83 protein-coding genes and 2 riboswitches are annotated in these 102,760 nt (G+C 66.9%); of the genes, 42 read left to right on the forward strand and 41 right to left on the reverse strand.

Features of this window, described 5'->3' with window-relative positions; genetic code table 11:
• Positions 1-235 precede the first annotated feature (235 nt).
• The 3 genes from PEM_RS12345 to PEM_RS12355 all read left to right on the forward strand — a co-directional run bounded on the left by PEM_RS12345 (position 236) and on the right by PEM_RS12355 (position 2,595).
• A complete protein-coding gene (locus PEM_RS12345; RefSeq protein WP_111129581.1) occupies positions 236-1,099 on the forward strand; it encodes a pirin family protein in 864 nt (287 codons plus the stop codon).
• A 121-nt stretch (positions 1,100-1,220) separates the two neighbouring features.
• Complete coding sequence (gene aqpZ / locus PEM_RS12350) at positions 1,221-1,940, forward strand: aquaporin Z (protein WP_032954396.1); 720 nt, start codon at positions 1,221-1,223, stop codon at positions 1,938-1,940.
• Between the two features lie 196 nt (positions 1,941-2,136).
• The gene (locus PEM_RS12355; RefSeq protein ID WP_032954397.1) at positions 2,137-2,595 is read left to right on the forward strand and encodes a hypothetical protein; all 459 of its coding nucleotides are present in this window, start codon (positions 2,137-2,139) and stop codon (positions 2,593-2,595) included.
• Between the two features lie 128 nt (positions 2,596-2,723).
• On the opposite strand, the gene PEM_RS12360 is transcribed toward PEM_RS12355, so the two are convergent.
• Positions 2,724-3,575 carry a pirin family protein gene (locus tag PEM_RS12360; RefSeq protein WP_053499689.1) on the reverse strand — a complete coding sequence of 284 codons (852 nt, stop codon included), beginning with the start codon at positions 3,573-3,575 and terminating at the stop codon, positions 2,724-2,726.
• A gap of 215 nt (positions 3,576-3,790) precedes the next feature.
• Here PEM_RS12360 and PEM_RS12370 point away from each other — a divergent pair, with 215 nt between their 5' ends.
• Together PEM_RS12370 and PEM_RS12375 are read left to right on the forward strand one after the other, a co-directional pair.
• A complete protein-coding gene (locus tag PEM_RS12370; RefSeq protein ID WP_005418274.1) occupies positions 3,791-5,872 on the forward strand; it encodes a carbon starvation CstA family protein in 2,082 nt (693 codons plus the stop codon).
• Positions 5,872-6,096, forward strand: a complete 225-nt coding sequence (locus PEM_RS12375) for a CstA-like transporter-associated (seleno)protein (protein WP_005410613.1) — start codon at positions 5,872-5,874, stop codon at positions 6,094-6,096. Before PEM_RS12370 ends, PEM_RS12375 begins: the two co-directional genes overlap by 1 nt.
• Positions 6,097-6,317: 221 nt before the next feature.
• Here PEM_RS12375 and PEM_RS12380 read toward each other — a convergent pair whose 3' ends face one another.
• The 3 genes from PEM_RS12380 to PEM_RS12390 form a co-directional block, all read right to left on the reverse strand.
• The gene (locus tag PEM_RS12380) at positions 6,318-7,568 is read right to left on the reverse strand and encodes a DUF819 family protein (protein ID WP_005418276.1); all 1,251 of its coding nucleotides are present in this window, start codon (positions 7,566-7,568) and stop codon (positions 6,318-6,320) included.
• A gap of 120 nt (positions 7,569-7,688) precedes the next feature.
• Positions 7,689-8,975, reverse strand: coding sequence for a HAMP domain-containing sensor histidine kinase (locus PEM_RS12385; protein ID WP_088497636.1), 1,287 nt, complete (start codon positions 8,973-8,975; stop codon positions 7,689-7,691).
• Entirely contained in the window at positions 8,962-9,675 is a 714-nt protein-coding gene (locus tag PEM_RS12390) for a response regulator transcription factor (RefSeq protein WP_065179475.1), read from the reverse strand. Before PEM_RS12390 ends, PEM_RS12385 begins: the two co-directional genes overlap by 14 nt.
• 130 nt (positions 9,676-9,805) lie before the next feature.
• Here PEM_RS12390 and PEM_RS12395 point away from each other — a divergent pair, with 130 nt between their 5' ends.
• The 4 genes from PEM_RS12395 (at position 9,806) to PEM_RS12410 (ending at position 16,741) form a co-directional block, all read left to right on the forward strand.
• Positions 9,806-11,509, forward strand: a complete 1,704-nt coding sequence (locus PEM_RS12395) for a glycosyltransferase family 39 protein (RefSeq protein WP_065179476.1) — start codon at positions 9,806-9,808, stop codon at positions 11,507-11,509.
• Positions 11,510-11,621: 112 nt separating this feature from the next.
• Complete coding sequence (locus tag PEM_RS12400; protein ID WP_065179477.1) at positions 11,622-12,389, forward strand: phosphatase PAP2 family protein; 768 nt, start codon at positions 11,622-11,624, stop codon at positions 12,387-12,389.
• Positions 12,386-14,035, forward strand: a complete 1,650-nt coding sequence (locus tag PEM_RS12405; protein ID WP_111129582.1) for a phosphoethanolamine--lipid A transferase — start codon at positions 12,386-12,388, stop codon at positions 14,033-14,035. Before PEM_RS12400 ends, PEM_RS12405 begins: the two co-directional genes overlap by 4 nt.
• A gap of 741 nt (positions 14,036-14,776) precedes the next feature.
• Positions 14,777-16,741, forward strand: a complete 1,965-nt coding sequence (locus PEM_RS12410; RefSeq protein WP_005418284.1) for a M2 family metallopeptidase — start codon at positions 14,777-14,779, stop codon at positions 16,739-16,741.
• 103 nt (positions 16,742-16,844) lie between these two features.
• On the opposite strand, the gene PEM_RS12415 is transcribed toward PEM_RS12410, so the two are convergent.
• The 3 genes from PEM_RS12415 to PEM_RS12425 all read right to left on the reverse strand — a co-directional run bounded on the left by PEM_RS12415 (position 16,845) and on the right by PEM_RS12425 (position 19,574).
• Entirely contained in the window at positions 16,845-17,237 is a 393-nt protein-coding gene (locus PEM_RS12415) for a hypothetical protein (protein WP_005418286.1), read from the reverse strand.
• A 69-nt stretch (positions 17,238-17,306) separates the two neighbouring features.
• Positions 17,307-18,203 carry a siderophore-interacting protein gene (locus PEM_RS12420; protein ID WP_111128975.1) on the reverse strand — a complete coding sequence of 299 codons (897 nt, stop codon included), beginning with the start codon at positions 18,201-18,203 and terminating at the stop codon, positions 17,307-17,309.
• Between the two features lie 144 nt (positions 18,204-18,347).
• Positions 18,348-19,574, reverse strand: a complete 1,227-nt coding sequence (locus PEM_RS12425; protein WP_053500685.1) for a multidrug effflux MFS transporter — start codon at positions 19,572-19,574, stop codon at positions 18,348-18,350.
• Between the two features lie 299 nt (positions 19,575-19,873).
• A riboswitch (glycine riboswitch) is annotated at positions 19,874-19,976 on the forward strand.
• A 62-nt stretch (positions 19,977-20,038) separates the two neighbouring features.
• Between PEM_RS12425 and gcvP the strand changes: the two genes are divergently transcribed.
• Positions 20,039-22,906 (forward strand): aminomethyl-transferring glycine dehydrogenase, encoded by a 2,868-nt coding sequence (gcvP, locus tag PEM_RS12430; RefSeq protein ID WP_111128973.1) that lies wholly within the window; start codon positions 20,039-20,041, stop codon positions 22,904-22,906.
• 91 nt (positions 22,907-22,997) lie between these two features.
• Here the strand turns inward: gcvP and PEM_RS12435 are convergent, their stop codons facing one another.
• From PEM_RS12435 to PEM_RS12445, 3 genes are all read right to left on the reverse strand, one after another.
• Positions 22,998-23,408 (reverse strand): VOC family protein, encoded by a 411-nt coding sequence (locus PEM_RS12435; RefSeq protein WP_005418291.1) that lies wholly within the window; start codon positions 23,406-23,408, stop codon positions 22,998-23,000.
• Between the two features lie 186 nt (positions 23,409-23,594).
• Positions 23,595-24,962 carry an amino acid permease gene (locus PEM_RS12440; protein WP_111128972.1) on the reverse strand — a complete coding sequence of 456 codons (1,368 nt, stop codon included), beginning with the start codon at positions 24,960-24,962 and terminating at the stop codon, positions 23,595-23,597.
• A gap of 82 nt (positions 24,963-25,044) precedes the next feature.
• On the reverse strand, positions 25,045-25,767 hold the full coding sequence (locus tag PEM_RS12445) for an AraC family transcriptional regulator (RefSeq protein WP_005418296.1): 723 nt from the start codon (positions 25,765-25,767) through the stop codon (positions 25,045-25,047).
• Positions 25,768-25,881: 114 nt separating this feature from the next.
• On the opposite strand from PEM_RS12445, the gene PEM_RS12450 reads away from it, so the two are divergent.
• Together PEM_RS12450 and PEM_RS12455 are read left to right on the forward strand one after the other, a co-directional pair.
• Complete coding sequence (locus PEM_RS12450; RefSeq protein WP_111128970.1) at positions 25,882-27,972, forward strand: catalase; 2,091 nt, start codon at positions 25,882-25,884, stop codon at positions 27,970-27,972.
• A 22-nt stretch (positions 27,973-27,994) separates the two neighbouring features.
• Positions 27,995-28,399: a hypothetical protein gene (locus tag PEM_RS12455; protein WP_111128969.1), complete on the forward strand. Its 405-nt coding sequence runs from the start codon at positions 27,995-27,997 to the stop codon at positions 28,397-28,399.
• Positions 28,400-28,408: 9 nt separating this feature from the next.
• On the opposite strand, the gene PEM_RS12460 is transcribed toward PEM_RS12455, so the two are convergent.
• Positions 28,409-29,149 (reverse strand): alpha/beta hydrolase, encoded by a 741-nt coding sequence (locus tag PEM_RS12460; protein ID WP_111128967.1) that lies wholly within the window; start codon positions 29,147-29,149, stop codon positions 28,409-28,411.
• A gap of 251 nt (positions 29,150-29,400) precedes the next feature.
• Between PEM_RS12460 and PEM_RS12465 the strand changes: the two genes are divergently transcribed.
• Positions 29,401-29,829, forward strand: a complete 429-nt coding sequence (locus PEM_RS12465; protein ID WP_240431547.1) for a hypothetical protein — start codon at positions 29,401-29,403, stop codon at positions 29,827-29,829.
• Positions 29,830-29,843: 14 nt separating this feature from the next.
• Entirely contained in the window at positions 29,844-30,134 is a 291-nt protein-coding gene (locus tag PEM_RS12470; protein ID WP_032954416.1) for a hypothetical protein, read from the forward strand.
• An 89-nt stretch (positions 30,135-30,223) separates the two neighbouring features.
• Here PEM_RS12470 and PEM_RS12475 read toward each other — a convergent pair whose 3' ends face one another.
• Positions 30,224-32,350 carry a methyl-accepting chemotaxis protein gene (locus PEM_RS12475; protein WP_005418317.1) on the reverse strand — a complete coding sequence of 709 codons (2,127 nt, stop codon included), beginning with the start codon at positions 32,348-32,350 and terminating at the stop codon, positions 30,224-30,226.
• Between the two features lie 233 nt (positions 32,351-32,583).
• Between PEM_RS12475 and PEM_RS12480 the strand changes: the two genes are divergently transcribed.
• Both PEM_RS12480 and PEM_RS12485 read left to right on the forward strand, forming a co-directional pair.
• A complete protein-coding gene (locus PEM_RS12480; RefSeq protein WP_111128963.1) occupies positions 32,584-33,546 on the forward strand; it encodes a L,D-transpeptidase in 963 nt (320 codons plus the stop codon).
• A gap of 4 nt (positions 33,547-33,550) precedes the next feature.
• Positions 33,551-34,198, forward strand: a complete 648-nt coding sequence (locus PEM_RS12485) for a M23 family metallopeptidase (RefSeq protein WP_111128961.1) — start codon at positions 33,551-33,553, stop codon at positions 34,196-34,198.
• A 4-nt stretch (positions 34,199-34,202) separates the two neighbouring features.
• Here PEM_RS12485 and PEM_RS12490 read toward each other — a convergent pair whose 3' ends face one another.
• From PEM_RS12490 to hflK, 6 genes are all read right to left on the reverse strand, one after another.
• Positions 34,203-34,628, reverse strand: a complete 426-nt coding sequence (locus PEM_RS12490) for a DUF4259 domain-containing protein (RefSeq protein WP_162911594.1) — start codon at positions 34,626-34,628, stop codon at positions 34,203-34,205.
• A 445-nt stretch (positions 34,629-35,073) separates the two neighbouring features.
• Positions 35,074-35,712: a hypothetical protein gene (locus PEM_RS12495; RefSeq protein ID WP_005418324.1), complete on the reverse strand. Its 639-nt coding sequence runs from the start codon at positions 35,710-35,712 to the stop codon at positions 35,074-35,076.
• Positions 35,713-35,844: 132 nt separating this feature from the next.
• Positions 35,845-37,137 carry an adenylosuccinate synthase gene (locus tag PEM_RS12500; RefSeq protein WP_005418326.1) on the reverse strand — a complete coding sequence of 431 codons (1,293 nt, stop codon included), beginning with the start codon at positions 37,135-37,137 and terminating at the stop codon, positions 35,845-35,847.
• 274 nt (positions 37,138-37,411) lie between these two features.
• Entirely contained in the window at positions 37,412-37,597 is a 186-nt protein-coding gene (locus tag PEM_RS12505; protein ID WP_005418333.1) for a DUF2065 family protein, read from the reverse strand.
• A gap of 67 nt (positions 37,598-37,664) precedes the next feature.
• Positions 37,665-38,528, reverse strand: coding sequence for a protease modulator HflC (locus PEM_RS12510; protein ID WP_005414169.1), 864 nt, complete (start codon positions 38,526-38,528; stop codon positions 37,665-37,667).
• Positions 38,525-39,658 (reverse strand): FtsH protease activity modulator HflK, encoded by a 1,134-nt coding sequence (gene hflK / locus PEM_RS12515; RefSeq protein WP_005418335.1) that lies wholly within the window; start codon positions 39,656-39,658, stop codon positions 38,525-38,527. The genes PEM_RS12510 and hflK overlap by 4 nt, the downstream gene beginning before the upstream one ends.
• Positions 39,659-39,811: 153 nt before the next feature.
• Between hflK and PEM_RS12520 the strand changes: the two genes are divergently transcribed.
• Both PEM_RS12520 and pilH read left to right on the forward strand, forming a co-directional pair.
• Positions 39,812-40,807 carry a YhdH/YhfP family quinone oxidoreductase gene (locus tag PEM_RS12520; RefSeq protein ID WP_053498913.1) on the forward strand — a complete coding sequence of 332 codons (996 nt, stop codon included), beginning with the start codon at positions 39,812-39,814 and terminating at the stop codon, positions 40,805-40,807.
• A gap of 88 nt (positions 40,808-40,895) precedes the next feature.
• A complete protein-coding gene (pilH, locus tag PEM_RS12525) occupies positions 40,896-41,267 on the forward strand; it encodes a twitching motility response regulator PilH (RefSeq protein ID WP_005410644.1) in 372 nt (123 codons plus the stop codon).
• Positions 41,268-41,392: 125 nt separating this feature from the next.
• Here the strand turns inward: pilH and PEM_RS12530 are convergent, their stop codons facing one another.
• Positions 41,393-42,280, reverse strand: a complete 888-nt coding sequence (locus PEM_RS12530) for a DnaJ C-terminal domain-containing protein (protein WP_005418339.1) — start codon at positions 42,278-42,280, stop codon at positions 41,393-41,395.
• Positions 42,281-42,541: 261 nt separating this feature from the next.
• On the opposite strand from PEM_RS12530, the gene PEM_RS12535 reads away from it, so the two are divergent.
• Both PEM_RS12535 and PEM_RS12540 read left to right on the forward strand, forming a co-directional pair.
• Entirely contained in the window at positions 42,542-43,024 is a 483-nt protein-coding gene (locus PEM_RS12535) for a peroxiredoxin (protein WP_005418341.1), read from the forward strand.
• Between the two features lie 29 nt (positions 43,025-43,053).
• On the forward strand, positions 43,054-43,629 hold the full coding sequence (locus PEM_RS12540; RefSeq protein WP_065178220.1) for a ferritin-like domain-containing protein: 576 nt from the start codon (positions 43,054-43,056) through the stop codon (positions 43,627-43,629).
• A 115-nt stretch (positions 43,630-43,744) separates the two neighbouring features.
• On the opposite strand, the gene pbpC is transcribed toward PEM_RS12540, so the two are convergent.
• The 9 genes from pbpC to prpB all read right to left on the reverse strand — a co-directional run bounded on the left by pbpC (position 43,745) and on the right by prpB (position 59,603).
• Positions 43,745-46,126: a penicillin-binding protein 1C gene (gene pbpC, locus PEM_RS12545; RefSeq protein ID WP_111128957.1), complete on the reverse strand. Its 2,382-nt coding sequence runs from the start codon at positions 46,124-46,126 to the stop codon at positions 43,745-43,747.
• 49 nt (positions 46,127-46,175) lie between these two features.
• Positions 46,176-51,083 (reverse strand): alpha-2-macroglobulin, encoded by a 4,908-nt coding sequence (locus tag PEM_RS12550; protein ID WP_111128955.1) that lies wholly within the window; start codon positions 51,081-51,083, stop codon positions 46,176-46,178.
• 248 nt (positions 51,084-51,331) lie between these two features.
• Positions 51,332-52,792 carry a bifunctional 2-methylcitrate dehydratase/aconitate hydratase gene (locus PEM_RS12555; RefSeq protein ID WP_111129190.1) on the reverse strand — a complete coding sequence of 487 codons (1,461 nt, stop codon included), beginning with the start codon at positions 52,790-52,792 and terminating at the stop codon, positions 51,332-51,334.
• Positions 52,793-52,916: 124 nt separating this feature from the next.
• Positions 52,917-54,095, reverse strand: coding sequence for a 2-methylaconitate cis-trans isomerase PrpF (prpF, locus tag PEM_RS12560; RefSeq protein ID WP_005418353.1), 1,179 nt, complete (start codon positions 54,093-54,095; stop codon positions 52,917-52,919).
• A gap of 3 nt (positions 54,096-54,098) precedes the next feature.
• Positions 54,099-54,461: a type II toxin-antitoxin system RelE/ParE family toxin gene (locus PEM_RS12565; protein ID WP_069139389.1), complete on the reverse strand. Its 363-nt coding sequence runs from the start codon at positions 54,459-54,461 to the stop codon at positions 54,099-54,101.
• A complete protein-coding gene (locus PEM_RS12570) occupies positions 54,458-54,700 on the reverse strand; it encodes a type II toxin-antitoxin system ParD family antitoxin (protein ID WP_065178214.1) in 243 nt (80 codons plus the stop codon). The genes PEM_RS12565 and PEM_RS12570 overlap by 4 nt, the downstream gene beginning before the upstream one ends.
• Positions 54,701-54,800: 100 nt before the next feature.
• On the reverse strand, positions 54,801-57,419 hold the full coding sequence (gene acnD / locus PEM_RS12575) for a Fe/S-dependent 2-methylisocitrate dehydratase AcnD (protein WP_111129188.1): 2,619 nt from the start codon (positions 57,417-57,419) through the stop codon (positions 54,801-54,803).
• Between the two features lie 97 nt (positions 57,420-57,516).
• Positions 57,517-58,674 carry a 2-methylcitrate synthase gene (gene prpC, locus PEM_RS12580; RefSeq protein ID WP_005418357.1) on the reverse strand — a complete coding sequence of 386 codons (1,158 nt, stop codon included), beginning with the start codon at positions 58,672-58,674 and terminating at the stop codon, positions 57,517-57,519.
• Between the two features lie 35 nt (positions 58,675-58,709).
• Entirely contained in the window at positions 58,710-59,603 is an 894-nt protein-coding gene (prpB, locus tag PEM_RS12585; protein ID WP_111129192.1) for a methylisocitrate lyase, read from the reverse strand.
• Between the two features lie 154 nt (positions 59,604-59,757).
• Between prpB and prpR the strand changes: the two genes are divergently transcribed.
• Complete coding sequence (prpR, locus tag PEM_RS12590) at positions 59,758-61,341, forward strand: propionate catabolism operon regulatory protein PrpR (protein ID WP_111129186.1); 1,584 nt, start codon at positions 59,758-59,760, stop codon at positions 61,339-61,341.
• 57 nt (positions 61,342-61,398) lie between these two features.
• Here the strand turns inward: prpR and PEM_RS12595 are convergent, their stop codons facing one another.
• The gene (locus PEM_RS12595; RefSeq protein ID WP_111129184.1) at positions 61,399-61,758 is read right to left on the reverse strand and encodes a hypothetical protein; all 360 of its coding nucleotides are present in this window, start codon (positions 61,756-61,758) and stop codon (positions 61,399-61,401) included.
• Between the two features lie 9 nt (positions 61,759-61,767).
• Entirely contained in the window at positions 61,768-62,367 is a 600-nt protein-coding gene (gene pdxH, locus PEM_RS12600) for a pyridoxamine 5'-phosphate oxidase (protein WP_095378345.1), read from the reverse strand.
• 40 nt (positions 62,368-62,407) lie between these two features.
• On the opposite strand from pdxH, the gene PEM_RS12605 reads away from it, so the two are divergent.
• Complete coding sequence (locus tag PEM_RS12605; RefSeq protein WP_069139385.1) at positions 62,408-63,235, forward strand: kinase; 828 nt, start codon at positions 62,408-62,410, stop codon at positions 63,233-63,235.
• A 6-nt stretch (positions 63,236-63,241) separates the two neighbouring features.
• On the opposite strand, the gene PEM_RS12610 is transcribed toward PEM_RS12605, so the two are convergent.
• Positions 63,242-63,445 (reverse strand): dodecin family protein, encoded by a 204-nt coding sequence (locus PEM_RS12610; protein ID WP_005410663.1) that lies wholly within the window; start codon positions 63,443-63,445, stop codon positions 63,242-63,244.
• 98 nt (positions 63,446-63,543) lie between these two features.
• On the opposite strand from PEM_RS12610, the gene PEM_RS12615 reads away from it, so the two are divergent.
• The 5 genes from PEM_RS12615 (at position 63,544) to mdtD (ending at position 68,147) form a co-directional block, all read left to right on the forward strand.
• Positions 63,544-64,086, forward strand: a complete 543-nt coding sequence (locus PEM_RS12615; protein WP_005418375.1) for a shikimate kinase — start codon at positions 63,544-63,546, stop codon at positions 64,084-64,086.
• Positions 64,083-65,195, forward strand: a complete 1,113-nt coding sequence (gene aroB, locus PEM_RS12620) for a 3-dehydroquinate synthase (protein ID WP_111129182.1) — start codon at positions 64,083-64,085, stop codon at positions 65,193-65,195. The genes PEM_RS12615 and aroB overlap by 4 nt, the downstream gene beginning before the upstream one ends.
• Before the next feature lie 102 nt (positions 65,196-65,297).
• Entirely contained in the window at positions 65,298-65,537 is a 240-nt protein-coding gene (locus PEM_RS12625; RefSeq protein ID WP_053498927.1) for a WGR domain-containing protein, read from the forward strand.
• Positions 65,538-65,562: 25 nt separating this feature from the next.
• Positions 65,563-66,645, forward strand: coding sequence for a uroporphyrinogen decarboxylase (gene hemE / locus PEM_RS12630; protein WP_032954409.1), 1,083 nt, complete (start codon positions 65,563-65,565; stop codon positions 66,643-66,645).
• A gap of 92 nt (positions 66,646-66,737) precedes the next feature.
• On the forward strand, positions 66,738-68,147 hold the full coding sequence (mdtD, locus tag PEM_RS12635; RefSeq protein ID WP_005418383.1) for a multidrug transporter subunit MdtD: 1,410 nt from the start codon (positions 66,738-66,740) through the stop codon (positions 68,145-68,147).
• A 555-nt stretch (positions 68,148-68,702) separates the two neighbouring features.
• On the opposite strand, the gene PEM_RS12640 is transcribed toward mdtD, so the two are convergent.
• Both PEM_RS12640 and PEM_RS12645 read right to left on the reverse strand, forming a co-directional pair.
• Complete coding sequence (locus PEM_RS12640) at positions 68,703-72,230, reverse strand: hybrid sensor histidine kinase/response regulator (protein WP_111129180.1); 3,528 nt, start codon at positions 72,228-72,230, stop codon at positions 68,703-68,705.
• Positions 72,231-72,326: 96 nt separating this feature from the next.
• Entirely contained in the window at positions 72,327-75,872 is a 3,546-nt protein-coding gene (locus PEM_RS12645) for an ATP-binding protein (RefSeq protein WP_065178206.1), read from the reverse strand.
• 164 nt (positions 75,873-76,036) lie between these two features.
• On the opposite strand from PEM_RS12645, the gene PEM_RS12650 reads away from it, so the two are divergent.
• Genes PEM_RS12650 through PEM_RS12660 form a run of 3 tightly spaced genes read left to right on the forward strand, consistent with a single transcriptional unit; the run spans position 76,037 to position 77,828 of the window.
• On the forward strand, positions 76,037-76,669 hold the full coding sequence (locus PEM_RS12650) for a YceI family protein (protein WP_053499626.1): 633 nt from the start codon (positions 76,037-76,039) through the stop codon (positions 76,667-76,669).
• 10 nt (positions 76,670-76,679) lie between these two features.
• Positions 76,680-77,252: a cytochrome b gene (locus PEM_RS12655; RefSeq protein WP_005418388.1), complete on the forward strand. Its 573-nt coding sequence runs from the start codon at positions 76,680-76,682 to the stop codon at positions 77,250-77,252.
• A 3-nt stretch (positions 77,253-77,255) separates the two neighbouring features.
• On the forward strand, positions 77,256-77,828 hold the full coding sequence (locus PEM_RS12660; protein ID WP_005418389.1) for a YceI family protein: 573 nt from the start codon (positions 77,256-77,258) through the stop codon (positions 77,826-77,828).
• Positions 77,829-77,899: 71 nt separating this feature from the next.
• On the opposite strand, the gene PEM_RS12665 is transcribed toward PEM_RS12660, so the two are convergent.
• Positions 77,900-78,130 (reverse strand): glutaredoxin family protein, encoded by a 231-nt coding sequence (locus tag PEM_RS12665; RefSeq protein ID WP_032954410.1) that lies wholly within the window; start codon positions 78,128-78,130, stop codon positions 77,900-77,902.
• A gap of 100 nt (positions 78,131-78,230) precedes the next feature.
• On the opposite strand from PEM_RS12665, the gene PEM_RS12670 reads away from it, so the two are divergent.
• Both PEM_RS12670 and PEM_RS12675 read left to right on the forward strand, forming a co-directional pair.
• Positions 78,231-79,613: an L-serine ammonia-lyase gene (locus PEM_RS12670; RefSeq protein ID WP_065178205.1), complete on the forward strand. Its 1,383-nt coding sequence runs from the start codon at positions 78,231-78,233 to the stop codon at positions 79,611-79,613.
• Between the two features lie 175 nt (positions 79,614-79,788).
• The gene (locus PEM_RS12675) at positions 79,789-80,784 is read left to right on the forward strand and encodes an alpha/beta hydrolase (protein ID WP_069139380.1); all 996 of its coding nucleotides are present in this window, start codon (positions 79,789-79,791) and stop codon (positions 80,782-80,784) included.
• A gap of 108 nt (positions 80,785-80,892) precedes the next feature.
• Here PEM_RS12675 and PEM_RS12680 read toward each other — a convergent pair whose 3' ends face one another.
• The 3 genes from PEM_RS12680 to PEM_RS12690 are packed head-to-tail and all read right to left on the reverse strand — an operon-like array spanning position 80,893 to position 84,220.
• Positions 80,893-81,960, reverse strand: a complete 1,068-nt coding sequence (locus PEM_RS12680) for a homoserine dehydrogenase (RefSeq protein ID WP_095379366.1) — start codon at positions 81,958-81,960, stop codon at positions 80,893-80,895.
• The gene (locus tag PEM_RS12685; protein WP_111129178.1) at positions 81,957-83,192 is read right to left on the reverse strand and encodes an O-succinylhomoserine (thiol)-lyase; all 1,236 of its coding nucleotides are present in this window, start codon (positions 83,190-83,192) and stop codon (positions 81,957-81,959) included. The genes PEM_RS12680 and PEM_RS12685 overlap by 4 nt, the downstream gene beginning before the upstream one ends.
• Positions 83,189-84,220, reverse strand: a complete 1,032-nt coding sequence (locus PEM_RS12690; RefSeq protein ID WP_005418400.1) for a homoserine O-succinyltransferase — start codon at positions 84,218-84,220, stop codon at positions 83,189-83,191. The genes PEM_RS12685 and PEM_RS12690 overlap by 4 nt, the downstream gene beginning before the upstream one ends.
• Positions 84,221-84,296: 76 nt before the next feature.
• Positions 84,297-84,415, reverse strand: a riboswitch (SAM riboswitch).
• 147 nt (positions 84,416-84,562) lie between these two features.
• Between PEM_RS12690 and PEM_RS12695 the strand changes: the two genes are divergently transcribed.
• The 4 genes from PEM_RS12695 (at position 84,563) to PEM_RS12710 (ending at position 89,972) form a co-directional block, all read left to right on the forward strand.
• The gene (locus PEM_RS12695) at positions 84,563-85,447 is read left to right on the forward strand and encodes a M23 family metallopeptidase (RefSeq protein ID WP_053499608.1); all 885 of its coding nucleotides are present in this window, start codon (positions 84,563-84,565) and stop codon (positions 85,445-85,447) included.
• Positions 85,448-85,513: 66 nt separating this feature from the next.
• Positions 85,514-87,118 carry a peptide chain release factor 3 gene (locus PEM_RS12700; protein ID WP_053499606.1) on the forward strand — a complete coding sequence of 535 codons (1,605 nt, stop codon included), beginning with the start codon at positions 85,514-85,516 and terminating at the stop codon, positions 87,116-87,118.
• Positions 87,119-87,277: 159 nt separating this feature from the next.
• Positions 87,278-87,916: a hemolysin III family protein gene (locus PEM_RS12705; protein ID WP_005418403.1), complete on the forward strand. Its 639-nt coding sequence runs from the start codon at positions 87,278-87,280 to the stop codon at positions 87,914-87,916.
• 82 nt (positions 87,917-87,998) lie between these two features.
• On the forward strand, positions 87,999-89,972 hold the full coding sequence (locus PEM_RS12710) for an AsmA family protein (RefSeq protein WP_111129176.1): 1,974 nt from the start codon (positions 87,999-88,001) through the stop codon (positions 89,970-89,972).
• Positions 89,973-90,349: 377 nt separating this feature from the next.
• On the opposite strand, the gene PEM_RS12715 is transcribed toward PEM_RS12710, so the two are convergent.
• From PEM_RS12715 to mtgA, 3 genes are all read right to left on the reverse strand, one after another.
• Positions 90,350-90,781 carry a CBS domain-containing protein gene (locus PEM_RS12715; RefSeq protein WP_005418405.1) on the reverse strand — a complete coding sequence of 144 codons (432 nt, stop codon included), beginning with the start codon at positions 90,779-90,781 and terminating at the stop codon, positions 90,350-90,352.
• Positions 90,741-91,760: a glycosyltransferase family 2 protein gene (locus PEM_RS12720; protein WP_111129174.1), complete on the reverse strand. Its 1,020-nt coding sequence runs from the start codon at positions 91,758-91,760 to the stop codon at positions 90,741-90,743. Before PEM_RS12720 ends, PEM_RS12715 begins: the two co-directional genes overlap by 41 nt.
• Positions 91,761-91,821: 61 nt before the next feature.
• Positions 91,822-92,571 (reverse strand): monofunctional biosynthetic peptidoglycan transglycosylase, encoded by a 750-nt coding sequence (gene mtgA / locus PEM_RS12725; protein WP_005418407.1) that lies wholly within the window; start codon positions 92,569-92,571, stop codon positions 91,822-91,824.
• Positions 92,572-92,648: 77 nt separating this feature from the next.
• Here mtgA and PEM_RS12730 point away from each other — a divergent pair, with 77 nt between their 5' ends.
• From PEM_RS12730 to PEM_RS12740, 3 genes are all read left to right on the forward strand, one after another.
• Positions 92,649-93,542, forward strand: coding sequence for an Hsp33 family molecular chaperone HslO (locus tag PEM_RS12730; RefSeq protein WP_005418408.1), 894 nt, complete (start codon positions 92,649-92,651; stop codon positions 93,540-93,542).
• 116 nt (positions 93,543-93,658) lie between these two features.
• Entirely contained in the window at positions 93,659-94,507 is an 849-nt protein-coding gene (locus PEM_RS12735; RefSeq protein WP_061478882.1) for a hypothetical protein, read from the forward strand.
• Positions 94,508-94,880: 373 nt separating this feature from the next.
• Positions 94,881-97,763: a TonB-dependent receptor gene (locus PEM_RS12740; RefSeq protein WP_111129172.1), complete on the forward strand. Its 2,883-nt coding sequence runs from the start codon at positions 94,881-94,883 to the stop codon at positions 97,761-97,763.
• Positions 97,764-97,903: 140 nt separating this feature from the next.
• Here the strand turns inward: PEM_RS12740 and PEM_RS12745 are convergent, their stop codons facing one another.
• Positions 97,904-98,506 (reverse strand): TetR/AcrR family transcriptional regulator, encoded by a 603-nt coding sequence (locus tag PEM_RS12745; RefSeq protein WP_111129170.1) that lies wholly within the window; start codon positions 98,504-98,506, stop codon positions 97,904-97,906.
• Positions 98,507-98,659: 153 nt separating this feature from the next.
• Between PEM_RS12745 and PEM_RS12750 the strand changes: the two genes are divergently transcribed.
• The 3 genes from PEM_RS12750 to PEM_RS12760 all read left to right on the forward strand — a co-directional run bounded on the left by PEM_RS12750 (position 98,660) and on the right by PEM_RS12760 (position 102,595).
• Positions 98,660-99,577, forward strand: a complete 918-nt coding sequence (locus PEM_RS12750; protein ID WP_111129168.1) for an alpha/beta hydrolase — start codon at positions 98,660-98,662, stop codon at positions 99,575-99,577.
• Positions 99,574-102,051: an acyl-CoA dehydrogenase gene (locus tag PEM_RS12755; protein WP_005418415.1), complete on the forward strand. Its 2,478-nt coding sequence runs from the start codon at positions 99,574-99,576 to the stop codon at positions 102,049-102,051. The genes PEM_RS12750 and PEM_RS12755 overlap by 4 nt, the downstream gene beginning before the upstream one ends.
• 76 nt (positions 102,052-102,127) lie before the next feature.
• Positions 102,128-102,595, forward strand: coding sequence for a hotdog fold domain-containing protein (locus PEM_RS12760; RefSeq protein ID WP_005418417.1), 468 nt, complete (start codon positions 102,128-102,130; stop codon positions 102,593-102,595).
• Positions 102,596-102,760 lie beyond the last annotated feature (165 nt).

The raw sequence follows: 102,760 nt of genomic DNA on the forward strand, positions 1-102,760 counted from the left end.
TGGCGCCATGGATGGCGCCATCGAGCCCCCATGGACGGGTTTACGGCGTGTCCTGCGCAACCCACCCGCCCGGCCAAGCGCGGCTTTTGATCTTGCTTCCGCCTTCAGCGACCAACCCCACAGCCACGAGGGGCTGCGCCGTTGGCTGGAACACCCTGTTACCCATACGAGGCATGTCCCCGTCACAGCCGCATGCGATGCTGACCACCTGATCCCTGCCAGCGAGAACGCCCGCATGACCACCATCATCGCCCCGCGCGTGCACGACATCGGCGGCCTCGAAGTCCGCCGCGCCGTCCCCACCCTGCAGGCGCGCAGCATCGGCTCGTTCGTGTTCGTCGACCAGATGGGCCCGGCACTGATGCACCCCGGCACCGCCATCGACGTGCGCCCGCATCCGCATATCGGCCTGGCCACGGTTACCTATCTGTGGTCGGGCGCCATCGGCCACCGCGACACCCTGGGCTCGGATCAGGTCATTCGTCCCGGTGACGTCAACTGGATGACCGCCGGCCGCGGCATCGCCCATTCCGAACGCACGCCACAATCGGACCGCGACCATGACAACCCGATCCACGGCATGCAGACCTGGGTCGCGTTGCCGAAGTCGCATGAGGAAATCGAGCCGGCGTTCTATCACCATGCCGCTGCCACCCTGCCCAAGCAGCGCCGCAAGGGTGCCTGGCTTCGGGTGATCGCTGGCCGCGCCTATGGCGAGGAATCGCCGGTGAAAGTGTTCGCCGATACGCTCAATGTGGCGATCGATCTGGACCCGGACGCGGAAATCGACATCGACGACGGTCACCGCGAGCGCGCGTTGTACATCCTTGAGGGCGACGCGCAGTTGGATGGCGTGGACATTCCCGCACAGCACCTGGTCATCCCCGAAGCCGGCGCACGCGGCCGCCTGCGCGCAAAGACACCGGTGAAGGCGATGCTGTTCGGTGGCGAGCCGCTGGATGGCCCGCGCCACCTGTGGTGGAACTTCGTGTCCAGCTCGAAAGAGCGTATCGAGCAGGCGAAGCACGATTGGGAAGCCGGTCGCTTCGGCACCATCCCCGGCGACGACAAGGAGTTCATCCCGCTGCCGCAGTACTGAGCATCGCGTGTTGCACACATCCGAGGGTGTATTCCTGCACCCGGCGTTGACGCTACAGTCACCCGCTGATCATTGAAATGTGACATAAATCACACTTTCGACCGTCAAAGGAGTGCAACACATGAGCATGGGTAAACGCTTGTCCGCCGAGTTCCTCGGCACGTTCTGGCTGGTTCTGGGTGGCTGTGGCAGTGCAGTGCTGGCCGCCAAGTTCGGTGGTGACGGCAATCCGCTGGGTATCGGCTTCCTCGGCGTGGCGCTCGCCTTCGGCCTGACCGTGGTGACCGGCGCCTATGCGTTCGGCCATATCTCCGGTGCGCACTTCAATCCGGCGGTCAGCGTCGGCCTGTGGGCCGGTGGTCGTTTCCCGACCAAGGACCTGGTGCCGTACATCATCGCCCAGGTTGCGGGTGGCCTGCTGGCCGGCTTCATCCTGCTGCAGATCGCCTCCGGCGCCAGTGGCTTCGCCATCGATGGCAGCCAGGCCGGAGCGTTCGCCAGCAATGGCTATGGCGCGCTGTCGCCCGGTGGTTACAGCGTGGCTGCGGCCTTCCTGTGCGAAGTGGTCCTGACCGCGGTGTTCCTGATCGTGATCATGGGCTCCACCCACGGCAAGGCACCGGCCGGGTTCGCCCCGCTGGCGATCGGCCTGTCGCTGACCCTGATCCACCTGATCAGCATCCCGGTCACCAACACCTCGGTGAACCCGGCCCGCTCCACGGCCGTTGCCTTCTTCGCCGGCAGCGGTGCGGTCAGCCAGTTGTGGCTGTTCTGGGTCGCCCCATTGCTGGGTGGCGCGATTGGCGGCCTGATCTACAAGTGGATCGGCAACGACCGCTGATCCCCGCAGCAACCATTGCGGCCGACCCTCGGCCGCAATGGTTGCGCTTGCAACCGCGAATTGTGCGATTGCTCACGTTCCGTTAAGGTTGAGTTGACCGTCCGTGCACATGCCGGATGGGGGGCGTCCGGGGATGGGATGCCATGGTCGTCGGCTCTGCTGGCGAAGCCAACCAATTCATCACCTTGGGGGATGCATGAAGTTCGTGCCTGTCATGTTGTCGAGCCTGCTTTTCGCTGCGGCCCACGCCGCCGCGCAGGCGCCGTCCGAATGTCCTTCGCTGCCGGCCAGCAGCGGTCTGCAGTGGCAGCAGCAGGTGCAGGCCGATTTCCTGGTCTGCCGCGCCAGCACCCCTGATGGCCGCGAAGTGCTGAGCCTGATGCTCAGCGCGCGTGACCCGTCCATTCCGCTGAACCGCTCGCTGCGGCAGGAAAAAGGCAGCTTCGGCGGTGAATCGCTGTACTGGTACCAGCCCGACCTGGGCGGCCAGCAACCGCCGGGGTATGCCGAACGGCGCATCAGCGTGGTCAAGCTCGACAAGGGGCGTTACGCGCAGATTTCGCTGTATCCGGACAGCGCGCAGGAGCTGGGGTCACTGCAACAGCTGGCGCAGGGCATGAGCCTGACCCCGTCGGCCGTGGCCGCCGGGCGCTGAGGATGACGGGGATGACTGCCTGGCAGCATCCCCGCAGCGCGACCCCATCCAACGGTTGTGCCGGTCGCTGGCCGGCACCCCGATCCGCCTCCATGCGAGGCAGTTGCCGGCCAGCGGCCGGTACTACGTCAGAACTTGCCTTCCTGGAAATCGACGAAGGCCTGCATCAGTTCCTGTCGCGTGTTCATCACGAACGGCCCGTGGCGCATCACCGGTTCGCGCAGCGGACGGCCGGCCACCAGGATCAGGCGCGCGCCTTCATTGCCGGCCGAGATGTGCAACTGCTCGCCACCGCCCAGCACCGCCAGTTCCTGGCGGGCGACGTCGCGCGCGGCGTCCTGCTCACCCACGGTCACGCCACCTTCGAATACGTACGCAAAGGCGTTGTGCCCTTCCGGCAGCGCATAGGTCCAGGCACGGTCGGGCGCCAGCGTGATGTCGAGGTAGAGCGGGTCGGTGGCCGGTTGCACGATCGGGCCGCGGGTGCCATCGACCGTGCCAGCAATAACCTTCACCTCCACGCCCGCTTCCGGGTGCACCACCGGAATCCGCTCAGGCGCGAACTCCTGGTACTTCGGCTCGGTCATCTTCTCCTTCGCTGGCAGATTCACCCACAGCTGGAAACCGCGCATCTGCCCGCTCTCCTGCTCGGGCATCTCCGAGTGCACCAGGCCGCGGCCAGCGGTCATCCACTGCACGCTGCCCGGGGTCAGCAGGCCTTCGTTGCCATGGTTGTCGCGATGCCGCATGCGCCCGTCGAGCATGTAGGTGACGGTCTCGAATCCGCGGTGCGGATGCTCCGGGAAACCGGCGATGTAGTCCTCGGCGCGGTCGGTGCCGAATTCGTCGAGCAGCAGGAACGGATCCAGGTCGGGCAGCGTCGGGCCACCGATGACGCGGGTCAGGCGCACTCCGGCACCGTCGGAGGTGGGCATGCCACGGATGGTCCGCAGCACGCGGACCGGTTCGGGAAAGCTCATGGCGACTCCTGTTGGATGGATGCCACTGAAGATGGACGCCGCACGGCCACACGCCAATGGACGGCGCCGCAACCGATTGTTCCATCCCTGATGTTCGCTGCACGTCAGCACAACAAGCGTACGACCAAAGTACTACCGCCGATTCGTCCTGTGCCAATTGACCCTGTCGAGGGCACGCGGGACTCTTTGACTGTCTTTCCGGGAGAGAGCACCTCATGAAAGGGTTTTCCAAAATAGGCTGGGCGGTCCTCGCCCTGCTCGGCGCCTTCTGTCTGGGCACCGTGGCCCTGCGCCGCGGCGAACACATCAATGCGCTGTGGATCGTCGTCGCCGCGGTGTCGCTGTACCTGGTGGCCTACCGCTTCTACAGCCTGTTCATCGCCAACAAGGTGATGCAGCTGGATCCGACCCGGGCCACGCCGGCGGTGATCAACAACGATGGCCTGGACTACGTGCCGACCAACAAGCACGTATTGTTCGGCCACCACTTCGCCGCCATCGCCGGCGCCGGCCCGCTGGTCGGCCCGGTCCTGGCCGCGCAGATGGGCTACCTGCCTGGACTGCTGTGGCTGGTGGTGGGCGTGGTGCTGGCCGGTGCGGTGCAGGACTTCATGGTGCTGTTCCTGTCCAGCCGTCGCAACGGCCGTTCGCTGGGCGACCTGGTAAGAGAAGAGATGGGCCAGGTACCCGGCACCATTGCGTTGTTCGGTGCGTTCCTGATCATGATCATCATCCTGGCGGTGCTGGCGATGGTGGTGGTCAAGGCGCTGGCCGAAAGCCCGTGGGGCATGTTCACGGTAATCGCGACGATGCCTATCGCCATCCTGATGGGCGTGTACATGCGCTATATCCGCCCCGGCAAGATCGGCGAGATCTCGGTGGTCGGCCTGATCCTGCTGCTGGCCGCGATCTGGTACGGCGGCAAGGTCGCCGCCGACCCGGTGTGGGGCCCGGCGTTCACGTTCACTGGCACCCAGATCACCTGGATGCTGATCGGCTACGGCTTCGTCGCATCGGTGCTGCCGGTGTGGCTGTTGCTGGCCCCGCGCGACTACCTGTCGACCTTCCTCAAGATCGGCACGATCATCGCGCTGGCCGTCGGCATCCTGATCGTGATGCCGGAACTGAAGATGCCGGCGCTGACCCAGTTCGCCGCCAGTGGCGACGGCCCGGTGTGGAAGGGCGGCATGTTCCCGTTCCTGTTCATCACCATCGCCTGCGGTGCGGTCTCTGGTTTCCATGCGCTGATTTCCTCCGGCACCACGCCGAAGCTGCTGGCCAATGAAGCGCACATGCGCTACATCGGCTACGGCGGCATGCTGATGGAATCGTTCGTGGCGGTGATGGCACTGGTGGCCGCATCGATCATCGACCCGGGCATCTACTTCGCGATGAACAGCCCGGCTGCGGTGATCGGTGCCGATGCTGCGTCGGCGGCGCACTACATCACCAACACCTGGGGCTTCACCATCACGCCGGAGCAGCTGACCGCGACCGCGGCGGCGATCGGCGAGCCCACCATCCTGCATCGTGCAGGTGGCGCGCCGACACTGGCGGTGGGCATCGCGCAGATCCTGCACGAAGCAATCCCCAGTGGCAGCGACGCAATGATGGCGTTCTGGTACCACTTCGCGATCCTGTTCGAAGCATTGTTCATCCTGACCGCGGTGGACGCCGGCACCCGTGCTGGACGCTTCATGCTGCAGGACCTGCTGGGCAACTTCGTCCCGGCGCTGAAGAAGACCGAGTCGTGGACCGCCAACATCATCGGTACCGCCGGCTGCGTGGCGCTGTGGGGCTACCTGCTCTACACCGGTGTGGTCGATCCGTTCGGCGGCATCCAGACCCTGTGGCCGTTGTTCGGCATCTCCAACCAGATGCTGGCCGGTATCGCACTGATGCTGGGCACGGTAGTGCTGTTCAAGATGAAGCGCGACCGCTATGCGTGGGTCACTGCGGTACCGGCGGTGTGGCTGCTGATCTGCACCACCTATGCCGGCTTCATCAAGATCTTCGACAGCAACCCGGCGCAGGGTTTCCTGGCACAGGCACACAAGTTCCAGGCCGCGCTCGCCAGCGACACGATCACGGCGCCGGCCAAGTCGGTGGCGCAGATGAAGCAGATCGTGGTCAACGCCTACGTCAATACCGGCCTGACCGCGCTGTTCCTGCTGGTGGTGGGCGCAGTCCTGGTGTATTCGATCAAGACCATCCTGGCGGCACGCCGCAATCCGCAGCGCAGCGACCGCGAGACCCCTTACGTGGCGCTGAAGCCGCATGAAATGGTGGATCTGTGATGAGTACGCAACTGGTTCCCGCCGGCCAGTACCAGGCGCACCGCCGCATCTGGCGGCGCCTGGTGCAGACCGCACGACTGTGCTGTGGCATTCCTGATTACGACAACTACGTCCGGCATATGCTGGAAAAGCATCCGGACCAGGAGCCGATGGACTACAAGACGTTCTTCCGCGAGCGCCAGGAAGCGCGCTACGGCGGACGCAATGGTGGCCGCTGCTGTTGATGCTCAGGTTCGACAGCGCTGCAGCGGCCTTCAGTAGATCCACGCCATGCGTGGATGAAGACCGCCGCTGATCGAATGGTGTCCGGGGTCAGATCCGTTTCCTCCGGGAAACGGATCTGACCCCTTCTTTGAAAAAGGCCGAGCGCGGGCTCGGCCCTACACGGGCAGAGCGGGTTCGCGGCGCACGCCGCGAACCCGCAACAGGATCGTCCGGTCAGAACTCAGGCGCCGGCCATCCACTTCAGGATCAGGCCGGTGACATAAGCCAACCCGGTACCGGTGGCATAGCCCACCGTACCCAGCAGCACCCCCACCGGCGCCAGCGTCGGATGGAAGGCCGCGGCTACCACGGGTGCCGAGGCGGCCGCCCCGATGTTGCCCTGCGAACCTATCGCGAAGAAGAACAGCGGCGCGCGCAGCAGCTTGGCCACCACCCACAGCACCAGCACATGCGTGGCCATCCAGATCGCGCCGAGCAGGAACAGCCACGGCCGATCCAGCAGCGACAGCAGGTTCATCTGCATGCCGATGCAGGCGATCAGGAAGTACAGGAACACCGTGCCCAACCGCGAAGCGCCTGCGGCTTCCAGCCGGCGCGCACGGGTGAAGCTCAGGCCCAGGCCCATCGCCGTGGACAGCAGGATCACCCACACGAACTGGCTGTCCAGGCTGAACTGGCTGGCCCAGCTGACGTTGGCCTTGAACCAGCCCGACAGCGGTGCGGCGATGGCGTGGGCCAGGCCGACGCCACCCAGTGCCACGCCGACGATCACCATCAGGTCGGTCATGCTGGGAATGCGCGCGTTCTGTGCCTCGTAGGCGCTGATGCGTGCCTTCATCTCGTCGATGGCGCGCGTATCGGCCCCGTTGCGGGTGTCGATCTGCTGCGCGCGGTTGGCCAGGAACAGCAGGATCGCCATCCACAGGCTGGCGCAGGCCACGTCGACCACGGCGAACTGGCCGAAGGTGGTGGCGTCGGTGCCGAACACCTCACGCATGGCGACCATGTTGGCACCGCCACCGATCCAGCTGCCGGCCAGTGCGGCCATGCCGGCCCAGGTATCACCGGCCACCGTTTCCGGATGGATCAGCTTCATCAGCTGGAAGGAGACGATCGCACCGAGCATGATGCCAGCGGTACCGGCACAGAACACAAGCAACAGCTTCGGCCCCAGCTTGATCACGCCCTTGAGGTCGATCGACAGCGTCAGCAGGACCAGCGCGGCCGGCAGCAGCACGTCACGCGCGACCGGGTTGTACAGCGAGGTGTTGTGGCCATCGATGACACCGGCGGTGTTGTAGATGGCGGGGATGAAGTAGCACAGCAGCAGTGCCGGCACCCAGGCGAAGATCTTCTTCAACAGCGGGGTCGGACCACTGGCGGCCCAGAAGATCAGGGCCAGGGTGGCGGCAATCAGGCCCAGTCCAACGATATCGTTGCTGATCAGGGCAGTAGCGGGTTCGGTCGGCATGGGATCCTCTGTCGATCGAAAGAGCGGGAAAAAAAAGCGCCGCATGAAGCGGCGCAGGTCGAGATTAACATTGTCTTCACGTCGGGTCATGCCGCAGCGCGGAGCAGGTCGGCCGTCCGATCAAGCGGGGCGCGAAGCGCCGAAGTCCAGGGTGACACGCGTCCCGCGCGGTTGGCGGGGCTGCAACTGCAGCGTCCAGCCCAGGTGCTCGCACAGCCGCGCGATCAGGTCCAGGCCGATGCCACTGCCTCGATCGGCACGCTCGCCGCGGGCCATGCGCGCGTGGATCGCCGCGATCTCCTCCGGGCTCATCCCATGCCCGGGGTCCTGCAGGGTCAGTACCGCCGACGAACTCAGCTGCAGCTCGATATGGCCGCGGCCGCTGTTTTCGATGGCATTGCGCAGCAGGTTGCCGATCGCCGCCTGCACCACCGCCAGCGGCGCGACGATATCCACCGGCGCAGCCTGGATGCCGATGCTCAGGTCCTTGTCGCCGAGCAGGTGGCGATGGTCGTCGACGATCTCCGGCAGCAGCTGGTCCAGTGCGATGCGCTCGGCACGCGCGGCCAGGCGCGCAGGATCACGCGCCAGCACCAGCAGCAGCTCGATCAGCTGCTCCACGCTCTGTGCCGTGCGCAGGACCCGCTGCATCTGTTGGCGGGCACGTTCGGGCAGGCCCGGTTGCTCCAGCGCCAGCTCGGCTGCACCGGTCATCACTGCGATCGGCGTGCGCAGTTCGTGGCTGGCGGTACTGATGAAGACCCGCTCACGCTCGACGAACTGCTCGTTGCGGTCCAGGTAGTCGTTCAGCGCATCGGCGATGGTGTGCAGCTCGGAACTGCCGCGCGGGTCGACCTCGATGCGCTGGCCCTGAACGCCCGGCCGCAATGCGCCGATGTGCTGGGCCAGCAGGCTCAACGGGCGCACCATGCGTTCCATACCGAAGGACGCCATCAGCACGGTGACGAAGATCATGATCACCCCGGCCAGCATCACCCAGCGCGTGGCGAACTGCTCCAGGTCATGGAAGTCGGAGATGTCCAGCGCCAGCGCGACACGTCCCATCGACCGGGTCTCGCGCACCATCACCGCCGTCTCCCGGCCTTTGATCATCACGCCGTCGTGAAGGCCCGGATGCAGCGTACGCAGGCTGTCAGGCAGGTTGACTGCATCGAAGCGGTACAGGCTGAGCGTGTCCGAATCCTGCCAGCGATAGTGCGGCTCATGCTCGACGTGCTCGACGATGCTGTCCAGTTCGGAATTGAGCAGCGCGCGCCAGGCGGCATGTTCGGCGTGTTCGTGCACGTAGTTGCCGACGCTGAACACGGCGATCGACAGCAGGGCCAGGTAGCCCAGCAACCACCACACCACGCGCCGGTACAGCGGGCCCGGCCTACGCGCCTTCATCATCATCCTTGCCTGCACCGGCGGCCGCGGTCACCGCAAGGCGGTAACCAACCCGCGGCAGGGTGTGGATCAGCTTGTCGGCAAACGGACCGTCGACGCTGCGGCGCAGCTCGTAGACATGCGAGCGCAGCAGGTCACCATCCGGTGGCTCATCGCCCCACAGGGCGAACTCCAGCTGTTGGCGGGTGACCGCACCGGGGCTGGCACGCATCAGCACCTCCAGCAGCTTGCGGCAGGCCGGGTACAGGTGGAGTACCTGCCCCCCCCGCTGGGCTTCGAGGGTCGCCAGGTCCAGCACCAGGTCGCCCACCTGCAGGCGCTTGCGCGGGTTTCGGCCCTGCGAACGCAGCAGCAGCGCCTCCAGCCGAACTTCCAGCTCGGGCAGGGCGAACGGCTTGGTCAGGTAGTCGTCGGCACCTGCGCGGAATCCGGTGATCTTGTCCGGCAGCTCGTCGCGCGCGGTCAGCATGATCACCGGCACCTCCGAAGCGTGCTCGGCGCGCAGGCGACGCAGCACCTCCGGCCCCTCCATGCGTGGCAGCATCCAGTCCAGGATCACCGCGTCGTAGGGGTGGCTGCCGGCCAGGTGCAGGCCGGTGATGCCGTCCGGGGCCACGTCGAGCACATGCCCGCGCGACTCGAAGTAGTCGAACAGGTTGGCCACCAGCTGGCGGTTGTCCTCGATCACCAACAGACGCATGCACGAAACATCCACGGAAGTTCGTACCATGGTAGCGCTGCGCATGTCGGAATGCGGTCGTCCCGGCCTCCTCTGACGCTTTTCCAACCCCCGCCACCTCAAAATGGCCGTTTTGCTCCCGGAGCCTGCCGTGCCCGTAGCCCTGCCCCGCCGTTGGCGCCTGCCCCTGTTGTGGCTGTTGATCGTTGCTGCGCTGGCAGCGGGGATCGGCCTTCGGCAGCCGCAGCCACCGGACGAGCCGCGCTTCGTGCTGGCGGCCCGCACCATGGTCGAAAGCGGGCAATGGCTGCTGCCGCACCGGGGCGTGGAGCTGTATGCGGAGAAGCCGCCGGTCTTCATGTGGCTGCAGGCGGCGGCCTACGAGATCGTCGGCAGCTGGCAGTGGTCGTTCCTGCTGCCGTCGCTGCTGGGCGCCCTGCTCAGCCTGTGGTTGGTGTCGGATCTGGCACGCCGACTGTGGTCACCGCGGCATTCCCTGTACGCCCTGGCGGCGCTGTTCTGCACCCTGCAGTTTGGCCTGATGGCCAAGCGCGCGCAGATCGACATGGTGCTGGTCGGCATGACCACGGTGGCCCTGTGGGGCTTGATGCGCCACCTGTGCGAACGCCGCAACCTGGCTGCCTTGTGGCTGGCGGGGTTCGCCGCTGGCCTCGGCACGGTGACCAAAGGCGTGGGTTTCCTGCCGCTGCTGATGGTCCTGCCGTGGTTCGGCTGGTGGCTGTACCAGCGTCGCCGCGGTCGCAGCGTGGACGGCCCCCACCCGGCAACGCTGCTGTGGCTGATCCCGGCCTTCCTGCTGGGCGTGTCGGTGTGGCTTGCCCCGCTGGGCTGGGCGCTGCTGCACACGCCCAGCGCCGAACTGCAGGCCTACGCGCATGAACTGTTGTTCAAGCAGACCGGTACCCGCTATGCCAACGCCTGGCACCATCGCCAACCGGCCTGGTACTACCTGCAGGTGATCCTGACCCTATGGCTGCCGGGCAGCCTGCTGCTGCCGCTGCTGTTCAAGCCGTGGTGGCGCCGCATCCGCCGGGGCGACCGCCGGCAGTGGCTGCTGCTGGGCTGGGCGCTGCTGGTGCTGGTGTTCTTCAGCGCCAGCCCGGGCAAGCGCGAGGTCTATGTGCTGCCGATGCTGCCTGCGATGGCACTGGCGGGTGCGCCGTTGTTGCCCGGCTTGCTGCGCCGGCTGTGCGTGCGCCGCTATCTGTTCGGCTACAGCGTGGTGCTGATGCTGGCCACCGGCGTGCTCGGCGTGATGCTGATGACCGAGCACCCGTGGGCCTTGGCGCAACTGGAGCGCCGGGCCATGCCCGATGCGCTGCTGCCGGTGCTGGGTGATGGCCTGCTGACCTTCGCCATCGCGCTGGCCACGCTGGTCGTCTGGTTGCGGGTGCGCCGCGCCACGACACTGGTGCTGTTGACCCACGGCATGCTGTGGATGCTCTACGGCCTGGTGCTGATTCCGGCACTGGATCCCTACGCATCGGCATCGGCGCTGATGCGCCGCGTCGGCGCACGGATCGGTCCGGACGCCGAACTGGCGCTGGTCGCCTGGCGCGAGCAGAACCTGCTGCAGGCTGACCGCCCGGTACGCGAGTTCGGCTTCAAGCGGCCCTGGGCCGAGCAGTGGCACGACGCCGGCCCGTGGGTGGCCGAGGCGCCGGACAAGCGCTGGCTGCTGGTGCTGGACGAGGCGATGAGCCCCTGCGTGGATCCGGCCAAGGTGATCGATATCGGTGTTGCCAACAGGAATCGTTGGCAACTGCTTCCCGGTACGGCCTGGGATCCGCAATGCCACGCCGAACGGGCCGGCTCGACCGCCGAAGAAGACTGAACGTTGACTCGTGCCGGGCAAGCATTAACCCGGCGCGAACGAGCGTCCGACCCTTCTCCGACATGCAGGTGACGAGCATGACTGCGGATTCCCGAACCCGCCTTCCCTCAGCATGCCCGTTCGTCCCCTTGATTCGATCGCGCCGCTTGCGACATCGCCACTGGCGTCAAGATTCGCCGTAACTCACTTTTGGCTGCCTGTCGCAATCGGTCTGCCCGTGTTTGCGCTGCTGATGGGGTTCGGCGGCGACCAGTGGGTGGCCGACCACCTGTTCCGTCTTGAGGGCGGCCATTGGGCATTGCAGGACGCCTGGATCACCCGCAGCGTCGTGCACAAGGCCGGTAAATGGTTGAGCACTGCGGCGGCGCTGGTCGTGCTCCTGCTGTGCTTCCATCACTGGCGTAAAGGACGCGATCACACCCTGCGGTGGGCGCTGCTTTATGTCGTACTTGCCCTGGCGCTGGGCACCGGCGTGATCTCCCTGCTGAAGTCGCTGGTGCCGATGGAATGCCCGTGGGATCTGCTCCGCTACGGTGGCCACCAGCCTTTCATCGGGCTTTTCACGGCGCGCCCCGCAGGCATGGCCGCGCAGGCCTGCTTCCCGGCGGGCCACGCCAGCGCGGGTTATGCATGGTTGTCCCTTTACTTTTTTGCCCTGCTGTGGCGCCCTTCATGGCGCTGGGCCGGGTTGTGGATCGGTCTTGGCACCGGTCTGGTGTTCGGCATCAGCCAGCAGCTGCGCGGCGCGCACTTCCTCTCGCATGACGTCGCCACCGCATTGATCTGCTGGCTGCTTTCGCTCGGCCTGTATCTGATCGTCAAACGCGTCCTGACACGCCGTCAGCGGGACCGTCCCAACCGCCAGGAGGCAAACGCATGAGTGCATCGGTCCAATGGCCCGCCCGCCTCCCCGCCCTTGCGGGTCTGCGCCACTGGCGGCCGCAGCTGTCCACCGAAGCGCTGATCGCGCTGACCAGCCTGTTCTTCGCGGTAGCCGGGAATGGCCTGTTCTGGCACAGCGCGATGGCCAGCCATCCAGGCAGCCTGCGCTACGCGCTTTCGCTGCTGCTGTTGCTGCTGGGCGCTCACGGCGTGCTGCTGGGCATCCTGGTCTGGCGCTGGAACGCCAAGGTGGTGATCAGCCTGTTGCTGCTGGTGACCGCATTCGCCGCGCACTACATGAGCCGCTACCACATCTACCTGGATGCGGACATGCTGCGCAACGTGCTGGCGACCGACCCCAAGGAAAGCCGCGAGCTGATGACCGTGTCGCTGCTGTGGCCGGTACTGCTGCTGGCGGTGTTGCCGATGGCGGTGTTGTGGCGCGTGCAGCTGCGTCGCCGCAGCTGGGGCCGCAGCCTGCTGTGGCGACTGGGGTTCCTGGCGGTGGCCGCGGTGACCGCCGTCGGCGGCGCGTTGATCTCGTTCCAGGATGTTTCGGCACTGATGCGCAACCAGCGCGAAGTGCGTTACCTCGCCACCCCGGCCAACGTGCTGCTGGGCATGCCGCGTGCGCTGCGTGGCGACAACCCGGTGCAGCGCGCACCGAAGCTGCCGATCGGCACCGACGCCAAGGCCACGCCACGCGCCCCGGCCAGCAAGCCGCGCCTGCTGGTGATCGTCATGGGCGAGACCGTGCGTGCGCAGAACTGGGGCCTCAACGGTGGCCGCAACACCACTCCGGAACTGGCACAGGCCAGCGTGATCAATTTTCCGGACATGCACTCATGCGGCACCAGCACGGAGGTCTCGCTGCCGTGCCTGTTCTCGCCGTGGGGCCGCCACGACTACGACGAGAAGAAGATCCGTGCGCACCAGTCGCTGCTGCACGTACTGAATCGCGCCGGCATCGCGCCGCTGTGGCGTGACAACCAGTCCGGCTGCAAGGGCGTGTGCGAGGGCCTGGACTTCCAGTCATTGTCCGACGCCACCACATCCGGCCTGTGCGCCGATGGCCGCTGCATGGACGAGATCCTGCTGCAGGACCTGGCCACCCAAGTGCGGGCCAAGCCCGGCGACCGGGTCGTGGTGCTGCACCAGCTGGGCAACCACGGCCCGGCCTATTTCGAGCGCTATCCGCCCGCGTTCCGCCGCTTCACCCCGACCTGCGACACCCGTGACATCGGCCGCTGCTCGCGCGAAGAGATCACCAACAGCTATGACAACGCGGTGCTGTACACCGATCATTTCCTGAGCAAGACCATTGGTACCCTGCAGGGCATGCAGGATTACGACACGGCGATGATCTACCTGTCCGACCATGGTGAATCGCTGGGCGAGAAGGGCCTGTTCCTGCATGGCGTGCCGTATGCGATCGCACCGGCCGAGCAGACCCGCGTACCGATGACGATGTGGTTCTCGCCGGGCTTCGCCAGCAGCCGTGGGTTGGATCTGCAGTGCGTGCGCAAGCGTTCGGCGGCGTATACCGACCACGACAACCTGTTCCCGTCGGTGCTGGGCCTGATGCAGGTGAAGACGGCGCTGTACGAGCGCGACCGCGACGTGTTCGCCAACTGCGAAGGTTGAGGGTTGTTCGGCAGGGCTTGCAGCCCTGCACCTGCAGGGGCAACGGCAACGGCCGAAGCAACAGCAGAAGCGGGTTTCCTGAGGGGTGGCGGGGTGGATCCGGTTGCGGGGGACTGATCTGGCCCCCCGTCAGCGGACACCAAGAAGCGATACTTTGATCGCACTTGGAGGTCCCTTATGTCCCGTATCACCCGTCCGGGCTGCCGCCTGAAACGGCTTCATGGCGTCCGTTTTCAGGGGGCCAGATCAGACGCTGCAAGTACGTCCATGTAAGCTCGGTCGCCGCATCCATGCGGCTCACGCCCCCGCAACCGGACCCACCCCGCCTTCGACAGTTTTTCGCGATCTGATGGAATGACCTTGGGGTCAGATCCGTTTTCCGGAGGAAAACGGATCTGACCCCATTCTGATTGTCGATACCTGACAGATGTGTTGACCAAGGTCGACACCTACCAACAGCCGCCACGATCTGTCAGACATGGGGCGGTGTGGGCTTGCAGGACCGTTGGCGCCATGGATGGCGCCATCGAGCCCCCATGGATGGGTTTACGGCGTGTCCTGCAAGCCCACACCGCCGCGCCATCCCACGGATACCCCGCTGTTGCGGTTGCTTCGGCGGTTGCTGTTGCTTGTGCTCTGGCCTCTGCGGGTGCCGGGCGCCGCCCGGCCGACTTCCGCCACTTGCGGTGGCAGCGACGGCCCACTAGCCTTCGGCCGTCGTTCACCACCCAAGGACCGCCCGTGAAACACCGTCATCTCCTGCTGGCCTCGGCAATCGCCGCCGCCACGCTGGCCCTGGCCGCCTGCAAGAAGGAAGCTGCCCCAGGCACCGATACCGCCAGCAGCAGCGCTCCGGCCGGTGAAACCGCCGACCAGTTCGTGGCCCGCATCAATGCCGAATTCAAGGCCGCTTACCCGGAGATGACCTCGGCGCAGTGGCTGTCCTCCACCTACATCAACGGTGATTCGGAACGCATTGCGGCCAAAGCCAACGAGCGTTCGCTCACCCAGCTCAACAGCTGGATCGAACAGGCCGCCAAGTTCGACGGCAAGCCGATGAGCGAGGACAGCAAGCGCGCGATCCACCTGCTGAAGCTGATGTCGTCAATGCCGGCGCCGCGCGACCCGGCCAAGCTGGCCGAGCTGACCCAGATCGCCACCCGCATGGAAGGCAGCTACGGTGCCGGCAAGTACTGCACCGATGCCAATGATCCGAACTCCTGCCGCCAGCTGGGCGAGCTGGAACAGGTGCTGGCGCGCAGCCGCGACTACGACAAGCAGCTCGACGCCTGGCAGGGCTGGCACAGCACCACCAAGAGCATGCGCGGCGACTACCAGAAGTTCGTCGGCCTGGTGAACGAGGGCGCCAAGGGCATGGGCTTTACCGATGCCGGCCAGATGTGGCGCAGCGGCTATGACATGCCGCCCGAACAGATCGGCCCGGAAACCGACCGCCTCTGGGAACAGGTCAAGCCGATGTACGAGCAGCTGCACTGCTACGCACGCGGCAAGCTGGACAAGACCTACGGCAAGGACAAGGCCGAAGTGGGCAACGGCCTGATCGCCGCGCACCTGCTGGGCAACATGTGGCAGCAGGACTGGTCGAACCTGTGGGACCAGCTGGAACCGTACCCGGGTGCCGGCAGCCTGGACATCACCGCTGCACTGGAAAAGCAGTACCAGACCAACCTGAGCGCGGCGCTGGCCAAGGCCGGCAAGGACGCCAACGTAGCGGCCCAGTACAAGGCGCAGCGCGAAGCCGAACTGCGTACCGCCAAGCAGATGACTGAACGCGCACAGGACTTCTATGTGTCGCTGGGCATGCCGTCGCTGCCGCAGTCGTACTGGGAACGCACCCAGTTCATCAAGCCCGACGACCGCGATGTGGTCTGCCACGCCAGCGCCTGGGACATGAACATGGAAGGCGATGTGCGCACCAAGATGTGCATCAAGCCGAACGAAGAGAACTTCACCACCATCTACCACGAGCTGGGCCACATCTATTACGACCTGGCCTACAACCCGCTGCCGCCGCTGTTCCAGGGCGGTGCCAACGATGGCTTCCATGAGGCGATCGGCGACACCATCGTGCTGGCGATGACGCCCAAGTACCTCAGCTCGATCGGCCTGGTCGATGCACCGACCGAGAGCCGCGAAGCGGTCATCAACAACCAGATGCGCATGGCGCTGTCGGGCGTGTCGTTCCTGCCGTTCGGGCTGATGATCGACCGCTGGCGCTGGGGCGTGTTCGATGGTTCGATCACCGCCGACAACTACAACAAGGCGTGGTGGGACCTGAAGGCCAAGTACCAGGGCGTGGCCCCGGCCAGCACCCGTGGCGAGGAATTCTTCGATCCGGGCGCGAAGTACCACGTGCCGGGCAACACCCCGTACACCCGCTACTTCCTGGCCCGCATCCTGCAGTTCCAGTTCTACAAGGGCCTGTGCGATGCGGCCGGCTACAAGGGCCCGCTGCACGAGTGCACCTTCTACGGCAACAAGGAAGCCGGCCAGAAATACTGGGCGATGCTGAGCAAGGGTGCCAGCCAGCCGTGGCAGGCCACGCTGAAGGAGCTGACCGGCACCGACAAGCTCGATGCCGGCCCGATGATCGAGTACTTCACTCCGGTCAACGAGTGGCTGAAGCAGCAGAACGAAGGCCAGATGTGTGGCTGGCAGGCCAACGCCGCCCCGGCGGCGAAATGAGAAAAGGGGCGGGTCCGCAAGGATCCGCCCCCTTCTGTAGCGCCGGCCGCTGGCCGGCAGCTACGCGATGAAGACCAAGCGGCCGGCTTTTCCGGAATGCCTGTCAGCTGTCCTTCTTCGCCGCCATCGCCGCGGCCAGTTCCGCCTTGAATTCCTCGAAGGTCTGGCCCTTCTCTTTCGCTTCGGCGTGCGCGGCGTCGCGCAGCGCATCGGAGTACATCAGGCGCACCGGCGTGCCGTTGCGCTCGTGCAGTTCACCGGCCTGCATGATCAGCGCCAGTACCTGTGCGGCGGAGTCACTGTGGCCGGCGATACGGCCGTCCATGCCCAGCACCCATTCGCCGTCGCGGCGCACGACACCGGCCAGCAGGGTGCGCTGCGCGTCGCGCAGTTCGGCATGCGGCTCCACCGGCGAAGCCTGGGCAGCGGCCTTGTTGGCGGCCTGCTTTTCCTGGCGACGGCGCTGGTCGCGGCGGGTCTTGGAGCTGGTGGACATGGTGCAATACCGCTGCGAGGGGGGGCGCAAGGATAGCGCACCCCACCCGCCACGCCGCTTCACAGCCCCTCAATCCAGCACTTTGCCGTGCCGCCAGTAGCCCATGAAGGTGATCGCGCGGCGGTCCAGCCCGCAGTCGCGGACCAGATGGCGACGGATCGCCATCACCGCCCCCGCCTCGCCTGCCACCCAGGCATACAGCGGCCCGGCCACGCTGGCATCGGCCTGTTCCCAGAGGATCTGCGCGTCAACGTCGATCTCTTCCAGTTCGTCGCCAGCGGCCACGCTCGAGGCGGCTGCCAGCCGCGCCTGCACCGCCTGCAACAGCGGCGCCCCGTACGCCGCGCGCCCGCGCGGCAGCCAGACCAGTTCGGCGGTAGCCGGTGCCTTCAGCGGCACCGCGTCGCCGGCCTGCGCCACTTCCAGCAAGGCCAGCGTACGCGGAGGATCCACCATGGCCGCCAGTTCCTCAAGAATGCCAGCCACCGCCGGTAACGCGGTTTCATCGGCCACCAGCAGCACCTGGCCGACGCCGGCCGGCGGCCTCCATTCCCAACCTTCGCTGCTGTCGGCGCAGTCGGCATCGGGAGCCAGCAACACCACACGGTCGCCGGGGCGTGCATGGATGGCCCAGCGTGAGGCCGGCCCGGTCTCGCCATGCAGCACGAAATCAACATCGACCTCGCCCAGCTCTGCACGCAGCTGGCGGATGGTGTAGGTGCGCATCGGCGGGCGCTGATCGTCCGGCAGCGCCCGGTAGCGCGGATACCAGTCCGCGCCGCAGGGCACCTGCGGCAGGTCCTGGCCAGGCAAGGGGAAGAACACCTTGATGCGCTGGTCCGGGCCTTCGGTCTTCATCCGCGCCACGTCGGCGCCGGTGAACACCATGCGATCCAGGGAAGGGGAAAGAACGCGGCGCTCCTTCAGCGCCACCTCGAACAGGCGATAGGTCTGCTGCGCAGCCATTTGGGGGAAACCTCATGCAACGACATCGGATCGGCTGGCTGTCGTGCATCCACGCACCGGCTGGCTGGAGTGCCCAGCCTAGTCCGGCCGTTCCCTGCCGCAAGTGTTTCGGGCGTCGTGGCCCGCCCTACCCCTGCGCGCTGCTCAGTGACCCGTGCAGGCTGCCTGCGCCGCACGCTCGCGCTGGTGTTCCCAGTACCAGAACACGAAACCGGCGCCGAAGAACGCCGCCTGGCCCAGTGCCAGGTGCAGCGGGCTACCGCTCAGCAGTGGTGACACCACGCCGGCCACCACGGTGCTGATCATCAGCTGCACAAAGGCCTGCAGCGACGAGGCCAGGCCGCGCTGATGCGGGTACATGTCCAGTACCGCCAGCGCCAGGATCGGGAAGATCAGCGCCATGCCCATGCCCCCCAGGAAGATCGGCAGTACCGCCCATGGCAGTACGAACTGTGGCGACAGCACCACGTAGCCAACGTTCAACAGCACCGACAATGCGCACAGGCCGAAACCAATGGAGACTTGGCGGGTGGGCGTGGTGTGCCCGGCCATGCGCCCGGACAGGAATGAGCCAGTGGTCATGCCGCCGATGGTCGGGATGAACAACCAGGCAAACCCGCCCTCGCCCAGGTGCAGGTGCTGCATCACGAACACCGGCGCCGAGGAGATGTACAGGAAGATTCCACCAAAGCCGATGCTGCCGGCCAGCGCCAGGCGCAGGAAGCGTGGATTGAAACCGATGCGCACGTAATCACGCATCAACGCGCGCGGTGACAACGGCACGCGCGCTTCGACCGGATGGGTCTCGGGCAGGTAGCGTGCAGTGGCCGCCAGCAGGACCAGCCCGAACACCACCAGGAACCAGAAGATCAGCGGCCATCCCGCGCCACTGAGCAGGATCCAGCCACCGATGATCGGCGCGATGGCCGGGGCGATGCCGAACAGCATGGACACCTGGCTCATCAGCCGCTGCGCGTCATGGCCGTGGTACAGGTCGCGGATCACCGCGCGGCCGACGATCATGCCGACACCCGCCGACAGGCCCTGCAGGGCGCGGAAGGCCAGCAGTGTGGTCAGGTCGGTGGACAGTGCGCAGCCCACCGAGGCGCCGACGAACACCACCAGTCCACCGAGGATCACCCGCTTGCGGCCCCAGGCGTCGGACAGCGGGCCGTGCGCCAGGCTCATCAGGCCGTAGAACAGCAGGTACACGCTGATGGTCTGCTGCACCGCCACCTCGTCCACCGCCAGGCGCCGGGCCAGCTGCGGGAAGGCCGGGAAGATGGTGTCGATCGAGAACGGGCCGAACATGGCCAGGCCGGCAAGCAGCAGGGCCATGCGGCGGGTGGAGGGAGCAACAGCGGCGGTCATGGGAAGGGCGTCCGGCAGGGCCATGCGTGGCACGCACGGCGGGCGCCGGTCCCTGTCTGCAGGGAGGGCGCCAGATGAATTCGGGTATCTGGCCATCATAGGTGGGGATTGCGCCTGATGCCATGCAGCGATGCACAAAACGCACGTCCGGGCCATCGGCCATTCAGGCGCAGCGGCCAGGCCCGTAGACGGCCAGCGGGCCCGCAACGGGCTATAATCGGCGGGCAACACGGTGGGAGAAGCGGAACACCGCTGCCGAAGGCGCAACGCCCGTAATCGCTCAGGCCCGATACCACCCGTAACAGAACTCTGGAGAGACCGGTTCGATCCGGCGCCGAAGGGGCACGAAGCCGCGGTTTTCCGCGCTTCCAAACTCTCAGGCAAAAGGACAGAGGGGCGCCCCGCAGACCGCCGACCGGCGGCTTGTGCCCGTGCGTGTGCCCTTTCCTGACGGATCCTTCGCCATGTCCCAGAACACCCCTTCCCTGCGTGAGCTCGAGCACCACAATGCGTTCGTCGAGCGCCACATCGGCCCCAACGATGCCGAGATCGCGCAGATGCTCGACGTCGTCGGCCACGCGTCGCTGGATGCGATGACCGATGCCATCGTGCCGGCCAAGATCAAGTCGCCGGCGCCGCTGGCGCTGCCGGAGTCGATGACCGAAGTGCAGGCACTGGCGAAGATCCGCGCGATCGCCGACAAGAACACCGTGCTGCGCAGCTTCATCGGCCAGGGCTACTACGGTACCCACACCCCGAACGTGATCCTGCGCAACATCCTGGAAAACCCGGCCTGGTACACCGCCTACACCCCGTACCAGGCCGAGATCTCGCAGGGCCGCATGGAAGCGCTGATCAACTTCCAGACCCTGTGCGCCGACCTGACCGGCATGGAGATCGCCAACGCCTCGCTGCTGGACGAAGCCACCGCCGCCGCTGAAGCGATGACCCTGGCCAAGCGTTCGGCCAAGTCGAAGTCGGACACCTTCTTCGTGCACGACGCCGTGCACCCGCAGACCCTGGAACTGCTGCGTACCCGCGCTGAACCGATGGGTATCGTGCTGCGCGTCGGCACCCCGGCCGAAGCACTGGAAGCGGAAGCCTTTGGCCTGCTGCTGCAGTACCCGGACACCTTCGGCCAGGTCGGCGACTACAGGGCGCTGGTCGATGCCGTGCACGCGCGCGGCGGCCTGGTGGCCGTGGCCACCGACCTGCTGGCACTGACCCTGCTGGCCGCCCCGGGCGAATGGGGCGCGGACATCGTGGTCGGCAACAGCCAGCGTTTCGGCGTGCCATTCGGTTTCGGTGGCCCGCACGCCGCGTTCATGGCCTGCCGTGACGCCTACAAGCGCTCGATGCCGGGCCGCCTGATCGGCGTTTCGGTCGATGCCCAGGGCAACCCGGCCTACCGCCTGACCCTGCAGACCCGCGAGCAGCACATCCGCCGCGAGAAGGCGACGTCGAACATCTGTACCGCACAGGTGCTGCTGGCGGTGATGGCCTCGATGTATGCGGTCTACCACGGCCCGGAAGGCCTGACCCGCATCGCCCGGCGCACCCACCGCCTGGCCTCGATCCTGGCTGCGGCACTGCGCAACGCCGGCGTGCAGGTCGGTGGCGACTTCTTCGACACCCTGCACATCACCGGCGTGCATGCCGATGAGATCCACGCCAAGGCACGCGTCGCCGGTTACAACCTGCGCGCGATCGACAGCGACTCGGTCGGCATCAGCCTGGACGAGACCGCCACCCGCGCCGACGTGGTCGCGCTGGCCGCCGTGTTCGGCGCGCAGGCTGACGTCGAGGCGCTGGACGCCAGCACCGCCGACGCGCTGCCGGCGGGCCTGCTGCGCCAGTCGGCGTTCCTGACCCACCCGGTGTTCAACACCCACCACAGCGAGCACGAACTGCTGCGCTACCTGCGTTCGCTGGCCGACAAGGACCTGGCGATGGACCGCACGATGATCCCGCTGGGCTCGTGCACCATGAAGCTCAACGCCACCGCCGAGATGATCCCGGTGACCTGGCCGGAGTTCTCGCAGATCCACCCGCTGGTGCCGGCCGACCAGGCGCTGGGCTACAAGGAACTGATCGACACGCTGGAAGCGATGCTGGTCGAATGCACCGGCTACGACGCGGTCAGCCTGCAGCCGAACTCCGGCGCGCAGGGCGAGTACGCCGGCCTGCTGGCGATCCGTGCCTACCACCGCTCGCGCGGCGAAGGCCACCGCGACATCTGCCTGATCCCGGACTCGGCGCACGGCACCAACCCGGCCTCGGCGCAGATGTGCGGCATGAAGGTCGTGGTGACCAAGACCGATGCCAACGGCAACGTCGACGTCGAGGACATCCGCCTCAACGCCGAGAAGTACAGCGACCGCCTGGCCGCGATCATGATGACCTACCCGTCCACGCACGGCGTGTTCGAGGAAGAGGTGGTCGAGATCTGCGAGATCATCCACAAGCACGGCGGCCAGGTGTACACCGACGGCGCCAACATGAACGCCCTGGTCGGCGTGGCCAAGCCGGGCAAGTGGGGTTCGGACGTTTCGCACCTGAACCTGCACAAGACCTTCTGCATCCCGCACGGCGGTGGTGGCCCGGGCGTGGGCCCGTGCGCGGTCAAGGAGCACCTGGCCCCGTTCCTGCCGGGCAAGCTGGGTGACAACGGCCCGGTCGGCATGGTCAGCGCGGCCAGCTTCGGCAGTGCTTCGATCCTGCCGATCAGCTGGATGTACATCGCGATGATGGGCCGCGAAGGCCTGCGCAAGGCCACCCAGGTCGCGCAGCTCAACGCCAACTACATTGCCAAGCGCCTGGCTCCGCACTTCAAGACCCTGTACACCGGCCGTAACGGCCTGGTGGCGCACGAGTGCATCCTGGACGTGCGCCCGCTGGAGAAGACCAGCGGCATCGGTGCCGAGGACGTCGCCAAGCGCCTGATCGACTTCGGCTTCCACGCCCCGACCCTGAGCTTCCCGGTGGCCGGCACGCTGATGGTCGAGCCAACCGAGAGCGAGTCGCTGCACGAGCTGGACCGTTTCATCAACGCGATGATCCAGATCCGAGAGGAAATCAGCGCGATCGAAGACGGTCGCCTGGACCGCGAGGACAACCCGCTGAAGAACGCCCCGCACACCGCCACCGCGGTGACCGCCAGCGAGTGGACCCACGCCTACCCGCGCGAACTGGCTGCCTTCCCGCTGGCCAGCCTGAAGCAGAGCAAGTACTGGCCGCCGGTGGCACGCGTCGACAACGTGTACGGCGACAAGAACGTGATGTGCGCCTGCATCCCGGTCGATGCCTACAAGGATGATGAAGTCGAGGCTTGATTCCTCACTGCATCGATAAAGAAAACGGCCCGCGCAAGCGGGCCGTTTTCATGAGGGCGTGTGGACAGGGTCCACACCCACAATTACCCGATCACGGGTCCGGCATCTGCCCCAGGCTCAGCTGCCACGACACCCCGAAGCGGTCCTGCACCCAGCCGTAGCGATTGCTGAAGTCGTAATCACCCACCGGCATCAGCCAATGGCCGCCCTCGCCCAGCACACGTGCCGCACGTTCGAACTGCTCGGCACCGGAACACTCGACGAACAACGAGATCGACGGCGAGAAGGTGAAATCGTGCACGTCCAGGCTGTCAAAGCACAGGTAATGCGTGCCACCGAGCAGGAAGATCGCCTGGCGGACCTGGCCGGGCACGCCGGCGCCGGCCCCCTCGGGGTGGCGTTGCAGGGCCAGCAGGCGGAAATCGGCGAAGGCTTCGGCGTACAGGGCCAGGGCGGCCTCGGCCTGGCCGGTGAACATCAGGAAGGGACGGCTGCGCAGCATGCGGTACTCCTGGTCGACGGGCCGCTGGCGGCCCACGCGATCAGGATGGCACGGCGGATGTATGCCTGCTGTAGAGCCGAGCCCGCGCTCGGCTGGCGGCCACGCGAACAGCAGCCGACCACAGGATCGGCTCTACAGAAACCACGGCAACCGCGGCCGACCGTAGGTTGGGTTCTACAGCGGCAGTCACGCCTGGCGCATGCGCCGTGCGATGGCGCTGCCGGCCGCGATCGTGGCGGTCAGCGCCACCATCGACAGGAACTGCAGGCGGGTGTGCGCCTCGCTCAGCAGCAGGCCGAAGATCAGCGCCAGGATTGCCAGCGCGCACACCGTCAGCCATGGGAAACCGGCCATGCGGAACGGCAGGCGGGTGCCTAGCCGGTCGGCGCGTCGGCGCAACACCAGCTGCGAGACCAGCGACAACGTCCACACCAGCAGGCAGGTGGAACCGACGATGTTGAGCAGTACCGGCAGCACCCGGTCCGGGAACAGCAGTTCCATCACCGTCGCAGCGAAACCGAACAGCACGCTGGCCAGCACGGCGATGACCGGCACCTGCCGCGGATCGGTCCAGCCCAGCACGGCCGGCGCTTCGCGGCGCTGCGCCAGCGAATACATCATGCGCGAGGCGCCGTAGAGGTTGGCATTGAGTGCCGACAGCAGCGCGATCACCGCGATCAGGGTGATCGCAGTGCCGGCGCCCGGAATGCGCGCGATGTCCAGCACGGCGGCAAAGGGCGACTTCAGTGCTTCGCTGGTCCAGGGCACCACGGCGATGATCACGCTCAGCGAGCCGATGTAGAACACCAGGATGCGCCAGGCCACGGTACGGATGGCACGGGCGATGCTGCGTTCGGGATCTTCGGTTTCGGCCGCCGCAACGGCGACGATTTCGGTGCCGCCGAAGGCAAAAACGACAACCAGCAGCGCCGCACCGATCCCGGCCAGGCCCTTCGGTGCGAAACCGCCGTGTCCGGTGAAGTTGCTCAGGCCAGGTGAGGTGACCTGCGGCAGCCAGCCCATCAGCAGTGCCACGCCGATGGCAATGAAGGCCAGGATCGCCGCCACTTTCAGGATGGCGAACCAGAATTCGAACTCGCCGAAGTTCTTCACCCCGAGCAGGTTGATCGCAGTGAAGAACAGCATGAAGGCCAACGCAGCCATCGGTACCGGCACCACCGGCCAGACCGTGGCAAGCAACCCGGCCGCACCGACCGCCTCGGCGGCGATCACGATCACCAGCTGCACCCACCACAACCAGCCGACCGTGGCGCCAGCGGTGGCACCCATGGCATCGGCGGCGTACACCGAGAACGCGCCGCTGGTCGGTTTGGCCGCCGCCATCTCGCCCAGTGCGTTCATCACGATGATCACCAGCGCGCCTGCGACCAGATACGAGACCAGAACCGCCGGGCCGGCCGCCTGCACACCCACGCCCGAGCCGAGGAACAGGCCGGCGCCGATGGCACTGCCCAGGCCCATCATGATCAGCTGGCGGGGCTTGAGCGAATGCCCGAGGCGGGACGGCGAAGCGGTCGGAATCGAATTGGGCATCGGCGGGGCTGGCGGCGGGCTACAGGGGCGACACCTTACCCTGTCCCAGGCCCGCGGGGATAGGCACAGCGCAGCAGGCGGCTCAGGCCAGTGCGGGCTCGCCGACGTTGCCGCCGATCCGGGCGCGATAGGCGCGCGGCGAGAAACCGGTTTCAGCCTTGAACTTGCGGGTGAAGGCGCTCTGGTCGCTGAAACCGCAGGCCTGGCCGATGCAGGCAATGCTGTCGTCGCCATGCAACAGGTGCATGGCCATCTGGATCCGCAGCCGGGTCAGCACCTGCTGCGGGGTCATCTGGAACACCTTGCGGAAACTGCGCTCCAGCTTGGACAGCGAAAAGCCGGTGATGTCCAGCAGGGTCTGCATGCGCACGTTCTCGGCGTAGTGCGCGTTGAGGTGGGCCAGGGCCAGCCGCAGCTGCTCGTACTGGGCGCCCAGGCTGTCCTTCTGGCCCAGGTCGCGGGAAATGCCGATCAGGCCCTCGATGGCGCCATCGACCAGCAACGGGCGCTTGCAGGTCAGGCACCAGCCCGGTTCGCGGTTGGCGAACAGGTGCAGCTCCATCAGGTTCTCGATCACCTCGCCGGACAGCACGCGGGCGTCCTGGTCGACATAGTCCGCGCTGAGGCCGGTCGGATAGATCTCGGCCGCTGTGCGTCCGATCACGTCCTTGCGCGCGCGCAGGCCCAGCCGTCGCAGCATGGTCTGGTTGACGTGGGTGTACCGCCCCTGGCGGTCCTTGATGAAGAACAGCACGTCCGGGATGGCGTCGAACAGGGCTTCGATGTCGGCGGGCTCGACTCGCATGGGGCAAGCATACCCGAGCCTGCTTTTGCCTGTACGTTCACCTCTGCCGGACCTCGGTTTAACGGGGCTGGTTCCAGCGTCGTGGTTCCTTCTGATGATTCGGAGCCAACGTCAATGGCCGCCAGCAAGCCGACCGGCAAGCGCGCAATCGCCCCTGCCGAAAACCACCGCCGGGGCGACGGCGATGAACTGCACCAGCAGGCCGGGGGCACCCATCCGGTGATGACCACCGATCAGGGCATCCCGGTGGCGGACAACCAGAACTCCCTGCGGCAGGGGCCCCGAGGGCCCACGCTGCTGGAGGACTTCCTCCTGCGCGAGAAGATCACCCACTTCGATCACGAACGCATTCCCGAGCGCATCGTGCACGCACGTGGCAGCGCAGCACACGGCTACTTCGAGCTGACCCGGTCACTGGCCGCCCACACCCGGGCGCGTATCCTGACCGAGGTAGGCGTCAAGACGCCCGTGTTCACCCGTTTCTCGACGGTAGCCGGCGGCGCGGGCTCGGTGGATACACCCCGCGACGTGCGCGGCTTCGCGGTCAAGTTCTATACCAAGGAGGGCAACTGGGATCTGGTTGGCAACAACATTCCGGTGTTCTTCATCCAGGACGCCATGAAATTCCCGGACCTGGTGCATGCGGTGAAGATGGAACCGGACCGTGCGTTTCCGCAGGCCGCCACGGCCCACGACACCTTCTGGGATTTCATCTCGCTGATGCCCGAGTCGATGCACATGATCATGTGGGCGATGAGCGACCGCGCCATACCGCGTTCGCTGCGGATGATCGAAGGCTTCGGTGTGCACAGCTTCCGCCTGCTGAACGAGGCGGGCGAGTCGACCTTCGTCAAGTTCCACTGGCGGCCCAAGCTGGGTATCCAGTCCACGGTCTGGGACGAAGCGTTGAAACTGCAATCGGCTGACAATGACTTCCATCGCCGCGATCTGTTCGAGGCCATCCAGCGCGGTGATTTCCCCGAGTGGGAACTGGCGGTACAGCTGTTCACGGAAGAGAACGCCGAGGCATTTCCGTTCGATCACCTGGATCCGACCAAGATCATCCCTGAATCGCTGGTACCGCTGCAGGTGATCGGGCGCATGGTGCTGGACCGCTGGCCCGACAACTTCTTCGCCCAGACCGAACAGGTGGCGTTCTGCCCGGCCAACGTGCCGCCGGGCATCGATTTCAGCAACGATCCGCTGCTGCAGGGCCGCCTGTTCTCCTACCTGGACACCCAGCTGCTGCGCCTTGGCGGCCCGAACTTCCACCAGATCCCGGTGAATGCTCCGAAGTGCCCGTTTGCCAATCATCAGCGCGATGGCCACATGCAGATGCAGGTGCCCAAGGGCCGCGTGGCCTACGATCCCAGCTCGCTGCAGGACGACACCCCGCGCGAGACACCGGCCGGTTTCCGCAGCCATGCCAGCGCCGACGATGGCCGCAAGGGCCGCACGCGTGCGGAGAGTTTCGCCGACCACTACAGCCAGGCCCGGATGTTCTTCCGCAGCCTTGAAAAGCCGGAGCAGGCGCACCTGGCATCGGCGCTGGTATTCGAGTTGTCCAAGGTGGAAACGCTGAAGGTGCGGGTGCGCACCGTCAGCCACCTGCGCAACATCGACGAATCGCTGGCCCGGCGCGTGGCCGATGGTCTGGCGTTGCCTGCACTGCCCGACGCGGCGCCGACTGCTACCCCGGTGCGGGACATGCCCCCCGCTCCCGAGGTGCGCGTGATCGGGCGCAACAAGCCCATCCTGCAGGGTCGCTGCATCGGCGTCCTGTTCGATGAGGGCTCCGATGCCCGCGTGATCGCCAGCCTGAGCAAGGCAGCTCGGAAGGCAGGTGCGGAGGTGAAGCTGGTGGCACCAAAAGTGGGAGGCGCCACGCTGAGCGATGGGGCGATGCAGGCGGCGGATGGGCAACTGGCGGGCACGCCATCGGCTGTGTTCGATGCGGTGGCCGTGGTGCTGAGCCCGGAAGCCGCGAAGGCCTTGTCGAAAGAGAGTGCAGCCGTCGAATTCGTCAGCCAGGCGTGGGCGCACCTGAAGGCCATCGCCAGCGACGCAGGCGGCCAGACGCTGCTGAAGGCGGCGCGGGTCGGCAACGATGCCGGCATCGTCGAAGCGGAAGACGCCAAGGCCTTCCTGGCGGCGGCCGCCACCCGCCAATGGGCGCGTGAACCGAAGCTGCGCCTGCTGGCCTGACTACTACGACAGGAGATCCGTCATGCCCCGTGGTGACAAATCCGCATATACCGAGAAACAGAAGCGCCAGGCCGAGCACATCGAGGACAGCGAGCGCGAGCGCGGCGCGAGTGAAGGCACCGCCGAGCGCATCGCCTGGGCCACCGTGAACAAGCAGGACGGTGGCGGCAAACGTAGCGGCAGCGCGCGCAAGGGCACGAAGAAGGCGGCGAGCAAGAAGGCGCCTGCGAAGAAGGCGGCGGCAAAGAAGGCACCGGCTCGTAAGACCGCCACCAAGAAGGCCGCAAAGAAGACAGCGGTCAAGAAGGCCGGTACAGCCGCCTCGCGCAGTGCTGCAGCGAAGAAGGCGGCCAAGACCCGTGCGGCGAAGAAGACAGTGCGCAAGGTGGCGGCCAGGAAAGCGGCACGTACCCGCGCCCGCAATTGAGCGCATCGTTCAACGCGGCAACGTCCTCATCCACGCGGCCACTTCGGCTGCAGCTGCGTCGGCACGCGCCTGCAGCAGCAGATGTGGCCCCTCCAACGACACATGGCGGGCATCGGGCAACAGGGCCTGCAGCTCGGCCACGCTGGGCGGCCACAGCAGGCGGTCGTGGCACGCGTGCAGGCACAGCGTCGGCACCTGGATTGCTGGCAGCAATGCACGCACGTCGACCCGCAGGGTCGCTGCGGCGCGTTGCCGCAACGTGCTCGTCGGAGTCCTGGCCAACGCTTCGCGCAGCATCGACGTGTGCCCGCGGGTGTACCACGGCCCCAGCAACAGGCGCGCCAGCAATGCCACGGGAGGCAGCGGCCAGGCCGGCGACAGCAGGGCTGCGCTGGCTGCCGGCAGTGGCACCGGCCGACGCGCAAAGGTCGCTGCAAGCACCAGTCCGCGCAGCCCGGTGGGATGGCGCGTGGCCAGTTCAACAGCCAACGGGCCCGAGAAAGACTCGGCGAGCAGGATGAAGGGACGACTGGGCAGCTGCGACCACAGCCGTTGGGCAAGCGTGGCGTGATCCTGTGGTCCCTGCGCGGGCAGCGTGATCGCCTGCGTTGTCAGACCGTAAGCCTGGAGTGCCGACAGGAACGGGGGCGACAGCCTGCTGGAGCCATCCAGACCGGGCAGCATCAGCACGTGCTGCGGCGCGGCCGATGCAGGGAAAAAGATCGGCGTTTCCTCGCTCCCGATTCCCATGCCACCTCCTTTGCCGGCAAGCATCACCCACATCGGCAGGCAACGGAACCCCTGCCCAGGCTGTCCTGCTGCTTTGCCGGCCAATGTTGGGCAATACTACCCGCTCTGCCGCGGGACGCGGCTACCCGGGAGAGCCGTTGATGCGATGGACCTGCGCGCTGGCCATGATGGCCATGATGCTGCCACTGAACAGCTCCGCCAGCGATGGTTGGATAAATGGGGATGGCAAGGCGTTGACGGAGACCGATGCCATGAAATCCAGCGGCGGCTTCGCGGCATCGCTGCTGGTCACTTCCGATGCCGACTGGCGGGCCAAGTGGGAGACCCCGCCGGAGACCATTCCCGGCTTCAACGAGGCCAACGAAGTCCACCTGGGCGGTGAGTTGTTCCTGCTGACATTCCTCTCCAACCCGCAACTGGACGAGAACCGCGTACCCAAGGTGCACTGCGATCTGCGCATGCTGCGCCCGGACGGCAGTACCAGTATCGACGAACGCGATGTTCCCTGTTTCACCGCCGCCCTGACCGGCCCGCCAAACCTGCTGTACATGACCAACCTGCACCTGAAGTTCGTCGCCGAGGCCGGTGATCCCAAAGGCACGTGGACTGCGCAGGTGGTGGTCCGGGATCTGCTGCGGAAGGTGAGCCTGCCGCTGCAGGCCCGCTTCGACGTCCGTTGAACCGGGGCATGCGGATGAAGATGCGGCGACTCCTGAGCTGGACCGGTCTTGCGCTTTGCGTGGTCTACCTGCTGTTGACCGCATGGCTGGTTCACGGCGCGCAGTCGGAGGGGGACCCGAAGGGTACCTATATCCTGATGGCGCTCCCCATCACCCTGCAGTCTGCCGCACTCGATGCCATCGGCGCAGGCGGCCTGCTGCGTGGCAAACCCTGGTCGACCGCATATGCAGTGCTGGTTCCGCCGACACTGCTGTTGCTGTACGCAGCCGGCTGGCTGATCGAACGCTCAGCCCGCGGGCGCTAGCCCGCGGCGTCGGTCCGGTGGGGTGCGTCGACGCCCTGCATGCGGGACATCGCAGGCAGGGCGCCATCCAGTATCCAGTTACAGGTCGCTTACGCCGCCCGCGCCGGCATGACCGGCATGCGCGGCCCCTGCTCCAGCTGGAATACCGCCACTGACGTGGTCAGTGCATGCGCCTGTTCTTCCAGCGCGCGGCTCGCGGCAGTGGCTTCTTCCACAAGCGCGGCGTTCTGCTGGGTCACCTGGTCCATCTGCACCACCACCTGGTTGACCTGCTCGATGCCGGCGGCCTGCTCCTTGCTGGCCGCTGCGATGTCGCTCATCAGCTGGGTGGTGCGCGAACTGGCCTGCGCCACGCGTGCGATCGCGGCTTCCGATTCAACGGTCACCGCCAGGCCACTCTTCACCTTGGAAGCGGCGTCCTCGATCAGTTCCTTGATCTCCTTGGCGGCGACACCGGCACGCTGTGCGAGCGTGCGCACTTCGCTGGCGACCACGGCAAAGCCACGGCCCTGCTCGCCTGCACGCGCAGCTTCCACTGCGGCATTCAGCGCCAGGATGTTGGTCTGGAACGCGATGCCGTCGATCACCGTGGAGATTTCCGAGATGCGCGCCGAGGATTGATCGATTTCGCCCATCACCGATGCCATCTGTGCCATCGCCTGCTCGGTCTCGCGCACGGCGGCACCGGCGGCATGCGCTTCGCTGTCGGCCTGACGCGCCAGTTCGGCGTTCTGGCGTACGGTGGAGGTCAGCTCCTCCATCGACGCGGCCGCTTCTTCCAGATTCGCGGCCTGCTGCTCGGTGCGGCGCGACAGGTCGTTGTTGCCGGCGGCCAGTTCCTGGGCCGCGTTGTTGATGCTGTCGGCAGCCACCTGGATGCCGCGGACAATGCCGGTCAGCTGCGCGGTGGTGGTGTTGGCATCGTCGCGCATGCGCGCAAACACGCCGTCGTACTCGCCCTCCATGCGTGCGGTCAGGTCGCCATGCGAGATCGCGCGCAGCACGTCGGAAACATCGGCGATGCTGGCCTGCGAACTGGCCATCATGCCGTTGAGGTGCTCGACCATCGTCTTGAACTGGTACTGGAACGCAGCGGCATCGCCACGCATGCTGAAATCGCCGGCGCGTGCGGCACGGGCCAGTTCATCGATCTGCGCGTTGATCGCCATCAGGCTCTGCTTCACCGCCGCCAGGGTGCGGGTCAGCGTGCCCTTCTCACCCGGGTAGTCCGGCAGGTCGCGGCTGAGGTCACCCATGGCGTAACGCTGCATCACCTCGGCCATCAGCAGTTCCACCTGCACGTGCGATTCGACCAGGCTGTTGGTGGCCTGCACCATGCGGCCGAAATCACCGGGGAACGCACTGGCGTCCATGCGATAGCGGATTGCACCGGCCTCGTGCTGCTCGGCCATCTGCAACTGCGCGCCGATCGCCGCCTGCACACTCTGGCGCACGCTGGCCATCGCCTCGCCCAGCTGGGTCAGCTCGTCGCGGCCACCGAGGCGGAACTCCTGGTCCAGCTGTCCCTTGGACAGGCGCTCGGCCAGGTTCACCGCACGCGCCAGCGGACCGGTCAGGCTGCGCCCGATCATCACCGAGGCACCGATGCCCACCAGCAGTGCGACGCCGCCCAGCACCAGCAGCTGCAGCAGGCTGCGCTCGCCCAGGCGGATCGCCTCGGCGGCAGCCTCACGGCTTTCCTTCTCCTCGAAGTCCACGCCATCGGACAGTGCCTTGTTCCAGCCGTTGGCCGCTTCCTGCACCGGGCCCAGGGTCAGTGCCACGGCACCCGGGTAGTCGCCCTGCTCCATCAGTTCGCTGGTCTGCTTGTTGAGCGGGCGCGCGATGGCACGCTTGGCCGCGATGGTTTCCGCGATGGCCTTGCCCTCCGCATCGCCTGGCAGCGCCTGGTAGGCGGCCCAGCTGGCCTCATAGCGCTTGACCAGATCGGCAATGCGCTTCTCATCGCTGCCGCGGTCTTCGCCCTGGCGGATCAGCATCTCGCGGCGCACCACCATCATCTGGTTGTTGGCGTCGAGCATCTGCGACAACAGGCGCACCTTGGCCACGCTGACGTCGACCACCTGCTGCATCGCGCGCTTCTGCACGACGCTGGCGGTGGCGCCGGTGGCCACTACGGCGGCAACCAGCAGCAGCAACAGGCCAAAGCCCAGCCCAAGACGCCAGGCAACCCTGACGTTCCTCAAGTAGTTCATGGGGGTATCCAAAACGGGGGGATGTGGCCTTATCGGCGGCACGGCAGGCAATCTTGATCGCCGCCCATCGACGGCGTCGGCCACCGTTCACCTTGGTGAGTCCCCGTCCCAGCGGCACCTGCCGGTGCCAGCCGGCCGCAATGACATGCCTGCTCATGCGGGCATCAGATCCCTTTCACGGCGGCTCGGCGCCCCCTGCGGGCAAGGTGGCGGCGTACCTGCTGGAGATCCCAATGCGCTCATCTGTGTCTCGATCCACCCTGCTCGCAATCTCGCTGCTGGCGTCGCCGACCTTCGCGCAGGCGCCGCCGCCCAACCTGCCCGCCCCCATTGCCGAGAAGGCTGGCCCGGACACCGCAGTGCGCTCCGCACTGCATGCCCAGGTGCTGCTGGATCGTGCGAACTTCTCTCCGGGCCAGATTGATGGTGAGGTAGGCAGCAACCAGCGGCGGGCGGTGTCAGGCTTCCAGACGGCACACGGCCTGACCGTAACGGGTGAGCTGGACGACGCCACCTGGAAGGCTCTGCAGGCCGATACGATCACGCCGCTGGCCAGCTACACGCTGACTGCTGAGGATGTCGCCGGCCCGTTCCAGCCGATACCGAAAGGACCCGCCGCCCAAGCCAAGCTGAAATCGCTGGGCTACAGCAGTGTGGAAGAAGCCCTGGGCGAGCGCTTCCACGCGTCCCCAGAGCTGATGAAGATGCTCAATCCCGGCGTGGATCTGACCAGGGCTGGCAGCCGCATCCAGGTCCCCAACATCGCCCCGGCCGCATTGCCGAAGGCCGCCAGGATCGTGGTCGACAAATCCGACTCCACGCTGCAGCTACTGGACGCGCAGGGCAAGCTGATCGCGCAGGTGCCGGTGTCATCCGGCAGCCAGCACGACCCGCTGCCGATCGGCGAATGGAAGATCCTGGGCGTTTACCGCGACCCGCCGTTCCACTACAACCCCAAGCTGTTCTGGGATGCCCGCAAGGGGGAAAAGAAAGCCACGCTGCCGCCCGGCCCGAACAATCCGGTCGGCCGGGTCTGGATCGATCTGTCCAAGCCGCATTACGGCTTGCATGGCACGCCTGAACCCGGCCACGTGGGCAAGACCGAGTCGCATGGCTGCGTACGCATGACCAACTGGGATGCACTGCGCGTGGCCGACGCAGTGGACACCTCGGTGCCTGTCGTGATGCAGGAGTGAGTCGATGCGTCTTTCGCAACTGATCGTGCTGGGTGTTCTGCTGGGATTGGGTGCAGGTTGGTGGCTGCACCGCGAAATGGATGAGCCGGTGACCGACGCGCTGCCGGAAGCGCCATCGACGGTGGCCGCCGCGCCGGTGACGGAACCGTTAGCGCCAGGCGCAACAGCCCCACCCGCCTCCACCGCGCCGCCGGCCGCGCAGGCTGCCGGTGCACCGTCCGGCCTGCTGCTGCCCGTGCAGGGCATCCTGGCCTCGCAGCTGCGCGATACCTTCACCGATGCACGCAGCGAGGGCCGCGTACACGATGCCATCGACATCATGGCCGATGCAGGTACGCCGGTACTGGCGGTGGCCGATGGCACGGTGGAAAAACTGTTCGACAGCGAGCGCGGTGGACTGACGATCTACCAGTTCGAGCCCAGCGGGCATTGGTGCTACTACTACGCGCACCTGCAGCGCTACGCCGATGGCCTGGCCGAGAAGCAGGTGATCAAGCGCGGCGAGGTGATCGGTTATGTAGGCAGCACCGGCAACGCCAGTGCCGACGCGCCGCATCTGCATTTTGAGGTACACGTGCTGGGGCCGGAGAGGCAGTGGTGGAAGGGGGAATCGATCAACCCCTACCCATTGCTGCGAGCAGCCGGACGCTGACGCGTCAGCCGATCACGCTGCATGCGGCGCGCAGGCCTTCCTGCAGCCTGTTCACTTCGGCCATCCATTCGTCCAACGAGTCGGATTCCTCTTTCAATTCCCGCAGTTCACAGTCCTCGGCCTGTACACGCTGGACAGCGAGTTGTGCAAGCAACAACATCGCTGACGATGGCACCTGATTGCATGCCCTGACCCAAGCGAGTAACGCTTCTTCCTCGGCAATGGCAGCCGTCGGCTGGCCCAACAGTGCCAGCACCACCTCTGCAGCCGCGACCGCCCTGCCCGCTTCAGGTGCCTCTAGGTAATCATTGGGGTTGATAGCCGCGCGCAGCGCTTCCTCCACTATCGAGAGATCCGTGCATTCCGTCAGATCGCAGGCCAGATCGCAGGCATCGTCATTATCAAATGAACCGTGTCCCCATGCGCCCATGTGACTGCTCCTAATTGGCAGGCAGATACCGTGCAGGACCCGCACGGTAGTCATCCATCATGTTGCTGGCGACGAGTCTCCGCCAGCGCAAGCTGCATGCAAGACGCCATGCGTGGCGGCAGCCATTGGCACGCGGCGATCCCCGACAGACTCCCGCCTGTCGTCCCGTGTTGATTTAAGGTGAAAAGCGACAAGATCCTGTTCAGACCGATGAAGCGCCGTGGTCGCGTAGAGACTGGATTCTCCGCAACCAACAGTGCCGCGCGCACTGCAGCGACGCTCCACCCGCGCATGAAGACCAACGGCAGGTCGATGCGGCTGAATTGAACCGCCCTTTGACGTCAGCGCAGAAGGACCGGCGGGTTGTTACCCGGTATGGGCATGATCCTACCCCTCTCGGGCAAGTTTCCGGTGATCCATGAGTGCCACCACACTGGGTCTGGCACTACCTCGCGGGAGTGCGGCGCTGCCAGCGCCGCAAGGTGAACGTGAACACCGCCAAGGCAGCCCCCGGAATCAGCAGGAACAGCGCCGCCACCTTCCAGAAGAAGAACGGCCACAGCCAGACGTAGTCCAGGTCGGTCAGCTTCAGTAGATTCAAGGGTGGCTGCAGCTCGATGTCTGCCGCGCGCCCCTCGAGCGCAGGGTCCACCTCCAGCACGGTTACCCGCAGCCATGAACGGCCACGTGGCAATGCATCGCCGCGGCCATAACCAAAGTAGGACGCCATGAGGCCGCTGGATTCAACCGATGCCAGTCTGCGGTTGATGCCCTGCCCGGCCACTCCCGAACGCTCTTCTGCGCGGAAGTCTCCATGATCGGTGGGAGTATCGATGCGCAGCAGCACTTCAGGGTCAGCCTCAGTACCGTCCGCGGCATACCGCAGTCGCAGCCGCAGTGGGTCATCGATGAGGCGGTAGACCGTCACCTCAGCCGTCGCGCCCGGGCTCAGCAGCAGCGGCAGGGTCTGGGTGCGCGAGGCCAGATGATTGGCGATGGCGCCCAGCGCCAGCACCACGCAGGCGACGCCCCACAGGCTCCACAACACCCACAGGGTGATCCGCACCACGGTCTCGCCTTTCACGCTGGCATCCTGGTCATCGCTTCGCTTCCTTGCCGGCACTGGACTGGCGACAAAGTAACGAAAAAGCCCCGCGTTCGCGGGGCTTCTTCCTTCTGCGACGCCAGGCAGGGCCCAGCGCTACCGGTCTCTCACTCAGGCAAACGGATCCTGCAGGACCATGGTGTGGTCGCGGTCCGGGCCGGTCGAAACGATGCTGATCGGGCAGCCGGCCAGTTCTTCCAGCGAACGCAGGTAGGCGCGTGCCGCCGGCGGCAGCTCGTCCCACTGGGTGATGCCGTGGGTGTTCTCGCTCCAGCCCGGGAACTCCAGGTACACCGGGGTGCACTCTTCCCAGCCCTGCGCATCCAGCGGAGCATATTCGGTGCGCTTGCCGTTGTATTCGTAGGCGATGCAGACCTTCAGCTTTTCCATGCCATCGAGCACGTCCAGCTTGGTGATGCACAGGCCGCTGATGCCGTTGATGGCCACGGCGCGCTTCAGTGCGACGATGTCCATCCAGCCGCAGCGACGCGGGCGGCCGGTCGAGGCACCGTACTCAGCGCCGCGGTCACGAATGCCCTGGCCGACTTCGTCGTCCAGTTCGGTCGGGAACGGGCCACCGCCGACGCGGGTGGCGTAGGCCTTGGCGATGCCCAGCACGTAGTCGATCGAATCGGCGCCAACGCCGGAACCGGCCAGCGCGCCACCGACGGTGGTGTTGGAGCTGGTGACGTACGGGTAGGTGCCGTGGTCGATGTCCAGCAGCGCACCCTGCGCGCCTTCGAACAGCACGCGCTTACCCTGCTTGCGCAGGTCGTGCAGGATGCCGGCCACGTCGGACTTCATCGGCTGCACGTATTCGCCGAAGGCCAGCGCCTCGTCGAAGGTCTTCTGGAAGTCGACCGCATCGGTGTTCAGATACTTGGTCAGCACGAAGTTGTGGTAATCCAGCGCGGTGCGCAGCAGTTCTTCCAGCTGCTTCGGGTAATGCAGGTCGGCGATGCGGATGCCGCGACGCGCCACCTTGTCTTCGTAGGCCGGGCCGATGCCACGGCCGGTGGTGCCGATCGCCTTGCCACCGGCAGCGCGTTCGCGCGCCTGGTCCAGGGCGATGTGGTACGGCATGATCAGCGGCGCGGCCGGGGAGATCTTCAGGCGCGAACGTACTTCCACGCCGGAGGCTTCCAGCTCGGCGATTTCCTTCTGCAGCGCGGCCGGCGAGATCACCACGCCGTTGCCGATCAGGCACAGCGCGTCGTCACGCAGGATGCCCGACGGGATCAGGTGCAGGACGGTCTTCTTGCCGTTGATGACCAGGGTGTGGCCGGCATTGTGGCCACCCTGGAAGCGCACGACGGCGCCGATTTCCTCAGTGAGCAGATCGACGATCTTGCCCTTGCCTTCATCGCCCCACTGGGCACCCAACACTACGACAGACTGACCCATGACGGGCTCCTCGATTTGTTGCGGCCATCGGGGCCGCGGACGGGTAAACCGTGGCGGGGCTGGCCAGCACCTGGAGGGCGGCTCCAGACGGGGAGCGGCCGGCGATGGAAGGCCCAGACACGGAAAAAGCCGAACGGGGAGGCCCGTCCGGCTTTTGTGCATTATCCGGGTTTCCGGGGTCCGCTGCCACCTTTCCGACGGACGGCTTCACCGGCCGGTCAGGGGACCGAAATGGGGTCAGATCCCTTTCCTGCGGAAAGGGATCTGACCCCTGCTAATGCCTCACCCACCACAGCAGGCCCAGGCCGGCCAGCAGCACCAGCCCGCCGAAGCTGCGCAGGGCCGGGCTGGGCAGGTCCAGCAGGCGCTCGGCCATGCGCTTCCAGGCGAACGGCGCCACGAACAGGAACAGGCCTTCCAGCACCGCGACCAGGCAGACGGCGGCGAACAGATCTTTCATGGGGAACTCCGGAAAAAGCACGGGGCCCGGCGTCTGGCCGGGCCCCGTGGGGTAGTGCCCTGCGACCTCAGCGGTCGTTCTTCAGGTACTGCAGGAACGGGTCGTTCTTGTCGAGCACGATCACGCCATTGCCGTCGGTCATGGAGCCACGGTAGGCCTCCAGGCTGCGGTAGAACGCATAGAACGACGGATCAGCCGAGCCAGCCTTGCCGTAGATGCGGGCCGCCTCGGCATCGCCTTCACCGCGCAGGCGCTGTGCATCACGCTCGGCCTCGGCGATCAGCACGGTGCTGTCGCGGTCGGCCTGGGCACGGATGGTCAGCGACTGCTCCTCGCCCTCCGCACGCAGCTTGGCCGCTTCCTGCTTGCGCTGGGCGCGCATGCGCTCGTACACGTCGTTGATCACCTGGCTGTCAGTCGGCAGGTCCACCTGCTTGATGCGCAGGTCGATCATCTGCATGCCGAGGCCGGCCACCGCCTCGTTGATCCCCTTCAGCTGCTCGGCGATCAGCTCGCTGCGGTCGCCGGACACCAGCTGCTGCAGGGTGCGCGAGTTGATCTGGTTGCGCAGCGAGTCGGTGATGATCGGTGCCAGGCGGGCATTGGCGATGCGCGGATCGCCGCCGGTGGCACGGAAGTAGTCACCTACGTTGGAGATGTAGCCGATGGCGAAGAAGTCGACGCTGACGTCCTTCTGCTCGGCGGTGAAGTAGCGCGCCGGCGCGGTGTCGAGCACCTGGAAGCGGCGGTCGAAGACCTTCACCGTTTCCACCACCGGCACCTTGAAATGCAGGCCCGGCTTGATGTCCGAACGCACCACCTTGCCCAGGTTCAGCACCATGGCGGTCTGGTCCTCACGGACCACGTACACCGAGCCGAGCAGGCCCAGCACCACCGCCACGATCACGGCGATCCAGATAGGACTCTTCATCGGCTGCCCTCCTCACGGCCGCTCGGTCGCCCGGTCGGGCGGCCCACCGGCCGGCCCGGATCACGGGAAGCTTCCACCGCTGCACCCGGCAGCGACGGCATCACCACGTCCGGGTTCGCCACTGCGGCCGGGGCCGAGGTGGTGGGACGGGTATCGCCAGTCATCGGCACGTAGATCAGCTGGCGGCCATCGCCGCCGATCACCTTGCGGTTCTCGCTCAGCACCTGCTGCACGGTCTCCAGCCACAGGCGCTTGCGGGTCACTTCCGGGGCGTCCTTGTACTGGGCCTGCAACAGGCTGAAGCGCTGCGCGTCACCCTCGGCCTTGGACACCACGGCCTGCTTGTAGCCTTCGGCGGTGGTACGGGCGCGCGAGGCCTGGCCCCGGGCTTCCGGCACGACCTTGGCAGCGTAGGCCTGGGCCTCGTTGATCAGGCGTTCCTTGACCTGCTGGGCACCGTTGACCTCGTCAAAGGCCGGCTTCACTTCTTCCGGCGGACGGGCGTCCTGCAGGGTCAGGCCGGTCACGGTCAGGCCGGTCTTGAACGCCTTCAGCAGTGCCTGCAGGCGCTCCTCGGCAGCCACGGCCAGCGGGCCACGGTTGTTCAGTACCGCGTTGAGGTCGGCACGGCCGACTTCCTCGCGCACCGCGCTCTGCGCCGACTGCTCCAGCACCTGGTTGGCATCGACGGTGCCGAACAGGTACTGCTGCGGGTCGTCGATGCGGTACTGGACGTTCAGCGAGACGTTGACGATGTTCTCGTCGCGGGTCAGCACCGGCACCTGGATCGAGAACGTCTTGATCTCGGTGGCGTTGACCTTGGTGACCGATTCGATCGGCCACGGCAGCTTGAAGTTCGGACCGGGCTGCAGGATGCGCGAGAACTGGCCGAAGCGCAGGACCACGCCACGCTGCTGTTCGCCGATCAACTGGAAGCTGGAGAACAGCACCAGCAGCACCACGGCCGCCACCACCCAACGCACGATGCCGCCGTCGAACAGGTCCTTCAGCGGCCCGGGCAAACCGCCCCAGCCACCACCATTGCCACCGCCGCGTGACCCGAACGGCCCGCGTCGATTGTCCTCGGGGCCTTGTCCGCCCTTGTTGCCGCCGGGTGTATTCCAGGCCATGCACGCTCCATCAAGATGTGGGCTGCGGCGCGGGCCCTTCCCGCGGCGCCAGCCGTGAAACCATTACCGATCATACAAGATGGGGCGGATCGGCAGGATCGAAAGGGGGGCAACGGGGTAAGGTGGCGTTTTCCTCGAAGTCAGGCAATGCCGATGGCCCCCACCACCCCGTTCACCGCCTTCCGCATCGAAAACGACGACGCCGGTTACCGCAGCGGCCTGGCCCAGCTCAAGGTCGAAGACCTCAGCCCCGGCCAGGTTCTGATCCGCGCCAACTGGTCCTCGGTCAACTACAAGGACGCCCTGGCCGGCACCGGCAAGGGAAAGATCCTGCGCCGCTTCCCGCTGGTGGGGGGCATCGACGTAGCCGGCACCGTGGTCGCCAGCACCGATCCGGAATGGCGTGAAGGCGACGCGGTGCTGGCCACCGGCTGCGGCCTCAGCGAGACCCGCGACGGCGGCTACAGCCAGTATGTGCGGCTGGAATCGCGTGCGGTGATCGCCCAGCCGGCCGGGCTGAGCCCACGCGAGGCGATGGTGCTGGGCACCGCCGGCTTCACCGCGGCGTTGGCGCTGCTGCGCATGCAGGACAACCGGCAGAGCCCGGAACTTGGACCGCTGGCGGTCACCGGCGCCAGTGGCGGCGTCGGCGCGCTGGCACTGTCGATCTTCAGCCGCGCCGGCTACACGGTGCATGCGATCAGCGGCAAACCCGACCAGACCGGTTTCCTGCACGCCATCGGCGCCACCGAGGTGCTGCCGCGTGAGGCCCTGGCCGACACCGGCCCGCTGCAATCGGCGCGTTTCGGTGGGGGCCTGGACAATGCCGGCGGCGCCATGCTCGCCAGCCTGCTGGCGCAGACCGCGCCCTACGGCAGCGTGGTCAGTGCCGGCCTGGCGGCCAGCCCGGCGCTGGACATGACCGTGATGCCGTTCATCCTGCGTGGCGTGTCGCTGCTGGGCGTGTCCTCGGCCAATGCGCCACGCGGGCTGCGCGAGGATGTCTGGGCGCGGCTGGGCAACGAATGGAAACCGCAGCACCTGGACCGCATCTGTACCGCCGAGGTTGGCCTTGATGGCCTGCCGGCCGTGTTCGAGCGGATGCTGGCGGGCGGCTCGCTGGGCCGCACCGTGGTGCGGATCGACTGAACGTAGCAGGCAGGCGACGGACGGCAGATGCGCCCCTCCCGCCGGTAATGAGCCCGCACTACACTGCGGGCATTACATGGGGAACAACATGGCACGCATTCTGATCGTCGACGACTCACCGTCGCAGCTGTTGGGGATACAGCGCATCGTCGAGAAGCTCGGGCACCAGATCCTGACCGCCACCGATGGCGCCGCCGGGGTCGAAACCGCCAAGGCCGAGCTGCCCGACCTGGTCCTGATGGACGTGGTGATGCCCAATCTCAACGGCTTCCAGGCCACCCGCACCCTCGCCCGCGACGAGGCAACCCGGCATATTCCAGTGATCCTGGTGACCACCAAGGACCAGGACACCGACCGCATGTGGGGCATGCGCCAAGGCGCCAAGGCCTACATCACCAAGCCGTTCTCGGAAGACGAGCTGTCCGAAGTGCTGGAGCGCGTGTTCGCCGGGCAGGGCTGAGACGCGCGCGGGTGGGTGCCGGCCTTGGTCGGCACGCTCTTGTTTGGTAGGTGCCAACCTTGGTTGGCACGCCTTGAACGGCCGAAAGGCGTGCGGACCAAGGTCCGCACCCACCAGGATCCATCTCAGATCGTCTCGCCAAACGCCTTGGCCAGGTTCCGGTAGGCCTTCTTCTGCGCCTCGTCGGTCGCGGCCGGGGCCACGATCTCGATCTCGACGATCTGGTCGCCATCCGGATTGCCCGGCAGGCCACGCCCGCGCAGGCGCAGCTTGCGCCCGGCATCGGAGTCGGCCGGGATCTTCAGTTCCACCGCGCCGCCCAGGGTCGGCACGCTGATGCTGGTGCCCAGCGCGGCCTGCCACGGCGTGACCGGCAGGGTGTAGAGGATGTTGCGGCCATCGACCTCGAACTGCGGGTGTGCGGCGTACTCCACTTCCAGCAGCAGGTTGCCGCCATGGTTGCCCTGCCCCGCCAGGCGGATCACCTGGCCCGGACGGATGCCCTTGGGCACGCGCACGTCCAGCTGCTTGCCGTTGACGGTGATGCGCAGGCTGTCGCCGCTGTAGGCCGCTTCCAGCGGTACCGACAGCTTGGCGCGGGTGTCGCGGTTGGGCGCATGGCCCTGGCTGCTGAATCCCGGGCCAGGGCCGGCACCGCCGCGCTGGCGCGCGAACAGGCTTTCGAAGAAGTCGCTGAAGCCGCCGTTGGCGCCACCACCCCCGAACACTTCCTCGAAGTTGAAACCACCGGCGCCGCCGTAGTTCGGCGGCACGTTGAACTCCTCGCCCGGGCGATAGCCCTGCGCGCGCAGCTGGTCGTAGGCTGCACGCTTTTCCGGGTCGCGCAGCGCCTCATAGGCCTCGTTGACCGCCTTGAACTTGTCTTCGGCCCCGGCCTCCTTGCTGACGTCCGGGTGGTACTTGCGTGCCAGCCGGCGGTAGGCGGTCTTGATCTCCGCCTCGCCCGCGCTCGGTTCCACCCCCAGGGTGGCGTAGTAATCCTTGAATTCCATCCAGCTACCTCGATCTGCTTCGGCCGCGCCGGTGGCGCCGCCCCGGGTTCATTCTACGCGCCGGCGATGCTACGCCGTCGCTCGTGCGGCCCCGGTGAGGCCGACTGATCCTGCGCAATGCGGTTGCCATCGCCCTGCCCCAGGCTATGGCTGGAAGCCCGCTCCGCAAAGCCTGAAGATGGGCCCTGCACGCCGGTTTTCCAATGTCTTGACGTCCCTGTCCCATCCGGCCCACTACGCTGCCCCAGCAAGGAGTTCCCCATGACCATCCATGTCGGCGACCGCATTCCGGAAGTCACCCTCAAGCGCATCCGCGAGGGCATTGAAACGCTCGATACGCATTCGCTGTTCGACGCGCGCAAGGTGGTGCTGTTCGCCGTGCCCGGCGCGTTCACGCCGACGTGCTCGGCCCGCCACCTGCCCGGCTACGTCGAGAAATTCGAGGCCTTCCGCCAGCGCGGCATCGATGTCTACTGCATGGCCGTCAACGACCCGTTCGTGATGAAGGCCTGGGCCGCCGATCAGCACGTGCCCGACGGCCTGCTGATGCTGTCCGACGGCAATGCCGAACTGACCCGTGCGCTCGGCCTGGAGCTCGACGCCAGTGCCTCGGGCATGGGCATCCGCTCGCGCCGTTTCGCCCTGTTCGTGGTCGACGGCGTGGTCCGCGCCGCCTGGGTTGAACAGCCCGGTCAATTCGAAGTGTCTTCGGCCGACTACGTGCTGGAGCACCTGCCCACCTGATCTCCCACCGCAAGAGGAAACGGCCAGCCATGTCCAGCAAGCCAGCCAAAGCCCCCAAGCCCACCGCGCAGATTCCCGGCATCAGCGAGCGCACGGCCCTGCGCCAGCGTGCCCGGCGCAACATCGAGGATGGTGCGATCACCGACAGCTACAGCGCCGACCGCAAGGTGGTGATCAAGCTGCTCAACGACGCACTGGCCACCGAGTACGTGTGCGTGCTGCGCTACTACCGGCACTACTTCATGGCCAAGGGCATGCTGGCCGACGCGGTGAAAGCTGAATTCCTTGAACATGCACAGCAGGAACAGGCGCATGCCGGCAAGCTGGCCGAGCGCATCGTGCAGCTCGGCGGCGAGCCCGACTTCAACCCGGATACGCTGACCGCGCGCTCGCATGCCGAATACAAGGAAGGCAGCGACCTGCGCGACATGGTCCGCGAGAACCTGGTGGCCGAACGCATCGCCATCGACAGCTACCGCGAGATGATCAACTTCATCGGCGACCGCGATACCACCACCAAGCGCATCCTCGAAGAGATCCTGGCACAGGAAGAGGAACACGCCGACGAGTTCGCCGATCTGCTGGATGGGTGGATCGGGGAGTGATCCGGTAGATGCCCACCTTGGTGGGCGCCTTTGCCGCGTGCCAACCAAGGTTGGCACCTACCAGAGCACGGCGATGTCGTTGGCGCTGGACCGCGCGCCGCGCATGGCCCGGCGCCTACCGGAGGACAGTGAACCGTACCTGCGTCCACGCGCCGTCTGCGGCCAAGGCGGTCAGGGTATGCGCACCGGGATCGGCGAACTCGCGCTGCATCAACTGCGCGCCGTGGGTCTGCGCGATCCAGCGGCCGTCCAGCAACCAGTCCACCGCCTGCTCGCTGCCCAGCGCGCGCAGCTGCAGGCGCACGCCGTGTTCCGAATTAGGCGCGCGCGCCAGCGTGGCGCCGTCATTGAGCCCGTCCACATGCAGCGCGACGCTGGCCTCGCGCCCGTCGTCGCGGCAGTCTGGCGACAGTCCCGGCAACTGCGAAGCCTCGCGCGTGGCCTTGGGCAGCCACGGTGACAGCAACGCCGGCCAGCGCGCGATCTCGCGGGCGACTTCTTCGTGCGGCAAGCGGCAATCGGCAGACACGCGCAGTCCGCTGCGGGCATCGGCCAGGTAACGCTGCCGGCCCGGCTGCCAGCGCCGCGCCTCGCGTTCGGGGAAGGTCGGCGGTGCGGCGCCATCGAGCAGGTAGGCTGGCATCCGCCGCTGGCACAGTGCGGCCGGCAGTCCCTCGGCACGTTCGCCAGTGGGCCAGCAGATGTCTTCCTGGCTGACACTGGCCGGCATCGGCGCGGCCGCCGAATCACCACGCTGGCGCGGCAGGCTGTCCACCACTTCGAACATCAGCGGCAGCGCGGTGACCGCGCCGTACTGGCCCGGCAACGGAGTACCGTCCGGCCGGCCCACCCACACGCCCACCGTGTAGTGGCGGGTACTGCCGATCGCCCATGCATCGCGGTACCCGTAACTGGTGCCGGTCTTCCACGCCACGCGCGGGCGGCCACCGACATCGAACGTCCCGGCGCTGTATCCCGGGCGCGGGTTTGATTCGAGCATCTCGCGCACGATCCAGCTGGCGCCCGGCGAGGCCAGGCGCCGCTCGATCATCGGCTCGTCGTCGGTGTAACGCACGCGGCCGGCGATACCGCTCCGGTTGAAGGCGGCGAACGCGCCGACCAGGTCTTCCAGACGCGCGCCGGTGCCGCCCAGGATCAGCGACAGGTTGGGCGAACTGCCCGGCGGGAAGCGCAGCTGGATCCCGGCGTGCGACAGGCGGGCAGCGAAGCGCGCCGCGCCGACCCGCTGCAGCAGATCCACCGACGGCACGTTGAGCGACAGCCGCAGTGCGCTGGAGGCACCGATGGGCCCATTGAAGGCCATGTCGAAGTTGCCGGGGCGGTAGCTGCCGAAACTCTGCGGTGCATCGACCAGCAGGCTTTCCGAATGGATCAGGCCATCGTCCAGCGCCATCGCGTACAGGAACGGCTTGAGCGTGGAGCCTGGCGAACGCCAGGCCTGCACCATGTCCACGTGACCCAGCCGCTGGCGGTCACCGAAGGACAATGTACCGACATAGGCGCGTGCCTGCAGGGTCCGGTTGTCGACCACCAGCAGGGCCGCCGAGGTACGCTCGGGCAGCGTCGAGAAATAGCTGGCCACGCGCTCTTCCAGCGTGCGCTGCAGGCCGATGTCGATGCTGCTCTGGATGCGTGCCTGGCCCGGATGCGCCGAGTGCAGGCGCTGCGCCAGCAGCGCGGCGTGCAAGGGAGGGCGCAGCGAACGCGCCACCACGTTCTCGACGCGCGCATCCTCCACTTCTTCCGGTGTCCACGCGCCCAGCTCGGCCATGCGTGACAGCACCTTGTCGCGCGCCTTCTGCGCAGCTTCCGGATGGCGGTCCGGGCGCAGCCGGCTGGGCGCCTGTGGCAGCACCGCCAGCAGCGCAGCCTCGGCATGCGACAGCTGCGCCGCCGGCTTGCCCAGATAGGCCCAGCTGGCCGCTTCCACGCCTTCGATGGTGCCGCCGTAGGGTGCACGCTCCAGGTACAGGGCCAGGATCTGCTGCTTGCTCAGGTGCACCTCAAGCTGCACCGCACGCAGCATCTGCTTCAGCTTGCCCCACGGGGTGCGTGAGTGCGGATCGAGAATGCGCGCGACCTGCATGGTCAGGGTCGAACCGCCGGACACGATGCGGCCGCCGCGCAGCAGCTGGCCGCTGGCCCGCAGGATCGCCAGCGGGTTGATGCCCGGATGGCGCCAGAACCAGCGGTCTTCATAGGTCAGCAACGCCTGCAGGTACAGCGGTGAGACGCTGTCGATCGAGGCCGGATAGCGCCACACGCCCTCGGCATCGGCAAACGCGCGCAATGGCGTGCCGTCGGCAGCCACCACCAGGGTGCTGGTATCACGCTGCTTCGGCAGCGGCGGCGGGAAGGCGAAATCCAGCACCAGCAGCAGCGCCAGCGTGGCGGCCGTGCCCCAGCGCAGCCACGGCCACAGTGGCCGCAGCCGGCGGCGCAGGGCTGCCAGCCGGTTCGTCATCGTGTTCTTCATTGCGGGTTGCCAGCAGGACGGGCCGCGCCGTCGCGGCCCGTCCGCGCGGTCACGGCTGTACCACCGTGATCGTGGTCGGGTTGCTGCGGCCGACGCCGCGCAGCTGCGGCCGGTACATGTCCTCCACCAGCGGCGGCGGCACCGAGTAGGTTCCCGGCGTCACCGCGCGGACCAGGTAGAACACGTTGGCCTTGCTGCCACGCGAGAGCTTCAGCGCGGCCACGTAGCGGTCGTCGCGGAAATCCTCGTGCTTGGTATCGGCGGCCTCACCACGGTCGCTGATGGTGATGCCATCGACCACCACGTCGGCCCACTGCTTGGCATCGCCCAGGTTGAAGTTCTCGATCTCCAGGCCCGCCGGCAGCAGGTCGGTCAGCAGTGCATCGGGCATCGTGGTGTCGGCGGTGACGGTGACGCGCACGATCAGCGCTTCGCCTTCCTTCAGCGGGCGCGGCGACCACGGCTTGCCATCGGTACCAAAGTAGCTACGTTCAATACCCACTACGCTGTTGTCCGGTGCGGGCGCACTGCGCGGGATGCCGGCCACATCAATGCTGGCGAACATCGGCGGCTGCCCCTGCGGGGTGAAGCGCACGCCGCTGGCCAGCTCGCTGGCGCTGAAGTTGCGGCCGAACAGCTTGCGCTCGCCGATGGCTTCGGTGCTGCCACCGATCACCAGCTCACCGGCCACCAGCGCCTTCTGGTTGGCGGCCAGGGCCTTGCCGAGGCGGGCAATCGCCACCTGTTCCTGCGTGCTCAGCCACATCCAGCCGGCATTGCGGCGCGCATCCAGGCCACGGCCAAGATCCACCGCACGCGCATCCCAGGCGGGCTTGGCCAGCTTGTTCTCGTGGGTCAGCGCGATCATCAGTGCATCATCGCGGATCGCACTGCCGTAGTCGCCGAAGTACGACGGACGTTCGCTGCTGGACTTGGCGAAGGCCGCCGCCAGCGCGGCCTGGCCACGCTTGGCATCACCCTGCAGCGACAGCGCCACGCCCAGGTGGACCAGCGACAGGCCACCGACCGCCTTGCTGCGTTCGTTGTCGTACAGCGTGCGCAGGGTACCCAGCGGTGCACGATTGACCCGGGCCAGCACGTAGCCCGAATACGCCTGGTTGGCGAACTTCAGCTTCTCGCGATCCTCCTGGCCATAGAACTGATTGCCGCCGGACAGCAGATCCTCGCTGAGCCGGTTGAGCGCCTTCTGCAGCACGTTGTCGGGCACCGCAAAACCGGCGTCCTTGGCGTCGAGCAGGAACTCGGTGATGTACGGCGTCAGCCACGGGTTCACGTAGCCGTCGTCACCCCACATCGAGAAGTTGCCGTTGGCCACCTGCATCGACGCCAGGCGACCGAACGCACCTTCCATGCGCTCTCTACGGGTCTTGGCATCCAGGCCATCGGCGCCGAGCATCGACGAGGTGGCCTGGTCCAGGATCAGCGCGGCGTAACCCTTGCTGGTGGTCTGCTCGGCGCAGCCATATGGATAGTTCAGCGCGCCCTGCAGTGCACTGGCGAACGGGATCGGCGGCAGCGGGCTGACCAGCAGGCGGGCATTCACCGACTCGGACATCAGGCCCTCGGTCAGGCTGTTGTCGAGGCTGACCGCGGCCAGCGGATCGAGCGTGCGCACCTGCGAACGCAGCACCTGCGGCCACGCCGCACGCACCGGCAGGTCGTAGCGGCGATCAGCCTTGAAGCCGTTGCCGTCCACCCGCACCCGCACCTTGGCCACGCTGTGGCCCTCGCGAGCCGACAATGGGAAGCTCAGCGTGGTCTTGGCGTCGGCATTCAACTGCACGCTGCGGCTGCCCTCGCCCAGGTTCAACGGGCCTTCGCTCTCCACCTTCACGTTGAACTGCCCCGGCTTGCCGGTGAAGTTCTGCACGTCCAGGGTCACGGTGCTGCGGTCGCCCGGGGCCAGCACGCGCGGCATGCTGGCTTCGGCCAGGATCGGGGCGCGCACAATGGTTTCCACGTCACGCTTGCCGTACTGGTCATCGCTGTAGACCAGCGCCGACACGCGCAGGGTGCCGTTGAAGTCCGGCACTTTCAGCCGGATGCGGGCATTGCCCTTGGCATCGAGCTGTACCGGGCCGGAGAACAGGTCCACGGTCTGCACGCGCGCGGTCGGGCGCTTGGCCTGCGGCAATGCCTGCAGCGCCATGTCGCCGCCGAACTTCAGCTTGCCGCTGCCACCATCGAAGCTCTCGATCACCCGGCTGTAGATGTCGTAGGCATCGATACCGAGGCGACGCTGGGCAAAGAAGTGTGCACCGGCATCGGGCACCGGGAAGCGGGTGATGTTGAGGATGCCCACGTCCACCGCCGAAACGGTGACGTGCGCGGTCTTGCCGGCCAGCTGCGGCGCACTGACGGTTACCGGCAGGTCCTGCTCCGGGCGCATCTGCTTGGGCGCGACCAGGCCTACGGCCACCGTGCGGCCCTTGCGGTCCATCGGCACATGCACCACGCCTACCGCGCGGGCCGGGGTGATCTTGCTTGGCGCACTGCCGCCACGGAACACCAGCGCGGTGATGTAGACGTCGTGGCGCTCCCAGTCGGCGGTGACCGGGATCTTGAAGGTCGAACCCGGCTTGGCCTCGATGTCCTGCACATACAGCATGCGGTCGGTCTCGACCATCAGGATGCCCTTGCCGGCGTGCGGCGGGGTCACCGTCACCTCCAGGGTGTCACCGGCCTTGTAACCGGTCTTGTCCAGGCCCAGCTTGACCTTGTCCGGGCGCGCATCCAGGCCACGGTTGTCATCGCCCCAGCTCCAGCCGGCACGGAACGGATAGCGGCTGGTCAGGCCGGTGGACGGATCGAACACGTCCACCCGGTACTCGCCCCACTCCACCGGGAAATCAAAGGCGACCGCGCTGTTGCCGGCATCGACGGTGCGGGTTTCCTTGTTCTCGAAACGGCGGGTGAAGTCGTAGTCCCAGCGGTTGTCGTTGAAGGTCCAGTGGTAGTCGCGCAGCTCGCGCACCAGGGTGATCTTCAGGCCCTTGGCTGGCTGCGGTGTGCCGGCGGCATCCACGCGCATCAGTTCGAAGCGTGCGTTGCCGTTGGAATCAGCACCATCGTCGGGGTTGAACAGCGGTCGCACGCCGACCAGCGCATTGGCCGGCCACATCACCCGCTTCAGGGTGCGGGTGACTGTGCGGCCGCCGGTTTCATACAGGCTGCCGGACAGCACCACGGCGATCGGCGCCTTGGCCTTGGCCGCCTCTTCCGGCAACGCCACATCCTCACGCAGCTGGCCATTGCCCGGCAGCGTGGTATCGATCACGTCCTTGGCCTCGCGCGGCAGCTGCAGGGTCGGGTCACCGAAGAAATAGCCCGGCAGGCCTTCCACCGGCTTCTGTTCGGCGGCCACCGCCATGCGTGCGGTGAAGCGGTTGCCATCGGCCGGTGCGCCATACAGGTAGGCGCCATTGGCCTGCAGGCGCAGGTCCTCACCCGGCTTCAGCGTCTTCTGCGCGCTGTCCAGGTCCAGTTTCATGCGCTCGGGCAGGAACTCCTCGATGCGCAGGGTCATGCCCTGGATCGCTTCCTTGCTGGCCGGGTCGGTGCGGAACTCGACCTGCCAGCGCCCGGTCGGCGCCTCGGCGGGGATCACCTGCTCGAAATTGATGTAGCCCTGGTCACCCGGCTGCAGGCGGGTCTCGCGGAACGTCTTGCCGTCGGGCTGCTTCAGGCGCAGGAACACCGGTTGCGCCTTGACCGGCTTGCCATCGTTGTCACGCAGCAGCGCGGACAGGCGCACGGTCTCGCCCGGGCGGTACAGGTCGCGGCCGGACCAGGCATAGACATCGAACCATGCGTTGTCGCGGCCGGCCACGGCGAATTCGCTCAGGTCCAGCGCCGGCTGGTTGAACGGCAGGAAGCTGGTGTCCTTGCCGCTGCTGGCGACCAGCACGTGGGTGGCATCCAGGGTGTAGTTCAGCAGCGCATTGCCATTGCCGTCGGTGCTGCCCTTCAGCACCACCTCGCCCTTGGCGTCGAGCACGTGCAGGTCGATGCCCTTCAGCGGCGCGCCGTCCTTGAGACCGGCGGTATGCACGAACAGCTTGTCCTTGTAGGCCCGGGTGTGCAGGCCGATGTCGCTGACCGAGAAGAACGCGGTGTCGAACTCGCCTTCGTAGTCACCGGTACGCTTGAGCAGGGCGAAGTACAGGCCCGGCTCCTGCAGTTCCTTGATGTCCTGGGTGGGCAGGTAGGTCAGCACCCGCTCGTTCTTCTTGCCCCCCAGGATGAAACGGTTGACGTACACCGGCTCGGCCAGCTTGTTGATCGGGCTGCGCTCGTAGTCGCTGCTCAGCTCCCAGCTGCCACGGCGGCCGCCGCGCTGGTACTGGCTGAAGAAGGTCGGAAGATCCTTCTCGCGCACGCGCAGGAATTCGACGTCGACTTCCGGAACGTTCACCGAGACCACCGGCAGGCCACGGCTGTCCTTGGCCGGCAGCACGCTGCCCTGCGAGGCGAAGCCAACCACCGGCTTCAGCTCGCCGCTGAACACCTTCTGCTTCAGTTCCTTGCCCAGGCGGCTGCCATCGGCGGCCAGCAGGTCCGGCGAGACCACCAGGCTGAACTCCTTGCCGGCCTCGACAAACGGGTAGCGCAGGGTCAGGCCGTCATCGGACAGCGTCCAGCTGCTGTCCTCGGTGCCGACCTTCTCCTCGAAGCGCACCAGCGTGTCGAAATCCTGGGTGCCGACCAGCGGGCGCGAGAACTCCAGCGCCAGCGACAGGCCGTCATTCTTCTGGTCCGGGTAGGCCCGCAGCAGGGTGAATTCCTTCACCTGCTCGGCCTTGGTGGTGATCGCCTCGCCACTGGCCTTGGGCAGCTGCCCGCTGTCGTTGCGGCAGCCGGCCAGGCCCAGCAACAGGCCTCCTGCCAGTACTGCCGCCGCCCATCCCCACCGCTTCCGCCGTGCCGGACCGCTCATGTCGTCACTCCTTGATCGAGGTGGCCATTATAGGCAGGCCGCGTCAAGGCGTTGGCGCCCCGGCGGTCGGAAACCCGGTTCCGCCCGGGACCCGCTAGCTGTGTAAACCCACCACGTTGTTCAGCGGGATTCTGGAAATAGGCGGCTGGCTGCCGGTAACCACCATTTTCCAAAGATGCCCCGGATGAACAACCTACCGAGAGATCACAGCTAGCCGCCAACCTTGGTTGGCATCTATCAGAGCGGCCTCACCCCGGCAGGTACAGGTCCACATAGTCGGTCACCGGCATTGCCGCCAGCGCCACCGGATCCAGTGATGCCGCCAGGATGCGCTGCTGCTGGACTGTCGGGAAGCGGTGGGCCAGGTGCCGGCGGAACTTGTCCATCAGCAGCGGAATGCCTTCCTCCCGGCGTCGGGCATGGCCGAGCGGGTATTCCACCAGTACCTCGGGCAGCTCAGTACCGTCGCTGAAGCGCACGCCCAGGCCGTTGGCGATGCTGCGCTTGTCCGGGTCCAGGTAGTCGGCGCTGAGTTGCGGATCCTCATGGCAGGCCATCTTCGCCCGCAGGGCATCGATGCGTGGATCAGCGGCAACGTCGTCCTCGTAATCCTCGGCCACCAGCCGCCCGTGCAGCAGCGCGATGGCGACCATGTACTGCACGCAATGGTCGCGGTCGGCCGGGTTATGCAGCGGGCCCTGCTTGTCGATGATGCGGATGCAGGCTTCCTGGGTCCGGATCGCGATATGCGCGATGTCCTCGACCCGCCGCCCCATCGCACGCAACTGCTGGTGCAGCATGATGGCCGCCTCCACTGCGGTCTGGCCATGGAACTCGGCCGGGTAGCTGATCTTGAACAGCACGTTCTCCATCACGTAGCTGCCCAGCGGTCGCCCCAGCGTCAGTGCCTTGCCATGCATCGACACCGCTTCAAAGCCCCAGGTCGGCGCGCTGAGCACGCTGGGGTAGCCCATCTCGCCACTGGCCGCCATCAGCGCCAGGCGCACGCCACGGCTGGTCGCATCGCCAGCTGCCCAGCTCTTGCGCGAGCCGGTGTTGGGTGCGTGCCGGTAGGTGCGCAGGGACTGACCATCGACCCAGGCCAGCGACAACGCATTGAGCATGCGCTCGCGATCCAGGCCGAGCAGCTGCGCAACCACAGCGGTGGTGGCCACTTTGACCAGCACCACGTGGTCCAGCCCGACCCGGTTGAAGGAATTCTCCAGCGCCAGCACGCCCTGGATCTCGTGCGCCTTGATCATTGCCAGCAGCACGTCGCGCACGGTCGGCGGTGGGCGCCGCAGAGCCTGCGCGTTGCGCCCCAGCCAATCGCAGACGGCAAGGATCCCACCCAGGTTGTCCGAAGGGTGCCCCCATTCGGCCGCCAGCCAGGTATCGTTGAAATCCAGCCAGCGCACCATCGCGCCGATGTTGAAGGCGGCCTGCACCGGGTCCAGCACGTAATGCGTACCCGGAACGCGCGCGCCGTTGACCACGCTGATGCCCGGCACCAGTGGACCAAGCAGTTTGCTGCAGGCCGGGAACGACAGCGCTTCCAGGCCGCAGCCCAGCGTGTCGAGCAGGCAGTGGTGCGCGGTCTGGAACGCCAGGGGTGAGTCGATGCGCGCGTCGCGCACGTAGTCGACGATGCCCACCAGCAGCGCATCCCACGCTGCACGCTCGTTGGATGGGGTGTGGCTGTCGGACATTATCGATCTCCTCGTTGCGGTGCACGGTCGCCCGTGCACCATGCCAACCAAGGTTGGCATCTATCAAAGCAATCGGTCTCTGCGGCCCGGTAGTCGCCAACCTTGGTTGGCGTTCACCAACGCATCACTCGACCGGTACCCGCACCTTGCCTTCCATCAGCACGCGGGCGCTGCGGCTCATGATGGCCTTGGTCACCGTCCATTGGCCGTCAACGAGACCGGCCTGCGCACCCACGCGCAACGTGCCGGAGGGATGGCCGAAGGTCACCGCTTCGCGTTCGCCGCCTCCAGCAGCGCGATTGACCAGCGTGCCCGGAATCGCTGCCGCGGTGCCGATCGCCACGGCAGCGGTACCCATCATCGCGTGGTGCAGCTTTCCCATCGACAACGCACGCGCATGCAGGTCGATCGCCGAGGCCGGAATGACCTTGCCACTGGACGACACGTAGTCCTGCGCCGGTGCCACGAAGGCCACCTTCGGCGTGTGCTGGCGGGTCGCCGCATCTTCCAGGTTCTTGATCAGCCCCATGCGCAAGGCGCCGTAGGCGCGGATCTTCTCGAAGCGCTCCAGCGCCCCCTTGTCCTCGTTGATCGCAGGCTGCAGTTCGGTGCCGGTGTAGCCCAGGTCTGCCGCATTGAGGAAGATGGTCGGAATGCCGGCGGTGATCATGGTCACCTCGAAACTGCCCACGCCCGGCACGTCCAGGGTGTCGACCAGGTTGCCGGTCGGGAACATCGCGCCCGCATCGCCGTCATCGGACGGATCGATGAACTCCAGCTGGATCTCGGCGGCCGGGAAGGTCACGCCATCCAGCTCGAAATCACCGGTCTCCTGCACTTCGCCATCGCGCATCGGCACGTGGGCGATGATGGTCTTGCCGATGTTGGCCTGCCAGATGCGCACGGTGCACAGGCCGTCGCGTGGCACGCGGGACGGATCGATCAGGCCGTTGGCGATCGCGAACGGACCCACCGCAGTGCTGAGGTTGCCGCAGTTGCCGCTCCAGTCGACGAAGGCGGTGTCGATCGAGACCTGGCCGTACAGGTAGTCCACATCGTGGTCCGGCACCGACGCGGTGGAAATGATCACGCATTTACTGGTGCTGGAGGTGGCGCCGCCCATGCCGTCGGTCTGCTTGCCATACGGATCGGGCGAGCCGATCACGCGCATCAGCAGCGCATCGCGTGCGGCGCCCGGCACCTGCGCGGCGTCGGGCAGGTCCTGCAGGCGGAAGAACACGCCCTTGCTGGTGCCACCGCGCATGTAGGTGGCGGGAATACGGAGTTGAGGGAGGAAAGTCATGGATCAGTATCCTGGGTGCGACGAACCAATATCGGGGTTGAGCTCCTCGTCTTCGAGCAGTGCTTCCATACCCCGCGAAGCATTCCAGATGCGCACGATGGAAACGTGCGCAGGTAGCTCCACGTAGTAGACCAGGTAGCCGTCGAAGCGACGAACCGGATGAAAACGCAACGGCGCTGGCAGCGAGGGCAACAGATCCGCATGCAATGTGGAACCAGCACCCGGGTGAGCCTCGATCAGCTTGACGACGGACTCCACCGCATCGATGAAGCCAACTTCCAGCACTTCTCCGCCCTGATCTGCATACCAGGCTGCTGCCTGGTCGAGATCTAGAACCGCTGCAGGAGACCAGTGCGAAGGTCTCACTTGCGGTTCCGAGCACGCTCACGGAGCTTGTCGAAGTGATCCGGCGCCAGAGGCGCCGAAGGACCAGAAGACAGCCCCTCGGCAATCAACTGCTTGAGCAGTGCTTCGGCCTTGCTGCGCTGGCGCTGGCGGATCAGGTCGCGCACATAGTCCGACGTGCTGGAGTAGCCGCCTTCGCGCACTTCTTCGTCCACGAACTGCTTGAGCGGATCAGTCAGCGAAATGTTCATGGTGGCCATGAGACTCTCCATTGGCAGTTTTTGCCAAGTCAGTGTGCGCCCTGCCCAGGTGTCGGACAAGCCCGCCCCCGGCCTCCGGGGGCAGGCATTCAGGCCGGTATCACGCCACCTTGGCGCCTTCCAGGAAGTCCTGCGCGAAGCGCTGCAACACGCCACCGGCCTCGTAGATCGCCACTTCCTCGTCGCTGTCCAGGCGGCAGGTGACCGGCACGATCACGTCCTGGCCGTCGCGGCGGTGGATGACCAGCGTCAGCTCGGCGCGCGGGGTGCGCTCGCCGACCACGTCGAAGGTCTCGGTGCCATCGATGCCCAGGGTCAGGCGGGTGGTACCCGGCTTGAACTCCAGCGGCAGCACGCCCATGCCGATCAGGTTGGTACGGTGAATCCGCTCGAAGCCCTCGGCCACGATCGCCTCCACGCCAGCCAGGCGCACGCCCTTGGCGGCCCAGTCACGCGAGCTGCCCTGGCCGTAGTCGGCACCGGCAATGATGATCAGCGGCTGCTTGCGCTCCATGTAGGTCTCGATGGCTTCCCACATGCGCATCACCTTGCCTTCCGGCTCCACGCGCGCCAGCGAACCCTGCTTCACGCTGCCGTCGTCGTTGCGCACCATCTCGTTGAACAGCTTCGGGTTGGCGAAGGTGGCGCGCTGCGCGGTCAGGTGGTCGCCGCGGTGGGTCGCGTAGGAATTGAAGTCCTCTTCGGGCAGGCCCATCTTCGCCAGGTACTCACCGGCGGCACTGGAGGCCAGGATCGCGTTGGACGGCGACAGGTGGTCGGTGGTGATGTTGTCCGGCAGCACCGCCAGCGGGCGCATGCCCGACAGCGTGCGCTCACCGGCCAGTGCGCCCTCCCAGTACGGCGGGCGACGGATATAGGTGCTCTGCGGGCGCCAGTCGTACAGCGGGCTGACCGTCGCGCCGTGCTCCACGCGCACATTGAACATCGGGTTGTAGACGCGGCGGAACTGCTCCGGCTTCACCGAGGCCTTGACCACGGCGTCGATCTCGGCGTCGCTCGGCCAGATGTCCTTCAGGCGCACCTCGTTGCCGTCGGCGTCCACGCCCAGCAGGTCCTTCTCGATGTCAAAGCGCACGGTGCCGGCGATGGCATAGGCGATCACCAGCGGCGGCGACGCCAGGAAGGCCTGCTTCGCATACGGGTGGATGCGGCCATCGAAGTTGCGGTTGCCCGACAGCACAGCCGTGGCGTACAGGTCACGGTCGATGATCTCCTGCTGGATGGCCGGATCGAGCGCGCCGCTCATGCCGTTGCAGGTGGTGCAGGCGAAGGCGACGATGCCGAAGCCCAGCTTTTCCAGGTCCGGCAGCAGGCCGGCCTCTTCCAGGTACAGCTGCACCGCCTTCGAGCCGGGCGCCAACGATGACTTCACCCACGGCTTGCGCAGCAGGCCGCGCTCGTTGGCCTTGCGTGCCAGCAGGCCGGCAGCGATCACGTTGCGCGGGTTGGAGGTGTTGGTGCAGCTGGTGATGGCGGCGATGATCACCGCGCCATCCGGCATCAGGCCCTGCGCCTGCTCGGCCTTGCCCGCTGCCAGCTTGGCCTCGTCGGCGATGCCGCGCTCGGCCAGCTCGGCGGTCGCCACGCGCTTGTGCGGGTTGGACGGGCCGGCCATGTTGCGCACCACGCTGGACAGGTCGAAGCGCAGCACGCGCTCGTACTGTGCGGTGGCCAGGTCGCCAGCCCACAGGCCGGTGGTGCGCGCATAGTTTTCCACCAGCGCCACCTGCGATTCCTCGCGCCCGGTCAGGCGCAGGTAATCGATGGTCTGCCCGTCGATGTAGAACATCGCGGCGGTGGCGCCGTATTCGGGGCACATGTTGGAGATGGTGGCGCGGTCACCGATGGTCAGTGCCGCCGCTCCCTCGCCGAAGAATTCAAGGTACGCGCCGACCACGCGCTCCTTGCGCAGGAATTCGGTCAGCGCCAGCACCACGTCGGTGGCGGTGATGCCCGGCTGCGGCCTGCCGGTCAGCTCGACGCCGATGATATCCGGCAGTCGCATCCACGAGGCACGACCGAGCATCACGTTCTCGGCTTCCAGGCCGCCCACACCAATCGCGATCACGCCCAGCGCATCCACGTGCGGGGTGTGGCTGTCGGTGCCCACGCAGGTGTCGGGGAAGGCTACGCCGTCCTGCACGTAGATCACCGGCGACATCTTCTCCAGGTTGATCTGGTGCATGATGCCGTTGCCCGGCGGAATCACGTCCACGTTCTCGAACGCCAGCTTGGTCCAGTCGATGAAGTGGAAGCGGTCTTCGTTGCGGCGATCCTCGATCGCGCGGTTCTTCTCGAACGCCTGCGGATCGAAACCACCACACTCCACCGCCAGCGAGTGATCGACGATCAGCTGCACCGGCACCACCGGATTCACCTTGGCCGGGTCACCGCCCTTGTCAGCGATCGCATCGCGCAGGCCGGCCAGGTCGACCAGTGCGGTCTGGCCGAGGATGTCGTGGCAGACCACGCGCGCGGGGAACCATGGGAAATCGAGGTCGCGGCGGCGCTCGATCAGCTGCTTCAGCGAGTCGCCGAGCGTGGCCGGATCGCAGCGGCGCACCAGGTTCTCGGCCAGCACGCGCGAGGTGTACGGCAGGGTGGCGTAGGCGCCGGGCTGGATTGCATCGACGGCGGCGCGCGCGTCGAAATAGTCCAGCGCGCTGCCGGGGAGGTTCTTGCGGTAATCGGTATTCATGGGCTGGCGGAATGCTTGGGGCGGGCCGGGTGCCGGCGGTGCGGCGGCGAAAGCATCCGGCCGGCACGCGGCCGGCCGGATGGGTACAGCAGGTGGATCAGACGCGCTTGTCGATGGCGACGAAGTCGCGGTCTTCCGGACCGATGTAGTTGGCGCTCGGGCGGATGATCTTGCCGTCGATGCGCTGCTCGATGATGTGCGCGCTCCAGCCGGCGGTGCGCGCGATCACGAACAGCGGGGTGAACATCGCGGTCGGCACGCCCATCATGTGGTAGCTGACGGCGCTGAACCAGTCCAGGTTCGGGAACATCTTCTTGATGTCCCACATCACCGATTCCAGGCGCTCGGCGATGTCGTACATCTTCATGCTCGACTGTTCTTCGGACAGCTCGCGGGCCACGTCCTTGATCACCTTGTTGCGCGGATCGGAGACGGTATAGACCGGATGGCCGAAGCCGATCACCACTTCCTTGCGCTCGACGCGGGCCTTGATGTCTTCCTCGGCCTCATCCGGATTGTCGTAGCGCTTCTGCACTTCGAACGCCACTTCATTGGCGCCGCCGTGCTTCGGGCCACGCAGTGCGCCGATGCCACCGCAGATCGCGCTGTACATGTCGCTGCCGGTACCGGCGATGACACGACAGGTGAAGGTCGAGGCGTTGAACTCGTGCTCGGCGTACAGGATCAGCGAGGTGTGCATCGCCTTCACCCACGAGTCCTGCGGCTTCTCGCCGTGCAGCAGGTGCAGGAAGTGGCCACCGATCGAGTCATCGTCGGTTTCCACGTCGATGGCACGGCCGTTGTGGCTCCAGTGGTACCAGTACAGCAGCATCGAGCCGAGGCAGGCCATCAGCTTGTCGGCAATGTCGCGCGCGCCCGGATGATTGTGGTCATCCTTCTCCGGCGCCACGCAGCCGAGCACGGACACACCGGTGCGCATCACGTCCATCGGGTGTGCCGACGGCGGCAGTTCTTCCAGTGCGGCCTTCACCGCGGCCGGGATGCCACGCAGCGACTTCAGCTTGGCCTTGTACGAAACCAGCTCGGCGCGGGTTGGCAGCTTGCCGTGCACCAGCAGGTAGGCGATTTCCTCGAACTCGCTGGTGTTGGCCAGGTCCAGGATGTCGTAGCCACGGTAATGCAGGTCGTTGCCACTGCGGCCCACGCTGCACAGCGCGGTGTTGCCGGCGGCGGTGCCGGACAGGGCGACGGACTTCTTCGGCTTGAAGGTCGGGGTTGCGGTCGTATCGTTCATGTTTCCCTCCGAAACTTGATGGTGCAGGGTACTGCTTATTTCTTGGCGGCGAACAGCGCATCGAGCTGCTGCTCGAAGGCGTGGTAGCCGATGCGGTCGTAGAGTTCTTCGCGGGTCTGCATGGTTTCCACCACGTTGCGCTGGTGGCCATCGCGGCGCACCGCCTGGTAGACGTTCTCGGCCGCCTTGTTGGCCGCTCGGAACGCCGACAGCGGGAACAGCTGGATCGCAACACCGGCCGAAGCCAGTTCATCGCGGCTGAACAGCGGGGTGGCACCGAATTCGGTGATGTTGGCCAGCACCGGCACCTTCACCGCGTCGACGAAGCGACGGTAGGTGTCCAGGTCGTAGGCCGCCTCGGCGAAGATACCGTCGGCACCGGCCTCGACACAGGCAATGGCGCGCTCGATGGCCTTGTCCACGCCGTCCACCTGGATGGCGTCGGTACGCGCGACCAGGAAGAAGTCCGGATCGGTCTTGGCATCGGCGGCAGCCTTCACGCGGTCGACCATTTCACCCTGCGAGACGATCTCCTTGCCCGGACGGTGACCGCAGCGCTTGGCGCCAACCTGGTCTTCGATGTGGCAGGCGGCCGCGCCGGCCTTGATCAGCGACTTCACGGTGCGCGCGATGTTGAACGCACTCGGCCCGAAGCCGGTATCGATGTCCACCATCAGCGGCAGGTCGCAGACATCGGTGATGCGGCGCACGTCCACCAGCACGTCTTCCAGGGTGTTGATGCCCAGGTCCGGCAGGCCCAGCGAGCCCGCGGCAACACCGCCGCCGGACAGATAGATGGCGCGGAAGCCGGCGCGCTTGGCCAGCAGGGCGTGGTTGGCGTTGATGGCGCCGATCACCTGCAGCGGCGATTCGGCAGCAAGCGCCTCACGGAAGCGGGCACCGGCGGAGAAGGGGGCGGAAGCGGTCATGCGGCAATCCAGGTTGGAGAACGGATAGATAGGCGCAAGCACCATGCCAAGCTGCAAGCCGTTGATTTCACGGGGATGACCACCACGCAATAGTGAAACATATGAAACATTGAAACGGATGTATCATGAAACATCACGTCGACCTCCAGCCGCCATGTACCTGCCCCGCTCACCCCTGCGCCACGCCGACACCGACCCCGGTCGCCCGGTGATCTGGACGGTCAGCGTCTCGCGCCTGACCGGCCTGCTCGGCGATGTCATTCCCGAATTCGATCGACGCGCGCGCATCGAGCAGATCAACCTAGGTTTCGAGGAAGCGGTGGATGTGATCGGTCAACGCCTGCGCCGCGAGCATTGCGACGTGGTCATCGCCGGCGGCTCCAACGCGGCCTGGCTGCGCGGTCGGCTGGAGCTGCCACTGGTGCCGATCCAGGCCAATGGCTTCGACCTGATGGAAGCGTTGGCCCGTGCCCGCCGCATCGCCAGCCGCATCGGCCTGGTCACCCACGCCAGCGACGTACCGGCGTTCAGCAACTTCCAGCAGAGTTTCGGCCTGGATATCGAGCACCGCCGCTTCGTCACCCGCGAGGATGCGCGCGACTGCATCGCCGACCTGCGCGCCAACGGCATCGAGGTCATCGTCGGCACCGGCATGGCCATCGACCATGCCGAGCAGGCCGGCCTGCCGGGGGTACTGCTCTATTCGGCCGACTCGGTGCGGCAGGCGTTTGAACATGCGCTGGAGCTGACCCAGGCGCTGGCCCGCTCCAGCGGCAACCGAGCCGCCCCGCGCCGGCGCCCGGCAGCGCGTGCCGACACGCATGAACTGCTCGGCGACAGCCAAGCGATGGCCCAGGTGCGCGCACAGATCGCGCTCTATGCACCGCATGACAGCACCGTACTGGTGACCGGCGAAACCGGCACCGGCAAGGAACTGGTAGCGCGTCAACTGCACGCCGCCAGCGGCCGTCGCGGGCGCTTCGTGGCGCTGAACTGCGGCGCCATCAGCGAATCACTGCTGGAAGCCGAACTGTTTGGCTACAGCGATGGTGCCTTCACTGGTGCACGGCGCGGTGGTCGCGTGGGCCTGGTCGAGGCCGCCGATGGCGGTACGTTGTTCCTGGATGAGATCGGCGAACTGCCGCTGCCGTTGCAGACCCGCCTGCTGCGCGTGCTGGAAGAACGCGAGGTGCTGCGTGTCGGCGCTACCGAACCGACCGCAGTCGACCTGCGCGTGGTGGCCGCCACCCTGCAGTCGCTGGAACAGCACGCGGCGACCGGCGGCTTCCGTCGCGACCTGTATTACCGGCTGGCCGCACTACGCATCGCCCTGCCCCCGCTGCGTGCGCGGCGCAGTGACATCCCGCTGCTGGCACAGCACTTCTTCCGCCAGCTGCGTGGCATCGACGCGCCATTGGATGAGGATGCACTGGCGTTGCTGAGCGCGGCCCAGTGGCCCGGGAACGTGCGCGAACTGCGCAATCTGGTGGATCGACTACGCATCCACTGGCAGCCTGGGGAAGGATTGATCGATACAGCGCGTCTGCTGCAGCTCGCGCCCGAACTGGTGAAAGAAAGCGCCACCATGCTGCCGCTGGAAAGCAACGGCAAGCGTCCGCCGCGCGCGCAGCTGGAAACACTGCTGCGGGAACACCGCAATGACCGTGAGGGCATGGCACAGGCGCTGGGCGTATCACGCACTACGCTATGGCGCTGGCTGCGCGCGGAGGGGCTGTAGAGCCGGGCCCATGCTCGGCTGCGCGTGCGGAAACATCAGCCGAGCATGGGCTCGGCTCTACAACGGCTGCCCACCCGTCAGCAGCAGCTCGACTTCCTCCACCTGCACCACCGGCACCCGCCATGGATGATGCGGCACGATGCCCTGCTCGAAGATGCGCTGCAACCGCAGCGGATCCCGAGGCAGGCAGAACTCCAGGCGCACGCTGTCGACCACTTCGGTGCGCCCCGCCTCACCCTGCGCGGGCGACGCACCCACGCGCGGGCGGAACTGCTCGAACCCCGGCGCCGACCACCACATGCCGTGCTCGTAGTCACCCCCTGCCAGGGCATCCACCGCAAGGATGCCCTGCTTCACTGCGTCCAGTGCTGCCGACGGCACGAACACCACCACGCGGTACAGCGGCAGGCGTTGCATCAGTCAGCCTTACGGGTACAGCAGGCGCTTGCTCCAGCGCCCTTCCGCACCGGCTTCATAGCACCAGCGCTCGTGCAGGCGGAACTGCGCGCCGTACCAGAACTCGATGCGGTCAGGCACCACGCGCAGGCCGCTCCAGCCGTCCGGGCGCGGCACGTCCTGGCCCTCGAAGCGGGCTTCGACCTCGGCCACGCGCGCGTCGAATTCCTCGCGCGTGGCCAGCGTCTTCGACTGCTGCGAAGCCCAGGCGCCGATCTGGCTCATCCGCGGGCGGCTGGCGAAATAGGCGTCGGCCTCGGCATCGGCCACCTGCTCGACGCGACCCTCGATGCGCACCTGGATGCCGGCCTCGCGCAGGCTGCGCCACAGGAACAGCAGTGCAGCCTGCGGATTGGCCTGCAGCTCCCGGCCCTTGTGGCTGTCCAGGTGGGTGTAGAACACGAAGCCACGCTCATCGAACGCCTTCAGCAGCACGGTGCGCGCCGACGGACGGCCGTGCGTATCGGCGGTGGCCACGGTCATGGCATTCGGCTCGACCTCGCGGCTCTGTTTGGCCTCGTCGAACAGGCCGGCAAACGTGGACAGGGCTTCGGCGTACAGGTCGCTCATGGTTGCGTTCTTCTCACACGGATTGGGCTATTGTGGCTGCATGGCCGCTGCTGCGTATATGCCCCAGGTGAAAGGATTCCCCGAAACATTGGCCGAACAGGTGCTGGACGACGCGCTGGGCAGTGGCGCAGCGGTTCCAGTATTGGCGATCAGCGGCCTGCAGGGGAGCGGCAAATCGACGCTGGCCGCGCAGGTCGTGGCCCGCGCCCAGGCACGCGGCCTGAACGCCGCCACGCTGTCGATCGACGACGTCTACCTGACCCGCGTGCAGCGCCAACGGCTTGCCCGCCAGGTGCATCCACTGCTGATCACCCGGGGCCCGCCGGGCACCCATGACCTGCCGCTGGCCCACGCAGTGCTGGATGCGGTGGCCGCGCGGCAGCCCTTCGCGATGCCGCGTTTCGACAAGCTGGCCGACGAACGCCTGCCAGAAGCGCAATGGCCGCGCCTGCACCAACCGCTGGACCTGCTGGTGTTCGAAGGCTGGTTCCTGGGCACGCCCGCGCAGGATGACGACGCGCTGGACAGCCCGTTGAACGCACTGGAACGCGAGGCCGACGCCGATGGCCGCTGGCGGCGCTGGTGCAACCAGGCGCTGGCCCGCGACTACCCGGCGCTGTGGCAGCGCTGCGACCGGCTATGGTTCCTTCAGCCGCCGGATTTTTCGGTGGTACCGCGCTGGCGCTGGCAGCAGGAGCAGAACCTGCAGGCCACGCAGCCGGGCCGGCACGGCATGAGCCGGCCACAGCTGGAGCGCTTCGTGCAGTACTACGAGCGGGTCAGTCGGCAGGCACTGCACACCCTGCCCGCCCTCGCCGACCACGTGGTGGTACTGGACGGCCAGCGCCAAGTGCAGGACGTGCGCTGAGCGCGCCTATTCCACCAGGAAGGTCACCCGCAGGTTGACCCGCCACTCGGTGATCTCGCCGCTGCCATTGGTGACCACCTTGGTCTCGTTCACCCAGGCGCCCTGGATGCCCTTGACCGTCTCGGAGACCTTCTTCAGCCCGCTGCGCACGGCGTCCTCCACGCTCTTCGGCGAGGAGGCGGTGATTTCGATGACCTTGGCGACCGTCATGGCCTGTACTCCGGCTGGCGCGGGAGACCCCGCTGGAACGCCTACCCTGACGTGAAGAACGTAAAGGCCAGGGCACGGAGGTGTTAGCATCAGAGGGCATGAATCCTGCTCCGAACCTGATCCTGATCGGCCCGATGGGCGCCGGCAAAACCTGCATCGGCCGCCGCTTGGCCGAGCGCTTCACGCTGGACTTCGTCGATGTCGACCAGGCCATCGTCGATGCCGCCGGTGCCAGCATCCCGACCATCTTCGAGCACGCCGGCGAAGCCGGTTTCCGCAACCATGAACGCGAGGCCCTGGCCCGTGTGCTGGAAGGCCGCGGCCAGCTGGTCTCCACCGGCGGCGGCGCGGTGCTGGACCCCGACAACCGTGCACTGATCGCCCGCCGCGGCTTCGTGGTCTACCTGCGGGTCAGCGTGACCGCGCAGCTGGAACGCCTGGCCCGCGACAAGGGCCGGCCGCTGCTGCAACGCCCGGACCGCGAGCAGGTGCTGCACGACCTGGCCGCACACCGCGACCCGCTATACCGCGAACTGGCCGACCTCACCCTCGATACCGACCCGTACACCGCTGCCGATGCGACTGCCCAGCTGGTGGTCAAGCTGGCCACGCAATGGCAGCGCCAGGACCTGACTGCATGACTTCCCCCGCCCTGCTGCAGGTCGCCGTTGGCGGCGACCGCCCCTACACCATCACCATCGGCGCCGGTGCCCAGGCCGATGGCGCTGCACTGGCCGTGCACGTTCGCGGCCGCCACGTGCTGCTGCTCAGCGACAGCGAAGTCGCCCCGCGCTATCTGGCGCCGGTGAAGCAGACCCTGCTGGCCGCGCGCCCCGACCTGATCATCGGCGAGCACGTGCTGGCCGCCGGTGAGGCCTCCAAGACGCTGGCCGAATTCGGCCGCGCGATCGAAGCGCTTGCGGCGCTCGGCGCCACCCGCGACGCCTGCGTGTTCGCCCTCGGCGGCGGCGTGGTCGGTGACCTTGCCGGATTTGCCGCCGCCTGCTGGATGCGCGGCGTGGACTGCGTGCAGCTGCCGACCACCCTGCTGGCGATGGTCGATTCGTCGGTGGGCGGCAAGACCGCCGTCGACATCCCCGCCGGCAAGAACCTGGTCGGCGCCTTCCATCCGCCGCGTGCGGTCATCGCAGATACCCGCGTGCTGGCCACCCTGCCGCCGCGCGAACTGCGTGCAGGCCTGGCCGAAGTGGTGAAGTACGGTGCGCTGGGCGACGCGGTGTTCTTCGAATGGCTGCAGCAGCATGCCGATGCGCTGGTCGCCGGCGAGGATGCGGTACTGGCCGAAGCCATCGCGCGCAGCTGCCGGCACAAGGCCGCCATCGTCGAGCGCGATCCGTTCGAGAAGGGCGAACGTGCCCTGCTCAACCTCGGGCATACCTTCGGCCATGCCATCGAAACCGAGCAGGGCTACTCGGCTCCAGGCCGCGATGCGCTGAACCATGGCGAGGCGGTGGCGGTGGGCATGGTGCTGGCGGCGAAGCTGTCCACCGACCTCGGCCTGGCCGACGATGCCGACCGCGCTCGCCTGCAGGCACTGTTGGAACGCCTCGGCCTGCCGGTGGCGATCCCGGCCGGGCTGGACCCGCAGGCCCTGCTCGGCCGCATGCGCCTGGACAAGAAGAACGTGGCCGGCCGCCTGCGCCTGGTGCTGTGGCGCGGCATGGGCCGCGCCGAAGTGGTCCCGGACGTCGATGAGGCGGCGGTACTGAAGGTGCTGTCAGCCAGGTAGAGCCGGCCGCTGGCCGGCTCCTCCACGCATGAAGTTGCCGGCCAGCGGCCGGCACTACCACGTTGCGGCAGGGGTCACCCCTGCCCCGCTACAATCGGTGCCATGCACGTCTACCTGCAACATCCCGACGCCGGTGCGCAGGCACCACGTTTCCTGCGCCTGAGCCTGCAGCCGGACCTGTTCGGCGGCTGGGAGCTGCTGCGCGAGAGCGGCCGCGTCGGCAGCCGCTCGCAGCTGCGGCGCGAGCTGTTCCTGCAGGCCGACGACGCCCGCCACGCCTTCGAGAAGGCCCGCGATGCCGAACTGCATCGCGGCTTCCAGATCCTTTCGCACGGCGACTGACGCCGCTGCTCCTCCCGTCCAAGGAATGCCCATCGTGACCAGCCCTCTCCGCAACGATCGCCTGCTGCGCGCCCTGCGCCGCGAACCGGTGGACTGCACCCCCGTCTGGCTGATGCGCCAGGCCGGCCGCTACCTGCCGGAATACCGCGCGACCCGGGCCAAGGCCGGTAGCTTCCTGGCCATGGCCAAGACCCCGGAGATCGCCTGCGAAGTCACCCTGCAGCCGCTGCGCCGGTTCCCCCTGGACGCAGCCATCCTGTTCTCGGACATCCTCACCATTCCCGATGCGATGGGCCTGGAGCTGTACTTCGTCGAAGGCGAAGGCCCGAAGTTCCGCCATCCGGTGCGTGATGAAGCGGCCATCGCCAAGCTGGCGGTGCCGGACATGGAGCAGGACCTGGGCTACGTGATGGATGCGGTACGCCTGATCCGCCGCGAGCTGGACGGCCAGGTGCCGCTGATCGGCTTCTCCGGCAGCCCCTGGACGCTGGCCTGCTACATGGTGGAAGGCGGCGGCAGCAAGGATTTCGCACGCATCAAGGCGATGGCGCTGAACCATCCGCAGGCGCTGCACCGCCTGCTGGAGGTCACCACCGAAGCGGTGATCGCCTACCTCGGTGCGCAACGCGCGGCCGGTGCGCAGGCGCTGCAGGTGTTCGACACCTGGGGTGGCGTGCTGTCCCCGGCGATGTACCGCGAGTTCTCGCTGCGTTACCTGCAGCGGATTGCACAGGGCCTGGATCGCGGCGAAGGCAGCGAGCGCACGCCGCTGATCCTGTTCGGCAAGGGCACCGGCCTGCACCTGGAAGCACTGTCGCAGACCGGCGCCGATGCACTTGGCCTGGACTGGACGCTGGACCTGGACGAAGCAATGCGCCGCACCGGTGGTCGCGTCGCGCTGCAGGGCAACCTCGACCCGACCACGCTGTACGCCTCGCCGGATGCGATCGCCACGGCCGCAGCGCGCGTGCTCGACACCTATGCCGCCGGCAACGGCGGCTCGCGCGAAGGCCATGTGTTCAACCTCGGCCACGGCATGTCGCCGGACATGGACCCGGCGCACGTGCAGGTCCTGGTCGACGCGGTGCACGCGCACAGCCAACGCTGAGCATTCCGCATGCCATCACGGCGCGATGTTGATCGCGCCGTGACCCGCAGTGCGCGATCATGGCGGCCCCCACGCTGCACCGGCCACACCCCATGTCCACATCGCCATCGACCTACAACCGCCAGCGTCCCCTGCTGTGGCTGGTGTCCCTGGCGATCTTCATGCAGATGCTGGACTCGACCATCGTCAACACGGCGTTGCCGGCGATGGCCGCCAGCCTGGGAGAGAGCCCGCTGCAGATGCAGTCGGTGGTGTTCAGCTATGCGCTGGCGGTCGCCACCTTCATTCCCGCCTCGGGCTGGATCGCCGACCGCTATGGCACCCGGCGCACCTTCCTGGTGGCGATCATCCTGTTCACCCTCGGCTCGCTGGCCTGCGCGTTGGCCCAGCACCTGCACCAGCTGGTCGGCGCGCGCGTGCTGCAGGGCATCGGCGGTGCGATGCTGCTGCCGGTCGGTCGGCTGGCGGTGATGCGCTCGGTGCCGCGCGAGGATTTCCTGCGCGCGATGAGCTTCATCGCCATCCCCGCGCTGGTCGGCCCGCTGATCGGCCCGACGCTGGGCGGCTGGCTGGTCGAGATCGCCTCATGGCACTGGGTGTTCCTGATCAACCTGCCGATCGGCGTGATCGGTTTCATCGCCGCGATGAAGATCATGCCCGACCATTACGCCAGCCATCGCACCCGTTTCGACCTGCGCGGCTACATCATGCTGGCCTTTGCGATGGTGGTGCTGTCGCTGGCCTTGGACGGCATCTCCGGACTCGGCACCCCACACGCGCTGGTGATGCTGATGACGGTCGCGGGCCTGGCTGCGCTGGTGGGCTACTGGCTGCATGCCGCCAATTCCACCGCACCCTTGTTCTCGCTGGCCCTGTTCCGCGTACCCAGCTACCGCATCGGCATCCTCGGCAACCTGTTCTCGCGCATCGGCAGCAGTGCCATGCCGATGCTGATCCCGCTGCTGCTGCAGGTCGGCCTCGGCCTCGGCCCGATGAACGCCGGCCTGATGATGGTGCCCGTAGCGGCGGCTGGCATGGTGTCGAAGAAACTGGCAGTGAAGCTGGTCGAACGTTACGGCTACCGCCGCGTGCTGATGACCAACACCGTGCTGGTGGGGCTGGCAATGGCCAGCTTCATCCTGATGACACCTGGCCAGCACCTGGCCTGGCGCCTGGTGCAGCTTGCGTTCTTCGGCGCGGTCAATTCACTGCAGTTCACCGTGATGAACACCGTGACGCTGCGCGACCTTGACCGCGAATTCGCCAGTTCCGGCAACAGCCTGCTGTCGATGGTGATGATGCTGGCCGCCGGTTTCGGCGCTGCGGCGGCCGGCAGCCTGCTGGCCGCGTTCGGCAATCACCTGGACAGCAACAGCGCGACCGCCGCGCTGCATGCCACATTCCTGTGCGTGGGCGCGATCACCCTGACCTCGACGATGATCTTCTGGCAGCTGCCTGACACCAAGCCCGAACCGCGGCAGGTCGAGCACGTCGCGGAGTGAGGGTGGTTCGGCAGGGCCTGCGGCCCTGCCCCCGCAGAGGCCGAAGCAACAGCAACAGCGAGCATTCCGTGGGTGGTGGGGCGGTGTGGGCTTGCATGACACGCCGTAAACCCCCAGACCGGCCCAGCCGCTGGCGGCTGTGCGTTCGGGCGCTTGCGAAGCAGTGCTTCGCAAGCAAAGCGCCCTCACCCATGGTGGGCTCGATGGCGCCATCCATGGCGCCAACGGTCCTGCAAGCCCACACCGCCCCACCTCTGACAGATTTTCGCTATTGGGTAGATCCACGCCGTGCGTGGATGAACGTCCATTGACATCGAATAGGTCGAATTGAAATCGAAATGCATCCACGCATGGCGTGGATCTACTGCAGATCGCAGAATTCTGTAGAAGGCGGGGTGGGTCCGGTTGCGGGAGTGTCCGCGGCATGGATGCCGCGGCCAAGCCCCCAGGGACGGGTTTACGGCGTCTCCCGCAACCGGACCCACCCCGCCATCCCACGGAATGCAGGCTTTTGACGTTGATCCGGCGGGTGCAGGGCTGCAGGCCCTGCAGAACCTACCTACCCATGACCCTGGCGATCGCTTCCACCAACAGCTCACCAGTCACCGGCTTGCGCAGGAAGCCGCCAATGCCGGCTGCTTCCACCTGCTGCTGCAGGTCCGGATCGGTCCGCGCGGTCACCGCCAGCAGCGGCAGCATGTAGCCCTGGTTGCGCAGGTGCTGGGCCAGCTCGAAACCGCTCAGGCCCGGCAGGTCCAGATCCAGCAGGCCGACGTCGAAATCGCCGGCACTGACCTCGCGCAGCGCCGCCAGCGCATGGCCGGCATGCACCACCTCGTGGCCGCGTGCGCTCAACAGGCCACGCACCACGTCGGCCACGGTGGCATCGTCCTCGACCAGCAGCACCCGCAGCGGCGGCATGTTCGCCGCTTCGTCGCGATGCCCCTCGGCCGATGCCTCGGCATCGCTGTTCACCACCAGCGGCAACGGCAAGGTCACGCCGAAACAGGTGCCCCGACCCAGCTGGCTCTCCACCTGGATCCGCCCCTGCATCGCATGCGCCAGCTCGCGGCAGATCGCCAGACCGAGGCCACTGCCACCGTACTGCGCGGCGGTACGTGCACCATCGGCCTGCTCGAAGCGGCGGAACAGGCGCTGCTGTTGTTCCTGGCTGATGCCCGGGCCGGTATCGCGCACCTCGAAGTGCAGCGCACGCAGCTCGCCATCGCAACGTGCATGCAGGGTGATAGTGCCGCGGCTGGTGAATTTCACTGCGTTCGACAGCAGGTTGAGCAGGATCTGCCGCACGCGCATGGCATCACCGGTCGCCTGCAGGCCCGCAGGCAGCTGGTTGTCGAGGACGAAGCGCAGGCCCTTCTGTGCAGCCAGCGGGCCCATCAGCGCCGCCAGATCCTGCAACAGGCCATTCAACGCAAACGACTGCGACTGCAGTTCCAGGCGCCCGGACTCGATCCGCGCCAGGTCCAGCGCATCGTTGACCAGGTGCAGCAGGTGCTCGCCAGCATGCCGGATCGACTGCGTGTAGCCACGCTGCTGCGGGTCCAGTGGCGAGGCCAGCAGCAGCTCGCTCATGCCCAGCACGCCGGTCATCGGCGTGCGGATCTCATGGCCAAGGTTGGCCAGGAAGCGGGTCTTGGCCGCCGACGCCTGCTCGGCCAGTTCCTGCTTGTGCAGCGCCAGCTGGTAGGCGTGCCGCCGCTGCAGGCGGCGTCGGTACAGCCAAGCAAACCAGCTGGTCAGCAGCAACCCGACCGACGCCAGCACCAGCAGGCCGGACAGGCTGCGCCACCACGGCGGCTGCACGCGGAATTCCAGGCTCTGCACCCGCGACCACACATGGTCGGCCGACCGGGCCTGTACTTCCAGCCGGTAGCTGCCCGGCGCCAGGCGCGAGAACAGGCGCTCGCCGGCCGGGCCGACTTCGACCCAATCGGGGTCGTAGCCGGCCAGGCGGTAGCGGTACGTATTGGACGCCGAGTCGGCGAAGGACAGCAATCGCGCGACGATGCGCAGGTCGCGGTCGCCATCGGCGATCTGCAACGGCGCATCGTGGGTCATGTCCAGCACCTGCTCGTTGCGGCGCACTTCCACCCGCTCGATCACCAGCGGGGCGCGACGGACCGAAGGCCGTACCTGCTCGGGGTCGAACACCACCGCGCCCGCTGCCGTTCCGGCCACCAGGTGGCCATCGGCCGCTGCGATCAAGGTGTGCTCGCGGAATTCCTGGCTTGGCAGGCCGTCGTGCACGCCGTACAGGCGCACGCTCTGCCCATCGGCACTGACACGTACCAGGCCGCGTGCGCTGGTCGCCCAGGCCACGCCCTGCGCATCCACCACCAGGCCGGAGGCGGAGATCGCCGGATAGCCCTGTTCGGCACCGACCACCGCCTGCCGTTCCAGGCGTCCCTGGCTCCAGCGGTAACGGGACAGGCGACCATCCTCGGACAACCAGACCTGGCCGTCACGGCCCACATGCAACGCATGGATCGCCGTTGCCGGCGCACCCGGCACCGGCTGGAAGCGCTCGCTTTCCGGCAGCCACTGCAGCAGGCCACGGCTGCTGGCCAGCCAGATGTGGTCCTGCGGACCGCATTCCACATCGAGGTTGAGCTGGCCCTGCTGCAGGCCGCGCTGGCCATTGTCCAGCTGGCGCCGCACGTGGCCGTCGAGGTCGCGCTGCTGCAGGCCTGCGGGCAGCATCAACCAGAGACTGTCGCCGTCGCAGGTCATCATCGCTTCGACCACCCCTTCCATCGCCGCATCTGCACCGGCATCACGGCCCCAACGACGCAGTTCGCGCCGTTGCGGGTCGTAGCGCACCAGCGCATCGGTCGATCCAATCCAGACCTGGCCACGCCGGTCCTCACGCACCGAGGTCAACCAGTGCATGCCGTTGACCCAGGTGCGATGCTGCTCGATCCTGCCGGTCTTCGGATCGAAGCGGTCCAGCGCGCCATGGCTGCCCACCGTCCAGACGCCGCCGTTGCTGGAGGGGCTGGTACCCAGCACGAGCGCATTGCGCAGCGAGCTGGGGTCATCCTCCAGGCGCGACAGCACCGAGAACTGCCACCAGCGTGGCAGCAGGTGCCACAGCCCGGCATTGGTGCTGGCCAACCAGATGCCACCTTCGCGGTCCTCGTAGGCACCGGTCCAGTTCGGCCGTACCGGACCGCGCGCGATCGCGCTGTACAGCGGCACGGTCTGGTACTGGCCATCGACCGCACGCCCCAGCCCGGTGCGTGTATCCAGCCAGTGCCCGCCCTGCTCGTCGCGCAGCATCATGCCCAGCACCTGCTCGCCCGGCGGCAGCTTCCACGGGGGGGCTTCGAAGCGGCCATCCGGGCGGCGCACGGTGGCGCCGGCCATCGTGCTGATCCACAGGCTGCCATCCGGTTCGGCGGTCAGTCCGTTGATCAGAAGGCTGGGGATGATGTCCGTACCGACACGCTCGAAGTCGGTCCCGGTCCAGCGCGCCACGCCATGCTTGGTGCCGATCCACAGGCTGCCATCGGCCAGCGTGGCCAGGTAGGGCACCGACGACGAAGGCAGGCTGCGCGGATTGTTCGGCTCGGGCAGGAAGCGCTGCAGGCGATCCTGGCTGTCCAGGCGGTACAGGCCGCCTTCGTGGGTACCGAACCAGATCGAGCCATCAGGCGTGCTGGCCAGGCTCCAGACCGTGTTGGTACCCATCAACGGCTGGCTGCTGCGGTCGTAGAAGTGCAACTGGCGGCGGTCGGCCGACATGCGCACCAGGCCGGCGTTCTCGGTGCCTATCCACAACTGGTTGCGGGCATCGACCAGCACCGTCCAGATGCGGTTGTCACGCAGTCCATCCTCGGAACGCCACACGCGGTAGGTGCGGCCGTCATAGCGGGCCAGGCCATCGTTGGTGGCGATCCACAGGTAACCGTAGCGATCCTCGGCCATGCGGTTGACGGTATTGGACGGCAGGCCATCGAACACCGTCACCTGCCGCGGGCTCGGAGGCACCGGCTGTGCCGCAGCGGGCAACGCGCAGCACAGGAGGACCAGCAGCAGCATCGCCGCCCGCAGATACACCACCGATTGCCTCCTCACGCTGGTCCTGATGATTCCCGCGCTGCGGGCGTCGGCATGGTAAACCGAAAGTCGCGCCGTTCACGCCCGGCGTCGGCGTCGTCACGCAGTCGCCTGTCGTTTCGCACGCGCCTGGGCGATGGCCGTCACCAGCAGGTCGCCGGTCACCGGCTTGCGCAGGAAGCCATCGAAGCCTGCGGCCAGAACCTGGGTTTCGGCATAGGCATCGGAACGGGCGGTCACCGCCACCAGCGGCAGTTCATAGCCCATGGTGCGCAGCTGGCGGGCGATGGCCGTACCGTCCAGCGCGGGCAGATCGAGATCGAGCAGGCCGACGTCGAAACCATCGGTGGCGATCTCCGACAGCGCGCCCAGGCCATGCAGCACGTGGACCACTTCATGCCCGCGCACGCGCAGCAGGCCGGCGATGACCTCGGCCACCGTGGCATCGTCCTCGACCAGCAGGATGCGCAGCGGCGGCAGTTCCGGCAGGGCCGCCACGTCGCCCGCTTCGCTGGCGGCCTGGCGCGTCCAGGGCAGGGGCAGGCGCACGCGGAACCGCGCGCCCTTGCCAGGCTGGCTGTCCACTTCGATGCGCCCCCCCATCGCCACCGCCAGTTCCTGGCAGATCGCCAGCCCCAGACCACTGCCGCCGTAGCGCGACGCGGTACGCGGGCCGTCGGCCTGTTCGAAACGATGGAACAGGCGCTGCTGCTGCTCGGCGTTGATGCCCGGGCCGCTGTCATGGACTTCGAAACACAGGCCGCCCTTTTCTTCCAGGCGTACGGCCAGGCCGACGTGGCCGCGCTCGGTGAATTTGATCGCGTTGCCGAGCAGATTCAGCAGGATCTGGCGCACGCGCATCTCGTCGCCACTGACACTGATCGGCCCGGGCGGGTCTTCGCCGCGCTGGAACACCAGCTGGCGTTGCTGCGCCATCGGCTGCATCAGGCCCTGCACCTGGTCCAGCAGCTCCCCCAGATCAAACGGGCGCAGGTCCAGCTCCAGCCGCCCGGCTTCGATCCGGGCCAGGTCCAGGGCATCATTGACCAGCCGCAGCAGATGGCTGCCGGCCTGCTGGATGGACCCGGCGTAGCCGCGCTGCACCGGATCCAGCGGAGTCGCCAGCAGCAGTTCGCTCATGCCCAGCACGCCGGTCATCGGCGTGCGGACTTCGTGGCCCAGCGTAGCCAGGAAACGGCTCTTGGCCTGCGAGGCCTGCTCGGCCAACTGCTGCTTGTGCACCGTCAGCTGCCATTGCTGGCGGCGGCGCAGCCGCGCGCGGATCGACCAGACCAGAACCACCAGCAGCAACGACCCCAGCAGGATGTAGCCGAATATCGCCATGCCGCTGCGCCACCACGGCGGCAGCACCTTCACCTGCAACTGCTGCGAAGGTGTCCACGCGCCCCGGGCAGTCGCGGCCTGCACCTCGATGACATAGCGGCCGGTCGGCAGCCGCGACAGGGTGCGCTGGCCATCGCCCCCCTGCTCCACCCAGTCCTGGTCGTAACCCTGCACGCGGAAGCGATACCGGTTGCCCTGCGGGCTGGCATAGGAAAGCAGCCGCGCATCGATCTGCAGATCGCGGTCGTCCGGTCCCAGCAGCAGGGTGCCGGTGAGCGGCAGCGGTTGCCAGCCGCGTGCGTCGTCGCGCCGCACCCGCACTTCGGCGATCACCAGCGATGAAGGCGGCAGCACGGTGTCGTCGGCATTCACATCAAAGGCGACCAGGCCGGTCTGGGTAACCGCCAACACGCGGCCATCGGCGTTCACCGCAGGTGGCCGACCGGTGAACTCGGCATCGGACAGGCCATCGCGTTCGTTGAACTGTTGCAGGCGCCGCGTCTTCGGGTCCCACCGCAGCAGGCCGCGCGGCGTCGTGGCCCACAGCTGGCCATTGTCGGCCAGCGCCAGCCCCCCCATGGTCACCGGCGGCACGCCCGCACTGCCGTCGATGCGCTGTATCAGGCGCAGGCTCATGCCATCCCACTGGTAGCGCTCGAAGGCGCCTTGGCGCGCCAGCCACAACTGCTGCGGATCGATCCATGCCAGATCGTAGATCGGGCCGCGCGAAACGCCGGGCACTGGCTCGAAGCGTCCGGCCTGCTCACGCCAGATGCCCATGTCGCCCATCACCCAGGGCCGGCCGTGGGCGTCGAAGCGGATCTGCTCGATCGGCGCATCGGCCGTCCCGCGGAAATGTTCCAGCGGATGACTGTGCAGCAGCCGGCCCTCTGCATCGCGCTGCTGCAGGTCCAGGCCCATCACCGACACCCACACCGTGCCATCAGGGGCCTGCCGCATCAGGTCGATGCGCTGGCGCAGGTCGGCACTGCCATCGATCCGCAGATCACGCAATGCGCCGGTGGCCGGATCGTAGACGCTGATGCGGCCGCCGCGTCCCAGCCACAGGCGACCATCCGGGCGCGGCAGCACCGACCACACCACGCCGTTGCCGAGCTGCCGGTCGCTGGCCAGCAGGCGCAGGGTGCCCTGCGCATCGAGCTGGTACACCCCTCGCGCCGAGCCGACGTAGTAGTTCTTCCCGTCGCTGGCCGCGCTCAACAGGTACTGGCTGTCCAGCGGCTTGCCGTCGAGCTGGTTCCAGATCGAGAAGCGCCGCCAGTCCGGTGGCAGATAGGCCAGGCCCTGGGTCAGCAACGCCACCCACAATCCGCCCTCGTGGTCCTGCAGCAGGTCAAGCACACCGCTGTGCGCGGTCAGGAAGCCGCTGCCGCGGTCCCCCTCCAGCCGGCGCAACGCCGCCGCATCCCCTCGCAACAGGCCATCGGAGGTACCCGCCCAGTAGCCCCCCTGGCGATCGGCCAGGACCAGGGCCGACCGCAGCTGGGCACTGTCGGCCCATCGCGGGCGACTGACCCGGTCCTGCCCATCGATGCGGTAGAGGCCATCGTTCTGGCTGCCTACCCAGATCGAACCGTCTGCATCACGGCTCAACCGGAGCACGCTCAGCCTCCCCAGTTCCCGCGCGGCCACCGGCTCGAAGCCGCTGCCGTTCCAACGCGCCACACCGGCTTCGGTGCCGACCCACAGGCGGCCCCGCGCGTCGACCAGGCTGGTGAAGATGCTGTTGCTGGGCAGGCCACCCGGGCGCGCGGGATCATGGGTGTAGAGGCGCACACTGCCGTCTTCGCCGAAACGGCAGACGCCATGGTTGTTGGTCCCGATCCACAAGGCGTCGTCGACATAGGCCAGTGCCCAGAACTGCCCCTGGCAGGTGGAATTGACCGTATCGAAGGTCTGGAAGCGCTCGCGGTCGGCATCCAGGCGTGCCACGCCCTTGCCATTGATGCCCACCCAGACCCGGTCCAGCGGGTCGATCAGCAGGGTCTCGATCTCGTTGCCAGGCAACGAGCCCGGCTGTTCCGGGTCGTGCTCCCAGACCCGCAGGCTGTTGCCGTCATAGCGGGCGAGTCCACCATCGGTGGCGGCCCAGACGTGGCCCTGGCGATCCTCGGCCAGCGCCACCACCATGCGAGACGGCAAGCCTTCGGCGGCACCGAAGCGGCGCAGGCGTGGTGTTTCTGCCATGTCCAGGGTCGCAGCCGCCGTGGCCATCGCCACCAGCAGCAGCAGTCCCATACCTGCGATGCCACGGCACCACAGGCGCCAACCGCTCGTCATCCTGAACCCCCTGTCCTGCGCCGATTGTCACACAGGGCCGGGGTCATGGCTGCAACAGCCTGTTTCCAGCGGCGGCACCACCACGAACTGTTGCACCCATGCACGCAACGTTGGCAGGGGGCTGTGCGTATGATCGCAGCGTCCCCTTCCGGAGCCCGCCATCGATGCGTCCCTGCCTGGCCCTGTTGCCGATGCTGCTCGCCACCGCCCCTGCCTGGGCGGCCGCTGACACCTATCGCCTCGATCCGGTGCACACGCGGGTGCTGTTCTCGATCGACCACGCAGGCTACTCGCAGGCCATGGGCACGGTATCGGGCAGCGAGGGGCGCGTGCGGTTCGATCCCGACAACTGGCGCGACGCCACCGTGGAAGTGGATATTCCGGTGTCGCGGCTGGACCTTGGTGATGCCAAGTGGAACCAGGCCACCTTGGCCCGCAGCCTGCTCGACGGCGAGCGCTTCCCGACCGCGCGGTTCGTCTCCACCAAGGTCGAACCGATCGATGCCAGGCGCGCCCACGTGATCGGCACGCTGACCCTGCGCGGGGTCAGCCAGGAAATCACGCTGGATGTGACCCTCAACGCCATCAAGCGCTATCCGCTTCCCCCGTTCCGACGCACCGCCGGTTTTTCCGGCAGCACCACGCTGAGCCGGCGCGCGTTCGGCATCACCGCCTGGCCGGGCGTCATCGGTGATGCAGTACAGCTGAGGATCGAGGCGGAAGCCACCCTCGACCGCAGCGACGCCCCGGGAACTCCCGCTCCCCTTCCACACTCCGACCCCAAGACGGCCCGCTAGAGGACCCCTCATGACCGCCAAGAACACCCCCGCCGCCTGGGGGAGTGTCAGCCAGATCCTGCACTGGTTGATCGCACTGCTGATCCTCGCCTTGGGCGTGGTCGGCCTGACCATGGGCGAACTGCCCAAGACGCCCAAGTACTTCTGGGTCTACACCGCGCACAAGTCGATCGGCATCACCGTGCTGGCGCTGGTGCTGTTCCGCCTGGGCTGGCGCCTGTACGCCGGGGCACCGAAGCCGGTGCCGGGCGTGCCCAGCTGGCAGGAGCGCATCGCCAGCGCCACCCACGTGCTGCTGTACGTGCTGATGTTCGCCATCCCGCTGTCGGGCTGGCTGTACGATTCGGCCAGCGGCCTGCGCCCGTTCCGCTGGTTCGGCCTGGTGGACGTGCCCAAACTGAGCGGCCCCGACCCGCAGGTCGTCGCGGTGTCCCATGCCCTCCACGAATACGGCTTCTGGCTGTTGATCGCGGTGGTGCTGGCCCATGCCGGCGCTGCCTTCTACCACCACCTGTTCCAGCGCGATGCAACGCTGTCCCGCATGTTGCCGCGTGGCTGGCTCGCCTCCCCTCAGAAGGACTGACCGATGAACCTGAAACTGACCACTCCGGCCGCCGTGGCCGCCGCCCTGGCCGGCATGCTGGCCACCGCTCCGGCACTCGCTGCCGATTACGCGCAGGCTCCCGGCGCCGGTTCGATCCTGGTGTTCGCCACCAAGTACGACGGCGAAGTGTTCACCGGCAGCTTCCCTGGCTTCGCGACCAAGCTCAGCTTCGACCCGGCCAACCCGGCTGCCGGTTCGCTGGATGTGGTGATTCCGCTGGCAGGCGCCAAGAGCGGCAACAGCGATCGTGACTCGACCCTGCAGGGCGCCGACTTCTTCAACGTCGGCAAGTTCGCCACCGCGCGCTACACCGCCAAGGGCTTCCGCGCCATGGGCAATGACCAGTTCGCCGCCGATGGCACCCTGGAGCTTCGTGGTGTCAGCAAGCCGGTCACGCTGACCTTCACCTGGAAGCCGGGCACCCAGCCGGTGCTGACCGGCAAGGCCACGGTCAAGCGCCTGGACTTCGGCGTCGGCGGCGGTGACTGGGCCGACACCAAGACCATCCCGGACGAAACCGCGATCAGCACGATCGTGAAGTTCGACGCGAAATAAACCGCATCTGGTAGTGCCGGCCGCTGGCCGGCATCACCGGGAACAGAGGGGTTGCCGGCCAGCGGCCGGCACTACCGATCGACGGCCAACCACGCCTGAACCGTGGCCGCGTCGAACGGCCAGTCCAGCTCGCGGTCGCCGCGCTCGTCACGCAGCACCGGCACCCGCGTGCCATAGCGCGCTTCCAGCGCCGGCTGGTCGTCCAGGAACACCGATTCGAACTCCGGCGCCCGTGCCCTGGCCAGCTCGGCCAGGGCCATGTCGCACAGGTGGCAATCGTCACGTTGGATAAGGGTCAACACCGGCCGGGCTCCCGTGGCGGAAATGCTGCGCCGCAGCCATGGAAGTGCGGCGTGAACCGCTAGAATAGCGATCTCTTCCGGTACCCGCAGTACGGCAACCATGGCTGTCAGCACGTTCGACGTTTTCAAGATCGGCATTGGCCCGAGTTCCTCGCACACCGTCGGGCCGATGAAGGCCGCCGAGCGATTCATCCATCGCTGGCTGCTCGACCCGGGCCGCCTGCACGAGGTCGCGCGCATCCGCGCCGATGTCTATGGCTCGCTGGCACTGACCGGCCGCGGCCACGGCACCGACAAGGCGATCCTGCTGGGCCTGGAAGGCCAGCGGCCGAACCTGATCGATCCGGACATCATTCCGGCCACGCTGGAGCGCATCCGCAGCAGCAAGCGCATCCAGCTGATGGGCCAGCACGAGATCGCCTTCGACGAGAAGCGCGACCTCGGCATGAACAAGCGCCAGAAGCTGCCCTACCACACCAACGGCATGCGCTTCACTGCCTACAACGCCGACGACGAAGTGATCGCCACCCGCGACTATTATTCGGTCGGCGGCGGCTTCGTGGTCAACCAGGACGACGCGGCCGATGATCGCATCGTGCCCGACGAGACCCCGCTGCCCTACCCGTTCAAGAGCGGCGACGAGCTGCTGGCGCAGACCGCGCGCAGCGGCCTGAGCATTGCCCAGCTGATGTTCGAGAACGAGAAGTGCTGGCGCAGCGAAGACGAGATCCGCGCGCGGCTGCGCGAGATCTGGAGTGCGATGCAGTCGTGCGTGGCGCGCGGCATCCGCGAGGAAGGCGTGCTGCCGGGTGGCCTGAAGGTGGGCCGTCGTGCGCCGGCGTTGTACCGCGAACTGTCGTCGAAGCCGGAAGCGGCGATGCGCGACCCGCTGACCACGCTGGACTGGGTCAACCTGTACGCACTGGCAGTGAACGAGGAGAACGCTGCCGGTGGCCGCGTAGTGACTGCGCCGACCAACGGTGCGGCCGGTGTGCTGCCGGCGGTGCTGCACTACTTCGATCGCTTCTGCCCGGGCGCGAACGAACAGCGCGTGTTCGACTTCCTGCTGACCTCGGCGGCGATCGGCATCCTCTACAAGGAAAACGCCTCGATTTCCGGCGCCGAAGTGGGCTGCCAGGGCGAGGTTGGCGTGGCCTGCTCGATGGCGGCCGGTGGCCTGGTCGCGGCACTGGGCGGCAACCCCAGCCAGATCGAGAACGCCGCGGAAATCGGCATGGAACACAACCTGGGCCTGACCTGCGACCCGATCGGTGGCCTGGTGCAGATTCCCTGCATCGAACGCAACGCGATGGGCGCGGTGAAGGCGATCAATGCCTCGCGCATGGCGATGCGTGGCGACGGCAAGCACAAGGTGTCGCTGGACAAGGTAATCAAGACCATGCGCGATACCGGCCGCGACATGCAGGACAAGTACAAGGAAACCAGCCGCGGTGGCCTGGCGGTGAACGTCATCGAGTGCTGATGACCCTGGGTAGAGTCGACCGCTGGTCGACTATCGCGTGCAGCGCGGGATTTTCGCGGTCTGATCGAAGAGCAGTCGACTGACAGTCGACTCTACCCCGTTGTCCCTGGCCGGTCGGACGACACCGTCACCGCGTTCCGGTTAGGCTCGGGGCTCCCCCACCCCGGATTGCCCCATGCGCGTGATCGCTGCCGCCCTGCTTGCCTGCCTTCCGCTGACCGCCCTGGCCGCCCCCACCTACGGGCCGCGGCTTGAGGGCTTCGACTACGGCTATCCGGTCAAGACCTTCGCACTGGAATCGCAGCGGCAGCCGCTGGAAATGGCCTACCTGGACATCGCGCCGAAGAAGGCGCCCATCGGTGTGGTGGTGCTGCTGCACGGCAAGAACTTCTGCGCCGCCACCTGGAAGGAATCGATCAAGCCACTGGTTGCCGCCGGCTATCGGGTGATCGCTCCGGACCAGGTCGGCTTCTGCAAATCCAGCAAGCCCGAGCGCTATCAGTACACGTTCGCACAGCTGGCAGCCAATACCCATGCCCTGCTGCAGCAGCTGCAACTGGGCGACGTGCCGGTGCACCTGGTCGGGCATTCGATGGGCGGCATGCTGGCCGTGCGCTACGCGCTGATGTACCCGCAGGACCTGCGCAGCCTGTCGCTGGTCAACCCGATCGGACTGGAAGACTGGAAGGCGCTGGGCGTGCCCTGGCGCAGCGTCGACGCGTGGTATGCCGGTGAAATGAACATCAGCTACGACAGCATCCGCCGCTACCAGCTGGATGTGTACTACGACGGCAAATGGAAGCCGGCCTACGAACCCTGGGCGCGGATGCAGTCAGGCATGTACGAAGGGCCCGGCAAGCAGGCCGTTGCATGGAGCCAGGCGCTGGCCTCGGACATGGTGTTCAACCAGCCGGTGGTCTACGAACTGAAGAACCTGCAGGTGCCGACCACGCTGTTCATCGGCCAGAAGGACCGCACCGCGATCGGCCGCGACCTGGCGCCGGCTTCGGTGAAGGCGACGCTGGGCAACTATCCAGCGCTCGGCAAGGCGGCGGCCGCAGCGATTCCCGGCGCGACGCTGGTCGAGTTCGCCGAACTGGGCCATTCGCCGCAGGTGCAGGACCCGAAGCAGTTCAACAGCGCCTTGTTGAAGGCGTTGAAGTCCCGCTGATCAGCTAGCGTGCTCGTGTAGAGCCGAGCCCATGCTCGGCTTATCCAGCAGGAGGGGATCTCGCCAGGAGCAGCCGAGCATGGTCTCGGCTCTACAAGAACTGTGCGATCAGCCGACGATCCGCAGCACGTCATCCAGCAACGCGGCGGCGGTGACTTCCGCGCCCGCACCCGGGCCCTGGATCAACAGCGGCTGGCGACGGTAGCGATCACTGTGGATGGCGACGCGATTGTCGGTCCCCGCACCCTGCGCCAACGGGTGATCGGCCGGCAGCTCGCGCAGGCCCACCTGCGCACCCCCACCGTCAACACGGCCGACGAAACGCAACACGCGGCCGTTTTCGCGTGCCCGCTGCCAACGCGCCTGCAGCGGCGCATCCAGCTGCTCCAGCGCAGCCACTGCGCCCTCCAGCGGCAACGCGGCCAGCGTTTCAGGTACCAGTGAGTCCACCTGCACCTGCGAAGCATCCAGCGCCAGCCCGCTGCTGCGGGCCAGGATCAGCAGCTTGCGGCGCACGTCCTCGCCGGACAGGTCAAGTCGCGGATCCGGCTCGGTGTAGCCGGCCGCCAGCGCCTCGCGCACCGCCGCCGAGAACGGCGACTTGCCGTCATAGCGATGGAACAGCCACGCCAGCGAACCGGACAGCACGCCCTCGATGGCATGGATGTGATCACCACCGGCCACCAGTGCGCGCAGGCTGCTTAGCAGCGGCAGCCCGGCACCGACGGTGGCGCTGTCACCATAGCGCGCACCACTGTCGGCACAGCTGTCTGCAATGGCCTGCGCGCGTGACAGCTGCGCACCACGGCCCAGCTTGTTGGCTGTCACCACATGCACGCCGCGCGCCAGCCACTGCACGTGACGTGCGGCCACGTCTTCGCTGGCGGTGGCATCGACCACCACATCGCCACGCTCCAGCCCTTCGGTGCTGGCCCACGCCGGCGAACTCTGGCCATCGCGTGGCGCACGTCGCGCCAGTTCCAGCGGCAACGCCAGGTCACGATCGATCTCCAGCGCAGTACGCGAGTTGGCAAGCCATTGCACGCTCGGCAGTTCCAGCCCGCGAGCCTGCAGCCTCTGGTAGCGCTGCACGAAGGCCGAGCCGACTGTGCCAGTACCGAGCAGCGCCAGGCGTCCCGCGCCCAGCGCCGGAATTTCAGCAGCGAGTGCGCTCATGCATCCACCACCTGTTTGCGGCGTGCGGCCGCATCGATCACGACTTCGGCGCGCTGCAGCGCGGCACCGAGATCGGCCAGCAGGTCGCGCTCGGCCTCGATGCCGACCGACAGACGCAGCAGCCCTTCGCTGATACCGGCCGCTGCGCGTGCTTCGGCGGTCATCGCCGCATGGGTCATGGTCGCCGGATGCGCGATCAGGCTTTCGACGCCGCCCAGCGATTCGGCCAGGGTGAAGCAGCGCAGGCCATCCACGAATGCGCGCACTGCCGCGTGCGGATCTTCACCGCCGCAGTGCGCAAGCTCGAACGACAGCATCGCGCCGAAACCGCTCTGCTGGCGCGCCGCGATGGCATGGCCGGGATGTTCGGCCAGGCCCGGGTAGTACACCCTGCCGACGGCCGGATGCTGGTCCAGCAGGGCAACGATCGAGGCGGTATTTTCCTGGTGCACGCGCAGGCGCGCATCCAGCGTGCGCAGGCCACGCAGGGTCAGGAAGGCATCGAACGGTGAACCCGTCAGGCCCAGCGCGTTGCCCCACCACACCAGCTGCTCGTGCACTGCCGGATCACGCGCGACCACTGCCCCGCCCACCACATCGCTGTGGCCGTTGATGTACTTCGTGGTGGAATGCAGCACCAGGTCCGCACCGAACGACAGCGGTTGCTGCAGCGCTGGTGACAGGAACGTGTTGTCGACCACCACGAGTGCGCCGGCCTTGTGCGCGGCATCGATGACGAAGCGCAGGTCGGTGATGCGCAGCAGCGGGTTGGACGGCGTTTCCACCAGCACCAGCTTCGGCTGGGTGGCCAACGCCTGTGCCAGTGCGCGCGGATCGGTCAGGTCGGCGGTGACCAGTTCAAAGTGGCCCTTCCGGGCCAGCGCATTGAACAGGCGCCAGCTGCCACCGTACGCATCGTGCGGCACCACCAGGGTATCGCCCGGCTGCAGCAGTGCGTTCAGCACCAGGTTGATCGCGCCCATGCCGGTGGCGGTGACCACACCACCGACGCCGCCTTCCAGTTCCGCCAGCGCCTCACCCAGCAGGTCGCGGGTCGGGTTGCCACTGCGCGTGTAGTCGTACTGGCGCTTGTTGCCGAAGCCTTCGAAGCTGAAGTTCGACGACAGCACGATCGGCGGCGTGACCGCGCCATGCGCGGTGTCCCGATCGATGCCCGCACGGACGGCGGCAGTGGTGCGACTACAGGACGGCTCGTTGGCGTGCAGGCTCATGCGGACTCTCCAGAGGTGCGGAAGGCGGTGGCGAGGATCGCGTCGATGCGATCGGTTTCTTTGAGGAAGGCGTCGTGGCCATAGGGCGAACGCAGCACGCGCAGGCTGCCGCGCGGGCCCAGCCCTTCGACCAGGCCGACCAGGTCGGCCAGCGGCACCAGGCGGTCGCCCTCCACGGCCACCACCACGGTCGGCGGCAGGATCGCGGCGGGGTCGACACGGTGCAGGTCGATCGATTCGGACAGGCGCAGGTAGGCGGTCACCGGCGTGCGCGCGACGTACTGCGCGCCGGCGGCGTCGAGGTAGTCTTCGGCGGCCACGCGCACGCGGCCATTGATGACCTCCGGGGCAGCGTCGAAGCGCTCGCCGAATTCTTCCGGGGTGCGGTAGCTGAGCATGGCGAACTGCCGGGCCAGGGCCAGGCCGTGGTCTTCGCCGCACTGCAGCTGGCCCAGCGCAACCGCGCGGCGCTGCAGCGCGCGCCACGCGGCGGCATAGGGATGCGGGCGGTGCGCGCCGCTGGCCAGCACCAGTTGGCGCACGCGGGCGCGGTGACGGATCGCGAACTGCTGGCCGACCAGCGCGCCATACGAATAGCCGACGAAGGCCTTCAGCGTGCGGATGCCGAGATGGTCCAGCAGCAGCGCCAGCGCATCGGCCTGGTCGGCAGTATCGATCGGCACATCCAATGCACCGTCGGCACCGATGAAATCGAAGGCCAGCACGCGCAGCTGCTGCGGGTCGAGCGCGCGGCCGGTACCCACAAGCGCTTCGGCCCAGCCCTTCTCGCTGAACTGTGCGTTGGACGCCACGTGGCGATGGGCGGAAATGCCACCGGCCAGCACCACCACCGGCGCGTTGGCCGGGCCCACCCACTCATAGCGCAGGCGCACCGGGCTGGGGCCTGCATGGCGCATCGACAGCACCGCGGCGAACTCACCGCGCTCGGCGTGCACGCGGTCTGCGACCGGCACGCTGACGGGGACGAAGGGCTCGGGGCGAATGGCGGTACTGGCAGCGAAGCTCATGGCGGGATCCGGTTGGGGAATCGGCCATCGAGCCTTCGCGGGCCCGCGTTCGAGATGCACGTGGGGTGCATGGTTCGAACCATCTTTCGGTGGACGCCACGGTCCCCGCAGGATTTGGCACCTACGCAGACGCTTGCGCGCCTGCGGGCTGCCCCGGCTTCAAAGGGCCTGTCCCTCTGCCGGTCTCGATGGTGGAGCCACGATGCCAGCCCTTTCCGGCACTGTCAATCCCTTCATGCGGATAAAGCGATAGATATTTCCAGAATCAGTCTGCGAGGGCCGTCCCGGTCGCCCCGTTCAGGATCGGGTACAGTCCCGGCGGTCCTCTCGCTGGAAACGCCGATGCCGCGCCTGCCCCTGTCCTGCCTGCTGTTGCCTCTGCTGGCGAGCGCGACCGCACACGCCGGCGACTGGCGCCAGGGCTGGGGACTGGCTCCCCCTTCCGCGCCTGCCACCCGCGCAGGCAGTGCCGAGGGCGCCGCCCCCATGGCCCGGTTGCGCCTGCAGCCGGTCGGTACGCAATGGCAGGCGCGGATCGACAACGGGCTGGCAGGGCCGCTGCAGATCCAGCTGCGCGCCGCCCCCGGACACCCGGTCGAAGGCCTCCCGGTCGAGTCGCTGATCCAGGGCGACAGCAGCCTGGTCGTCGGCCACCTGCCCGCCCCGATCGATGGCCGCCTGCTGGATCTGCGCCTGCAGTCGGTGCCGGGCAACCCTGCCGCACAGGCCGAAGATGTCGGCTATCGCCTGCCGTTCGATGCGGCCCGCCTGCGTGTGGACCAGGCGCCGCAGGGGCGATTCAGCCATGACGACGAGGAGAACCGCGACGCGGTCGACTTCGCACTGCCGGAGGGCACCCTGGTGCTGGCCGCGCGCGAGGGCACGGTGATGCAGATCCAGGATGGCTTCCGTGGCAACGGCCAGGACCGCGAGCGCGATGGTGCCCGTGCCAATTTCGTCCGCGTGCTGCACAGCGACGGCAGCATGGCCCTGTACGGCCACCTCCAGGCCGGCGGCATGCGCGTGCGCCGCGGCCAGGCGGTGGGAGCCGGGCAACCGATCGGCCTGTCCGGCAACAGCGGCTACAGCACTGCGCCGCACCTGCACTTCGTGGTGCAGGTCAACCGCGGCATGGGCCTGCGCTCGGTGCCGGTGCGCATCTTCGCCGGGCAGGGCCAGCTGCAGTTCGCCCGCCACGGCGAGGCCGACGGCGGTATCGGGCGCTGACCGGCCCCGGCCGGTATAATCGGGCGCTTATCTCTTTGAAAAGCGCCCCGGGCGGGCGCCACTGCCATGTCCGAAGTCGCCATCGAAGCGTCGCGTCGCCGCACCTTCGCCATCATTTCACACCCTGACGCCGGCAAGACCACGCTGACCGAAAAGCTGCTGCTGTTCGGAGGCGCGATCCAGATGGCCGGTTCGGTCAAGGGCCGCAAGGCCGCCCGCCACGCCACCTCCGACTGGATGGCGCTGGAAAAGGAACGCGGCATCTCCGTCACCTCCTCGGTGATGCAGTTCCCGTACGAAGGCAAGATCGTCAACCTGCTCGACACCCCTGGCCACGCCGACTTCGGCGAGGACACCTACCGCGTGCTGACCGCAGTGGACTCGGCGCTGATGGTGATCGACGTAGCCAAGGGCGTGGAAGAGCGCACCATCAAGCTGATGGAGGTGTGCCGCCTGCGCGACACCCCGATCATGACCTTCATCAACAAGCTCGACCGCGAGGGCAAGGACCCGATCGAGCTGCTGGATGAAGTGGAGACCGTGCTCGGCATCCAGTGCGCGCCGGTCACCTGGCCGATCGGCATGGGCCAGCGCCTGAAGGGCGTGGTTCACCTGCTGACCGGCGAAGTGCACCTGTACGAACCGGGTCGCAACTTCACCCGCCAGGACTCGACCATCTTCCCGTCCATCGATGCGCCCGGCCTGGCCGAGAAGATCGGTGCACAGATGCTGGCCGACCTGCGCGACGAACTGGAACTGGTGCAGGGCGCCAGCCATCCGTTCGATCTGGACGCTTACCGCGCCGGCAAGCAGACCCCGGTGTTCTTCGGCTCGGGCGTGAACAACTTCGGCGTGCAGCCGCTGCTGGACTTTTTCGTCGAGCATGCGCCGTCGCCGCAGGCGCGAACCACCACCGGCCGCGAAATCGCACCGGAAGAGAACAAGCTGACCGGCTTCGTGTTCAAGATCCAGGCCAACATGGACCCGCAGCACCGTGACCGCGTGGCATTCATGCGGGTCTGTTCGGGCCGTTTCAGCGCCGGCATGAAGACCTTCCACGTGCGCACCGGCAAGGAAATGAAGCTGGCCAACGCGCTGACCTTCATGGCCAGCGACCGCGAGATCGCAGCCGAAGCGTGGCCCGGCGATGTGATCGGCATCCACAACCACGGCACCATCTCCATCGGCGATACCTTCACCGAAGGCGAAGCGGTGACCTTCACCGGCATTCCCAACTTCGCCCCGGAACTGTTCCGCCGCGCACGCCTGCGTGATCCGCTCAAGCTCAAGCAGCTGCAGAAGGGCCTGGCCCAGCTGTCCGAGGAAGGCGCGACCCAGTTCTTCCGCCCGCTGACCAGCAACGACCTGATCCTGGGTGCCGTCGGCGTGCTGCAGTTCGACGTGGCCGCCTACCGCCTGAAGGACGAGTACGGTGTGGAAGCCACCTTCGAGCCGGTCAGCGTGACCACTGCGCGCTGGGTCCACTGCAGCAACGAGAAGAAGCTGGAAGAGTTCCGCGAGAAGAACGCGCTCAACCTGGCGCTGGATGCGGCCGGCCACCTGGTCTACCTCGCTCCGACCCGGGTCAACCTGCAGCTGGCCCAGGAACGCTCGCCGGATGTGCGTTTCTCGGCCACACGCGAAGCGGCGCACACCGTTTCGGCAGGCTGATGCCACGGGGTCGGATCCCTTTCCGCAAGGAAAGGGCTCTGACCCCGCCGGCGCAACCCAGGGATTCACCCACCATACGGTGACGGGCGTGCACGTGCCGCCCATCGCGGCGATGATAGGGGGGTGCGGGTCCCCCTCCCCGCGAACGATGCCTACGCCATGTCCACGACTTCCGTTGCTTCGATCCGCGAAGAAATCGCCAGCGCCCTGACCCATGGCCTCGGTGCCGTGCTCGCCCTGGGCGCCGGCGCGGTGCTGATCACCCTGGCCGCAATCTACAGCGATGGCTGGCAGCTGGCCGGCGCCATCGTGTTCGGCATCGCGCTGCTGCTGCTGTACACCGCGTCCACCCTGTACCACGCCATCCAGCACCCGGTCGCCAAGGGCCGGCTCAAAGTGTTCGACCACTGTGCGATCTACGTACTGATCGCCGGCACCTATACCCCATTCACCCTGATCGGCCTGCGCGGCCCGTGGGGCTGGGGCCTGTTCGCCGCGATCTGGACCCTGGCCCTGGCCGGCGTGGTGTTCAAGCTGTTCTACACCGGTCGCTTCAAGCGCCTGTCCACGGCCATCTACGTGGCCATGGGCTGGCTGGTGATCGTGGCGGTCAAGCCGATGCTGGCCTCGATCGACGGCTGGACGCTGGGCTGGCTGCTGGCCGGCGGCCTGTCCTACACGCTGGGCACCTATTTCTACCACCGCGAATCGATTCCCTATTCGCATGCGATCTGGCACCTGTTCGTCATCGGTGGCAGCGTCTGCCACTTCGTCGCGGTCACCATGCAGGTGCTGTAGCACCGGCCCGTGCGTGGCGCGTGCACGCCGCGCACATGGACGCTTCGCGCCCCGTCCACGATGAGGGGGCAACCATGGCAGCGTGAATGCCGCCGCCTCCCCTGCCACAAAGCGCACGAACCGCTGGCGCCTGCGCAGCCCCGGCCCGCGAGGCCGGCGCTGGCTGACGCTGCTGATCTTCCTGCTCGCGGCGATCCTGGTACTGATCGCACTGTGGGACTGGAACTGGTTCAAGGGCCCGGTCGAGCGCGCCGTGCAGGCCCGTACCGGCCGCGCACTGCACATCGGCCATCTGGATGTCGACCTCGGCCGGACCAGCACCATCCGTGCCGATGCGATCACCTTCGCCAATGCCGGTTGGGCCAGGCAGCCGAACATGGCCTCGGCCGACCGCGTCGAGATCGATGTGCGCGTGTGGCCCCTGCTGCGCGGCAGCGTGCAGCTGCCGGAAGTGCGCCTGACCCGACCGGACGTGCTGCTGGAAACCGCCCCTCGCAAGGGCGAACCGGGCAACTGGGACTTCCTCGGTGACAGCGCTGGCGGCACCAGCCCGCAGCTCAAGCGCCTGCGCATCGACGACGGCCGGCTGCAGTTCCTCGACGCACCGGGCCGTACTGATATCCGCGTGGGCGTGCGCAGCGGCCAGCCGAAGCAGGCCGATGCCTCGCCGCCGCTGCTGGTGCAGGGCAAGGGCCACTGGCAGGGAAACCCGTTCACCCTGCAGGGCGGAACCGAATCACCGCTGGAACTGACCAACAGCGACCACCCGTTCCGCATCCACCTCAACGGACGCGCCGGCGCCACCCACGCGGTGGCCAGCGGCACGCTGACCAATCCGTTCCAGCTGCGCGTGTTCGACCTGCAGTTCGCACTCAGTGGCCAGGACCTGGCCGATCTCTACCCATTGCTCGGCATCGCCATTCCGCCGTCCCCGCCCTACGCGCTGAACGGTCGCCTGAAACGCGACCACGACGTCTGGCGTTACGACGGTTTCACCGGCAAGGTGGGCGACAGCGACCTCGGTGGCAGTCTTCAGTTCGAGGTGGGCCGCGACCGTCCGCGGCTGACCGCGACGCTGGAATCCAAGCGCCTGGACTTCGATGACCTGGCCGGCTTCGTCGGCGCGCCGCCGAAGACCGGCGGCGGCGAAACCGCCAATGCGGAGCAGAAGGCCGAGGCCGCACGGGTGGCCGCGCGCGCGCGCGTGCTTCCGGACACGCCCTACAACCTCGGCAAGCTGCGTGCGATGGATGCCGATGTGCGCTGGAAGGCCCACCGCATCAACGCACCGTCATTGCCATTGGACGACATGGATGCCCATCTGCTGCTGGATGACGGGGTGCTGCGGCTGGCACCACTGAACTTCGGCGTCGCCGGCGGCGATATCCGCAGCACCATCCGCATGGACGCACGCCAGCCGCAGATCAGCACTGCGCTGAAGGCGAGCGTGCGCGGCGTTCAGCTGGGCCAGCTGTTCCCCGATGCCAAGCTGGCCGAACAGGCCAAGGGCGGCATCGGCGGTGAGGTGGACCTGAGTGGCCGCGGCAATTCGATCGCCGCGATGCTCGGCAGCAGCAGCGGCAAGGTCGGCCTGGCGATGGGCCGTGGCCATGTCGGCAACCTGGTGATGGAGCTGGCCGGCCTGGATATCACCGAATCGCTGAAATTCCTGGTGACCGGCGACAAGCAGATTCCCCTGCGCTGCGCCTTCGCCGACTTCGGTGTGCGCGACGGCCTGATGACCAGCCAGGCGCTGGCGGTGGACACCACCGACACGATCCTCATCGGCGAAGGCACCGTCAGCCTGCGCGACGAAACCCTGGACCTGCTGTTGAAGCCGCGCCCGAAGGACAAGAGCATCCTGGTACTGCGCTCGCCGCTGCACATTGCCGGCACGTTCAAGGACCCGTCGTTCCGCCCGGACTTCAAGGCGCTGGGCATCCGCGGTGCGGTGGCCCTGGCACTGGGCAGCATCGCCCCGCCGGCGGCCTTGCTGGCGACGATCGAGCTGGGGCCGGGCAAGGACGCCGACTGCGGCGGGCAGTATGCGAAGTAGGGTTACAGCGTTGTTCGCGGCGCCTGCATTGATGGTGGCTTGAGGGGGACGGGTGACAGTTTCCTGCGCGCGCGGAACGAGAGCGGAAATTCAAAGTCAAAAGAAAAAAGCAAAGTCAAAAACTGTTGCCAACCAAGGTTGGCAGCTACCAAAGGCGAGGCACCGCGCTCGCAGAAATGTGTCCAGAGGCGGAGGGTGCGGCTGGGCAGGACCGTTGGCGCCATGGATGGCGCCATCGAGCCCCCATGGATGGGTCTATGGCGTGTCCTGCCCAGCCGCACCCTCCGTCTCCCAACGTGTCAGGAAGGCGCTGCTTTGGCTTTGGCTTTGAGCTTCGAAAAGCGGGCCGGCGGGTCGCAGGCCCGCCAGCGACACCCTCACCCGGCGACGATGTACTGCTGCAGTTGATCCAGCTCCCGCCGCTGCGCATCGATCACCGACTTCACCAGGTCGCCGATGGAGATCACCCCCAGCACCTGCGCGCCCTCCACGACCGGCAGATGGCGGATGCGATAATCGGTCACCAACTGCAGGCAATGCTCCACCTGCTCGCCCGGCGACACCGTCACCACCTGCGACGTCATGATCTCTGCCACCGCCGTATCGCGCGAAGAGCGATCACGCAACACGATCTTGCGCGCGTAATCACGCTCGGACAGGATTCCCACCAGCCGCGGGCCGTCCATCACCAGCACCGCACCGATGCCCTTTTCCGCCATCAACCGGATCGCATCGATCACCGCCGCATCCGGCGCGACCGCATGTACTTCAGGAGACTTGCCGTCCAACAGTTGCCGTACCGTGGTCATCTGCCTGCCCTCTCAGGGTGGGTTGCGGGACCGAGTCTGCCACGGACGATGCTAGCCAGGCGTCAACCAGGTACAACGGCCGCTGCTTGGACTCCTCGTACAGCCGCCCCAGGTACTCGCCGATCAGGCCAAGCGCGATCAGCTGCACGCCGCCCAGGAACAGGATCACCGCCATCATCGTCGGCCAACCCGCCACCCGGTCGCCATACAGCGCCGCCTTCACGATCACCCACAGGCCGAACAGGAAAGCGACGGCTGCGGTTGCCAGCCCGAGGTAGGTCGCCGCCCGCAACGGCACGGTCGAGAACCCGGTAATGCCTTCGAGGGCGAAATTCCACAGCCGCCACAGGCTGAACTTGCTGGTGCCGGCCACGCGCGCGTGGCGGTGGTAGGGCACGGCGATCCGCTTGAATCCCACCCAGCTGAAAAGCCCCTTCATGAAACGGTGGCGCTCGCGCATCCCGCGCAGGGCGTTCAGCGCGCGCGGTGACAGCAGGCGGAAGTCCCCGGTATCGGCCGGAATCGGTGTCCGCGAGAGGCGGCCCATCACCCGATAGAACATCGCTGCCGTGGCGCGCTTGATCCAGGCCTCGCCATCGCGGGCCATGCGCGTGCCGTAGACGTTGTCATGACCTTCGCGCCAGCGCGCGACGAACTCCGGCACCAGCTCCGGCGGGTCCTGGCCGTCGGCATCGAGGATCATCGCCGCACCCTCGTGCACCAGATCCAGGCCGGCGGTCAGCGCCGCTTCCTTGCCGAAGTTGCGCGACAGCTTCAGCGCCGATACGCGTGCATCGGCCTGGGCCAGCCCGGCGATCACTTCCCAGGTGCGGTCATGGCTGCCGTCGTCCACATAGAGGATGTGACCGTCGATGTCGGGCATGCCGTCGAGCACCGCGCACAGCCGTGGATGCAGCAGCGGCAGTGCCAGGGCCTCGTTGTAGGCGGCGATGACGAAGGTAAGCCGTTCGCGGGTCATGCCCGGATTGTACGTTGCCGGCACGCGCTCGGCCCGTCGTTCGCCAATTGCAGCGCCGGGCTCAGTCCTCCGACAGATAGGACGCACCACCCAGCTGGCGCGCCTGGCGTTGGATCCACGCGGCCCGCCGCTGCACATACGGCCCAGGCTTTGCCGCGTTGTAGCGACGCGGTGCCGGCAACACCGCGGCCAGGCGCGCGCTCTCGGCCGGGCTCAGCCGGGCAGCATCCTTGCCCCAGAATTTCTGCGCTGCCGCTTGCGCGCCATACACACCATCACCGAATTCGGCAATGTTGGCGTACATCTCCAGGATCCGCTCCTTTGGCCACAGCGCCTCGATCAACACCGTGTACCAGACTTCCAGGCCCTTGCGGATCCAGCTGCGGCCCTGCCACAGGAACAGGTTCTTGGCCACCTGCTGGCTGATCGTGCTTGCGCCGCGCAGGCGCCCGCCCCTGGCGTTGTGGTCGCGCGCCTTTTCGATGGCCTGCAGGTCGAAGCCGTTGTGGTCGGGGAAGCGCTGGTCTTCGGCCGCCACCAGCGAGATCGGCAGGCTCGGCGCCATCTGGTCGAGGTCGCGCCACTGGTAATGCAGCCGATAGGACCAGTCGGCCTCGCCCAGCGCCTCGCCATAGCGCCACAGCATCACCATGGACACCGGCGGGTCGATGAACCGCAACACCAGCACCTGCAGGCAGCTGAAGGCGGCCAGCAGCACCGGCAGCCACAGCAGCCGCTTCCAGCGCCAGCGTCGCCGGCGCGGCGCGGCCACCACCGCCTCTACCTTGTGCTGCTCTCCCGCTGCCCCCATTACTGGTGCATCCTTCTTCTGTCTGGTTGTCGGCGCATTATCCGGCAACCGCCCCCGTTTACGCGCGATGTGAGCCGATGACCGCCAATCCCGATTCCCTGATCCGTTTCCTGCTCCCCGACGCCGGCGTGCGTGGCGTGCATGTGCACCTGCAGGCCACCTGGCAGGAAATCCTGTCCCATGCCGCCTACCCGGACGCCGCTGCCGAACTGCTTGGCGAGGCCTGCGTCGCCTCGGCGCTGTTCACCGGCCACACCAAGATCGACGGGCGCCTGTCGGTGCAGTTGCGCAGCAGCACCGCGCTGCGCACCCTGTTCGCCGAATGCACCGCCGCCGGCACCCTGCGCGGTATCGCCCAGCTCAGCGAGGGTGGCGACGCACCGCGTGACCTGTCCCGCCTCGGCGATGACGCAATCCTCGCCATCACCATCGAGAACCCCGGCCTGGACCCGCGCGAGCCGCAGCGCTACCAGAGCCTGGTCGCGCTGACTGCGCCGGAACTGGACGAGGCCTTCGAGGACTACTTCCGCCAGTCGGAGCAGCTGCCGACCCGCCTGCTGCTGGCCGCCGACCGCAACGGTGCCGCCGGCCTGCTGCTGCAGAAGCTGCCGGGCGACGAAGGCGACGAGGATGGCTGGGCCCGCGCCAGCGCCCTGTTCGAAACCCTGGGCAAGGCCGAACTGCTGGCGACCCCGGCCGAGCAGCTGCTGCACCGCCTGTTCCACGAGGAGCGGCCGGAACTGCTGGGCGGCAAGCCGCTGTCCTTTGCCTGCTCCTGCTCGCGCGAGCGGGTGGCCGGCATGCTGCAGTCGCTGGGGGAAGAGGAGGCCCGCGCGGCCGCCGAGGCCACCGGCGCCGTCGAGGTGCGTTGCGAATTCTGCGGGCGTGAGTATCACTTTCCATTGACGGAGTTCGGCATACTGTTCCACGGCGCCCAGGGGGCTGTAGCGGCGCCTGAACGACTTCAGTAAACGGCAGTCTTGTACCTGGGGAGGATCAAGGCTTGTTAAGAATTCATAAACACCCTAGGATCGAGTTCCCGTCCCCACGGGAACTTCCGTTGTCCGTCCCTGTCTGAACTGGTCCGATGCGTACCTTCCTGCGTCTACCGCTGGCCCTGCTGATCGCCCTTGGCGCGATCACGGGCGTGCATGCGCAGAGCAAGGACACCCGCACCGTGCTGCCGGTATGGAACAAGGGCAGCGGCAAGGTCGAGGCGCTGCTGTACCTGGAGCCGACCGGCGAACAGGCAGCCGGCGCCCGCTGGCATTTCGGCCGCAATTCGCTGGACGCGGCCTTTGGCCTGTCCTCCGGCGATTCGCTGGGCCTGCTCTGCAACAGCAGCAGCGGCACCAGCATCAGCGGCCTGGCCAGCCATTGCATGCTGGCCAGCCTGGGCGACGAGGATGATCTGAACAGCCGTCGTTTCAGTGGTACCGCCGCGCTGAACCGCGGCAACAGCCGCCTGGGCATCACCGCCGGCACCGGCCGTGAAACCCTGCCCGCCTGGTTGTCGGGCCCGAACAAGACGCCCTCGCTGCGCGCCGAGCAGAACGATCTGACCGTGTTCGCCCAGAAGAACATCGGCCGCGAAGGCTTCGTCTCCATCGCCGGTACCTACGCCAAGGCACGCCTGGTACCGCTGGCCGACGCTTCGCCGGCCATCGTCGATCGCTGGGACAGCAAGAGCCTGAGCATCGGTGCCGGTTACGGCAACTTCACCGGCAGCATCATCGGCCGCGTGGTCGACGTGCCGGGCAAGCCCGGCAAGTTCGAAGGCCTGGGCATCGGCCTGACCTGGCGTACTCCGTGGTCCGGCCAGCTGACCGTCGGCGCCGAGAACGTGATCAGCCGCGGCAAGAATCCGTTCTCCCCGCGCAACGAAAGCAACGACGACGGCACCGTGCCGTACGTGCGTTACGAACAGGATCTCTGATCCCCTCAGTCAGGTTCAGCAACGATATTCCCGAAGGCGCCGAAAGGCGCCTTTTTGCATCTGCGTGCCAGCCTCGCACTCGCATGAGCGGTATCGACGCAGAGCGTATCGACATATTGGGATACATATCAGTCGAAACTTTTTTCATCATTCTGCGTTAACAAACGAGGCAGATCAGCATGACCATACCAGCAACCCGTTGATTGAGCTGGAAAAAGCGCTCTTTTACCAAAATCACAGACTTCATTAACACAGCTTTAATTCTTGGCGAACGCCCGTTACTATCGGGTCAGCCTCGCGATTTGGGAGCGCTTTTTCGCTCCCCCGCCGGGCACTAACCCCAGCCAAGATTTCTTGGAGAGAGAGAGAGCCAATGAAACTCAAGTCCAGCCAGCTGCGTGACGCAGTTGTGATCGCGCTTGTCGCCGGTGCCACCACCGCGACGGCCCACGCCCAGGAAGCGACCAACCTCGACCGCATCGAGGTCACCGGTTCGCGCATCCGTCAGGTCGATACCGAAACCGCCCAGCCGGTGTTGAGCCTGAGCCGCGCCACCATCGAAAAGAGCGGCTTCAAGACGGTTGCTGACGTGCTGCAGAACATTTCTGCCGCCGGCAGCCCGGCCATCAGCCGTTCCGAACCGCTGTCCTCTGGTGAAATGGTCGGCGGCTACTACATCGACCTGCGCAACCTGGGTGCACAGCGCACCCTGATCCTGGTCGACGGCAAGCGCCTCGGCGCCAGCGTCAGCGGTTATCAGGACGTGTCGCAGATCCCGTCGGCGATCGTCGAGCGCATCGACGTGCTGAAGGACGGTGCTTCCTCGGTGTACGGTTCCGATGCCATGGCCGGCGTGATCAACATCATCACCCGCAAGAATTTCGAAGGCCTGGAAGTCAACGCCTACACCGGGCAGTACAGTGAAGGCGACGGCCAAAAGCAGAGCGCCGATTTCGTTGCCGGCTTCACCGGCGATCGCGGCTCGATCACCATCGGTGCCGAGTACTCCAACGAAAAGGCGGTGTGGGCAAAGGATCGCTGGTTCTCCGAATCGTCGCGCACCAATCGCCATCCGACCGCCGGCTGGACCTCGGTCAGCCAGTGGGGCTCGGTGTTCGACCCGACCGATCCGGACGCACCGTCGCTCACCCTCAATCGCGGCGGCAATCCTTACAACGCGGCGGACTTCCACGAAACCGACCTGACCCCGATCACCGGTGACGTAAGCAACTCCAACCAGCAGATGCAGCTGCTGACCCCGACAAAGCGTCGCAGCGTATTCGCCAACCTGCAGTACGACCTTACCGACAATGTCCGTTTCAGCGGTGACCTGCTGTACACCCGCCGCGAATCGGAAGCGCAGGTGGCCGGTTACCCGCTGCAGTCCGAAGCCTACGCCAACCTCGGTTCCATCTGGTCGGCCAACAGCTACTACAACCCGTTCGGCCAGGATATGGCGTATGTCCGCCGTGGCTGGGAAGTGCCGCGCGTTTCCAACAACAAGCTGACGACGTTCCGCTTCAGCGGCGCGCTGCAGGGCTCGTTCCAGTTCAATGACAAGTACTTCGACTGGGAAGCCGGCTACCTCTACCAGAACTCCGAAAACAACCAGAGCCAGACCGGCAACTACAACGTCCTGGCTGCCAACGCCGCCACCGGGGCCTCGTTCTACAACCCGGCAACCGGCCGCGTGGAGTGCGGAACCGCAGCGGGCCTGGCTGCGGGCACCAACCCGGCCTACGGCCCCGGCGCCGGCGGCTGCATCCCGTGGAACCCGGCCATTCCGTTCGGCCGCACCGGTGATGGCGGCTTGACCGGCAATCCGGACCTGCAGCAGTTCCTGTTCCCGACGACGCACAACGTCGGCGAAACCACGATGACGTCCTACTACGCCAACATTGCGGGTAGCATCCTGACCCTGCCGGCAGGCGACCTGGGCTTCGCACTGGGTTACGAGTACCGCGAGGAGAAGGGCAACTTCAATCCGGACGCGCTGTCGCAGTCGGGTTACTCCACCGACCTGGCGGCTGGCCCGACCGGCGGCAAGTACGACGTCAATGAAGTGTACCTGGAGCTGAACGTACCGATCCTGGCCGACCTGCCCGGTGCCAAGGAACTGAGCCTGAGCGCAGCCACCCGCTTCTCCGACTTCAGCACCTTCGGCAACACGACCAACAGCAAGTTCGGCCTGAAGTGGCGCCCGATCGATCAGCTGCTGGTTCGTGCGACCTACTCCGAAGGCTTCCGCGCGCCGACCATCGCCGACCTGTACGGCGGCAGCTCGCAGTCCTTCGAGTACTTCACCGATCCGTGCGATACCTCGTTCGGTCTGGCCGCAACCGATGCCGCCACGGCCCAGCGATGCGCTGCCGCCCTGGGCGCCCTGGCCCCGAACTTCCGCCAGCTGAAGCAGGGTTACGTCCCGGCGGAAGGCCCGGATGAGCAGAGCCCGGTGCCGTTCACCTCCGGCTCCAATCCGAACCTGACTCCGGAAACGTCCAAGTCCAAGACCGTTGGCCTGGTCTGGAGCCCGACCTTCGCCCCGGGCCTGAACCTGAGCCTGGACTGGTTCAACATCAAGATCGAGAACACGATCGTTTCCGATACCCCGACGGATCAGCTGAACGACTGCTACGTTCTGGGCATTGCTGAGCGCTGCAGCACCTTCACCCGTGACGCCACGCTCGGCTACGTCAACAACCTGACCTACGGCAGCCGCAATGCCGGCTTCATCGAAACCGAAGGCTTCGACTTCGATGCAAGCTACCGCTATGCGACCGACACCTGGGGCAGCTTCAACTTCAACCTGCAGAACACCTACGTCACCAAGAACGTTCTGAAGACGGCCAATGATGACTCCCCGGTGCAGATCTACAATGGCTTCGGCAGCAACTTCCGCCTGCGTTCGAACCTGACCGTTGGCTGGGAATTCGGCGACTTCGGCATCACCTGGGGCACCCGCTACTTCTCCAGCGTGAAGGAGCGTTGCTACTACGCCACCGAGTGCTCGCTGCCTGACTACGGCTCGCCGGATCCGGCTCGCAACCAGGCGCAGAACAAGCGCGGCGCCACCACCTTCCACGACGTCCAGTTCTCCTGGAACGCGCCGTGGAATGCGACCATCGCGGTCGGTGCGCGCAATGTGTTCGACCACTACGGCCCGCAGATGTACTCGGCGCCGAACTCGCAGTACTCCTACTACGGCGGCTACGACATCGGTCGCCTGATCTACATGCAGTACAAGCAGAAGTTCTGATCGGGAACCTGATCAGCTGATGCAGCAACGGCCCCGAAAGGGGCCGTTGTTCTTTGTGCGCCATGGACGAGTGCTGGCCGGCGCACAACAAAAAGGCCGCAGCATCGCTGCGGCCTTCCTTCGAGATCATGTCCGAGCGCTCATCCGTTCGGAATCAGCGTCTCGATCAGATGCTCGACGTACGCTTCGAAATCCTCGCGCGCCTGCTTGGGCTGCTGCAGCTGCAGCGACAACTGCAGGAAGCCGACATAAGCGGCGTACGCAAGGCGTGCGCGATGACGCGCATCGGTCGAGCTGAGGCCCGCCTGGCGGAACGAGGCGACCAGATAGTCGAGGCGACGCTGCGAGACCCGGTCGATCACCGGCCGCACCATCGGATGATCCAGTGCCTTCAGCAGCTCGCTGTAGATGATGTGCGGCTGCACTTCATGCGCCACCATCTGGAACAGCTGGCGCAGGCGCACGCGCGGATCCGGTACGTCTTCCAGGCTGCCGAACACCTGTTCCTGTTCGAACAGTTCCCAGCGTTCCAGCGCCGCCTGCAGCAATGCATCGCGCGAAGGGAAATGCCAGTAGAAACTGCCCTTGGTAACGCCGAGCCGCCGTGCCAGCGGCTCTACCGCGACGGCGGCGACACCTTGTTCAGCAATCAGATCGAGGGCCGCCTGGGCCCAGTCTTCGGCACTCAGGCGGCTGTTGCGGCCGGCGCGCGGTTCGCCGGCGGAAGCGTCAGGTTGATTCATGGACTGATTTAACCATACGCCGGGGTTCGTTGCAGTACGCGGTTGCGGTCGAAACCCTCGCAGGCCCGTCGGAAGGGTCCCTCCACGCGCGTTCTGCAACGCACCATACCGTACAGTATTGACTTCCTCTCGAAGCTCTCCATACTAGCAAGTATGGTTATGTCCACCACTCCCGCTGCGTTCCATGACCTGCGCCTGGACGCCGCCCATGGCGCCCGCCTGGCGGCGACCGTCAGCGATCATGGCCGGCGTGGCCGGGTCCTGTTCGCCCATGGCTTCGGCCAGACCCGCCACGCCTGGAATGCCACTGCCCGCGCACTGAACGCGGCCGGCCTGCAGACGCTGGCCTACGACGCCCGCGGCCATGGCGATTCCGACTGGAATGGCGCCAATCTGCCCTATCACGGCGAACAGTTCGCCGACGACCTGATCGTGTTGGCCGGCGAACAGCCGCGCCCGCCGGTGCTGGTTGCCGCTTCGATGGGTGGCCTGTTCGGCCTGCTTGCCGAATCGCGCTGGCCGGGCTTGTTCTCGGCCATGGTGCTGGTCGACATCACCCCGCGCTGGGATACCGCGGGTGTCGAGCGCATCCTCGCCTTCATGACCGCCCATCCCGACGGCTTCGCCTCGCTGACCCAGGCCGCCGACGTGATCTCGGCCTACATGCCGCACCGGCCGCGCAAATCCGAGCAGTCGCTGCGTGCGCTGCTGCGCGAGGACGGCCACGGGCGCTGGCGCTGGCATTGGGACCCACGCCTGGTGGCCGAGCTGGCCCGCGACAGCGAGCAGCACCAGGACGCACTGGCCGAGGCCGCACGCCAGGTGAAGTGCCCGCTGCTGCTGGTCAGCGGGGGCCGCAGCGACCTGGTCACGCCGCAGACCGTGGCCGAATTCCTGGCGCTGGCGCCGCATGCGCGCCATGTACAGCTGCCGCAAGCGACCCACATGGTCGCCGGCGATGACAACGACGCCTTTACCGCTACTGTGTTGGACTATCTGGACGTGTTGCCCGCAGCGGACGCTGCGGCTTCGTCCGCCACAAACGAGCACGTCACCGGAGCACGCTCATGAGCATCGTTCTTCCCTTCCTCGCCTTGCTGCTGGCAGGCGCCTTCGTCGCCTATCACCGCATGCGGCTGGTTACCTGGACGCTGATCAGCGTGGCCCTGCTGGCCGCCTGCTGGTTCATTCCCTACGTCAACCAGACCGCCACCATCGTCGCTGCGGCGGTGCTGGCGGTGATCGCCGTGCCGCTGCTGCTGCCGTTCATCCGCAAGCCGCTGCTGACCGGCCCGATGATGAAGGTGTTCCGCAAGGTGCTGCCGCCGCTGTCGCAGACCGAGCGCATCGCGCTGGAAACCGGTTCGGTCGGTTTCGAGGGCGAACTGTTCACCGGTGATCCGGACTGGAACATCCTGCTCAACTACCCCAAGCCGCAGCTGACCGCTGAAGAACAGGCCTTCCTCGATGGCCCAGTGGAAGAGCTGTGCACGATGGTCAACGACTGGGAAATCACCCACGTCCACGCCGACCTGCCGCCGGAGCTGTGGGCCTTCATCAAGAAGAACAAGTTCTTCGGCATGATCATCCCGAAGGAGTACGGCGGCCTGGGCTTCTCCGCGCTGGCCCACCACAAGGTGATCCAGAAGCTGGCCTCGGTGTCCTCGGTGGTCAGCTCCACCGTCGGCGTGCCCAACTCGCTGGGCCCGGGTGAACTGCTGGTGCATTACGGCACCCAGGAACAGAAGGACCAGTACCTGCCGCGCCTGGCCGATGGCCGCGAAGTGCCCTGCTTCGGCCTGACCGGTCCGTTCGCCGGCTCCGACGCCACTTCGATCCCGGACTACGGCATCGTCTGCAAGGGCGAGTGGAACGGCGAGCAGGTGCTCGGCGTCAAGCTGACCTTCGACAAGCGCTACATCACCCTGGCCCCGGTCGCTTCGCTGATCGGCCTGGCCTTCCGCATGTACGACCCGGATGGCCTGATCGGCGATACCCGCGACATCGGCATCACCCTGGGCCTGCTGCCGCGTGATACCGCCGGCGTCGAAATCGGCCGTCGCCACTTCCCGCTGAACTCGACGTTCCAGAACGGTCCGATCCGCGGCAAGGACGTGTTCATTCCGCTGACCCAGCTGATCGGCGGCGCAGCCATGGCCGGCAAGGGCTGGAACATGCTCAACGAGTGCCTGGCGGTGGGCCGCTCGATCACCCTGCCGTCCACCGCCAGCGGCGGTGCCAAGGCCGGTGCCGCCGTGACCGGCGCCTATGCGCGCATCCGCAAGCAGTTCGGCCTGTCGGTCGGCCGCTTCGAGGGCGTGGAAGAAGCGCTGGCCCGCATCGGCGGCAAGGCGTACAAGATCAGTGCGCTGTCGCAGGCCACCGCCGCCGCGGTTGACCGTGGCGACGTGCCGTCGGTGCCGTCGGCGATCGCCAAGTACCACTGCACCACCATGAGCCGCGAAGTGATCTCGGACATGATGGACGTGATCGGCGGCAAGGGCATCATCCTGGGGCCGCGCAACTTCGCTGGCCGCAGCTGGCAGGCCGCGCCGATCGCGATCACCGTGGAAGGCGCCAACATCATGACCCGCAGCCTGCTGATCTTCGGCCAGGGTGCGATCCTGTGCCACCCGTGGGTGCTGAAGGAAATGAAGGCCGCGCAGGATCCGGATACCCGTGCCGGCCTGCAGGAGTTCGACCGCAGCCTGTTCGGCCACATCCGCTTCGGCATCTCCAATGCCGTGCGTTCGTTCTGGTTCGGCCTGACCGGCGCGCGCTTCGGCGCCGCCCCGGGCGACGCCTACACCCGCCGCTACTTCCGCAAGCTGGACCGTTACTCGGCCAACCTGGCGCTGATGGCCGACATCTCGATGATGACCCTCGGCGGCAAGCTGAAGTTCAAGGAATCGCTGTCCGGCCGCCTGGGCGACGTGCTGAGCCATGTCTACATGACCAGCGCCATGCTCAAGCGCTACCACGACGAAGGTGCACCGCAGGCCGACCAGCCGCTGCTGGCCTGGGCCTTCCATGACAGCGTGCACAAGATCGAAGAGTCGCTGTCGGCCGCGCTGCGCAACTTCCCGATCCGTCCGATCGGCTGGCTGATGTGGGCGCTCATCTTCCCGTTGGGCCGTCGTGCCGAGGCTCCGGGTGATCGCCTGAGCCGCCGCGTCGCCGCCCTGCTGATGGCGCCGAATGAAGCCCGCGACCGTCTCGCCAATGGCGTGTTCCTGACCCCGTGCGAGAACAACCCGGGTGGTCGCATCAACAGTTACCTGAGCAAGGCGATCATGGCCGAGCCGGTGGAGCGCAAGTTCCTCAAGGCGCTGAAGAGCAAGGGCATCGAGGCGCTGGACTTCAAGGCGCAGCTGGACGAAGCCGTGGCCGAGGGCGTGATCACCCAGGACGAGCGCAGCCTGCTGGAAGAGCTGCGCACGCTCACCCTGGACACCATCACCGTGGACGACTTCGACACCCACGAACTGCGCGCGGCCAGCTACTACGACCGCCAGCACAAGGATCCGCATTCGCAGGCGGCCTGATCGCCCGCGACACGCGTTGCCTTCGACGGCGGGCCTCGGCCCGCCGTCGCGTTATCCGCCGACCGGAATACCCCTCATGTCCACGCCCCTGCTCTCGCTTTACCAACGCCTGCAGCGCTGGCCCGCCGGCACCTGGCTGTTCTCGCGCGCGGTGTGTTTCAAGGCGCCCTACTTCGCCAGCATCGCGCCACGCATCACCCGCCTGGAACACGGTCGCTGCGAAGGCACGCTGGCCGATCGCCGCAGGGTGCGCAACCACATCGGCACGGTGCACGCGATCGCGATGTGCAACCTGGCCGAACTGACCGCCGGGTTGATGGTCGATGCATCGCTGCCGAAGGGCATGCGCTGGATCCCGAAGGGGATGCAGGTGCAGTACCTGGCCAAGGCCCGCGGCACGCTGCAGGCGGTGGCGCTGCCGGCACAGCCGATTGTGGTCGCGGCCGAGGGCTATGCGCTGCCGGTGACGGTCAGCGTGCGCGACCGCGCGGGGACGGAAGTGTTCAGCGCGGTCATCGACATGTGGATGTCACCGGCGAAGTAAGTTCCCGCGAACGGCGCAGCCCCTCGTGGGTGGACGCGGGATGCGGTTTATCGGTTGGGCCGGAGGGGGTGGGGCCAGGCGGGGACGCCGTGAATCCGTCCTTGGAGGCTTAGCCGCGCCATCCATGGCGCGGATACCCCGCCCGGCCCCCCCCCCCTCCGGCCT

It is taken from the genome of Stenotrophomonas sp. Pemsol, from assembly GCF_003586545.1.
GTDB lineage: Bacteria > Pseudomonadota > Gammaproteobacteria > Xanthomonadales > Xanthomonadaceae > Stenotrophomonas > Stenotrophomonas sepilia.

Coding starts and splice junctions, on each gene's coding strand:
- PEM_RS12345 (WP_111129581.1), top strand. CDS start 236: ATGACCACCATCATCGCCCCGCGCGTGCACGACATCGGCGGCCTCGAA.
- aqpZ (WP_032954396.1), top strand. CDS start 1,221: ATGAGCATGGGTAAACGCTTGTCCGCCGAGTTCCTCGGCACGTTCTGG.
- PEM_RS12355 (WP_032954397.1), top strand. CDS start 2,137: ATGAAGTTCGTGCCTGTCATGTTGTCGAGCCTGCTTTTCGCTGCGGCC.
- PEM_RS12360 (WP_053499689.1), bottom strand. CDS start 3,575: ATGAGCTTTCCCGAACCGGTCCGCGTGCTGCGGACCATCCGTGGCATG.
- PEM_RS12370 (WP_005418274.1), top strand. CDS start 3,791: ATGAAAGGGTTTTCCAAAATAGGCTGGGCGGTCCTCGCCCTGCTCGGC.
- PEM_RS12375 (WP_005410613.1), top strand. CDS start 5,872: ATGAGTACGCAACTGGTTCCCGCCGGCCAGTACCAGGCGCACCGCCGC.
- PEM_RS12380 (WP_005418276.1), bottom strand. CDS start 7,568: ATGCCGACCGAACCCGCTACTGCCCTGATCAGCAACGATATCGTTGGA.
- PEM_RS12385 (WP_088497636.1), bottom strand. CDS start 8,975: ATGAAGGCGCGTAGGCCGGGCCCGCTGTACCGGCGCGTGGTGTGGTGG.
- PEM_RS12390 (WP_065179475.1), bottom strand. CDS start 9,675: ATGCGTCTGTTGGTGATCGAGGACAACCGCCAGCTGGTGGCCAACCTG.
- PEM_RS12400 (WP_065179477.1), top strand. CDS start 11,622: ATGCCCGTTCGTCCCCTTGATTCGATCGCGCCGCTTGCGACATCGCCA.
- PEM_RS12405 (WP_111129582.1), top strand. CDS start 12,386: ATGAGTGCATCGGTCCAATGGCCCGCCCGCCTCCCCGCCCTTGCGGGT.
- PEM_RS12415 (WP_005418286.1), bottom strand. CDS start 17,237: ATGTCCACCAGCTCCAAGACCCGCCGCGACCAGCGCCGTCGCCAGGAA.
- PEM_RS12420 (WP_111128975.1), bottom strand. CDS start 18,203: ATGGCTGCGCAGCAGACCTATCGCCTGTTCGAGGTGGCGCTGAAGGAG.
- PEM_RS12425 (WP_053500685.1), bottom strand. CDS start 19,574: ATGACCGCCGCTGTTGCTCCCTCCACCCGCCGCATGGCCCTGCTGCTT.
- gcvP (WP_111128973.1), top strand. CDS start 20,039: ATGTCCCAGAACACCCCTTCCCTGCGTGAGCTCGAGCACCACAATGCG.
- PEM_RS12435 (WP_005418291.1), bottom strand. CDS start 23,408: ATGCTGCGCAGCCGTCCCTTCCTGATGTTCACCGGCCAGGCCGAGGCC.
- PEM_RS12440 (WP_111128972.1), bottom strand. CDS start 24,962: ATGCCCAATTCGATTCCGACCGCTTCGCCGTCCCGCCTCGGGCATTCG.
- PEM_RS12445 (WP_005418296.1), bottom strand. CDS start 25,767: ATGCGAGTCGAGCCCGCCGACATCGAAGCCCTGTTCGACGCCATCCCG.
- PEM_RS12450 (WP_111128970.1), top strand. CDS start 25,882: ATGGCCGCCAGCAAGCCGACCGGCAAGCGCGCAATCGCCCCTGCCGAA.
- PEM_RS12455 (WP_111128969.1), top strand. CDS start 27,995: ATGCCCCGTGGTGACAAATCCGCATATACCGAGAAACAGAAGCGCCAG.
- PEM_RS12460 (WP_111128967.1), bottom strand. CDS start 29,149: ATGGGAATCGGGAGCGAGGAAACGCCGATCTTTTTCCCTGCATCGGCC.
- PEM_RS12465 (WP_240431547.1), top strand. CDS start 29,401: ATGAAATCCAGCGGCGGCTTCGCGGCATCGCTGCTGGTCACTTCCGAT.
- PEM_RS12470 (WP_032954416.1), top strand. CDS start 29,844: ATGAAGATGCGGCGACTCCTGAGCTGGACCGGTCTTGCGCTTTGCGTG.
- PEM_RS12475 (WP_005418317.1), bottom strand. CDS start 32,350: ATGAACTACTTGAGGAACGTCAGGGTTGCCTGGCGTCTTGGGCTGGGC.
- PEM_RS12480 (WP_111128963.1), top strand. CDS start 32,584: ATGCGCTCATCTGTGTCTCGATCCACCCTGCTCGCAATCTCGCTGCTG.
- PEM_RS12485 (WP_111128961.1), top strand. CDS start 33,551: ATGCGTCTTTCGCAACTGATCGTGCTGGGTGTTCTGCTGGGATTGGGT.
- PEM_RS12490 (WP_162911594.1), bottom strand. CDS start 34,628: ATGGGCGCATGGGGACACGGTTCATTTGATAATGACGATGCCTGCGAT.
- PEM_RS12500 (WP_005418326.1), bottom strand. CDS start 37,137: ATGGGTCAGTCTGTCGTAGTGTTGGGTGCCCAGTGGGGCGATGAAGGC.
- PEM_RS12505 (WP_005418333.1), bottom strand. CDS start 37,597: ATGAAAGATCTGTTCGCCGCCGTCTGCCTGGTCGCGGTGCTGGAAGGC.
- PEM_RS12510 (WP_005414169.1), bottom strand. CDS start 38,528: ATGAAGAGTCCTATCTGGATCGCCGTGATCGTGGCGGTGGTGCTGGGC.
- hflK (WP_005418335.1), bottom strand. CDS start 39,658: ATGGCCTGGAATACACCCGGCGGCAACAAGGGCGGACAAGGCCCCGAG.
- PEM_RS12520 (WP_053498913.1), top strand. CDS start 39,812: ATGGCCCCCACCACCCCGTTCACCGCCTTCCGCATCGAAAACGACGAC.
- pilH (WP_005410644.1), top strand. CDS start 40,896: ATGGCACGCATTCTGATCGTCGACGACTCACCGTCGCAGCTGTTGGGG.
- PEM_RS12530 (WP_005418339.1), bottom strand. CDS start 42,280: ATGGAATTCAAGGATTACTACGCCACCCTGGGGGTGGAACCGAGCGCG.
- PEM_RS12535 (WP_005418341.1), top strand. CDS start 42,542: ATGACCATCCATGTCGGCGACCGCATTCCGGAAGTCACCCTCAAGCGC.
- PEM_RS12540 (WP_065178220.1), top strand. CDS start 43,054: ATGTCCAGCAAGCCAGCCAAAGCCCCCAAGCCCACCGCGCAGATTCCC.
- pbpC (WP_111128957.1), bottom strand. CDS start 46,126: ATGAAGAACACGATGACGAACCGGCTGGCAGCCCTGCGCCGCCGGCTG.
- PEM_RS12550 (WP_111128955.1), bottom strand. CDS start 51,083: ATGAGCGGTCCGGCACGGCGGAAGCGGTGGGGATGGGCGGCGGCAGTA.
- PEM_RS12555 (WP_111129190.1), bottom strand. CDS start 52,792: ATGTCCGACAGCCACACCCCATCCAACGAGCGTGCAGCGTGGGATGCG.
- prpF (WP_005418353.1), bottom strand. CDS start 54,095: ATGACTTTCCTCCCTCAACTCCGTATTCCCGCCACCTACATGCGCGGT.
- PEM_RS12570 (WP_065178214.1), bottom strand. CDS start 54,700: ATGGCCACCATGAACATTTCGCTGACTGATCCGCTCAAGCAGTTCGTG.
- acnD (WP_111129188.1), bottom strand. CDS start 57,419: ATGAATACCGATTACCGCAAGAACCTCCCCGGCAGCGCGCTGGACTAT.
- prpC (WP_005418357.1), bottom strand. CDS start 58,674: ATGAACGATACGACCGCAACCCCGACCTTCAAGCCGAAGAAGTCCGTC.
- prpB (WP_111129192.1), bottom strand. CDS start 59,603: ATGACCGCTTCCGCCCCCTTCTCCGCCGGTGCCCGCTTCCGTGAGGCG.
- prpR (WP_111129186.1), top strand. CDS start 59,758: ATGTACCTGCCCCGCTCACCCCTGCGCCACGCCGACACCGACCCCGGT.
- PEM_RS12595 (WP_111129184.1), bottom strand. CDS start 61,758: ATGCAACGCCTGCCGCTGTACCGCGTGGTGGTGTTCGTGCCGTCGGCA.
- pdxH (WP_095378345.1), bottom strand. CDS start 62,367: ATGAGCGACCTGTACGCCGAAGCCCTGTCCACGTTTGCCGGCCTGTTC.
- PEM_RS12605 (WP_069139385.1), top strand. CDS start 62,408: ATGGCCGCTGCTGCGTATATGCCCCAGGTGAAAGGATTCCCCGAAACA.
- PEM_RS12610 (WP_005410663.1), bottom strand. CDS start 63,445: ATGACGGTCGCCAAGGTCATCGAAATCACCGCCTCCTCGCCGAAGAGC.
- PEM_RS12615 (WP_005418375.1), top strand. CDS start 63,544: ATGAATCCTGCTCCGAACCTGATCCTGATCGGCCCGATGGGCGCCGGC.
- aroB (WP_111129182.1), top strand. CDS start 64,083: ATGACTTCCCCCGCCCTGCTGCAGGTCGCCGTTGGCGGCGACCGCCCC.
- PEM_RS12625 (WP_053498927.1), top strand. CDS start 65,298: ATGCACGTCTACCTGCAACATCCCGACGCCGGTGCGCAGGCACCACGT.
- hemE (WP_032954409.1), top strand. CDS start 65,563: ATGCCCATCGTGACCAGCCCTCTCCGCAACGATCGCCTGCTGCGCGCC.
- mdtD (WP_005418383.1), top strand. CDS start 66,738: ATGTCCACATCGCCATCGACCTACAACCGCCAGCGTCCCCTGCTGTGG.
- PEM_RS12645 (WP_065178206.1), bottom strand. CDS start 75,872: ATGACGAGCGGTTGGCGCCTGTGGTGCCGTGGCATCGCAGGTATGGGA.
- PEM_RS12650 (WP_053499626.1), top strand. CDS start 76,037: ATGCGTCCCTGCCTGGCCCTGTTGCCGATGCTGCTCGCCACCGCCCCT.
- PEM_RS12655 (WP_005418388.1), top strand. CDS start 76,680: ATGACCGCCAAGAACACCCCCGCCGCCTGGGGGAGTGTCAGCCAGATC.
- PEM_RS12660 (WP_005418389.1), top strand. CDS start 77,256: ATGAACCTGAAACTGACCACTCCGGCCGCCGTGGCCGCCGCCCTGGCC.
- PEM_RS12670 (WP_065178205.1), top strand. CDS start 78,231: ATGGCTGTCAGCACGTTCGACGTTTTCAAGATCGGCATTGGCCCGAGT.
- PEM_RS12675 (WP_069139380.1), top strand. CDS start 79,789: ATGCGCGTGATCGCTGCCGCCCTGCTTGCCTGCCTTCCGCTGACCGCC.
- PEM_RS12680 (WP_095379366.1), bottom strand. CDS start 81,960: ATGAGCGCACTCGCTGCTGAAATTCCGGCGCTGGGCGCGGGACGCCTG.
- PEM_RS12685 (WP_111129178.1), bottom strand. CDS start 83,192: ATGAGCCTGCACGCCAACGAGCCGTCCTGTAGTCGCACCACTGCCGCC.
- PEM_RS12690 (WP_005418400.1), bottom strand. CDS start 84,220: ATGAGCTTCGCTGCCAGTACCGCCATTCGCCCCGAGCCCTTCGTCCCC.
- PEM_RS12695 (WP_053499608.1), top strand. CDS start 84,563: ATGCCGCGCCTGCCCCTGTCCTGCCTGCTGTTGCCTCTGCTGGCGAGC.
- PEM_RS12700 (WP_053499606.1), top strand. CDS start 85,514: ATGTCCGAAGTCGCCATCGAAGCGTCGCGTCGCCGCACCTTCGCCATC.
- PEM_RS12705 (WP_005418403.1), top strand. CDS start 87,278: ATGTCCACGACTTCCGTTGCTTCGATCCGCGAAGAAATCGCCAGCGCC.
- PEM_RS12715 (WP_005418405.1), bottom strand. CDS start 90,781: ATGACCACGGTACGGCAACTGTTGGACGGCAAGTCTCCTGAAGTACAT.
- PEM_RS12720 (WP_111129174.1), bottom strand. CDS start 91,760: ATGACCCGCGAACGGCTTACCTTCGTCATCGCCGCCTACAACGAGGCC.
- mtgA (WP_005418407.1), bottom strand. CDS start 92,571: ATGGGGGCAGCGGGAGAGCAGCACAAGGTAGAGGCGGTGGTGGCCGCG.
- PEM_RS12730 (WP_005418408.1), top strand. CDS start 92,649: ATGACCGCCAATCCCGATTCCCTGATCCGTTTCCTGCTCCCCGACGCC.
- PEM_RS12735 (WP_061478882.1), top strand. CDS start 93,659: ATGCGTACCTTCCTGCGTCTACCGCTGGCCCTGCTGATCGCCCTTGGC.
- PEM_RS12740 (WP_111129172.1), top strand. CDS start 94,881: ATGAAACTCAAGTCCAGCCAGCTGCGTGACGCAGTTGTGATCGCGCTT.
- PEM_RS12745 (WP_111129170.1), bottom strand. CDS start 98,506: ATGAATCAACCTGACGCTTCCGCCGGCGAACCGCGCGCCGGCCGCAAC.
- PEM_RS12750 (WP_111129168.1), top strand. CDS start 98,660: ATGGTTATGTCCACCACTCCCGCTGCGTTCCATGACCTGCGCCTGGAC.
- PEM_RS12755 (WP_005418415.1), top strand. CDS start 99,574: ATGAGCATCGTTCTTCCCTTCCTCGCCTTGCTGCTGGCAGGCGCCTTC.
- PEM_RS12760 (WP_005418417.1), top strand. CDS start 102,128: ATGTCCACGCCCCTGCTCTCGCTTTACCAACGCCTGCAGCGCTGGCCC.